The organism is Paenibacillus amylolyticus, from assembly GCF_003719335.1.
Classification (GTDB): Bacteria; Bacillota; Bacilli; order Paenibacillales; family Paenibacillaceae; genus Paenibacillus; species Paenibacillus amylolyticus_D.
In genome coordinates this window covers 1-114751 of record NZ_RIAS01000019.1, presented here as the reverse complement: position 1 = coordinate 114751, position 114751 = coordinate 1, and the positions used below count along the sequence as shown (strand labels likewise).

The window sequence follows — 114751 nt, the reverse complement described above, 5'->3', positions numbered from 1 at the left end:
TTCTCGCTACCGAAACCGGTTCGTTTCAGCAACTCTTATATCATATCATGTCCGAACCAACTTTGCAAGCTCTTTTTCTAAGTTTCTTTCGAAGCTTATTTTCAATTGCTTGCCGCACCGTGTAAACTGTGTTTTCTTGGCCGGAATAAGAATATACCATGTATAACTACCACTTGTAAAGCATTATTTTAAAAATACATGAACAGGTCATAACCTTTACGAGAAGATGCATTTCAGGTTAACTTTACAGCATCCATACTCTAACTTGGAAATGTAATGTAGCAGCAATAACTACCTCTTCCGAATATGTTTCTACTTAATCTCGCAGTTGTCTGGAATTATCATTTCCATTCTGAATTATTTTCATTCTTACAGTCGGAATAATCTTTTCCATTTGGATAAATGACTATATCATTTCATACACGACTCTTTGTCTCTGAAGTCGGAGCGAGTACAAAGGTTCAGAACTGATCCACTTTTCACTTCGCTTTTCAAACACTTATTATAGAAGAAACAAAAAAGCGAAGCTCGATGTGATATCGTAGCTCCGCTTTCTTCATATGCAAACCAAACTTATTCTCCGCCGATAAACACGTAACGGCATATAACGATAACGGCCAGCACCCACATCAGCCAATGTATTTTCACTTTACGCTCAGTAACCAAGTTACTGAACACAGCCAATATAACATAGGATACGATACCTGCCGAGATCCCGTTAGCGATTCCACCTGTAAATGGCATCAGCACAATTGTAAGGAATGCAGGGAAAGCCTGCAGAAAATCATCCCACTCAATACTGCGAACTTGGCTCATCATAAGTACCCCTACGATAATCAGAGCTGGAGCCGTTGCGGCAGAAGGAACAACCAAAGCAAGTGGCGCGATAAACAAAGCAAGAATGAACAGCAAACCTGTGGTTACTGAGGTTAACCCTGTACGCCCACCAGCTTCAACACCCGAAGCACTTTCAACATAAGCCGTAATCGTACTTGTACCCAGTGCCGCACCTGCGCTGACACCGACAGCATCGACGAGCATGGCTTTACCAATCGTTTTCTCACCTTTAGCTTTATCCTTCATAATCCCCATACGTGTTGCCGTTCCAACCATCGTACCGAAGGTATCAAACAGCTCAACGAATGTGAAAATGAAGATGATTTCGAACAATCCAAGGCTAATTGCACCTTTCAGATCAAGCTGTCCGACAGCCAGGTCACTGAAGTTAGGCAGCCAGCTCGCGCTGGACAGACCACTCAAATTGGTTACCCCCATCGGAATACCAATCAGCGTTGTTGCTACGATACCAATCAACAAAGCACCTTTAACACGCATTACCATAAGAATTGCAATCAACAATAACCCAATTAACGCAAGTAATGCATCATGATGTGTAATAAAGTTCCCAAGAGACAAGTTGAAGCTGCTACCTGGAATCGGTTGGCTCAAATCTGCATCCGGTGCGACATTCACGGTTACTGCCACTAGATTGGCAAGTTTAAAACCGATGATCGTAATAAAAAGACCGATACCTACAGTAATTGCCATTTTAATGGATTGCGGAACTGCTACAAGCAACATTTGCCGAACTCGGGTCACGGTCAGAATAATGAACACGATACCCGAAAGGAATACAGCACCGAGGGCAGCCTGCCAGCTAATCGCACCATTGGAGCTCAGAACCACGGTCATAAAGTAGGCATTCAAACCCATACCCGGAGCGAGTGCAATCGGAACGTTCACGAACAACCCCATAATAATTGTCATTAATCCAGCACCAACGGCTGTTGCAAAGAATACTGCATTGTCGGACATCCCTGCCCCATTTTGTCCTAAGAACAATGTGTTTACAAATAGAATGTAAGCCATTGTCATAAAGGTAGTCAGACCCGCAACAATCTCCGTTCTAACATTTGTTCCGTTTTCTTTGAGTTTAAAGAAACGATCCATAATACACTAACTCCTCCTTAGAGATGTTGAAGCCATATTTATTGAAAAACGACAAATGACCCTGAGAAGTACTTTCCCCAGAGTTCAGCTTGACCAGAAGCAGCCACACGGCCTGTGACCAAGAACAAAAAAAATCCTAATGTGCGCGGGTGACTTTCCACCGCAGTCATGTAGAATTCATGTGCTTAGCCTGCTCCTCTTCGTAGCCAGATCATTAGGGTGATCTCGTAGAGACTCCCGGGCCAATCCCCAGGATTATACGAATTAGTATGCGCTTTTTGTTTGTTTCCCATCACCCATTTTAGGAGGGGGCTTCTATTTTGTCAATGACAAAAACGAATGATATATCTATATCATTCAATTAACGTTCGTATTATTTAACAAATCAAACCAGTTCAGCGATTTACATCCCCGATACTTATGCAATTGATAACGGATTCAAGGCCGGATATGTTCATATTTTCAGAGCAGAGCATTCCTTGAGGGGCATCAAAAAAGCCACCTTTTCATTATAAGTAAAACGTGATGGAAACAGCCATTCATTTATTTTTTATTAGAAAAATATACTTGCCATAGGTTTCCGTAATAAAACCCGCTTAGGTACTTTAAACTCATTCGACATGTTACGCAGCATTCTTTAACATACTAGGGCCTAATATAGCTTACAGCTACATCCAAGGAAGACAATCTCTATTTACTTAGCTACCAATTCCAATTCCGGTTCTAAAGTAAGACTCATAGCTCTTCTGGAACCTACGCTGCGCTTCATTTTGTTACATCTCATACCGATATATTAGAGGATAAATCACTTATACCGGAGGTTAAGAAATGTTTTTCTCAAAAAAGATAATTTTAGTGTTCCTTGGAATTACCCTTGCAATGGGAGGCATAGCCAACGCTACCTCCGCTGCTGAGTCAGGAGAATTATCCGTAACCCTGACAGGCAATTCTACCTTAGTTCCTGGTGATGTCGAGCGGGTAGATGTTGCAATCTCTAACAGCCTGGATACTCCAAAAATTAAATCGGCAACTATCGTTTTGAGCTATGATGAAAACATGTTTACCCTTAATGAAGAAGATGAAGAAGACGGATTACTCCGATTTGATGAGAAGTTGAAAAAATACATATGGAGAGACGATACTTTTTACATCCCATCCCATCAGTATGCAAGCAAAGACGACTATATCATTCAAAATCCTTATCCCGAGGACCTTGTCCCAAATGATGGAAAACAAGAGATTGTACTTTCAATTACAGCCAAGGATGGTCATTTTCTGGATTCCGCAGCAGGCGATCCGATTGTATCCTTCACGCTTATTACCAAGGAAAGTAGTTTGAATATGCAATCTTCCATTCAAGTTCTTACGGATAAGACGGTGTTGACTGATCTTGCAGGAAATATAGTAACAGATTATAAAACAGCCTCAGTAGATGTTTTGGTAGCTTTACCTAAAGAAATTTATATCGTAGAGGGTACAATGCGGCCCAGCTTCTTACCATTCATCTTCCCTATTAATACGGGGCAAGAATTGAATGCACTCGCCTACTTCGAGAATGGAGATGTCTTCTACATAACAGATGCCGCAACATGGAAGTCAAGTAATCCCGCAGTGTTAAAACCACATGGAACTGGCAATGTTCAAGCTGTCGGTCTCGGTACAGCGATTTTAAAAGTCACTTATGGTTCTGTCACTGGTGAACATGAAGTTAAAGTGGTGACCGCTGCAACAGCGGCCAAATTAAACGAAGAACCTCAGCCCTATGCTTCGATCATTAGATCTGATGTCAAACCGGAAAAAATTAAAATTATCATTAATGACAAATTAACGCACACCGGCCTTCTCTACAATGGAACAGTATATATTCCAATTCGTTCTGTGAGTGAAGCATTCAATGTTTTCATAGGATATGACCCTGTTAAAAAATTGCCGGTTCTCTTTGGGAGTCCGATCACACAATCCAGAAATTTCGCAGGCACAGCTTATGTTGAGGCCAAAAACCTCCCTTCATTACTCGGTGCGAAAGTAGTCAAATGGGATAACAAGAATAAAACACTATATCTCGAGTACAATCCCAAGAAAGAAGCTGCAAAATAACAGGTTTAGCTAAAAGATATATATGAAAACTCCCATCGTTTTGCATCTGTCTTGCAGACGAGAGGGAGCTTTTTTGGCCCTTCATTTTGTTCGCAGTATCTACGTTACTGCGAACAAAAAAATTGCCGAAAAGCTTGGATTACCAAGCCCTTCGGCATTTGAATGTTATAAGGTTTAACGTCCTGTAGCTAAGCCTACTCCCACTCGATCGTTGCAGGTGGTTTGGACGTTACGTCATAGACGATCCGGTTCACATTGTCCACTTCGTTAACGATCCGTACAGAGATTTTCTCCAAGACGTCCCAAGGGATACGTGCCCAGTCTGCTGTCATACCGTCGATGGATGTTACAGCACGGATACCTACAGTGTAGGAATACGTACGAGCGTCACCCATAACACCAACACTCTTCATGTTAGGCAGGGCGGTGAAGTATTGCCAGATTTCACGGTCAAGACCGGCTTTGGCGATTTCTTCACGCAGGATGTAGTCGGAATCACGAACAATTTTCAGTTTCTCTTCCGTCACTTCACCAAGTACACGGATCGCAAGACCCGGACCAGGGAAAGGCTGACGGTGAACAATTTCATCTGGCAAGCCACACTCCGTACCTACTTTACGTACTTCGTCCTTGAACAGTGTATTCAAAGGCTCGATCAGCTTGAAGTTCATGTCTTCCGGCAGACCGCCCACGTTGTGGTGGGATTTGATCGTCTGTGCCGTAGCTGTACCACTCTCCACGATGTCCGTGTACAGTGTACCTTGAGCCAGGAATTCAAAGTCATCAAACTGCTTGGACTCTTCATCAAATACGTAAATAAACTCGTTACCGATAATTTTACGTTTTTGCTCTGGATCATCCACGCCAGCGAGTTTGGACATGAAGCGTTCTTGTGCATCGATTTTGACAACCTTCATATCGAACTTGCCAACAAACGTCTCCATTACACTCTCTGCTTCACCTTTACGCAACAGACCGTGGTCGATAAACATACATGTCAGCTGATCGCCGATCGCTTTGTGCAGCAATGCCGCAACAACGGATGAATCGACACCGCCGCTGAGTGCACACAGCACTTTACCGTCGCCCACTTTTTCACGAATATCTCTAATCGTGTCATCAATAAAGGTTTCCATTGTCCAGTTACCTTCGCAACCACAGATTTCGAACAAGAAGTTGCGAATCATATCGTTACCGCGAACGGAGTGACGTACTTCCGGGTGGAACTGAACTGCATACAATTTGCGCTCGTCGTTACTCATCGCAGCGATTGGCGCACTTTCCGTGCCTGCATCCAGTTTGAAGCCCGGAGGCAATGTGACAACATGGTCACCGTGACTCATCCATACGGTATGTTCACCTTCGATGCCTTTAGCCAGTGCCGCACCTTCAGCAAACGCCAGATCAGCTTTACCATATTCACGTTTCTCGGAGCGCTCTACTTTACCTTCAAGCTGCTGTGCCATCAGTTGCATGCCATAACAGATTCCGAAGATTGGCAGTCCAAGATCATAGACACCCGGATCAACGTGTGGTGCATTCTCAGCGTATACGCTGGATGGGCCACCGGAGAATACGATCCCTTTTGGCGCCATTTCAGCAATTTTCTCCGCTGGTGTATTATACGGCAAAAGCTCGCTGTATACGCCAAGATCCCGGATTCTTCTGGCGATTAACTGGTTGTATTGCCCTCCAAAGTCAAGGACAACCACAATTTCATTTTGCTTATTCATTACCGTGCCTCCCTCAATTAATGAAACTAATTATACGCAACGACAAAACCTACCGTCAAGGAAAGACAAAACTCCATTTTTCGAGCATATAACGCAGAGATGTGACATCAGGCGACAACTGCTTCCATTCCCTGACCTGAAACTCTCCGGATGCACCTTTGTTCAACAACACCTGCACATATGCTCTACCCCTTATGTCCTCTTATAATTGGGTAAAAGCACCGATTTCATCCGCCATTTGCATAGAATAAAAGTCATTGCAAAGTCATCGTTATCAGCCGAGATGGTAAGTTGGTATTAAAGTTTGAAGAGCACATGTGCCGGCGGCATCACCAAATGAATTTGAACACGCTAACGATCACATCGAACCTTATTTTGCGCTCTAAGCAGTACTTGAAATTCTAACGATCCTCAGAAGCGTTATTTGGACTAGAACTCCCTAAATCAAGCCAAAACCATGTCATTTCAAGTAAATAAGGTTTCTGGTGATCGTTAGAATTTTAAAATAGCAACAAAAGGCTAAATAGCGTCGCTGGTGATCGTTAGAAATTGCGAAGTCTAATCTCGGTACACTGAGGTTTGAAAATAGACTATTGTTCATCTTCCTGTTCACTTCCAACGAGATTCGTTAGCATCCGCTCCGTTGCATCTCGATAGAGTGTAGTGGTGTAAATTAAAAAATCTCGTTCACCCTTGGGCAAACGAGACTGGTCAGGACTTAGCGCTGGCGTCTGGGGGAACGTCGGGCCAGGCGGAGTGCCCGGCGCAAGAAATCAAGACTGTCCGCGCGCAGCGGACGGTCTGGCCCGTATAGCAGCCGCTCCCAGTCGGCTGCAAAGCGCGCGACGTCCGCGCCGTCCGTGCCTGCGGCCACGGCGGGTGACGCTGCGTATTCCCGCAGCGTCATGCCCGGCGGCCGCGGGCCGTACCGGCGCGCAAGCGCGTGCCAGACCGGAGCGGCAGCCTGCAGCAGCCGCTCGCGGTCCGGGAAGCTGCTGCGCGGCCACGCCAGCAGCAGCCCAAGCCGCAGCGCGGGGCGAAGCCGCCGCGTGCAGGCCCATGCAGCGGCGCACAGCAACGCCGCTGCCGCAAGTGCCGTCGCGGCTGGCCACGGCGCCGCGACAAGGGCACGTGCGTGCGCGGCAAGCCATGCGCCCGCACGCTCCAGCCCGCCGCTGCCTGCACCCGGCAGCGGGGCTCCGTCGCCTGGCTGCGCCGAGGCGACCCCTGCGGCGCTGGCATCCACAGCCTGCGCCGAATCAAACCCCGGCGTAGCCTCAAACGGCATCCAGCCCACGCCGGGAAAATACACCTCCACCCAGGAATGGGCATCGCCTTGGGTGACGACAACACGCCCCGGGTTCTGCGGATCCGCTTGTCCTGGGGCATAACCTTTCACCCAACGTGCCGGTATACCCTCGGCACGAAGCAGCACAACCATGGCGGTGGAAAAATGGTTGCAATACCCCGCACGGGTCACAAATAAAAAATCATCCACAAAATCCGTCCCCCGTGGAGGCATTCGGGTATTCAGCGAGTAACGAGCGTTCGCTTTCAGATAACTGCGCACGGCCTGTACAGCATCGTACCGTGTTGCACTTGAACCAATGATCTCGGCAGCAAGATCCCTTACCCTCTCTGGAAGCGTATCTGGAAGCTGTAGATCCTTTCGGCGAATAGAGGCAGGATCGGATGTATTATTTCCGCCAGCATGCTTCTGTCCGCTCACGCTAGAGTTCTTCTTTCCATCCTTACTATCCTTGTCATCCTTGCCAGCACTCTTCCAATCCATTCCTGCACGCTGCCTGAGCTGTTCTGGTGTCACATTCGGCACCATCACATCTACCGTATAATTCCGGACAAGCTCATTCCTGTCCCTTCCCCCTGTAAGCCATAATGTGCCCGTAGATTCATTAGACAGCAGTCGCTTTTCATTCTTTTTATTAAAGGCATCACCATCCTGAAAAGACATACTTACCGGTAATCCTCCCGCAAAAAGTGGATTCGGACCACGCCACTCCCGTTCCATCGTGATGATCTGACGAACACGTTGCCAATAAGGATGCTCCTCCCATCCATCGGAACGTATCAGATCTGATGTGTTCACATAACGAAAGTGTTGCTCCGTATCACTCCAGGCACTCCCATTGTAGTAAGAACGGGTTTCCCCGCGCCAATACGTAGAGACAGGCGTCTTTGCTACAAATACAGGTTCATTCCCCTGTACCAGCGGTGCCCCCATAGGCGCATCAACCGTGCTATATCCCGTCATACTTAGAGAAGCCGGTACACTGCCTGAAGGAGTGTATCCTGCCCATCTAGCCAAACGCTCGACCGTATCCATAACAGAGAGTTGTCCGGCAGGTGACACAACACTGAGCCGTGCAGGAAGTGTAGATATCAACACCACACAGAACGCCGTACCCACCGATACAGCCATCCAATACAAATAAATCTTGCTCCGTATCCGATGGGAGCTGTTCTTTTTACGTCGTGCCACCCTATTGAATGCACTTTCCTGATCCTGCGCATCATGACCTGTTCCTTCCGAAAGTCGCAGCAGGTGAAGCATGCCCTGGATGCATAGCAACCAGCATACCGAACGAACCACCGAGCCATAAGCATCATATCCGACAACACTCTCCAGCAGGATAAGATAAACTAACGTTCCCGTGCCAAACAGAGATATGCTGCGACGAAGCAATACCAAGTACTGTACCGAAGCAAGCAACATGCTCCAGCCGCACAACATAAATAAACCTCTGGTTTCCCTGCTCATCACACGAAAACGTCCTGTGTCGATCCACTCCCCCAGATCAGCATTAAGCACCCCAGGATAAGATAAGCCCCATTCGACAGGATGACTCCCCCCATACATCACACACAGTGCAACGTATATCATAGGGATGCGTAGCGCGATACTGGCCATCCAGCCTGTACGTAGCAGGCCAGCGGATAGAAGGATGGCTGAATAGCCAGCCATGACAGTGGCAAATCGCTCACTGCCTACCTGACCATCAGTAGTCACAGGATATATCCATTCCATGCACAATCCGAGCAGTCCCGCTGTGATAAGCCATAGATATAACACAGGAGTTGAGAGATACATAGACGAAAACAAGAACGGTTTTATTTCCGATCGCTGTGCCTGCACTGACTGTCCAGCAAGAACTGCAGCGTCGGGTTGCTGTTTCATTTTACGCCCCCACATCAACAATCCTCACCTTTCCGCCCAGCAAAGTTCCAACGGTTGTAACAGACTCCTGATAGACCATCTTTACCCCTTTGGATACAAGGCGTTCAGTCCACGCTTGCGAACGGTTCGCCTGTACTACAGACGAACTCAGTGCAGCTGATGCTCCAGGAGGTTCCTCCCCTTTACCCGCCGCTCCCCTCATCTGTCCGTTCATGTGAACTCGCTGACTCGCTCTCTTCCCCGCAGCCTGATTCTCCCGTGAATGAGAGGACAAATATCCGCCGCTTCCGGAGTCTCCATCCATTGTTACGGAATTCCCTGTTAGATAAACACTGGCCTGGAGGCCAAGTGCCAACGCATACTCGATCCATTCGACCAAACGTTCATCCAGCTGTCCGGTGAAGACCATGATACTTGATCCATGTGGAAGATGCTCCAGTCTGTCCACGCCAAGCCGTTCTCCAATCCACCCCTGTTCCTGATGTAATCGGGCATAAGCAAGTCGTCTTAGCGCATCGTCCAAACTGTCGGCATGTTCTCCACCATCCCTCTTTCTTTCACGAACTGCGTAACTGCTACGGTTCGTTTGAGTTTCGTACCCTGCATTCCCTTCTAAAGGCATGTCCAGTTTACCTGCCAGTTCATCTCCACTTAACCAAAGCTGACAAGGCATTTGTGCGTCTATTGCTTCACGTACCCAACTCGCCGCACCAATCACTGCTCGTTCGAACACTTCCTGATCACTTTCCTCTGCCCCAAACCTCTCGTATCCTGAGCTCTCTTCGTATACCATGATTGCGAGTGAGGTACTTTGCGGCATGTCAGGAATCAGCGTATGCAACTTTCCGCTTCTCGCTGAGCTCTTCCAATGAATTCGGTTAAACGAATCCCCTGGTCTATATTCACGAATTTCTGTTCCGGGGACGCCTTGCAACGGATGTAGCACTCCCATACCTTCGCCATGATCCGTCCAAGCTTCCGGCCAGATTGATGTTCCAGCATTCCCGGTTCCAGGCACTACAACAACAGGCTCTTCACCTTTAATTATAGTGTAGACTCTGTTCCAACCAAAAACATCCCCCCAGTACACTCGCCCTTCCTCCCAAACATGCACTCCTCGGGTAAGACCTGTTATCTCATACTGATAAGACCATCGTCTTTTGAAGCCTGGAAAAAGCAATTTGCGATGTATACCCCCAGGGGTGTTATCGCATACCACGAGCCATAGTAGCGGAAGCGGACACCTCACCTGTAAATCAACCCGAACACGGATGCTTTCTCCTGCTGTGATCTGTCCTTGTCGTAAATGTCTGTGTATTTCTATGTGACGGGGACCAAACACTCGCAGGAGTATTCCATATATCACAACAAGCACGGATACCGCTGCCAAGAACAACGCTGATTTTCCGCCATGCCAGAAATAGAGACCACACAGAAGAAGAGCTATCAGCACTTGAGCTATATTCCCGCGAAACCCGCTCATGCGCGTCGTCCCCTTCCCTGCCCACTCATCTGCACAGGTACAGGCACAGACGACAATACTTCACGGATGACTTGCTCTTGCACTGCACTTCCGTCTGCTCTGTTCATTGATTTCAACTGAATTCGGTGGGCGAGAACCGGTACAGCGAGGGATTGCACATCATCCGGCACAACGTAACTACGACCTTGTAAGTAGGCATATGCCTGCACGGCTGTCATCCAGGCCAGCGTCCCACGGGGACTGATGCCCAGTCTTACGGCGTCATGACTTCTCGTAGCTACAGCGACAGCCACAAGATATTGCTTGATCACGGCATCCACATGTACCTGCCTTACTTCACGCTGCATGGCCACCACTTCCTCAGCCAGCATAATCGGACGCATGTTCTCTAACATATCCTTGCTACGCTCACGAGAAAGCAGTTCTACCTCCTGCTCCGGCTCGGGATATCCTAGCGTAATCCGCATCATGAAGCGATCCAACTGCGCTTCCGGCAAACGGTAGGTACCTTCGAATTGCAACGGGTTCTGGGTTGCAAGCAGCAGAAACGGTTTCGGCAATGCGTGAGTTGTGCCGTCTACGGTCACACTGCGTTCCTCCATGGCTTCCAATAACGAAGACTGTGTCCGGGGAGATGCCCGATTAATCTCATCCGCAAGCACGATATTGTTCATCAGCGGCCCGGGTCTGAAGCTAAACTCTCCTGTAGATGCGTGATATATAGATACACCCGTCACATCGGCTGGCATGACATCCGAAGTACATTGAATGCGCCCCATCGCACAGCTTAATGACGAAGCCACGGTGCGAATCAGCATCGTTTTCCCTGTACCCGGTACATCCTCCAACAGAACATGGCCTTCACTAAGCATAGCAGCAATGATATATTGAATTTCCTGTTTCTTGCCAATGATCACATCAGCAATTCGATTGCTGAGCCTGTTTAACAGTTCGGCAGCATGATCATGCTCTATTCTCACTCTGGTCACCTGAACCACACTCTCCTTCCTTGCCTATGAATCCTGATTATCATAATCTATGATTCATTGTTGCCCGGAAGTAGAGAGAATAGTCAGCTGAACTGCTGTTTCTTTCAAATTATGCTATAAAAATGCCTGTGCTCCATAGACGTCCAAGGCGGCTCCACGGTGATTACCCACCCACTGCCCTTGGATTGGACTGTATACTTCTTTGCTCCAAGTTGCTCTATCAAATCACCCGCTGACACCCAGATCGTGCCATCACGGCTCTCCATCACAGCTTGAACCGTCTGGCCATCCTGATCATGCAATCGTTTGGACGTCAATGTTCCCATCGCCGGATTAACTTGCACTATGCGATCTTTCCACCATGTGGTTGCCGTACCTGACGTTTGATCCCAGCTTATACTGCCTTCCAGCTTGTTCATATAACCGCGCAAGGGAACCAATATCGTCTGGTCTTTGATGCGATATTCGTCCGGCTTGAGTTCGACGGTCATATTTCCCAATTGAATTTTGAGTGGTTTGGCTACGATCCATTGCTCTGCATTTGTGTTTACATGTTTGGCAATCCAGCTTGCCGACGGAGACTGGCGATATTTATATTTCACCGCAGGTTTGACCTGGAATTGCACAGGTTTGTCCGAAGCTTGCATCACTTCAAAACGATACCCCTGCTGTTTGTAGTATCGAATAATATCCGGCAATGCCTTGACGGTCTCGGCATGCGCACCCCCATCATGCATCAGCACAACAGCAGAAGACACGCCTGCTGGTACATCTGTTGCATGAGCGACAATGTCGCTAGCGGGCACATTTCTCCGTTTGGAATCCCCGCTGTCAACGTTCCAGTCCATGACAGCGTATCCTCCCTTTTTCAACAGATCAAAATAAGTATGGTCAAAATGTCCATATGTTCCACCAGGCGCTCTGACAAGTGCAGGGCGAATGCCTAAAATGTTGTTAATGATATCTTCCGTGCGCTTGATCTGCTGCCAGAACGTTTGAAAGTTCCGGTATAACTCTTTATATTCATGGTTATATGTATGATTGCCGATAACATGTCCTTCACTTGCAATTCGTTTGATCATTCCCGGCATGCGTTCTGCCTGCTCTCCCAGCACATAAAAAGTAGCCGGAACATCCTCATCGCGTAAAATATCCAATACCTCAGACGTATGTTTGCCCGGACCATCGTCAAAACTCAAGTAGACAACCTTGTCTGATGTTTTGCTTTTCCCCGCTGCTGCTGCGGACGGCACGTTAGCTCCAAACACACCTGCCAGTAGCAATGCAGCGAGTGTGAACCATAAGGATAAATATTTCCGCATACGTACTCTTCCACAGGAATGATTTGAAGTTTGCTGCTCAATCAACTGCCCATTTCGTTGCATCATCTCGTGAGATCCCTGCGTCATTTGTAAATCAACCTCCAGCACTCTATTGAATTTGCTGATAGACTTCAGCAGATTTGTTAGAATTATATGGAGGCAGGTCGCAAAAAAGACGTCAACTCATCTATTATTTTCAACAAATATACCTGACTTCAATATGGGGACATTGATTCTTAATCAGCAATTCGGTAGCATTAGGAAATAACGAACATGAAACGGGCATCATCTACTTCGAAGGCCTGATTCATATGACACCACCAGGAGTGTGAATCTATTGGAATTACTTGAGAAGGTCCAGCAACTATTTGGGTCTTACGGATATAGTGTATTGTTCTTCGGCCTGCTGCTGGAGTTTATTGCTCTTCCCTTCCCAGGCGAAACAACGATGGCATATGCGGGTTACTTGTCGTACAGAGGACAGCTTGATATCGGAACGCTTATCATTCTAGCCTTTCTTGGGACAACGATTGGCATGACCATTACGTATTTTATTGGGGCCAAAGCCGGGCTGCCTTTTATTGTGAAATATGGAAAATGGTTTTTACTCAAACCGGACAAGCTGGACAAGACGCAAAAATGGTTTGCCAAATACGGTTATGGCCTTATATTTATAGGATACTTCATCCCTGGAGTTCGCCATTTCACAGGTTATTTCTCCGGTATAGCTGCGATTCCGTTTCGCAAGTTTGCTTTATATGCCTATTCTGGTGCTTTGTTCTGGGTAGTGTTATTCCTTGGGATCGGTAAGGTGTTCGGTCCTGGATGGAGCGCGGTATTCACACTGGCTCATCAATATACAGCATACATCCTTGCCCTAATTGCATTGCTTGTGATCGCTGGGATCGTCTATCGTTACCGCAAAGCCTTGTTCACTCGTTCCCGTCGCAAGCGCCCCCCTGTTCGTCAGCGCCAAAAACAAAATGCGGACTAATGATGAGTCCATTTAACCTTTAAAAATACAGAAGCCGTGAATATGCGGCTTCTTTTTGTTTGCTTTTATTGGGATATGAAGACCGAATATCCTTTCATTCATATTTTTTTCATAAACTAAAACACTCCCGGTCATACTACTTTCAACTAAAGGATGGGTGAGGGGGAGAAATGGATGGCTAGAGATACACAAATTGCACATGAAACGCATGCCATTCATCCAGATCTGGCTGAGAATATTGCCTATTGCAAAAAAATGATGGGGAATAGCAATGACTTGATGATTCGTCCATTGCAAAGCCTGCACAAATGGCCTTCGATACTGCTATACATTGATGGACTCGTCGATACTCAAGTGGTAAACCAAGCCGTCCTTCACCCCTTGATGCAAGTGCGCAACTTGCCCGATTTCTCAGCGGATGATGAACACCTGAGCTATCTTCAGAATGATGTCCTCACCGCCAGTGAAGTACTGTTCATCGATGATATGGATGCTGCCTTGAAATCCATGCTGGCAGGCGAAGCTATCCTTCTGCTGGATGGATCTACCCGCGGGCTCAAAATCGGTGCTGCAGGTTGGGAAGACCGCGCTGTAGGCGAACCCGTCTCTCAAACCGTTGTGCGTGGACCAATGGAAGGATTCACAGAAAATTTGCGTACGAATACAGCTCTGATTCGCAAGCGCATTCGTGACCCTCAGCTTTGGATTGAGGAGCGCGAGATTGGACGTGTCACCAAAACCAGGGTAGCTGTCTTATATCTGGAGCACACCGTCAACGAAGATGTTGTTGATGAGCTCCGCAGACGGCTGGATGAAATTGATATCGACAGTATTCTGGAGAGCGGGTACATTGAGGAACTGATTCAGGACAAAACCACGACAATCTTTCCAACGGTTTACAACAGCGAACGTCCAGATACGGTATCTGCCGCACTGCTTGAAGGGCGAGTTGCCATCATTATAGATGGTACACCGTTTGTGCTGCTTGTACCTGCATTATTCATGCACTTCTTTCAATCTCCTGAAGATTATTATCAGCGTGCTGATATCAGTTCCCTTGTTCGTTTGCTGCGATATTTATCGTTTCTGATCGCGATGCTGGCTCCATCCTTTTATATCGCTATTTCGACATTTCATCAGGAGATGCTGCCAACCACCTTGTTGATCAGCTTGGCTGCCCAGCGTGAAGGTGTGCCTTTCCCAGCCTTCATTGAAGCGGTTCTGATGGAATTAACCTATGAAATACTGCGAGAAGCGGGCATTCGAATTCCGAGAACGGTCGGACAGGCCGTATCCATTGTAGGCACACTTGTTATCGGACAAGCCGCGGTAGAGGCAGGTGTTGTCTCGGCGGCGATGGTTATTATCGTTTCCATCACGGCGATCTCCAGCTATGTCATTCCGGAGAACGGATTGTCTATTTCGGTTCGTATTTTGCGTTTTATTCTGATGATGGCGGCGGCAGCTTTTGGATTCTATGGCATCCTGATTGCGTTGCTCATTACGTTGACTCACCTTTGCAGCTTGCGCTCTTTTGGGGTCTCGTACATGTCTCCTTTTGCCCCCTTCATTCAGAATGATCTGAAAGATACGCTGTTTCGTGTTCCGTGGTCACATATGAAAACCCGCCCGTTATCCAACGGCACTTCGAACGTAACGAGGCAGAAACGTAAAAAAACCAAGCGTTAGTGAAGGCAGGAGAACAAGTTATGATGAAATGTTTACGCGTCATGCTATCCCTCGTCGTTATACTGCCATTGCTGAGCGGTTGCTGGGATCGCCAGGAGCTGAATCAGCTAGGAATTATGCTTGGTCTGGGTGTAGACCGAGACGGCGACATGATTAAAGTTAGTGCACAAGTGGTTGTGCCTCGTGAGGTTGCCAAAGGCCAAGGAACTAATGCTACATCAGTTACCCAATACCAAGCAAGTGCCCGTACACTGCTTGAAGCGATTCAAAAACTTACCGAGACAAGCCCTCGCGCCATCTTTATGGCTCATATCCGGGTGTTAGTATTCGGAGAAGAGTTTGCGCGAAAAAATGGCATATATGACGTCATAGAAGCACTATTAAGGGAACCAGACGTACGTCCGGACTATTATGTGATGGTAGCTCGTAAAACGACGGCCTCCAACATTTTGAACGTGCTCACTCCGCTGGAAAACATTCCGGCAGAAAAATTGTTTAACGCTCTTGATATTTCCGCCAAAAGCTGGGCTCCGACAACAACCGTGACCAGTGACAAGCTGATGCAATACATTCTTACGCCCAGTATGTCCCCGGTCATTACTGGAGTCGAGCTTGTTGGAAATGAAGAGGGAAGTGGAGAAACCAAAAATGTTGAGAGCATCAAACCACCGGCATCTCTCCATTTTAGCGGCCTTAGCGTGTTTCGGAAAGATAAGCTGATTGGCTGGCTTGATCAGGATAAGTCTAAAGGCTACAACTACATTCGTGACAATGTGAAATCGACAATAGGACCAACCCAATGTCCAGGTGGGGGCTACGTTACTCTAAAAACACTCCGTACCAAGACCGATCATAAGGTCAAAATGGTTCGGGGCGAGCCCCAAATCCATCTGAAAGTCAATACGATCTCCGTCATCGGTTCCGTCGACTGTGAGATGGAGATCGGTTCGATGGAAGCCATCAAACAATTGGAGGAACTGGCACAGGACCGAATTGTCGAATTGATGAAAGGAACCGTAAGTCTGGTGCGTAGCAAATATAAAGTGGACATCTTCGGCTTCGGACAAGACATCTATCATAAACACCCGAAACTCTATAAAAGAGAAGAAAAGAATTGGGATAAATACTTTCAAAATCTAGATATTAAATATGAGGCTAACGTGCAAATCCGTCGCATAGGCACGTTGGACAATTCATTTATGAAAAAAGCCAAGGAGTGAGTGCGCTTGCTGCTATCGATTGCAGTTATCGTTATCGGGTGCCTGATGGGGGTGATCGATCTACCTAAGTTATGGAAAAACAAGGAGTGGAAAGAAGTCACTGTCTATTCCTTGTTATTGCTGACAGGCACCTTTTTTGGTGTTGTCGCGGTCAATCTATGGGAGTTTCCAAGCCCGCTCTACATTATCATCTGGATTTACAAACCCGTGAATCAATTACTGGCTTATATTACGGGGAGCTAGCCAAAGGGGAGTTGACAACATGCTGGAGCAAGGTCGGCTTGGCATTAGACAATTATGTATCTTGACCATTTTGATTATTGCCGGTGACATGATGATGATCTACCCCTCAGTGATCGCAACCTATTCGGGGCAAAATGCCTGGCTTTATGCCTTAATCGGTGTTCCTCTTGGCATGGGCTTAATGTATCTGTTCGTCAAACTCGCAGATACGTATCCAAATGAAAATTTAATTGGCGTTTTTCGCAAAATCCTTGGATTTTGGCCAGGTACAGTGTTATCCCTGTTTTACCTGATGTATTTTATTTTTAGCTCTGCAGCACAATCACGGGTTGTTGGTGATTTCATGACCAGTCAAATTTTTTTATATACGCCCATACGGGCTGTGCTTTTTATTTTTGTAATCCCTATCGGCTGGGCTCTGTATAACGGACTGGAAACCATCGGGCGAAGCAGTGAAATACTCGTACCGATTATTACTACTTTTATGTTTATTTTAGTCGTTTTTTTGTTGCCCGAGGTACAATTAAACCAGCTTGTACCCTTTACGGACACCACCTTTAGCCAGTTTACGCATGGGATTGTGATCGGTTTTATCTATCCGGTCGGTGAAGCCCTTCCCATTCTGATGATTCTTCCATATGCAAGTCAACAAGCTCACCGCACCCGTGATCTGATGATATCTGCCGGATTTGGTAATCTGCTCATGGCCATTCTGGTTACGATTTCTATGCTGGTTATGGGACTTTTTCTTACTCAGCACACGATTTTTGGTTCTTTTGTATTATCCCAAAAAATCAATATCGCTAATTTCTTTCAGCGTATTGAGGTTCTAATGGCTTCTTCCTGGTTGATATCCACCTACTTTAAAGCCACCGTTTATTTGTATGCCTTTGTTCTTGGTGTCGCTGAGCTTTTTCGCTTCAAAACCTACCAATTTCTCATTTTGCCATGCGTACTGATTGTGTATGCGCTATCTAACATTTTGACACCCAATATGCCCTTTTTTAATACAACCGTCATTCCCTATTGGCTCGAGTGGGATTTTACTGTGAGCCTGGTCTTACCTGTCTTGCTGTTAATCATTCATCTGATTAAATCCCGGTTAACAACCATAAAAGGTAAAACAAATTCATAAAAGGAGGGTGAAGATCATGCTAATTAAAGAGAAACTTACCGTAAGGCAATTCGCTGTTCTCACCTTCTTATGCCTGATCGGGGATATGATGCTAATCTATCCTACATTAATTACCTATTCCGGCCGCCAGGATGCTTGGATCTGTACAATCGTCTCTCAATTTATTGGCATGGCCATATTGTGGATTTTCTATAAACTGAATCAGACGTATCCTGGACTTACACTTATTGAAATTTGCTCTAAAATACTGGGCAAGTGGGTAGGTGGAATTTTAGCTGCTTCATACTTGTTTTACTTTCTGATCGGGTCGGTTATATGTATCCGCGAAGTCGGAGATTTTATGACCACTCAGATTTACCTCCACACCCCGATTCGGGCAATCATTCTTCTTTTTGTCATTGCGCTAGGCTGGTCAGCACTCAAAGGATTAGGAACTTTTGGCAGATCCGCAGAGATTTTAGCGCCATTTGTTATCCTTAGCTTGAGCATCTTCATTCTTTGCTTGCTCCCACAGATGGAAATATCCAATATCCAGCCCTTCTTCGACACACCCTTGTTTTCGTTTATAAGCGCGAGTATTCGAGGTGCTACAACTCCATACGGAGAACTTATCATTATCACCATGATTTACCCCTATGTAAATCACGGCATTCACAAGACGAGAGACATGTTTTTAGCCGGGTTGCTTGGCGGGGTCATATTAATATTCATCCTTCTGACCTCTCTGCTTGTGCTTGGGGCTGAACTGACCCAACACAACATCTATGTAACCTACATCCTTGCACAGAAAATTGACATCGGTGGCTTCCTGCAACGAATTGAAGCACTCTCTGCCATAGCCTGGCTCGTATCTACTTATTTTAAGACTTCTCTGTACACGTTTGGATTCATCTTAGGCCTTGCTCAGCTGTTTCGTCTCAAGTCATACCAGCCACTCATCCTGCCGACCACGCTATTATTATTTGGCATGGCTATTGTGCTTTCGCCCGATGTTCTTTTCTACACCCTCGGCATCATGTACCCTTGGTTCTATTGGGACATTACAGTCAGTATCGTCATTCCTTTGTGCTTGTTGCTGGTTTATCACATTAAAGGCCGATTCAAACAACCTAATAACGCAAATGCTGTTTCACAAAAATAAACAGGCTGCATCTCAAGTGGAATGTTATCCATAGATGTAGCCTGTTTATTGTTAACCATGCTAGCTGTATGCGCATGGCTCGTTTTATTTTCACAGCATCAGACCCGATGAATTACAGCCCTTTTACCGTATCCATCGCCTCTTCAATATGTCCCTTCACGCGTACCTTCGTCCATTGCTTGATCAGCTTGCCCTCTTCATCCAGCAGAAAGGTGGAACGCACGATGCCCATATACTCCTTACCGTACATCTTCTTCAACTGCCATGCGCCAAACTGCTCGGCAACCGTGTGCTCCTCATCCGATAACAGGATAAAAGGCAGTCCATATTTGGCAATAAACTTGTCATGTTGTTTCATCGGATCGGTGCTGATGCCTAGAATGACCGTATTCAGCCCCTGAAACTCCTCATGTCGATCCCGAAAATCACAGGCTTGCTGCGTGCAAGACGAGGTCATATCTTTGGGATAAAAATAGATTAGAACTCGCTTGCCGCGAAAATCAGACAACTTCACGGACTCACCCGTGCTGGATGGCAGTTCAAAATCCGGAACTTGTACACCTTCTGCTAAAGTCATTTTCATGTCCTCCTTGGAATTCAAATGATATGATCCTTCAGACTTGCGTGATGTAATCCTTTAAGCTCACTCTCAGAAACCACTGGAATTGGCGTTACGTGACGAAATGATTTCTTAGCAGGTCATGACCCTGCTCCCCGATACCGCTTCACACCGAAGTTCCACAGGGTAAGACCAATCGTTGCAAAAACTAGCCCCATAACCGGGGTGAGCAAAGCCATACGATGCATCTCAGCTCGATCAAGGAACAGTGCTGCCGGATAGATGCCAACAAAGGCAAACGGAATGATCCAGGTGAGCAGCACCTGAATGGCTCTGTTATAGATCGTTACCGGGTAACGTCCATACCCTTGAATATTGTACATCAGCGGCAAAATACCTGTCGGCGCATCGGAATAAAAGGATAGTGACGTCAATGTGGTATAGATGCCCGCATAGATTAGCACTGAACTTAGTGCCAATATAATCAATGCAGGGATATGCCACCATTCCAGTACAAGCCCCATCTCTGCTCCACTGATGATCATAATGATTAACCCGATGAACGACCCCACTAAGGAAGGGGGATCTACATTTTCAAGCAGAATCTGAAAGAGGTTATGTGCCGGTCTTGTCAGAATGCGATCCATCTCACCTTTGACAATGTACCGCTCGCTGAACCCCCACAGGTTGATAAAACAGCTGAAAATGCCGTATGGCACCATAAAGTACCCGTAAACAAACAATACTTCCGCTTCACTCCAACCGCCAAGGTTGTCCGTATGCCGGAAAACGACAAAGATAAAGATCAGATTGGTTGCCTGAAACAGCAGATCCGAGATAATCTCAACCCAGAAGTCGGCCCGGTAGGTCAGACGTGTCTTCATGTAATTTTTTAAATATTCCCAGATTAGACCGATATAGTACATCCGCTTATCCCCCTTGCACGAACAGACGCTTACGCGCCTGCCGCCAGATCAGCACCATGGGTATGAGAAGCAGGATAAACCAGAGCACCTGAATCCCGAGTACATTCCAGATGCCTGTGCCTTCCACTCTACCCGTGAAAACTGAGCCCGGCAGATAAGTAATAGCCTGAAATGGCAGCACCTTCATGATCGTAGACAACCAGTCCGGGTACAAACTGATTGGAATGATCAGGCCCGAAAACAGATCGACGACCACACGTTTCATGCGCATCATACCTTCGTTATTTTCCACAAAAAATGCGGCCAGTCCCGTAATGACATTAATCTGGGAATTAATGATGAAACTGAAGAACAACATGACGAGAAAACCGATCCACGCCGAAGGCGCTGTTGGAAGCTCCACCGGGAACAGCAGAATGGCAATGATCATGCCCGGAATCATAAGCAGTAAGAAGCGGAAAATACCTTCGCCAAGCCCCTGCATCATTTTGACCATCACATAGTTAATTGGCCGGATAAACTGAATCGCAATGGAACCATCCCGAATGTCAGCGGCAATTTCCCGGTCCAGATTGTTAAAGTAAAAAGCACGCGCCATCCACGAGACGGCAACATACGTTGTCATCTGTGCTGCCGTAAACCCGCCAATCTCTCCACTGCTTCCGTAAATAGCTTGCCACGTAAAGTAATACACGCCAATATTCAGCGTATATATCAAAATGCCGGAATAATAATTGACTCGATACGCAAGCATCGTCAGAAAACGAATGCGCATGAAATCGATAAATGCACTGTTCATCTTAGGTAGCACCTACCGCTTCTTTATCTGCCGACACAATCTCCGGGCGCTCCGCCGAACCGGACTGGTAAATGCTGCGCACAATCTCATCCGTATTCGTCTCAATGATCTGAATATCCGTGATATCCGCCTGACCCACCACACGTGCCAGCACATCCGAAACGTTCAGTTCCAGCGGAATCCACACGGAAGCAGACAACTCATTCTCCACAGTCCACCGCACAGGCATCGCCGCTGTCCATTCCTGCATCTGAGTCATCGTATGACCTGTACCAAATTTAAACCGAACCTCGCGCTCCGTGCCCCACTGGGACTTGAGGTGATCCAAGCCACCATCATAGATGATGCTTCCCGCATCCAACATGATGACTCGCGAACATAAGGCTTCGATATCCTGCAAGTCATGTGTCGTGAGCAGTATGGTTGTACCATGTTGCTCATTCATGTCTTTCAGGAACTCGCGGATTTCCGACTTTACCACGATATCCAGGCCAATGGTCGGCTCATCCAGGAACACAATGCCTGGATTGTGCAGCAAGGCCGCTACCAGTTCACAGCGCATCCGCTGTCCGAGACTAAGCTTGCGCACCGGGCGACTAAGCAGTTCCTGTAATTGCAAACGCTCCACCAGCTCGTCCAGCCGTTTGCGGAAGTCCTGCTCTCCCACACGGTACACTTTGCGAAGCAGATGGAAGGATTCAATGACACCGATATCCCACCATAACTGGCTGCGCTGTCCAAACACAACACCAATATTTTTGACAAACTTCTCCCGTTCCTGATACGGAACATACCCACCTACCGATAAATGCCCGGATGTAGGCACCAAAATGCCGGTCAACATCTTGATCGTTGTTGATTTGCCGGCACCGTTCTCTCCAATATATCCGCAGATTTCACCTTGCGGTATCTGAAATGAAATATCATTCACAGCCAATACTTCCTGGTATTGACGTTTGAACAGATCCTGAAACGCGCCCTTCAGCCCGCCACGGCTTTTCTGGACGTTAAACGACTTTCGCAAATCTTTGACATCAATCGCCAGCATGTTTATACCTCACTTGGATTTTGTTGAAATTGCTTGTAGCCCAAAAAGAAATTATAATAGTAACAGTCAAAATTCAGCAAGCTTTAAAAAATAGTTCGAAGTGGCCTCCTCTGCCTTGAGGTTTGGAGGGAAGGCGAACGGAAAGCTTCGAAACTATACGGAAATTCAACGCAACTTTACATGTACTGAAATCGTTTATTTTTTATCTCAAATACAAAGGAGCGCTAGCATGACCAGAAAGACGAAGAGGACCCTATGGATCTCTCTTGCCGCCTTCGTGTTAATTGTTGGAGGGGCAGCGGCCTATTATTTTGGTTCTATTCTTAATCAGTTGGATGGATTGCAGAAAAAAGGCGAGGATTCGCCATTTGCCAATATTGAAAATGTAGAGAAAGTGAAGGCACCCGACCCTCCAAAATGGGAAGGTACCGAAACTGTGAACATATTGGTTATGGGTGTCGATGCCCGCGGTTTGAAAAAGGGTGAAGTGCCGCGTTCCGACAGCATGATGGTGGTATCACTTGACCCGCTGACCAAAAAAATCAACCTCTTCTCGATCCTGCGTGATACTTACGTGACGATCGACGGATATGGTAAAGACCGGATTAACACAGCCATTACCCATGGCCCGAATGTAGCAATGGAAGCCGCAAGTGACTTGCTCGGCATCCCTGTTCAATATTATGTGTATACCGATTTCCAAGGATTCATCAAATTGGTCGATGCGGTTGGCGGTGTAGACTTTGATGTCGAGAAGGATATGCATTATGTGAGTAAAGCCGACAACAATGAGTACGATATTGATCTGAAAAAAGGCTACCAGCATCTCGACGGTAAAACAGCTTTGATGTATGTTCGTTTCCGTCACGATGCAATGTCCGACTTCGCACGCTCGGAGCGTCAGCGTGAGCTGCTCAAAGCGGTAACGGCCAAAATGCAGTCCACGACAACGATTGCCAAGTTGCCTTCCATCCTGGAAGAAGTTAGCCCGTTTGTAGATACCAACCTCACCCTTTCCGACATGTGGAAGCTGGGCGGACTTGGTTACCAGAGCAGCATGAACGGCAGTGAGCAGGTTCCGCCAATGAACCTGTTAAAAGAAGAACGGACTCCTGGTGGTGCACAAGTCTTGTCGGTAACCAGTGAAGAAAAACTGAAACAACATGTTCAGGATATCATTCATCCGCCAGCCAAGACGGAAGACGAAAAAGCCAAAGAAGACAAGACGGCCAGCGGCAATGAAAAGAATGCACAGCAACCCGCAGAGTAAATGGACTCTATGACACGGAGCACTAGTTATGCATGTATGCCATGACATAGGTCTGAGCTAACTTGGTAAATGGTTGATTGGATTAAAACATCAATTCGTGTGGCAGTAAAAGTCACGATACACGGTTACTCGATAAAGGGTACGTAGCCTGTGACTATAAAACATGCCATTTATAACATAGCGATGATCTCATTCATTCTCAGAAGGGCAGCCTATATGCTGCCCTTTCGCTATGCCTGTTCGCCAAAGTATGCGAAAATAATCATATCATGCTATTGTTTGGCTAGTTTAAACTAACGGAATTACGAAAGGAAGTTATCTCATGAATACACGAACGAACTCGGAGTTGTTATATACAGAAGCCCTGGAGCATATTGTAGGCGGCGTAAACAGCCCTTCTCGCTCATTTAAAGCGGTAGGCGGCGGGGCACCCGTTTTTATGAAAAAAGCGCAAGGTGCTCACTTCTGGGATGTTGACGACAACAAGTATATCGATTATCTCGCAGCATACGGACCGATTGTGACTGGACATGCCCACCCCCATATTACCAAAGCCATAACGGAAGCTGCTGCAAATGGTGTCCTGTACGGCACGCCAACGGAGCTTGAGATCAAGCTTGCCAAAATGCTCAAGGAAGCGATCCCGTCCATGGACAAGGTTCGCTTTGTGAATTCTGGCACGGAGGCCGTGATGACGACGATTCGCGTAGCTCGCGCATATACGAAACGGAATAAAATCGTAAAATTTGCCGGATGTTATCATGGTCACTCCGATCTCGTACTGGTCGCTGCAGGCTCAGGCCCATCTACGCTTGGCATTCCCGACAGTGCAGGTATCCCGACAAGCATTGCTCATGAAGTCATCACCGTTCCATATAACGACCTGGGTGGTCTGAAGGAAGCACTTGAACGTTGGGGTGACGATGTAGCGGCGGTTATGGTAGAGCCTATTGTCGGTAACTTCGGTATGGTTATGCCAGAGCCAGGCTTCCTGGAAGGTCTCTGTGCAATGACACGCGCGAACGGTTCACTCGTTATTTATGACGAGGTCATTACTGCTTTCCGTTTCCACTACGGCTCTACTCAGACGTATGCCGGGCTGGACAATCATGCGGAGATCGAACCTGACCTCACTGCACTTGGGAAAATCATTGGCGGCGGCTTGCCGATCGGTGCCTACGGCGGACGTAAACATGTCATGGAGCAGGTTGCTCCACTCGGCCCAGCGTATCAGGCCGGAACGATGGCAGGCAATCCGGCCTCCATCTCGGCGGGGATCGCTTGTCTTGAAGTGTTACAAGGCGCTGGCGTATATGAAGAGATGGAGCGTCTCGCCATCGATCTGACCGCTGGCTTGCAGGCTTCCGCTGACCGTAACGGCATTGATCTGACGATCAACCGCATTCGTGGTGCGTTCTCCACGCATTTCTGCAATCATCCAGTGACGAACTATGATCACGCACAAGACACGGACGGCGAACGCTTCGCGTCCTTCTTCCGCCACATGCTGAATCGCGGCATCAATCTGGCTCCTTCGAAGTATGAAGCCTGGTTCCTGACCACCGCTCATACAGACGAAGACATTGCTGTTACACTCGAAGCGGCTGAAGCTTCTTTTAAAGCCATGGCACAGGAGTAAGAGCAAGAACCGTCGGGTAGCGTATAAGGTAAGGAAGCGTCGAGTTCTGGAAATAGTACATTGGGTAAAGTTCAGAGTGATGGAGTAGTACATTAGGGTAAAGCGTAAAAGTACATTGTGTAGTACTGGGTTTGAGCATAGCGTATGCGTACAGCTACCGGGTAATTCATGGCATTAATGCTGAGCCTTCGAGTAGCGATGGGAATTTGTGTAGATCTGTAGAGTAGCGCATAAAGAAAGGAAGCCTTATTTTCCGCTTTTTGGTCGATTTTGAAATCTAACGATCACAGAAGACGTTATTTTGCAAAATGGAGCCCAATTCCCCCCCTCAAAGGGCCATTTCGGACAAAATAGCGTCGCTGGTGATCGTAAGAATATGGATTGGCTGAAAACTGGCCAAATAAGGCTTCTCAGGATCGTTAGAATTTTCCGGCCTAGAATAAGGGATAATGCAAGGCCGCAATCTCATTCAATCCGGCAAGACCTAGCCTTTACTTCACCATCCCAATAATGTTTTGGAGATGACTTTATCTCAGGTGCGATGATAGCCCCCACTTAATACCCACCTTTCGCAACATAATTTAAAATTCTAGATAGACCAGCCCATTAAAGGTTGGTCTACTTCACGTTGTGGATCTAATCTGCAATCTCAATATCTCCTCCCGGATGATCTGCATCCCCTCTGCAATACGCTGTTTCGGAACATTGGAGATGTTCAGTCGCAGCATCTGATCCCTGTAGGCACGGTACGTCCCTTCGGGATAATATCGTTCTGTTGTATCGGCAATAATTCCGCGGTTCTGTAAACGGGATATTAAAGTGCGGACAGGTATATTCTCTGGCAAAGGGAGGGCAGTATGTTCCCCACCGGTTCGCGGTGCAACACGAAATGGTTCGAAATCGGAATTAGCTGCCAGCTGTTCATGCACAACTTCCATTCGCGCGGCATAGCGGCTACGAATGATTTTGCGATGGTGGGCAAACATACCGCTATGAATGTACACTTCCAGCGCAGCTTGAGACAGCAGTGAGGTGTCGATATCCAGCATTCTTTTCATTGAACCGAAAGGGGCAATCAAGGCTACAGGCAGTACGGCTACACCAATACGAAGTCCAGGGAACAGAATCTTGGAATAACTTTTCAGATAAATAACACGGTCATGCGTATCATAAGCCCACAAAGGATCTTGTCTCGCGCTGTCCTCCAAATCGGCCAGATAGTCGTCTTCGACCAGATAAACATCATATCGCTCCGCAAGTCGAAGAAGTCTCTTCTTTTCCGCCGCCTTCATGGAAGTTCCGATGGGATTGTGGAACCGTGGGATAACATAGAAAAACTTGATATCCCCCTCCGCAAGCTGGCGTTCAAGCGAATCCCAGTCCAGTCCTTCCTCAAACGTTCTTCGTACACCTGCAATAGGCACGTTCAAGCTCTGCAGTAAGGTAGGCATATTGTGATATGTAGGCAGTTCCACCATGACTTTGGTTTTTTCACCGGGAAAAGGCATCAAGGCCAGCGCCGCAAGCGCCTGCTGCACACCAGATGTGATGAAAAACTGTTCCGATCGCGCAAATACCTGATAATCGGCAAACTGTTTCTGTAATAGCTCAATCAGCGAGGGCAATCCTTGCGCGGTGCCGTATAAAAATAGCTCGTCTTGCTTCTGTTTCATCGCCACCTCCACGCAATGCCGAAAATCCGCATAAGGAAACACCCTTGGATCAGGAGCCGCCGACGCAAAATCCAGCGGCTCCTGCCAGTCCATATCCTGTACACCTAAACCATTCTGAACGGCATAATAACCGGATTGGGGTACGGCGTACACCAAATGTCGCTGTTCCAACCATTCATACGCTCGAATCGCTGTACTCACACTGCATTGAAATTGTTCCGCCACACGGCGAACCGCTGGCAACCTTATTCCTTTGTCATCCCACTGGCGGCTCCCCTGCTGAACCATTTGCTCCTGTATCCACTGTTGCAATGCATGAGCAATTACCTCATATTTTTTCACCCTATTCACTCCTCTCTTTGAAATTGTACCGGTACAATCGCTTGTTTTCTGTATTGTAGCACAGCGGAAGCAGAAGTATATTGAATAAGGCTGATATGTTATGTTCCATCGCTTGACACATAATCAGCAAATCTAGTTCATCGGAATTTACGTTGAGTTACCCTAACTCAACTTAGTGTTGACCTTAGTATGAAGCATACGTTCCAAAACGATATCGGACTACATCGCATTACTGGAGGGAAAAGAAATGAATACTACACGTAACCGAACCTATGCTTATATTGCAGCTGTTGTTTATGCCGCCATTATCGGACTATCTTTTTTATATGTGAAAATGACGGTCACCATTGCTCATCCCCTAGATGTGCTTGCACACCGTTTCGCTCTGTCACTCATTGTGGTGAGTATTCCTGTGCTGTTCGGCTGGATTAAAATCAATCTTCGTTTAGCTGATCTTTGGCGAATCATTCCGCTAGGGCTGCTCTCGCCTGTGCTCTTCTTTGCCTTTCAAGCGTTCGGACTGGTAACCTCCAATTCTTCGGAAGCGGGAATTATTCAGGCGATGGTGCCTGTCTTTACCCTTGCCCTAGCTTCCGTTTTTCTGAAGGAACGTACATCTATTTTGCAAAAAATGTCTCTGCTCCTTTCTGTCGCTGGCGTCATCTTTATCTTTGCCATGAAAGGTAGCGGAATGTCGATGAGTAATATGCAAGGCATTGTACTACTGGTTCTTTCGGCCATCAGTTTCGCAGGTTACGGGGTACTCGCAAGACCACTTACTCGGCAATATAAACCGCTGGAACTGACTTGGGTGACCTTAATGGTAGGGTGTGTTGTGTTTAATGCAATTGCACTAATACGCCATGCATTTACGGGCTCGATGGTTGATTATGTTCAGCCGCTCGGAGATCTATCCTACCTGGGTGCCCTCGCTTATCTGGCTATCTTATCTACCATGGTATCCACCCTGCTGTCCAGCTACGCCCTGACTCATCTGGAGGCTTCACGTGTCAGTGTGTTCAGTAATCTGTCTACACTCATCTCCATCGCAGGCGGTGCACTGATTCTACATGAGCCTGTTCAGAGTTATCACTATGTAGGTGCGATCCTGATCATCATCGGTGTACTTGGCACCAATATGAGCGGTCGCAAACGTAGGTTGGTCAATCATGCTAAAGCATGATGCCCGCCAAGCCAGAAACACCGCAAAAAAACGAGGCTTGAAGTACGCGAGGCGATGGGTATCCGGTATTTCGATCTTTGATGATATACAGGGTCCTGTATGAAGCTTCCCAAACACGTTAACACTGCTGAGGATACTCTACTCTGAAAAGGAGTTCCTCAGCATGAAGCGTACACAACCTTCGTTCTTGCAAGCCATGATGTTAATCATGTTATCTGTAGGCCTGATTAGTCATGTCTTAATTATCCCTGCCCTTCTAAGTGCAGCTAAAAGGGACTCTTGGATTTCCGTGCTTTTATCGACCGGACCACTGCTGCTCTTTGCTTGTATGCTTGCTTTTGTATCCCGCTTTCTACAACATCAGACTTTACATGATTGGCTGTCTTCCCATCTTGGTAAACCCGTAGGTTTTCTGTTGCGGGTGGGAAACAGTCTCTTTTTTCTATGCGTCATCTACTTTACACTACGTGACACCACGACCTGGGCCAAAACGAACTATCTGACCGAAACGCCTGTGATCGCAACAACGATCGCACTTATGGCTTTATGCGGATATGCTGCCTATAAGGGTATGCGTGCGCTGGCCTTTACCGCCGGACTGATTCTGCCGCTCGTCGTGCTGCTCGGCTTCTACGTCGCCATTGTCAATTCCCAGTATAAAGATTACAGCCGCCTTCTTCCTGTGCTCGAGCATGGTTGGTCACCTGTATTTCATGGCATGATGTACAGTCTGGCAGGCATGTTTGAATTGCTTTTCCTCTGGTACATTCAACCTCATCTCACCAAACGTATAAAGTTATGGCAGTATCTAATGCTTGCATTGATCATGGTTGGTTTAACAACAGGCCCGCTCATTGGAGCGATCGTAGAATTTGACCCTTATGAAGCAGCCAAAATGAGATACCCTGCCTTTGAAGAATGGCGTATCGCCTCCCTGGGCAAATATATTGCGCAGACCGATTTCTTTTCGATCTATCAGTGGCTCGCAGGTTCATTCACTCGGATCAGTCTGGCCATGTATATTGTGGTAGAAATTTGGAATATTAAGAGCACTTCCAGAAGGATGATTGCTTGTGCGTCTTTGGCTGTATTCTTTATTTTATCCATGCTGTATCCTCTGGACGATATTACTTTCGCGAAGATTCTGGTTGACTACATCTTTCCATATAATCTCGTGTATCTGAGCGGATTTGCGGTTCTGGCAACGATCGTTGCCTTCATCCATTCACGCCAGCAGAGGAGGAAACAACACCATGGAGAAACACCCGATTGACACGACATCCTATGACACCCTGCTTGCCTCCCTGAGAAAAAACTTTGAATCCTGTGCGGATGTCGTCATCCAGACATTCTCTGCCCAAGATGAGACGGTTCGGTCTGTCATTGTGCTCTATTGCGACGGTCTGGTGGACAGTAAACAAATCAATCAATTCATTATTCCACGGTTAGAAAAACATACATTGATTATGGAAGAAGCTGTACCCAAGGAACTTGGGCTTACGCTGAATCCCATAGAGGACATTTCTGATCTCCAGAACATAAACATGCTCCTGTTTAGCGGGCAGCTGCTACTTATTTTTGAAAACGGTGTACAGGCCTGCAGTCTGGATATTGCCAATATTCCGGGACGCACACCAGAAGAGTCCGCCATCGAGACGTCCGTCAAAGGACCGCGTGATGGTTTCACCGAAGAACTGTCCACGAACATCGCCTTGGTTCGCAAACGATTGAAAACGTCATCCATGTGTTATGAGAAAATTATAAAAGGGGAACGGACACAGACAACGATCGGCCTCTTATATGTCAGAGATATTATTAATCCCGAAATTCTAGAGACCGCTCGGAGCAATCTGAATCAGATTAATGTCGACGGAATTATGGGCACCTCTATCATGGAACGTGCCGTCATGGGAGGGGTACGAAGTATCTTTCCGCTGACGGATAATTCTGAACGTCCAGACTATGTCGCGGACTCCTTGATTAACGGACGGTTTGCTGTGCTCACGGATGGATCACCCGTAGCCGTCATTGCACCGACAACACTGTTCAATCAGTTGAAATCCCCTGAAGACGAGAGCACTCCATTTTTCATCGTGACCTTTGAACGGATATTACGGATTGCCGGACTGCTTATTGCCTGTTTTTTTCCGGCTTTCTACATCGGTCTGACCAGCTTCAATCTAGAACAAATTCCGCTTCCGCTGCTTGCAACAATTGCTGGAACGCGGATGGGACTACCTATGCCGGTTACCCTTGAAGCTTTCCTGATGATTTTCATGTTTGAACTGTTCAATGAGGCTGGACGAAGGCTGCCGCGTGCATTGGGACAGACCGTCAGTGTGGTTGGTGGCTTAATTATCGGGGATGCGGCCATTCGTGCCGGAATTACGTCTCCCACAATTATTGTCACAGTAGCGATCTCCGTCATCTCCAGCTACATTCTGGTGAACACCGTTCTTGGAGGGGCTACATCCCAAATACGTATCGGGATGCTGATCGCTTCTTCGATCTTGGGTTTATTCGGATTTATGGTTGCCCTGTTTGCCTTGTTAGTCCATCTCGTATCTCTGGAGTGTTACGGCGTATCCTACCTCTCCCCTGTATCACCGTATATTCCGGGAGATTTCACACAGGCCGTATCCATGCCACCTTCCATGACACGCACCAAACGCCCAGCTGTATTACGCACACAGGACTCTACCCGTCATAAGGAAAAACCTTGATGAGAAGGGCTTGCGTAAGTAGCATAGTTGCGGTTTGTGTCATGCTGCTAACGGGATGCTGGGATTCCAAGGAAGTGCAGAGCATTAACTTTATTACAGCCATTGGCATCGATTATGCGGATAATCAATATACGACATACGCCCAGTTAATCGATTTTTCCAGCATCGCAAAACAGGAAGGTCCGACACCAAGAGAAGGCAGTCAGATATGGATCGGAAAAGGCACCGGCACAACGTTAAGTATGGCGATCAACAATCTGTATGAGACGTCGCAGCAGCAAACGTTGTGGACTCATGTGAAAGCCATTGTGCTGTCCAAAAATGCATTGGAAGGACGACTTGAGGATATTTTTAACACGTTACTTCATTCCGGACAGCTGCGATATACACCATGGATCTATGCAACGGAACAAGATATGTCCACATTACTCTCTCCTTCCGCGATCCTGAACCAATCGGCTCAAACGATTGAGTTGTTTGAACCGATGAGGCTGTATAGGCAGCATTCCGGGTATGAACCCATTCGTCTTCATCAGCTGCTGGATAGTCTGAGAGAACCTGCATCTGTGGTGTTGCTGCCTTCGGTTTCCACTAAAAATCAGACGTGGCATAACGGTGAAGAGACCCCGCCGCTGATTCGAATGGATGGATTTTACGTCGTGAGCAATGGAAAAAGTCAGGGGAAAGTCTCTGGTGCCGAAGCAGACGGCGCCCGTTACGTAAATTATGACCATGTGTACCAATATCCGCTGTACGTTTATGGGAAGCATGGTAGTACTCCTGACCTTACATTGACTCTTCACAAACCCAAAACGCGTATAAAGGCGAGAAAAAGCATCAACGGTGTCACTTTTGATCTGTTCACTTCAGTGAAAGGTACGATTGCTGAGGACCACGACTCCTATCGATCTCCTCGTGTAATGGAACAGGAGGCCGGCCGGCAGATTGAGGCTCAAATCCGTAAGACGTTTACTACAACCAAAGCGCGAAAAATAGATTCATTGGGTCTTGTAGAGCATCTCTACCGGCATCATCCCGATTGGTGGAGAGCTGAGGTTGCCCGGCGGGCAGAACCCCTTGCTCGTATTCATCTCGGCAAAGTTGAAGTCGACGTGAAAATCCTGAATGCCAGTACCTATAAATATGGGGAGTAAATGGATAAGCAAAGACCTGTAATCTGCATCGAAACTGTCGCAGACTACAGGTCTTTCTGTGCTTGGTCAGTGCTTGTTAGCGTGGCAAGATGAGTAAGACACCGTACAATATTCAATAGTTAGCTCTCTTCGTTTATGCCAAAGGGTACGCCATGACACTCATTAATGCCAGTTCCGGCTGGGTTGTATCCAGGCGGCTGTACTGAATGATGACGGGTACATCACTTGAAACCGTGATGGCATACGGTACACCAGAGGGGATTGCTTCTTTCCCAGCACGTAGCGATGCAGTACGGATATGTTTTGTTCTTCTAGCCGGGACTTCGGCTTGAATATGCTCTAGCGGTTCGCGGTCTTCAAAATAAATCGTGATGTCCAGCGTTGCATCTTCACTGCCTGTATTCAATACACAGATGCTCTCATGGCTTTCCAACGAGCCTGAGCTATCCGGCGGGATGTAACCGTCTGGAATAACCCAGTACGTATGACCATGGGTTGAAGCTCTTGAAAGACTGGTGTGGTCTTGCATGGTACACTCTCCTTTATCTCATTGCGAAGGTGATGTGAGTTAAAACCATCTCGGTGGCTCGCGGGCGGACGCTCGGTGGGCGGATCGGGCTTTGGGCCACTGTTGGTCCGGGATTTCTTCTATTCCCCCTCCATGGGGGAAATCACGTGCCAAACGCGGACGCTCTGCTCCCTTTTCCCGATTCCGCCCCCCTCGCCGCCTCGCTTGCTTTTTTGGTTTTAAGAAAACATGGCCTTCGCTTCGCTGGGTCATTTTTTGTCGCTCGTCGCTTCGCTCGACTCGCGTTTCATCTTTTCACAGTTGCTGTTCAAGTGAACTCTACTTTTAATTTTTTGATTAAGCTAAGACGCACAAGACTTAAAATCCTGCGGTATCTGATCTCAGTAGCTTAAAAATTAGATCCTGACCTAAACAAATACTGCTACATTCGCTCTTATCTGAGGTACATCTGCAATGGCTGCAAATGCAGCTCGCGGATAGCTTCAGCCACCTGCTCTGCCAAGCGGCGTGCGCCTCGCTCCTGAAAATGTGTGTTATCTTCCATCCCTGTCGGGAAGTTGATATATTCGCCGGGCAGCACCCACATAAAATCATCCTTGGTGCCTTCTTCATCCGCCTGCTCAAACATCAGGCGGCTGCGTTCAGCCAGATCAATTAGCGGCACCTCTTCATCTGCCGCAAGTTCGCGCACGGCGGTAATATAATCGCCGTGTGTATCGGTCAATGTGCCATCTTCCGCAAAGTATCGGCGATGCACTGGCGTGATCAGCACCGGACGCGCCTTAACCTCGCGTGCGGCATCGATATATTTTTTCAGATGCTGCTTATAAGTGGTGAAAGGCTCCGTTCCCCGTTCCGGGTCAGGCTTCTCATCGTTATGTCCAAATTGAATAAACAGAAAGTCATGGGGCTTTAATCGCTGCTTAATTGCATCCAAGCGACCTTCATGAATAAAACTGCGGGAACTTCGCCCTGACTGTGCATGGTTATCCACGGCCACGTCATGTTTGAACTGTGCAGGCAATAGCTGTCCCCAGCCGCAATACGGGTACCCGCTCTCCGGCTGATCCGTTACCGTTGAATCCCCCGCGAGAAACACGGTCATCGTTTGATTTGCCAGCGTTATTTCCAGTGCATTGATTCGAGGTGCAGGACCTGAGAAGGTCAGGCGAAGATTGCCCCCGCGAACAACAACGGCAAACCGCATTTCTGCGTATTGCCCAGCCACCGTGCGAATTGTGGGTAACATCAGCCGGCCTTCCCCTGCTTTCACACGTGTGATTGTATCCGCGAGCGGATCTCCGGCAATCAGTAACACCTGATACGTTCCGTCGGGCACATCGACGATAAATGATGCCTTAAGCGGGATACAAAAGCTGGAACGCAAGCGGACAGACATCGTGGTCTGCCCCTGCGGAGAATAAATCCCTTTTGAGGAAAACCCTTCAGTTTCCTGCTCATCATACCGCTGCTTCTCATATACCAACGAACCTGGCTGGAATCCGAATCCCTTGTTCTCATCGTATATCGTTGTTGACGAAACAGCCACATAGCCATCTGCTTTTCCTACATTCGTATGGATGCCTTCTTTGCCAACTTCCTTTTCGGGTTTCCTCATAGCTAAAGTGGATGCCGATAAGATTTCTGATCTATGATCAGCTTGAGCGATAGGACCAAAACTAAACTTCCACGAGGAACTTTTTTGTTCGACTTGTTCTCCATGTTCTGCGTTTTCCAATTCTGCTGCATCCACTAATTTTCTCCTCCATGTATTATTATTAGTTTGATGCGACCTTGTTTTGGAATGTTTCGATCTTGCCTCGTTACCCCTTCAAACCACTCGTGCTCATGCCTTGCACAATCTGCTTCTGGAAGATGAAGAATACAGCCACAACCGGCACCAGACTGACAATCGACATCGCGAACATCGCCCCCCAGTTGGAGGCAGATTCACTATCGAGGAACATTTTAAGCGCCATGGATACCGTATACTTGTCAGGCGAGTTCAGATACAGCACGGGTCCGAGCAAGTCTTCCCATCTCCAGTAAAAGGAGAAGATTGCCGCTGTCGCCAGCGAAGATTTGATCAGGGGCATGATGATCTGAATATACAGCCTAAACTTGTTACATCCATCAATCGTTGCGGCTTCATCCAGCTCTTTAGGAATCGTGCGAATAAACTGCACCATCAGGAAGATAAAAAACGGCATCCCGAAGAAGGTAGGCACAACAATAGGCAGAATCGTGTTCAGCCAGCCCAGCTTGGTAAAGATAATATACTGCGGAACCAGTACGACGTCATGCGGCAGCATCAGCGTAAGCATCATCAGAGAGAACCAGAAGGTACGTCCTTTAAAATTCAATCTGGCAAAACCAAACGCGATCAGTGACGATGACAGCACTGCCCCAATGGTAGAGATCACCACAATGATCAGTGAATTGGTGATATAGTCCATAAACGGCCGTCCAGCCGTTCCCTTCCAGCCATCCACATAGTTCGACCAGATCCATTCGGTCGGAAACAGGCTCTCTGCCGTTACAAAAATCGTGCGGCTCTCCTTGAAAGAACTGAATAACATCCACAGCACCGGGTAGAGCATCAGAAGGGCAAGTGCGGCAACGAACAGATGATAGATTGGCCATTTTACATTTCTCCACACCATGATTACTTCCCTCCTTCAGATTCGTAGAACACCCAGAACTTAGATGTCAGGAACACAGCCGCTGTAAGCACACCAATCATGATCAACATCACCCAAGCCATCGCAGAAGCATAACCCATGTTGTTAAACATAAATGCCTGACGGAACAGATATAACGAGTACAGCATCGTACCGTCCATCGGGCCGCCCTCTCCTTTGGAGATGATGTAGGCAGGCACAAAGGTCATAAATGCACCGATCGTCTGCATAATGAGATTGAACAGTACGATTGGGCTGAGCAAGGGCAGCGTAATGCTGAAAAATTTTCGAACCGGATTTGCGCCATCCACACCTGCAGCCTCATACATCTCGGGGGAGATGTTTTTGAGCCCTGCCAGAAAGATCAGCATCGATGAACCGAATTGCCATACCGATAGGGAAATCAGCATGACAAGCGCCGCATCCGGATCGCCAAACCAACTGATCGGCCCAATGCCGATCGCGGTCATCGCACTGTTAATGACACCTTCATTGCTGAACAGGTTACGCCACATAATGGATACGGCCACGCTGCCGCCGATGATGGAAGGCAGATAGTACAATGTACGATACGTTCCCACCATACGAGAACCCGTATTCAGAATCATCGCGACAAAGAGGGCAAAGATCAGCCTTAACGGCACCCCGATGAATACATAGAGAAACGTAACCTTAACCGAATTCCAGTATTTTGGATCATCAAAAAACATCTTGGTATAGTTGTCCATCCCAATCCATTTTGGAGAGGTGAACAGGTTATAACTTGTAAACGACATGTAGAGGGAAACGAACATCGGGATGAGCGTAAATCCAAGAAAACCAATAATAAATGGGCTGATAAAAGCATATCCCGTCAAGTTTCTGCGCAATGAAGAATACTGCCTCAAGTGGAACGTACCTCCTTTATGGATCAGCTTGCTCCCGTCTTCATGTTACAGATAGGACGGTGAAAGGCCCTCGCCGTCAGCGAGCAGCCTGGTTCCCGTCTATCCCTGCATGCGGGACGAGCAAGGCATCATTCAATTGTTATTTATTGTTGGCAAGCACGGATTCTGCATTTTTGCGGAACGTCTGTGCCGCCTGTTCGGCAGTAATCTTGCCAAAGTTCAGCTCCTCCACTACATCAGCGAGTGAGGAAATGACCTCCGGTGATCCAACCGGTGGTGGTGGGCTCATTGGAGAAGCTTTTGGCTCCATCGATGCCACGAATTCAAATACCTGTTTCGTTGCATCACTCAGTTCAGGAGCAATAGCCTCTTTGATTTTCCCGGAGATCGGTACACCGCGCTCCCCTTTGATCAGTTTGTTCGCCTCTTCGTCATTCACCCAGAAGTCAATGAACTTTGCTGCTTCTTCCTTCACCTTGGAGTTGGACGTTACACCCCAGTACATACTTGGCTGCATGTAAAGTCCTTTTTCCATATCGGGCCCTGGCATTGGGGCAATCGCAAGCGGACGGTTAGCGACCTGTTGCAAAGCGACGAACTGGTTCGACCATTGCCATACGCCAATGCCTTTTTCTTTGACCAGATCCGACTCTTCAATGATACCTTTCGTTTGGTTAGCTACATCCGGTGAAGGCGCAGCCTTCTGCTCGATCATCCGTTGCATTAATCCGAAAAACTCTACGAACAGGGCATCGTCATCATAACCAAGCCCGGTTCCTTCCGGGTTGTAGAGCGATTTGCCTTTGGTACGCAGGAAATAGTGGAAGAAGATATCTGGCGCTACACCGCCATCCAGATACAGTCCCTTCTCTGCTGCTTGTTTGCCAAGCGCTTCGTAGGATTCCCATGTCAGATTTTCCGGCATGGCATCTACGCCAGCTTTCTTGAGCAACGCAGGATCATATTGGAAACCAAGTACGTTAACCCCAGCAGGTACACCGTACTGTTTGCCGTTAATAACACCTGTACTGATGACATTCTCGGCCACATCATCCACCTTGATCTGATTGCCCAGATACGGTGCGAGATCTTCAAGCTGACCGTTCTGTGCATATTGGCTGATGTAGGAAATATCCATCTGAATAATGTCAGGCAGCTGGTTGGCTGCGGCTTGCGGGGCAAGCTTTTTCCAGTAGTCATCAAAAGAAGCATATTCCACATCAATTTTGACGTTTGGATTTTTGGTTTTATACAGGTCGATGACCTTCTGTGTATATTCATGACGTGTATCCGAGCCCCACCAGGCAATTCGCAGATTCACTGATTCATCTTTGCTCCCAGATCCTTGTTCGCCGCCTCCGCCTGAGCTACACGCTGCTGTAAATACAAGTAACGCAGCCATCATCAGGAATATTGCCTTTTTCACCATGCCAATCTCCCCTTTTTATACTGATATGGTATTGTGAACGGGTTATCTCCATCTTGTTAACGAGACACTGATAACGCTTTCACGAACTTGATATTGTCATTTTCGCAAAAGTACGATCCAAGTTGAATACACAAAACCGTCTTGTTGGTTCAAAAAACAGAGGAGGACATCCCTGACGCTGCAAGCGTCGGTTATCCCCCTCTTAAGATATGACATGACATCGCTTTGCATTGCATTGCTAATTCCCTCTTAGATGCCGAATCTGCGGTATTCAGTCGGTGTCATCCCGGTCCATTTTTTAAACACCTGACTGAAATATTGCGAGTTACCTCCAAAACCGAACAATTCGGCCAGCTCGAACACCTTCACATCTCCGCCCCTGCGGATATGTTCACACGCCCGTTCAATGCGTAGACGATTGACGTAATTAGAGAAATTTTCGCCGGTGACTTTTTTGAAAATTTTGCCGAGGTAGTCTGGATTCATATACAACATCTGATGCGCCACTCCACTCAAGGAAAGGTCAGCCTCACCATAGTGACGGTCTACGATGTCCATCATTTTCTCCACTGCCGATGATTGACGACTGATGTAATTTTTATAATAACCCGCAGTTAAACGGGTGGCACTGTCTGCTACAAATGTATTCAAATCAGCTAACGTATCCATATGCGTCAGTTCCGCCATCCGCTGCGTGAAATCGGTTGCCTCCTCTGGCGGGCAGACTTGAATCATGGCAGAATATAACTGCACTACATAGGCGCGTGTCACCTCAATATCCAGCTTCTGATCTGCCAGTTGCTCGAACAGACGATGTACCTCGGCGGCAACTCCCTCCGTATTGCCCGATTTAATTAACTGGCACAGCTGATCAGCATCCTGCTCTACATTCACACCGTCACATTCCCCTGCCAGCACCACATCATTCTTGGTTATAAGTTTGCCCTCCCCAATGAAAAAGCGATGATTCAAGTACTGCATCACTTCGCGGAACAACCGCCGGGACTGGGTCATATGGTCCGCTTCACTGAGCGCAGCCGTCAGCTCTAATCTGTACAGACGGGTAAATGTCTGACGAACCGCTTCAATTCGCTCCTGCAACATATGCACATCCGCTGGTTCTGCCAGGACAATCAGGAGCTTGCCTTCAATGGTTGTGCTTAACAGAACATCAGGAAGCATGTCAGCCGCTATATTTTTGATCGCAAACAAATGACTGTAATCATGCTCTTCCACAATCCGAACCAGCAGTAACCGAACGCTTTTCTGCTGCAGCTCCAGATTGAATAGATCCTGATAATATTCCAGATCCATCGGTCCATATGTACGGTTGGTCATGAACTCCAGCAGAAACTGTTCCTTCACATGGGGAAGTACTCGCTGCAAACGTTGCTTGATCTCTCCCGCAACATGTTCTTTCACCTGCGCATCCTGACGCTCCTGCAAAAGCTCAACCAAGGCATCATGAATCTGATTCTCGTTGCAAGGTTTCAGCAGATAATGCTTCACCCCATATTGCATCGCCTTGCGGGCATACTCAAACTCCTTGTAGCCAGACAACATGATAAATCGTACCGCCGGATAAGCTTCGGAAGCCTTCTCGATCAGACCCAGCCCATCTAGACCCGGCATGGAAATATCGGTAATGATGATATCGGGTTTGGCACTTTCGATTTTCCCCAGTGCTTCCACTCCGTTTCTGGCCGTATCCACAAGTTCTGTCCCTGCGGCCGCCCAGTCAACCACCTGAGAAATCCCCTCCAGTATGACACGTTCATCATCTACGAGCATCACTTTGTACATCGTCATCGTCCTCTCTGATCCAAGGTATGCTGATCGATACTACAGTTCCTGATCCAGGCTTGCTGTTTATGCTCATGGTGCCTACATCGCCAAAGGTCAGCCTTAGACGTTCCTGAATATTCGTAAGCCCTATGCCCTGTCCTCTGGTCTGAATCTGCCCTTCCTGTAAACGTTCCATAAATTCGGAGGTCATGCCCGGCCCGTTATCCTCCACCTCAATCCGAATATGCTCCCCTTCTGCTCTGGCACGGATTCGAATCTGACAAGGCTCGATGCTCGGCTCAAGTGCATAATGAATGGCATTCTCTACAAGCGGCTGTAATGTTAATTTGGGAATTCGAGCAGTTCCAACCTCAGGCGCAATATGCATGTCAAAGTCTAGTCTTTCCTCGAACCGGGTACGCTGAATGGTAACGTAGCTGCGCACGATGTCCAGCTCCCGTTCCAGCGTAATCCATTTCTCGGACATATTGACCGAGCTGCGCAGAAGGAAGCCAAGCGCTTCGACCATCTCGGAGATTTGATGCTGTTTCTGCACTTTGGCAAGCCAGTTAATGGATTCGAGCGTGTTATACAAAAAGTGTGGATTGATCTGTGCTTGAAGCGCTTTCAATTCTGTCTCGCGAATAACAAGCTGCTTTGCATAATTTTCATCAATCAGCTCTCGAATCCGCTGCAGCATCATCTTGAAGGTTCGATGCAGCAATCCCACTTCATTCTGCGGAGATACGGGAACGCTGCCAAGAGCGGCTTCTTCCAGTTTATCCAGGTCCCCTTTTTCAATATTACGCATTTTCTTAATTAATTGGGCAATCGGATGGGTGATACTGCGCGAGAATTTGGCTCCAATCACAAGAGCCACCAGAAAGATCATAATAAAAATGGCCATGACGAGCTGTTTGACAAACTGAATCTGCTTGAACATCTGATCAAATGGCGTAGTATATAAGTAATTCCAGCTGGTATACGAGGAGTGAGCTCTCGCAACAAAAAATTTGCCCTGCTCTAACGTGGTGATTCCGTAAGGCTGCGTCCGCTTCAGCTCTGCTGCGATTTCGGACCTGCTGACCGTTGATTCGGTCGGATAGATGACCTCTGTCCCGTCAACAATGAGCAACTGCGAGTCCTCCGCTGGTTCCTGCATCTGATCCTGGACGATACGATCCAGCCGCACACGAATAATCAGGGTACCCAATTTTTCCAGCGTAAATGCTCCGCCCGTAAAGGACTTCACCTGTCTGACCGACAGCAACCTCGCCTGTTGGTCCCCACTTGCCAGCCATACGTTGGAACCTGCATATTGCTCACCGAGCGAAATTAGTTCCTGTTGCTTCGCCTCTGAGATGCCTTCCCGATTACCTGCGGCCATGACATTGTTATCGTTGTCGATAAACATCATGGAGTACACGTATTTCTCGGAACCCGCATAGGCAACAAGTCGGTTTGTCACTTTTTTACGAAGACTGTTCCGCTCGTATCCGGTCTCCGCCTTCTCCAGTTGCAGCAGATACTGTTGCAGCGGCTCATCCGACATCACTTTGAAGGACAGATTGGATAACTCGCGGAGCTTGTTCTCGATGCCAACCGATGACATATTGAGCACCTGTGATGACTTCTCATAGATCTGGCGGTCATAAATATTTAACACGTACTGCATGACAGATACGTAGAAAGCAAAGCTGATCAGCATCAAAAAACCGATCAGTAACATCGTTTTGTGGTGAATGGGTAGTGTGGTGAAAGCGTTTTTAAATTTACTCATTCAGGAGCGCTCCTTTGCTTGGCGAAGGGTTGCTGGTTTAGAGGGATACCGGCCTACGATGAAGCTGATAAGGGTCTGAATTGGGTAGTACACGCAGCGTACTTGTAAGTTATTTTCATATTTACACATCCATGGTCGGATGACAAGTCATATTTATGCAACCTACGGAGTCATCTTAGCAGGTATACAAGCATCAAGGTAGGTGACTATAACACTTTTTAGCGGAACAAGTTACCTGCGTTGCAACCTTGGTTAGCTTGCAGGGTGAGGGTGACTTTTAATGCTAGGAGAGGTTCGTTCCTCAGTGGGGAAGGCGATATAGCTTTGGGCTGGACTGTTGTGTTACTTGGGAGCGGATGTGGCTGTTTGTTGGAGATTCGTGTTCCTCAGGGGGCGATATCGGACCATAGATGTGCGGGTATTTAGGTTACTCGAAAAACGAAGAGATTCAGGGGAAAGTCGATGTATTCATCACTTTACTTTGTTGCGAGACACGATTTCGGAGAAATGCTATGGATATATTACTCTTGCTGTGATCTTGAACGCTCTTGCAGTGCTCTTATTGTCTCTTGGATCTCTAACGATCACCACAGACCTTATTTGGCCATTTTGACGTGGTTTCAAAATCTAACGATCACCCGTGACGCTATTTGGGTCATTTCCATGTGAAAAAGGGTTAAACCTTAGAGATTTCTCTAAATAACGTCTCTACGGATCGTTAGAATTTCAAAAGTCTTATTTCAAGCCAAATAAGGCTTCTCCTGACCGTTAGAATTACACTTCCCCCTGAATTCTCAAGACTAACATCATTTCTTGAATCTCCTAATGATTTCACTAATCTAATCCACTAAAAAACACCGAAAAAAGTGACGAGTCAGGAACAAGTCCTGCCTCGCCACTCCATCCTACCTTTAGGGTAAAATCACTTCTCACACATTCATTTTTAAACATTCATAGGAGTGCTCTCTTAAAAGCCTTACGGATTCACAAATACCGTCTTGAGCTTCGCGATATACTGCACGTCAAAACCAAGACCTTCGGCTACCATGGCCACAGGTACATACGTTTTGGCTTCCTTGCCTACTTTGTTCAGGAAGGCCGGAGTGTCCACTGCAACGGATGCACCGTTCACTTTCACGGCATTCGCTCCAATCTTCACAGCTACTGTGCGGTCACCGTAGGTAATGGTTGCAGTTGACGTTTTGTTATCCCAAACGGTTTTGGCACCCACTGCATTCACGATATCCTGGATCGCGACGAAGTTTTTGCCGTTACGAATGACTGGTTTATACGGTGTGCTCAGCGTCTTGCCACTTACGATGATGTTCATTGGCTGGCCTGCATCTGGCGCGGTCAGTTTCGTGTAGTCACCCCAAATGGTTTTTGCAAATTCTTCAGCAATAGCAGCATATCCAAGCTGATTCGGGTGGAAATCCCGATTTTTGATCATATGTGTCATTGTGCCTTCACCGCCAACAAAATCTTTGGCTACATGAGCCACTTTCACATCAGCACCCTGAGCTGTGAACTGAGCAGCAATGCCATCAATCGTTTGTGTGAAGCCCTGAGAAGCCTGCATCAACTTGGCATACAGCTCTTTGCCTGCTACTGCTGGCATCGGCTGGTACTGGTCAGCAATAACAATCCGGGCAGATGGATTAATCTCATGAATATTATTAATGATCGCAGTAACATTGGTTGTATACATTGACAGCAATTCTTTCACTTTCTCTTGCAACTCTTGGTCGCTCATGGTGTTTGCTGTGCCCAGAAGCTCCGATACATCATTGCCGCCAATCGTCATCGCTACGAGATTAGCCTGTGCAATGCTTTCGCGAATCGCGGTTGTGTTTGCCCCAATCTGTCCTGCTCGCGGATCAGGCAGATTCGGCTGAATTGCTTCGGAAGTCAGCGTCTTACCTTCCTTGATCGCATCCGTAAAGGTCTTCAAACCGCTCGTTTTGAGTCCAGCGATGCCGAAGTTATCTACTTGTGTACGCCCATGGAGCAAGCCCTGTTCCTGCAAACGCTCAACGTAACCATAAGGCAATGTGGTCATCTTCGGCTCATATCCTACAGTAATGGAGTCACCCAATGTAACGATCCGGAATTCTTTGGTTACAGCGGCGGCATCTTTCTTTGTTGTTGTAAGTGATGCTTCATTTGAAGCCACAGGTAATACGCCCGTTTTGGCATCAGCAGCATGTGCCGGTAAGGCGGACGGTGTGAGCAACAACATACCTGCCAGCATGCTTGCGCTCAGGCCTGCGGCGGTGTTTTTCCAAATACGTTTACGCTTCATTCTTATGACACTCCCTTAGTCAAATCTACATTTACACTTTTATATAGTACATCCATCGTTCCGATGACATATGCTTGTGTACCTCTATTCTATCACTTCAAATATAGCTTTGTCCTCTTGCCTAAATGTGCACGCAAAATAATAGACTTCCCTTTACAGGGAAGTCTATTATTTTTAGAATCTGACTCTATTGATGGGAGCAATTCTATTGATAATGTGTATACTTATGATGGTATGCCCATTAATGGTCATATGTTTCCTGTATGTTACGCTTCGCTGTCCGAATCTGAATCCCTAACTTGATCTTGATCTGCACGCTGACTTGACGTTGGTTCGCCATTTGACTTGGTTTCCTGCCCAGCAGCACGATCCAGATACCGGTCATATCGATCATCCAGTTCACGAGCCATCGTACGAAACTTTAACGTTTCCTCCACAATCGGGTCTCGTTCTGTCTGAATACGCACCTCGTACTTCGGAGGAATGAGCTGACGTTCACGCTCTTCAGCATCATCGGACGCTTCCATGTCTCCTTCCGTCAGCATGTCGCTAAGCCGTCGTTCCAGTTCTTTGGATTCATCCATCGTAATTTACTCCTTCAATATAGTGGTATATGATTTACTCCAGTCCGGTAGCCTTGGCTTCCTTCAAAACTTCCGTCAACGCATCATGAATCTTGCCATTGCTGGCAACGATATGATTCACAGCTAGCGTATATGGTGTTCCCTTCGTATCCGTCACTTTACCGCCGGATTCCGCAACCAGGAGTGCACCTGCAGCAATATCCCACGGTTTGAGGCCAACTTCCGTGTAAGCACTCAGACGTCCAGCAGCAACATAAGCCAGATGAATCGCAGCCGAGCCACCTGCACGCAGATTGCGCACCTGCGGAGCAAGGGCCTGGACAGCAGCCATATTCAGCGGCAGCGCAAAGGTGGTATCTGCCGGGAAGCCTACCGCCACAAGGCTCTGTGCCAATGTTTCCTCACCCGATACTGTCATCCGGTTTCCGTGTACATAGGCTCCTTTTCCTTTTTCCGCAACAAATAATTCGTCACGGGAAGGATCATAGATAACACCCACAATTACTTCACCCTTATGCGCGAGGGCAATGGACACCGAATAGAATGGGAATCCGTGCACAAAGTTCGTCGTTCCATCCACCGGGTCAACAATCCAGAGGTACTCTTCCTCTGCTGCCTCTTTCAGCGCTCTTGCTGAAGCTTCGGGCCCTGGCTCGACTCCTTCTTCCCCCAGAATAGCGTGGTCTGGAAAATGGGTCAGAATCAAACGGCGAATCATCTGCTCTGCCCCTTTATCCACTTCCGTCACCAGATCTTGAGGAGAATACTTCGTTCCGAGTTCACTTACCGTACCCAGACGGCTCTTGATCCACTCTCCCGCCTTGGACGCAGCATTAATAGCAACGGCAGTATAGCTTTTGCTTGTCACGACATAAGGTACCTTTTCCTTTTCACTCAAAGCGTTCACTCTACTTTCTATATCAATCTACGAAAAAGTTAAAAATACTTGTTAGAAGTATACGTCTGAGCATTCGTAAAGTTTCTTGCTGTCCAAGCCCCTTTTGGCTTCACGGATGAATTCGTACCGTGGACTCATCCACCCATTCAACGCCTTCATCCTGATAAAAGGCCAGTTTTTGCATCAGCTGCACCAAGGCCTCATCCTTGCGTTTTGCCTCGATCATTACATCAAGTGCTGGTGTATCCGCAGCGATATGACGAAGAAAATCAAGTAGTGGCTCGACTTCCACCCCATCGGCATGTCCGCGAAGGTCCTTTTCGCTCTTCGGGCTGGACACATGAATTTTTGGAACTAATGGTCGATCTGGCGGTGCATCGGCTTGTGCGAGCGGTAACTGCCAGGTTTTTAAAATATCCGGCCACAGCTCCCATGGCTGCTCGCCTTCGTTGTTCACCCACTGGTGATGAATATCCAGTACCATCGGCAACCCAATGTTCTGACATACCGCAAGTGTCTCAGGTGAATTAAACGTTTTGTCATCATTTTCAAGCGTCAGCCGCTCCTGAATATCCCGGTCCAGCTTCCAAAAATTTTCTTCAAAACGCCGTGCCGCTGAAGGCTTGTCCCCATATGCACCACCAATATGAATATTGTTCTTGGCTGTCGCATTGAGGCCCATGGCGTCCAGCATTCGGACATGATGACGAAGATCCTTCATCGAGTTACGCAGCACCTCTTCGCGAGGGGTACTCAGCACGGTAAAATGATCCGGATGAAAGGATACGCGCATCTGATTTTCCTTCACGAAATCACCAATCGCTTGGAAATCCGGTTTCAGTGCCGGAAAAGGGTCCCAATCACTCAAATCTTCATGGGTAGCCAGTGGAATTAATTTCGAAGAAAAGCGATATACATGAATATGACTTCCTTTGTTGTGCCGGAGCAAACGTAAGGTATTATGCAGGTTCTCGGCTGCAATGCGTTCCAGCTTGCGAATAGCCGCTTCCCTGTCTCCGATTTTATTAAAACTGGCCATCGTCATCGTCCGGGAAGGCGAAGCATTCTCCACCAGCACCGACATCGCCACGTAACCGAAACGTACAAGCATGAATTTCTTCCTCTCTGTTTAGGACGGACAGACTTACACGACAGAAGACAGCCGCGAAGCTAAGCCGACATGGTATATAACCAAGTTTTACCCTAAACAAGGGAGCGTAATCGCATGATTGTAAAACCGTCCAGCCGCTCTGTGAAAGAAGTTACCCGTAAAGCTAAACTCCAGTGATAGCCCTATCAATAGGCTCTATTCCTGCGCCTGTTCTCCAAAGAACATCTCATCAGCAAGCGCCGTCTGGACCCGTGATTCTTCCTCGGTCAGCTTGCGAATAAGCTGCATCTCTACTTCCGTTACTTCTTGATTCTGAAAATTGATCTCCGCAATGGAAGCCACAATTTTCACAATCGCGACTGCTACATTGTCCGGAGTGTAGGCAATGACCTTTTGCCCGGTAGGAAACACCCGGAAGCCTTGTTTGACCATTTTGCCGCGACCGTATTCCAGCAGTTCAAATAACTCTTGCTCGCTTTTGAATTTACATACGGAATTAAACTCTGTCTGAAATCCCATGCACATTCCTCCCAATCTCCTGATAGTGGAAATCTAGCTTGGATAGCGGATCGTCCAGGCTATGCCTAAACGCCGTTTTCGTAATTCAGTGCCTGTTTACGGTTATACCGCTCCAGTCCCAGTTCGATCATGCGATCCAGCAATTCGGCATACGACACACCTGTCTCGCGCCACAAGAGCGGGTACATGCTGTACGGGGTGAAGCCAGGCATCGTGTTCACTTCGTTAATTAGCAGTGCGTCATCCGATTTGCGAATGAAGAAATCTGCGCGGGAGATTCCGTTACCCTCAATAGCACGGAACGCTTGCAAAGCCGCTTCACGAATACGGTCTGCTGCCTCAGGGTCGAGCGGTGCAGGAATCAACATCTGAGACTGACCATCGATGTATTTGGCTGCATAATCGTAATACTCACCAGAGGATACAATCTCGCCTGGAACCGAAGCCATCGGTTCATCATTTCCAAGAACACTAACTTCAACTTCGCGTGCTTCCACAAATTCCTCAATGACTACTTTGGTATCATACCGGAGTGCAAACTCAATCGCTGTTTTCAGTTCATCGCGGTTACGCGCTTTGGAAATACCTACACTGGAACCAAGGTTGGCTGGTTTAATGAAGCAAGGATAACCCAGCTGATCTTCAACCTGTACGATCATTTCGTGTTCAGTCTGTTTCCATTGTGTTGCGTTAAAATACGTGAAGGCACACTGGTCAATCCCGGCTTGAGCAAACAGTTTTTTCATAACTACTTTGTCCATGCCGCCTGCCGAAGCCAGCACCCCTGCGCCAACATACGGCATATCCGCCATCTCAAACATCCCCTGGATCGTGCCGTCTTCACCAAACGTGCCGTGCAGCAACGGGAACATAATGTCCAGTGCTTCCGCTCCGCCGTATAAACGTGCGAATAATGCATTCAGCGCGTCCTGTGTGCCGCCCGCGAAGTTTTCCAGTTTCAGATCTTCAATACGTGCAAAAGGTGCATTCATCACGGCTCCTTTTTTCCACGTCCCCTGCTTGGAGATATAAAAAGGAACCAGTTCATACTTCTCGTAATCAAATGCATTTGTTACAGCAAACGCCGTTTGCAGCGATACTTCGTGCTCGCCTGATTTTCCGCCGTATACGACGCCTACTTTTAATTTATCCATACTCATGCGTAACCTCCGATTATATCTGTACGTGATGCTATCTGCGCAGCCGTTACAGGCTATTGCCCTGCTGCTTCCGGTCTCTGTTCTTATTTTACACGGAACGGGCTGTCTGCGTCACCGAATCTCGCAAATCTTTCCCTGTTAAAATTCGTCCGCGATATGAAAAAGTCGATATACCGTCCGCTCCGTCCAGGCATAGGAATCCCGGTAATCCCAGTAACGATGGCGACTGCTCACCGTATGTGCATTTACCAGCGGCATGCCCCCCGCGTCAAAAGCGGTGACCACCGTGCTGTGCTGGAATCTTCCATCGCCATCCCAATCGTAGAAAATAACGTCACCAAGCATCAGCTGCTCAGGACGATCCACCTCGGTGGCCGTCAGCCCCCAGCTGCTGCCCGACAGATATCTTGCCAGACTGTTGGATACAGCCCAGCTGTAACTCCACATTTCCGCGCCGTTCACATACCCTTTATACCACCAGCCCGCTTCTCTTCTACCAGTATAGTGGATGGGTGCTTCCCCTGCAAAGAGACACTGGGACACGTAATTCGTGCAGTCCACATCAAATTCTTCATATGCCGGATTACCTGCATTCCACCATCGATCTGCGTAGGCTACAGCCAGATCCCGGCGATAAATATGCCTTATGGCACTTCTGCCTTGACCCAATACTTCCCGATTCAGAAGCGGCCGATTCACCGCCTGTACAAAATCGGCTTGTTGATAAGGACGCCCTTCCCCCGCTGGACGGCGCTCCGGCACTTCTCGTTCCACACGCGCTATAATCCAATGCCCATTTTCACGCAAAAAAGTTAATCGCTCCCGTTCAATCCGATCTTCCCGGTGGGTGATGCCACTCTTCTCATAGAACAGCCTGCTGTACAGTTGCACTTCCGCCACCGCTTCTTCAGATCCATCAATGAGTGTACGCACAAGCTTGGCGCTGGTCTCGCTGCGAAGAGGTACAGCGCGCCGTTTGCGATACCATTCATCCAGCCTTGCCATGCGTTCTCCCCGTTCCATCACAAATTCGGGATCGGTGACGATCCGTTCACTCGTCTGTGGACGGTAATCGATCTCACAGCGATTGTACTGGTTGACGTACGTGTATAAGGCACTCTTCCATTCGCGTTCCAAGCTTGTGTCCCCCTTTGGCATGAGTTCGGATCTGGATCACCCGTATTTTGGATAAATGCAATTCGCTAAGCCGACGAACACTCTCACTGCTCAATCGATACAGTGAACTCCTATTATTCATATGAAGGGGACCTAGTTTGTATGTACACAGTCAGATGACGTGCCTAAATATGTGACCTGAAAAGATCAATATCACCCACATTCACACCAGAATCCAGAAAACGCCTTCATCTGTTGAAACGCTTGCTTGCACAGGCAAAAAGCCCTTTACGTACGGATGTGAAAACGGTATACTTAGAACTAAAGTTATGATTTTGAAATTATGTTTCATCTGATGAAACCATCGAACAAGAACACGGAACGGTGAAGGCCTGTTCTTCATTTAGCAATGAACGTTTTCTTCATCTCACCGACACATTTTAAGGAGGTACATGTATGTCAGCCAAGAACCATTTCTCCGCCGCTCGTACGCTTGAGGTTGGAGGCAAGTCTTACCGCTACTACAGTCTTGATGCTCTTCAGGAAGGCGGCCACGGCGACCTTTCCAAGCTTCCCTTCTCGATTAAAGTGCTGCTTGAAGCAGCGATTCGTCAATTCGACGGACGTGCCATCACCGAAGAACACGTTAAACAACTGACCGGCTGGGCAGAAGGCCGTGATAATAATAAGGAAATCCCGTTTATCCCTGCGCGGATCGTATTGCAGGATTTCACGGGTGTACCGGTTGTTGTTGACCTTGCAGCAATGCGTGACACCGTGAAAAAAGCAGGCGGCGACCCAAAACAAATCAACCCGCTCGTTCCTGTTGATCTCGTTATTGACCACTCCGTTATGGTTGATGCTTTCGGAACCAGTGATGCACTGGATTACAACATCAAAGTTGAATTCGAGCGTAACGAAGAGCGTTACCGCTTCTTGCGCTGGGCACAAACAGCATTCAACAACTTCCGTGCTGTTCCACCATCCACAGGGATCGTTCACCAGGTTAACTTGGAGTACCTTGCTTCCGTGGCTGCAACCAAAACGGTTGATGGCGAAACGGTTGTATTCCCGGATTCCCTCGTAGGTACAGACTCCCATACCACTATGATCAACGGTCTCGGCGTTGTCGGCTGGGGTGTAGGTGGTATCGAGGCCGAAGCAGGTATGCTGGGCCAACCGCTTTATTTTGTAACACCAGACGTTATCGGTTTCAAATTGACAGGCAGCCTGAGCGAAGGCGCAACAGCAACTGACCTCGCGCTCACCGTTACCCAAATGCTTCGTAAAAAAGGCGTTGTCGGCAAATTCGTTGAGTTCTACGGACCGGGTCTTGCCAACATCGGCCTTGCTGACCGTGCAACAGTTGCCAACATGGCACCGGAATACGGCGCAACGATCGGTTTCTTCCCAGTAGACAGCGAAACGCTGAACTACCTGCGCAGCACAGGACGTTCCGACGAGCAAGTAGAACTGGTTGAAGCTTATTACAAAGCTCAAGGCATGTTCCGTACTTCCAGCACCGTTGATCCGGAGTTCACTGATGTTATTGAGCTGGATCTCGGCTCCGTTGTACCGAGCCTTGCAGGACCTAAACGTCCACAAGACCGTATCGAGCTGACTCAAATGAAAGAAAGCTTCAACAGCATCATCCGTACACCTGTCGACAAAGGCGGATATGGACTGAGCGATGAGAAGATTGAACAAAAAGTGCCTTTGAAGCATCCTGACGGTTCTACAAGTGAACTGAAAGCTGGAGCTGTAGTGATCGCGGCGATCACAAGCTGTACGAATACATCCAACCCTAGCGTTATGGTCGGCGCAGGTTTGCTGGCGAAAAAAGCAGTTGAACTTGGCTTGACTAAACCAGGATATGTGAAAAGCAGCTTGACTCCAGGTTCACTCGTCGTTACCGAGTATCTGGAAAAAGCCGGTCTGATCCCTTATCTCGACCAACTCGGATTCAACGTTGCCGGTTACGGCTGTGCAACATGTATCGGTAACTCCGGTCCACTGCCGGATGAAGTAAGCGAAGCGATTGCTGCCAACGATATGACTGTAGCGGCTGTATTGTCCGGTAACCGTAACTTCGAAGGCCGTGTACACGCTCAAGTAAAAGCCAACTATCTGGCTTCTCCACCGCTGGTTGTTGCTTACGCACTGGCAGGTACAGTGGATATTGACTTCGAAACCGATCCAATCGGTCACGACCAAAATAATCAACCTGTATTCCTGAAAGACATCTGGCCTAGCTCCGAAGAGATCAAGGATGCGATCGCAAGCTCCTTGAATGCACAGATGTTCCGCAACAAGTACGAGAACGTATTTACTGCCAATGAACGTTGGAACCAAATTGCTGTACCGGAAGGCGAACTGTATGAGTGGGATCCGAACTCCACATACATCCAGAACCCACCATTCTTCCAAGAACTTGGTGACAAGCTGAACGATATCTCGGATATCCGCGCTGCACGTGTAATGGCATTGCTGGGTGACTCCGTAACAACGGACCATATCTCACCAGCAGGTAACATTGCTCCGTCCAGTCCAGCCGGTTTGTATCTGAAAGAGCATGGTGTAGAACGCAAAGACTTCAACTCCTACGGTTCACGCCGCGGTAACCATGAAGTCATGATGCGTGGTACGTTCGCCAACATCCGTATTCGTAACCAGGTAGCTCCAGGTACTGAGGGCGGTATTACGAAATACTTGCCAACAGACGAAGAAATGTCCATCTACGATGCTTCCATGAAGTATCAGGCTGAAGGACAGAACCTGATCGTTATCGCAGGTAAAGAGTATGGTACAGGAAGCTCCCGTGACTGGGCAGCCAAAGGTACGTTCCTGCTCGGCGTCAAAGCGGTTATCGCGGAAAGCTTCGAGCGGATTCACCGCAGTAACTTGGTCGGCATGGGCGTTATGCCATTGCAATTCCAGGAAGGTCATGGCTGGTCCAGCCTCGGCCTGAACGGACGTGAGACGTTTGACATCACAGGTCTGAGCAACGATGTGAAACCAGGTCAAGAATTGAAAGTAACCGTAACTCGTGAAGACGGTACACAGTTCGACTTCCCTGTTATCGCTCGTCTGGACAGCATGGTTGATGTGGATTACTATCACAACGGTGGTATCCTGCAAACGGTACTGCGTCAAATGATGAAAAAAGCGTAATCCCCTTCATCTTTTATGGGATAAAATGATATAACAAAGCCCCGCCTCATGTGCAGACTGCACGATGAGGCGGGGCTTTTGATTTTGAGACTACCGTCTGATCAAAAATCGATCCTGATTCCTACCTTGGAATCGTCTGGTGGTGCAGGAATACGATAGATCCCCCTACATTTTAACTTTTCCACGTTGATCCAATCCATAAAGTCATCCCCGCCGTAACTGCGAATAAACACCCCATATTCCAATTCATCATCGAAATTAATCGATTCCATATATTGAGTGAACGGATGTTTACCTTCAATGCTTTGCAGAAAATCAGAAAATTCAATTCTCCACGCTTCGATCTGCTCTGCATGCTGGTCAGGGACATAATAATAGAAACCGTCAGGGGTGTAATACGAAATTTTCATTATCATCCGATCTACCTCCTAGATTTTCAAAATATCCATGCCTTCCTTCAGTTGTTCAGAAACAGCCGTATAATACTCAATTCTATCTGCAAGCTCGCGTTCCGTTTTATGTACCAGATAATATGAATACTTCTGCATCAGCTCATGCTCATTCAACTCAATAGGCAGGTGAATGATCTCGTAATAATCTGAATGCTCTGAGTTGGCATAATAACGATAACCTCTTTCGCATCGGCCAACATTCATTACCGTTTTGATGACTAATAATTCATCGCGTGTGAAGCTGCGAATCTGTGTGGACCTTTTCTCTTCCAACTCTCGTATGGCCTGTTCCTCTTCTTGTCTATGTGTTGCGTCTGCGATCTCACTTTCGATTGCGATCAATGCTCTCATTCTTCCAGCAAGCTCTCTAGCTAACAAAATCAATTCGAGCCCTCCTCCGAGTATAGTGAACATACAAGTATTGGCGAACAAATCCAAATTGTATCCGTCGCAGGAAGGAACTACAGTTAAGAAATCGACATCAACAAAATGGGCAGTCAAAATGCTAACGACTCTAACGATCATGAGAAGCCTTATTTCGCTCCAAAACAGCCTTTTGAAATTCTAACGATCCGTAGAGACGCTATTTAAGTAAATCCCCCTCGTTTTATCCCCATTTCAGCTAAAATTGAGCCGAATAGCGTTTCTGGTGATCTTTAGAATTTGTAACTCGGCAAAATCAGCCAAATAAGGTCTGTCATGATCGTTAGCGCCGTGAGGGGGACAGATCTCTGAAGTCTACAGGGTAGAGTTAAGGTTTTCATATTTCCCATGTTTTTAAAGCACTCACCTCCATATCTCTATAAAAAAACTCTCCCTCACGCAACGCTACAAACAGTGCGTTCACAGGGAGATTCGCTTAATGCCCAATATAATGTGAAGATTCATCGAACAGTTGCATCGTGCCCATCAACAGAAAGAAACACGACATGACGATCAAAGCTGCTCCAACCCACCTTGCCGCAGATCGACGGTTCTTTATTTGCTGGTCTGCAGCACCTGCTGTACTCTGCGGATATACCAGAAACATAAGCCCTGTACTAATCAACAGCACAGCCATAATAATCAATGTAATCTCTCCTTAATCATGAAGTGAGACTTGGATCTCTTCTCACAGTTACTCTCCTAGTGGTTTCATCGCCAATCACCTAGTTATTTGCAGCCACTCTTGATTTCAACCCTGTAAATAGCTTGTTCATAACCAACAACACCGTATACACCAGATATCCGATCATTCCGCCAAGTGAATTCAGCATGAGATCATCCACATCAAAGATACCCATTCCCGTCAGCAGCTGTGTCACTTCATATCCCAAGCTAAGTAGAAAGGATAGAAACAGCACATGAATCCCGGCGAAAAAAGAATGGCGTACCATACACGTAACCCATACACCAAACGGCACAAATGCAAGGATATTGCCTACTAAGTGAATTGCTGTTCCTGATCGGTGATGAACGGACAGACTGTGCCAGTCTCGTTTGATCTCCTGAAACGGCGTCAGATTTACAGTTCGTGTATGGATCAGATCCGGTTGACGCAGTAGCCCCATCACTCTGTCCCATACCACACCTGCATCCACGGGCCCTCCTTTAAACAAAATCAGTTTGGTCAGCAAATAGAGATAGATCACGAATAGGGCAATCCAGAGGATTCGAAGCGGATTGGGCCTTATCTCTTTGCGATGATGACTATGATTCTTATGACGTTGGTTGACATCAAAAAGTTTGATTTTTTTATAATTTTTTTGACCCTGTTGCCTATACTGCTCGTTCGTCTTGTTCTGTCCCATGCTGTCTCTCCCTCCATCATCAAGAGGATTTTTCAACCGTAACAATAACCCCTTGCATATTATCACCGGAGATGTCATAGGCATCATTCTCTGGCAGATAAATCTTCGCACCCTTCGACACCTGATAATAATGGATATCATATGTAATGCCGTTCAGATCAACGCTAACGTCTCTCTTTTCTCTTAACATCTCCAGATACTCTTCCAAAACCATCTGATTCTTGTGCATCACCGCACTATGCGGCATGCCCACATATCTGAAATGCCAGGGTTCATACTGGATGCCTGTCACGTTCACTTTATCTTTGGGATATCGCAAAATAAAACCGTATTTCCACGCATTTTTCTCCAGCCACGCTCCCTCAGGAGCCTCACTCATTGGGGCCAGACTTGAACCTATATCCAGGGATAACCCCAGATTGTGCTCGCTATAGCCCGCAGGCAACGCGTAGTCCGAACCCTTTTGCCGATACAGCTCGTCCTGCTTCTCAAAATCTCTGTACCCGCTACTCATCAGAAAATAGCGTACTCCCTCTTTACCGGCAGCCTCAACCATCTTCTGAAATTTTGCTGTGACCTCACGGGACAACATCAACGTCTGATCCATGATTCCGAAGCCTTGAAGCAGGTTTTCCTCGTCAGCCACATATACAATATCGGGGCGAACGCCTTCAGGATGTATCGGATGCTCGGAATTAACTAAGACCAGACTACCTTTATGTATTTGCTGTTTCATTTCTTGTGTCGCCGCTTCTCGGTACCCCGTGTATTTCTCATCGGTGTCCAAAATAACAATCGGCAACTCTTCCTTCTGCTGCAAAGCTGCCGTTGATTGCGTTACGATATATCCAATCAAAATGATGCATATCAGAAAGCCCCACTTTTTCATGATTGTTCCTCCTTCCTCTCATGATTCAAGGATAGACAAAACAATTTAAAGAAAACGCAGGGCAATGTTTAAATTTTTCTTAAGTTTCATGAGAAAGCTGCTGGAAAACAGGCAGGCGAACCTCAAACATCGTATGTACCACATCACTTACAGCCGATATTATACCTTCATGCTGCTCCACGATATTACGCGCGATAAACAGTCCAAGACCCGTACCGCCTTCTTGCACGGTCCGTGCCCGATCTCCGGTGTAATACATGTCAAAGATGTGCGGCAGATCATCGGGATGAATATGTCCCCCATAGTTCGTCACCTGAATGACAACCCGACCACTATCGTGAAATCCTTTGATGTCTACGTACATACCATCCTTGCCATGCCTGGCAGCGTTGATTAGCAGATTCTCGAACACACGCGCAAGCAGTTCACCATCTCCTGATACGGTAAGGTCGTTATCAATATGTAAACGGGTGACCAGATTATTTTTTTCAAAAACAGGATAAAGTTCCTCATTCATCTGCTTCAACAGCTCGCTCAAGTCCAGCCGCGTTTTGCGTACAGGTAACATGCCATAGTTCATTCGTGTAATCTCAAACAGATCATCAATTAACTTCTCAAGCCGCTGGGACTTGGTGAACGCAATCGCTATAAAATGCCGCGCCTGTTCCTCTGTCAACTGCTCATCCTTCATCAGCAAATCCAGATATCCCAGTACCGAGGTCAGCGGTGTGCGCAGATCATGCGCAAGGTTTACGATGAGCTGGTCTTTGCTGTTTTCGGCAAAATCCCCTCGTTTCACCGCTTCTCGCAGCTTCTGGCTCGCCATATTAACACTTTCCGCAATCGTACCCAATTCGTCTTTGGCCACAATCTGTACCTGATGATCAAAATCCCCGTTAGCCAAGTGATTAATGCCTGCGGAAATCTCTTTGAAATACGTAACGTAACGTCTGGTAAACAAGTAGAAAAATAAAATCGCAAGTGGGATGAAAAGCAGCATAAAGACATATAAATCGCCAATACTTCTCATGATATTACGATATTCTGCCAGCGGGTCTTCCCGCCTCACCCCTGCGTAGTACATCTGCAACAGCTTATACACGATAAACGTGACGACGCCAGAAGCTAGCATGCTCAGACCAAGCAGCATAATCATTGTTGTGCGAAAACTTCTCCGTTTAGTCATTGAACGTGTACCCCACACCCCAGATGGTTTTGATGAACTTGTTCTTGTTCACATCTTCTCCGAGTTTCTTGCGCAGCGTGCGAATATGTACCATGACGGTATTGCCGCTTTCAAAATACGCCTCGCCCCACACCTTTTCAAAAATGCTTTCTGCGCTGAATACCTGCTTTGGATTGCTGGCAAGCAACACTAGAATGTCAAATTCCTTCGGTGTTAACTCCAGCGGTTTACCGTAAAGCGTTACGCTGTGCTGGTCGGGTACAATAACAAGTCCACCTTTTTCCAAAACCGAGCGCTGTGCTGTAGCTGTGGACTGGCTGAACTGCAAAGCACGCCGTAGTTGAGAGTTGACGCGAGCCACAAGCTCCATCGGATTAAATGGCTTGGTCATATAGTCATCGGCACCCATCACAAGCCCTGTGATTTTATCCATGTCCGATGTTTTCGCACTCAGGAAAATGATTGGAAAATGATGCTGTTCCCTGATTTTACGGGTCACCTCATACCCGTCCATACCCGGCATCATAATGTCCAGTACCGCCAGATCGATGGCTTGTGTCTGAACAGCCTGCAGTGCTGACTGTCCGTCAGATGCCTTGACGGTATGATAGCCTTCCTTTTGTAAATGTAAAGCAACCAGATCCGCGATCTCTATTTCATCGTCCGCAATCAGAATCGTAATTCGCTTCATTGCTTATTTCACTCCTATATGGGATGCTGGGCATATAATACCTATGAATCTAACAGATAACTCCCACATACACAATTGAAAGCAATGTTATATAAGTTTGACTTTTCTTTTACACTTTAACGGAGAGGACAGAAAAAACCTGAAAAAGCGAAGCGTTCGCCTTTATCCCCGGATTTTCCCCTTTGGAAAAGGGAATCCAAAAAATCTGGGGATAACAGCGATTGAAAGGTTATTCTGTCATTGGAGTGTTCAGTGTAAATGCTGTCCAATTCTATAGACACTATTAAAAAAGGAAGATATAGCTATGAAACTGGAGCGTTTGTTAGCCATTGTGGTACTGCTCATTAATCGCAGGCGTTTGCAGGCCAAAGACCTGGCCGACATGTTTGAGGTATCCATACGTACGATTTATCGGGACATCGACACATTAGGCCAAGCTGGAATTCCCGTGGTGACATATCAGGGCGCAAGCGGTGGAATCGGGCTGGCAGAAGGTTACCGGCTGGATCGCAACTTGTTAACGGACAAGGATCTTGCTTCCATCGTTACAGCACTGCGCAGCATCTCAACCACTCATACGAATACTGCGCGTGAGTTATTGGTAGAGAAGCTGAGCAGTATCGTGCCAGAAGCCAAAAATGAAGATTTCCAGGCAAGCACGCACCGATTCATCGTGGATTATTCAACGTGGACACACCCTGAAGCACTGCAACAGAAATTAAAAGTCATCGATCAGGGAATCGATCAACTTCAATGCATTCATTTTGCCTATTGCAGCGCCGAAGGTGCAGAGACCTGTCGTACGGTTGATCCACACACCCTTGTGCTGAAAAGGCACGCGTGGTATCTGTACGCCTTTTGCCACGAACGGAATGAATTCCGCATGTTCAAACTGGTGCGCATGAAAGAGGTTGTGCTTGCTGAGCAGCATTTTGAACGCCAATCCATCAACCTTCAGGACAGGCCGTGGCAGCAGGAATGGAGCCGTCCGAACAATCACATTGGACTCACACTGAAATTCCATGCCCGTGCCCGTCATCTCGCGGAAGAATGGTTTGGTATTGAAAATGTATTGCCTGACGGCAACGGGTATTATATTAGCCAGATTGCTTTTCCTGAGGATAACTGGCTATATGGCTTCATTCTCGGCTTTGGCGCAGACGTGGAGGTACTGGAGCCTCTGCATATTCGGGACAATGTATGCCGTATGGCAGAGCAAATTGTGCAAAATTATAAAACCTCAGCTCAAACCTGACAGACAGCTGTCCAGTTCCTCCCCGTATACTTCAACTATGTTCACGTTGAAGTTGTACAATACCCAAGGAGGAATGAATCATGAACGTTACCGTATGTCAGAGCTGTGGAATGCCGCTAACCAGCACCGAGCAATTTGGCACGGAGTTAGATGGCAGCCAAACCCGCGAATACTGCATTTATTGTTACAAGGATGGTAAGTTTGAGCAACCGGGGATGTCACTAGAAGGCATGATCGAGATGTGCACCGCTATACTCAAAGAAGAAGGGATGGACGAGGAATCAGCTCGCTCAATGCTGCGCAACCAGCTGCCTGTTCTGAAACGGTGGCGGAATGCAGGAAATGCTCAAAGTGCTGAGGACGGGACTACTGCGCCCTATAACACCTTGGCAGGAAAAATAAGTTCAAACGAGCCATTATCTCCATCAGATGCATATAATCCAGCAAGGGACGCTCCGTTTTACAGCGAGCCTGTCCGTTATGTAACCCTTCCTGGCAAACGCCTAGCCGGGCTGTCAGCACGTACAACCAACGCGATAGAGATGAGCGGTCAAGGCAGCATCGGCGCGTTGTGGGGGCGTTATTTTGCCTCCGAACATATACCAGCACCCGATGCTCCACGCTACGGCTGTTACACGGATTACACAGACGGTATTGCTGGTGAATATACCATTTTGATCGGGCATGAAGTTGGCAAGGAAGATCGTTTACCTGAAGGATTCGATGAGGTGCAGCTACCTCCTGCTACCTATGCGGTATTCACTTCACGAACTGGACCCATGGTTGAGGTAGTCAGTGAAGTATGGGGGACGGTGTGGACGTGGAGCCATCAGCAAGACCGTACATTTACCGGCGATTTTGAATACTACGATCAACGCAGTCTGGACCCCGAGCATACACAGGTGGATGTTTATATTGCGGTAAAAGAACGCAGATAACGTTTCTCTTCCCTCTTTCTTATCAAGGAGCAAGCGAATGAAAGAGGCGAGTTGAATAAGGAAATCAGCAGCTGTCAAGAAATCTTGGCAGCTTTTTTGACATTTTCCGTTCCATATCCCCCGACCATAGTACCAAGTTAGTTAGCATTTTTCATACCTAGTCACTTGGACATATGCCTTAGAAGCAAGCACCATTGACTTCCTCAAAATTAGGACCATTCGCATAACAACCGTTCCCCTGATCCCATATTCCCCGTTTTATATCAGGTTCTTTGTTCCTGAATTTCCCTAAAACCGTTTACATCTCCAAAATACCGGGTAAAATCACTACATCCAAGTCGGATTTCTGACTTCATATGAACCATTTCATGTAACAAGTCATATGTACCTATATGCGCACTTGACTCAGCTATCTTCACTTTATATCACCCGACGTAACTCATTATGAAATACATATTATACAAACGATGCATGTCTATCATGCATGTAAGGAGGAACCAAGATGATCCGCATGCCTATTCAGCAAATGATCCCGTATCACCACCAATATCCGCGCAACACGGCGACCGCTGCTCCGAAAAAGGAAAATGAGAACACTCAAGGCTTATCCTTCCATGAAATTTTACAGCAAAAAATGGCGAAGAAAAACGTCTCAATGAACATGAGATAACGCTTTACATCACTAAGGCGGCTCCCTATACTACGGGTAAGGGTGACCTTTCATCTACGATGATGCCTACCTATGTATCACTCATGGCGATGAACTGTCGTGCCTTCTACCTATCTCTACATAAAGGAGACCGCCTATCCTATGAGCACGATTGCCTGTTTCCACGCGCATCACTCCAATATCCGCTTGATTGAACAAGCTCTGACTTCCTATAATATCGAACTGGTTCACTATGTAGACCCTGGTCTGGATCGGCTAAAGCATGATGAGGATTTCAGCAGTGCCCTTGTTCGGGAAAAAGTAAATCAGACGCTGCAATGGATAAGCCGCTGTCACGCAGATGCCATTCTTGTCACGTGCACCTTGTTCGCAGCCGTGCTGGATCAGACGAAAGAACCGTTGCCGATTCCGGTAACGGGTATTGACGATTCACTGCTCACCATGATGCTAACCCATCCGAAGAGGTATTTGCTCGCGTTCACCAACCCCGCCACCGTACAACCTACAATGGCTCGATATCGTGCGTATATCGATCGACATTCGGCAGCAAAGGACAAGCCTGAGCTTGAATCCGTGTTGTTGCCAGGTCTATTCGACATGGTTATGCGTGGCGATCAGGAAGGCTACCTCGCGGCATTGAAAAATGCATTGCAACAGCTTGCTCTTGAACGCAAGGATACCTGTCTTGTTACTGCTCAGCTCTCGATGGCCCCAGCCGCTGAGCAGGTGTCTGCTGATGCAGACGTTACCATCTATACTCCTCTTTCGGGGTTAGGTGCGAGTCTGGAGCAGGATATCGGTATCACGAAGATCGTTTAAGAGACGAACATAACATCCTTGTTGTGCTTTATCTCATCGTGTACTCAGCACATCCGTTTCACATTGTACTTATTTCATCATAGCTCTACATGCATGTACACTTTTATTTCGGAGGGAACGAAACCATGAAACGTCTCGCTGTAGAACCAGGTCAATCCATCGGGGATATCCGGCTAGGCATGACACAGAATGAAGTTGAACAAACGGAGGCTTTCAGCTTTGATCCCAAAGTGGAGTATGATGCTCAAGGCAAGGCACATTTTATTGAATTTTATGAAAGTGATGAGTATACGTGTATGCTGGGAGAACTCGATCTGCTCGGCACCGAAGCTGACGTTCTGATTCCGCAATTGGATGCCATTGCACCATACGATCGTGAAGACCCAGAGCTCGGATGCAGTTTCCAGTTTGATCAGATCGGCTTGATTCTGTGGCGTCCAGTACCCATGAACCGAGAGGATATGAAGGAGCCGTGGTTTCTGGAGATGCCGCCCGAAAATCAGCAGGATGAAATGAAGCATCTCTGCTTCTCAACAGCAGCCGTTTATGCGAAGGGATACTACGAGTAAGCATGATGCGATTCCTGTTAGAGGATTTATACAATCAAAAGATGATCGCAGGAGAATTCCGATAGCCCCTTCTTACCGCTAACGATCTGAGAGAACGCTATTTGCCTCATATCAGCTTCATTGGAATTCTAACGATCATGAGAAACCTTATTTTAGGTTTTCAGCAGCGAATCACCCCTTTTTCGGCTAGTTTCAGCGAAATAGCGTCGCTGGGGATCGTTAGAATTTTTTTCGCGGCAAAAGCGCCAAAATAAGGTTTGTGGAGATCGTTAGAATCTAGATTATTCTCTGTACAGATTGGGGAACCACCTGACACCTTAATATAAAGATACGAGGTAATTAATATTATGAAATTTCTTTATATTCTTATCCTGTTCATATTAGGTATGAGTTGTTCCGCTATCCTGCATGCAGGTAATTTAAGATTGTCCGACGGTCTATTATTTGTAATCGCTGGTATCTTGTTTCGTATATGGAACAAAATTGATTAGGGCGTGTCTGAAAACGCTGAAGGAAGCCTATTTTGCCAAACATCCGTTCCAAGCTACGAAGTTCCCCACAGGCGTGCCAGGGCACGTCAAGGGAAACTGACGCAATAAAGGGCAAAAGGCCGGTAAAAGATTCACTTCAGTGGTTTAAAGACACGCCCTAGTATTACCTCGCCCGGTACTCCTCAGCCTTCGCCTGCATCCCGGCGGCAACCGCTTCCTCGTCGTTCAGGCCGCGATCAGCGGCAAAGGCACGGATGTCCTGCGTGATGCGCATACTGCAGAACTTCGGTCCGCACATGGAACAGAAATGTGCCTCCTTCGCCCCTTCTGCGGGCAGCGTCTCATCGTGGTAGGACAGCGCCCGTTCCGGGTCCAGGGACAAGTTAAACTGATCTCTCCAGCGGAACTCAAAGCGTGCCTTCGACAGCGCATCATCCCGGCGCTGGGCGCGCGGGTGGCCTTTGGCTAGATCGGCGGCATGGGCGGCTATTTTATAAGCAATAACCCCTTCACGCACATCATCCTTGTTCGGAAGCCCCAGATGCTCCTTCGGTGTAACATAGCAGAGCATAGACGTACCAAACCAGCCAATCATCGCCGCACCAATGGCAGACGTAATATGATCGTATCCGGGTGCAATGTCCGTAGTCAGCGGCCCGAGGGTATAAAACGGTGCTTCCTGGCAGATTTCCATCTGCAAATCCACATTCTCCTTGATCTTGTGCATCGGTACATGCCCCGGCCCTTCAATCATCACCTGTACATCATGCTTCCACGCGATCTGTGTTAATTCCCCGAGCGTTGCCAGCTCTGCCATCTGTGCCTCGTCATTGGCGTCGTAGATGCTGCCTGGACGCAGTCCATCCCCAAGCGAGAATGCTACGTCATACCTTTTCATAATTTCACAGATTTCTTCAAAATGGGTATACAAAAAGTTCTCCTGATGATGTGCCAGGCACCACGCCGCCATAATTGACCCGCCTCTAGACACAATGCCCGTCATCCGTTTCGCTGTCATCGGAATATATCGGAGCAACACACCTGCATGAATCGTAAAATAGTCCACACCCTGCTCCGCCTGTTCAATCAGCGTATCTCGGTACAACTCCCAAGTGAGTGCCTCCGCCTCGCCATTCACCTTCTCCAGCGCCTGATAGAGCGGTACCGTACCAATCGGCACTGGGGAGTTACGGATGATCCATTCCCGTGTCGTATGAATGTCTTTGCCTGTAGAGAGATCCATCACTGTATCCGATCCCCAGCGCACAGCCCAGGTCATCTTCTCCACCTCTTCCTCAATGGAGGAAGATACGGCGGAATTGCCGATATTAGCGTTGATCTTCACGTGAAAATGACGACCAATCAGCATCGGCTCACTCTCCGGGTGATTGATGTTGGATGGAAGAATCGCCCGGCCACTCGCCAGTTCCTGCCGCACGAATTCAGGCTCTACGCCTTCACGAATAGCGGCGTACTCCATCTCTGGCGTAATCACACCCTGCCGCGCATAATGCATCTGCGTGACACACCGCCCAGCCTGGGCACGTAACGGTTGCCCGCGGAATCCCGGATACTCCTCTGCCCCGGCTCTTCGCCCTCCAGGCTTCAATCCGTTATCCTCCGGTTTAACCGCTCGCCCCTTATATTCTTCTACGTCACCGCGCTCCATGATCCAGTGATTTCGGAGCGCAGGTAATCCTTTACGAATATCCATCTGGAATTCGGGATCGGTCATCGGGCCGCTCGTATCGTAGACACGCAGCGGCTCATTATGCTCCACCCCTTGGGGAGTATGGGTATCATGAAGGGCAATTTCACGCTCCGGTACAGCAATGTCCGGTCGTGAGCCCTGAATGTAGACTTTGCGGCTGCCCGGGAAGGGTTGAACCCCTCCAGCCGCTCCGGTTTTCTTTTCCACCGGATGACCATCGCGAACTATTTCCTCAATTCCTATCTCTTGTCCCGTTTGGTTGCTTGTATTCATGTCTCCTGTTTCCTCCTCTGTGATCTTCTTTAGCCCATGTCGTCCAACATTATGACAGCTTTGACTTACACACCTGTCTGGATAAATGCAGAGCACAGAAGCACAGCAGGAATGACCCTGCACAAGCAGCCAAAATGATCCAAGAGACAACTTTTATGTACAGTCAACGAGAGAACCGCGATCACATCACCTAGAAATCCAGGCATGTATGCCGCAATTGTTATGCTGTCACTGCCATGGTGAAACACAACACATGAATCTCTGCTTGCCGCTGTAAATAAAAAAGCCGGTTCCGAAGGAACCGACTGATGTCCATCACCATACACGCAACAAGGGCATCTTCTGCCATACAGCATTGATCCCGGGTTAACGACTGTGGTGTTTGTGGTCATGTGGCCGATTACTTCCCTACGCTGGTATGATCCAGATCAGGTGCAAAGGGTCCGGAATCTCATGCGATCCCGTCTCAGTCCGGACAATTCGGACTCCCCCAGTAACGTAAACGTATTGCGGCGATCAAGCCGCTGTTCAACTTGAAAAATAACATTCAACCGACCCCGCCGGGTCGTCCATTACAGAGTAGCGTAATCTGGACATAAATACAACCTTAATATTCCAGAGAGAAAATTCCTTTTGAGCAAAACTTCAAGCAAGAGCCCGCCCCTATGGCAACATCAATCCCATTTGCACCGCTGCTTCTTTCAACACAGGTGCGTACTCATGTAGTGTCTCTTGCGAGAGCCTGCTAACAGGTCCAGACACGGAAAGTGCTGCTGCAATGTTGCCTCTGCGATCCATAATTGGCACGGACACAGCGGCAGCTCCCGGCTCGCGCTCCTCATAACTCGTTGCATATCCGCTCACACGAATGTCTTCCATCTGTGCCAGATACACGGCCGGATCGATGAATACAGGCCATTCCGGCCCATTCATCAGTTCCTCCCGATCCTCATCTGCGGCAAATGCCATTAACACTTTGCTGGAAGCGCCTACGGAAAGCGGCAGTCTGACACCTACAGGCGCGACCCGCCGAATCGCCTGATCACTCTGCACGGCCTGAATCCGAATCCGCTCACCGCCGTCACGAAGATAAAGACTTACCGTCTCGCCCAAACGATCGCGCAGTCTCTCCATTGCAGGTAAAAGCAAAATTGCAGGATCATCACTACGTGACATATGCGCTGACAGCTCCCAGATCCGAATACCCAGCCGATACTTTTCGGTTGCTGCATCACGTATCACGAACCCCCGATCCTCCAGTGTAGCCATCAATCGATGCACCGTACTTTTGTGCAAACCGATCTGGCTGGCAATTTCGGTGAGTCCAAGATCACTGCGCGTGGTAAAACATAATAATATATCCAGCGCCCGTTCTACAGCCCGGACGGTTAACTTGCGGTCTTCCATGGCATGATGCCCTCCTCATGTTTCATCACATGAAACTTGGTTACATAAATTATATGAGAAACGGTCTCATCTGTAAACCAGAAAGAAGCGTTTTGAAGATGATTTGCAAACAAAGAAAAGAACAAGGATATCCATTTTGCCTATCGTAATCTCCTGTAATTTACACACTATGGAATTGTTACCTCTACATCTTAAGCACTATATAACAATTGCGTAACAAATGCCTCCAATCAATTGACTTTGACTATATCGGGACATACGATAAAGACAGGGAACCAATTCAGATAAAAGAACAAAAGCATGACTTTAGCATCAGAATGTCATCGTCATGAATACGTGCTAAAAAGCACCTATATGCTATTTTCACACTGTTATGATCTTATCCATATTTATCCTCAACCGAAACTCAAAGGAGGGGCGTGCATGTATTCGACATCCCAGAGTGAAGCCCCGCTGCATACCAAAGTGTCCGATCTGCCCTCTTCGTTGTCACCGAGGCTGATTCGGTTCAAACATATTGTCGTAGCGTTGCTGCTCTCCGTTGTATTTTTTCTGTTGTTTTGTTTTATTGCCTTACACGGTTATATTGCATGGGTACTCTCCAACCCTACGGTCGCACCGGTATTTTCAAACCCGATGCAGGCCAAAAACATGAAATATGAGGATATTACATTCCCTGCAGCCGACGGCAGCCGAACGATGCAAGGCTGGTATATCCCTGCGAATACCGATACAGGTAAAACGATCATCTTCAGCCACGGCTATGGGGCGAATCGTGAGGAAACCTGGGTGCCTATGTATGACCTTGCCCATTACGCGCACCAGCTCGGGTTTAATGTGGTCATGTTCGATTACGGCTTTGCCTCTCAGGTGAACCGGGCGGTAGCTACTGGCGGTAAAGCCGAGTCTCAGCAATTGCTGGGAGCCATTCAGTTTGCAAAACAGCGCGGTGCGCAGGAACTGGTTGTCTGGGGATTTTCCATGGGCGCAGGGACAGCTCTGCAAACTGGACTGCTGACCAAAGAAGTGGATGCTATGATTCTGGACAGCACCTTCCTGCTGGAGCCGGATACGTTGTACCACAACATTCATAATCAGATTAATTTGCCGCGTCAACCAACGCTGGAGATTATGAAGTTGCTCTTCCCGGTCTTGAACGGTACCGGCCTACAACAAATACCCTATCAGGAAGTGAAGAAAAAGGACTATCCGTTCCCGATCTTCTTTATTCACGGCACAGAAGATGAGAAGGCCCCTTACCCGATTGCTGAACAGCTTGCCGCCAATCAGACGAATCCTTATTCAGAAGAATGGATTGTGCAAGGCGCGCATCATGAACTGATCTTTCGTGAGCATCCGAAGGAATATCTACGCCGCGTTTCGACTTTCCTTAGTCACGTGACGAAGACAATCAGTGAGGAAGTACAACAAAATCAACAGTAATAAGTTAATTTAGCCCGTAACCCTGTTATATTATCTTGTTAACTGGCAGATCAACAAGCAAAGATCACGAGCGATTCAGAAATTTTCCGTTTCACCAATCAAAATGGTATACAGCATTCGATGTGTTTAGAGCCCTCAGGGGCTCTTTTTTTATACACATAGGACAATACTTCACAAGAATACATTGTTGAGACAGAGCAATGGCACTTGAACGAAGAGCGGATTTGTATTTTGGCACATGCCTTGAAAGAAGTGGTTTTTTATTCAAAAAATCTGAAAGATTGGAGGTATAACACATATGAACTGCGATGGATACGGCCATTTGTTGCCTCTGCGGACGCTGGAAGAAATCCGTTTCTGGAAAGAGCAAGAGAAGGAACATACACTCATCATTCGCACACTGATTCCTGACCTCGAGCCCTCCTACGTTAAACTTCTGGAGGAATGGGAAGCAGCCTTTGCGAACAGTGAGCGAATGGCGAATCAGCTGATAAAACAGCTATTGCCTGCAACGCAGCCGCCAGCTCCCTATATCATGCGAAGTATCGATCAACTCGTCCGGACAGCACAGCATCAGTCCAGAGAGTTTATAAAGCAGCTGTATATCATGCTTGAGCAAAGTACAGCGGTGCGCGCGGTCCCACTTGCTAAAACCTTCATTTTGCATATCATCCGCGAGTCGGAGTATTTCCTGGGGGTATTAGAAACGCTGAGCCAGCCCGGCATTTTGCGGGAAACAGAACCAGCCTCATCGATGCTGCTAGAGAATGCACTGCACAACATTAACTCCAAGGCGGCTTCAGACGTACGTCTAGAAGCAGCGGAGTCACAAACATCTTCGGCCGGGCAAACCAATGCCAATATATCCCCTTCGGCTTCCGCGCAGGTGCAATCGTCGCCACTCCAACCTTCGACGGGTGGTACCGCTCCTGCCGAAACTCTGCCTGCTTCTGCCCCGGTAAAAGAAAAGCCGGTTCCTATTGGCGGGCACACGTTACCTCCGCTCCCTTACGCGTATAATGCGCTGGAGCCGCATATTGACGAACTAACGATGCGCATTCACCATGACAAGCACCATCAGTCCTATGTGGACGGTTTGAACGTTGCGGAGAAGAAGCTGGCTGAATCCCGGAAAAAGAACAATTTTGAACTCATCAAACATTGGGAACGTGAGCTAGCTTTTAATGGAGCAGGACATTATCTGCATACCATCTTCTGGACCATTATGAACCCGGTAGGTGGCGGTAAACCTACAGGCATGCTTGCAGAGCAGATCAAACGTGATTTTGGCAGCTATGAAGCTTTCAAAAATCAATTTACCGAGGCGGCAAACAAGGTGGAAGGCAGCGGCTGGGCAATGCTGGTCTGGAGTCCGCGAGCTCACCGCTTGGAAATTTTGCAGGCTGAAAAACATCAGAATCTGTCCCAATCGGATATCGTTCCACTCCTGCCACTGGATGTATGGGAGCACGCCTACTATCTCAAGCATCAAAATGAACGCAAAAAGTACATTGAAGACTGGTGGAATGTCGTCTACTGGCCTGCTGTTGCTGAACGGTACGAGACCGCGCGCAAGCTGCTATGGCCGCCTTATTAGAATGTTGTAGCACCTGTGGGATATTAAATCCAATATCTAACTAAAACAAATAAAAAATGAGATATCTCCAGTCTATGACTGAAAGATATCTCTTTGAAACCTGTTGGCGTTATTTCTATAACAGGATAAAACCCATGTATATGCGATGTTATCTGCTTGAATTGTAGAAGAAATAACAAAAAAAGCGAACCTCTCATTAGAGATTCGCCTAAATATCGACTTCATACATAATATACCTATGTTAAGAAGCACAGCCCTCGCAAGCTACATAGTTGTCCCCAACCTGTTTGCTGATGGCGATCAGATCGCCCAGTTTGATATCGGACTCTTCTGTGAACTCCAGATCAGCAATACGTGCCACAATCAAAGCAGCAGCCTCTTCTTTACTGGTTGCCATTTGGCTAAATTCTGATTTTTCACCTGTCGAAATGACTTCATACAGGTATGTATATCGCAATGTTTCCACTCTAAATCCTCTCCTTCCGAAATCACATCATACCATCTCTCTTCACCAATTCCAAGCCTACCTGCAAAAGAACTCAGTCGTAGCGCTGTTTCATCTGTTCTGTCGTCAGAGACACATCATCCGCATCAACAGAAAGCACCCGTTCTGTCTCTGCATGAGGATATCTGCTACGCAGTGTGCGTACCAACGAAGCCGTATACGCAGCCGTGGATGGCACCCCTGCCAGCTCTTGCAAACTTGCCATAGTTCCGGGCTTTACCTCAGGATATCCCTCGGCTACTCCCCCCGAGGCCTCTTCATAGAATTTACGCACCTCCGCAGCAAGCCGATCCCCCTGACCTTCCACAATGATAAATGCTGTAATGATGTAGGCTTTGGCCTGACGCCGCTGGGCAATGCCGCAAAATTTCAAACCACCCACACTGACATCATAATCCCCAGGACAGAACGCCCCCTGTACTTCTCCGGTCTGCGCCTGAGTTGACCAGGGAGTTAACGACTCGGCAATGATCGAAGCCATCTCGCGGAAATCATCATGAATATTAATGGCGTGCCCCGGATTGGGCAAAATCAGCGACACATTGACAACACCCGGATTCAACGGAACTGCGGCACCACCAGAAGGCCTTACACAGACAGCTGTCCCCTGACCTCTAATAGCATCCATCGCTTCGACTGCCCGAGGCAGCCTTCGGTCGCGTAAGCCGGCCACAAAGGCATCTGGATGCCGCCATATATGAGCAACAGGCAGATGGCCTGCCCCCACGCGTCTGCACATCACTTCTTCCCATGCAAAAGCGTCAAGCACACTGCTGTCACGACGCATAAGCGGTGTCTCCCAAATTTGCAAACGCAGCGATGAATGCTTCTCAGCGGATATCCTTTGTACAATCAACTCGCTCTTCTCCGGCTCAGGCAGTTGATTGGATTGGGAAGGTATATTCATCGTCCATAACCTCCGACTATCGAATTCATATGTAGTTTCAGTCCCTCCGACAAATACGAAAAAAAGCCCTATATAAATAAGCCGGTTCCCCAAGGAACTCGGCTTATTTAGGGCGTGTCTGAAAACGCTGAAGAAAGCAGATTTTTCCAAATTTCCGTTCCAAGCAAGGAAGTTTCCCGCAGGCGTGCCGGGGCACGTCAAGGGGAAGTGACGTAGCAGGGGGCGAAAAAGGGGGAAAAGATGCACTTCAGTAGGTTTCAAGACACGCCCTAGTATTACTCTTTAACCAAAGACAGAAACTCGGCACGCTGTGCAGGATTATCACGGAAAGATCCACGTACAGCAGAGGTTACCGTCTTACTGCCCGGTTTCTTCACGCCGCGGGAGCACATGCACAAGTGCTCACCTTCAACGACAACCATCACACCATGCGGTGCAACCGCTTCTGTCAAAATGTCCGCAATCTGTGATGTAATACGTTCCTGTACTTGAAGACGACGCGTTACCGCTTCAACCAGGCGTGCCATCTTGCTCAGACCCACAATTTTTCCGCTAGGTATATATCCAATATGGACTTTACCAAAAAACGGTGCCATATGGTGCTCGCACTGGCTGTAGTACACGATATCTTTCACGATAACCAGCTCTTCGTGATTCTCGTCAAAGGTGACACCCAACACGTCACGGGGATCTACTTCATATCCGCCAAAAATCTCTTCGTACATCCGGGTTACACGCGCAGGCGTTTCCAGAAGTCCTTCACGTGTGCTATCTTCTCCGATCAATTTGAGAATCTGTTCGACATGATACTCGATCTTCTCCCGATTGTCGGATACTTTGGAATTCAAATAATCTTTCACGCCAGCCACTGCCAAGCGCCTCCTTTCGAACCACATCCTGCAAGCGATTTAATTACCCACAGCTATTATTTTCGGCGGCCCGAGTTTTTACGCGCAGGATGTTGAGTCGGCTGAGGCATTTTTGCGCCTGGCTGCTGGTTCTTCATCATCTGCTGGGCACGCTGCATTTGCTTGCCATTCAGGTTATAACCCATTTGCTTCGCCATTTTCTGTAACATGTCAGGGTCGCTTTGCATTTTCTCAAGCTGTTTACGCAGGTAGAACACCCCGATGAAAAATCCACCGACCAGACCCACAATCAATGTAATAATCGGTATTACAATCTCCATCTCTTAGACACCTCTGTATGCAATATGCAATCTAAAAAAACTGATGATCTGTGCTTGTACACATCATGAATGATGAAGATTATACCACGATGCAAACATAACACTGACCTGATTTCCTGAGAGTTATCATAGCATTTCCACACGTCCTGAGCAAACGCATTTTCCAGTTTTCCTGCTTAAGTCAGCACACCTTCGATAAAGACCGTTGTTTGCTTGGCCAGATCAATCTCAACGACATCCAGCGAATAGCGTGTGCTGCCGCGAGCCACCCGAATGATCGGTCTGCCTGGCAGACCCCGGTGTTGCCGAACAATGACGCCCGTTTCCTTCGTAGACAACCGAACAGCCGTCCCGTTGGGATATACGGATACACTTTTGTTAAACTCAATCAGGATATCCCGGTCCAGCTTCGTTCCGGACATCGCCATCATCTCCTCACACGCTTCGTGCGGCAACATGCTGCTACCTGACAAACCGTTAATGAGATTATCATAGATGTTAGCCGCACTGACAATTTTGGCGAATAGATGGATATCTTTGCCCCTGATGCCCCTTGGTACACCACTGCCATCTTCATGTTCATGATGCTGTAGCGCAGTGTGAGCAACAAGCAAGCTGAACTCACGTTTATTCTTGATCACTTCAAAGCCACGCCATGTATGATGCAGCTTTGAAGAAGGCATCGTGCCAGGAGTTTCACCTACTTTTCCAATATCATGCAGCAGGGCGCCTACAGCCAGATCCTTGAGCTGATTGTAGTTAAGCCCCATATTCAGCCCAATAACCGAAGACAACAAACAGACATTCATCGCATGAACATATTGTGCATTGTCTTGGGTTCGGATATCGGTTAACTGCACCAGCAATTCTCGCCCGTTTAGCACATCATTCAATAATTTGTCTATACTGAGCGCAACTTTCTTCGGGCTCCAGTCTTTCCCGGACCGGACCGCTTCCAGCGTAACGCTCATCTCATTGATAATGGCCCGTTTCGTGGCTTCATCCAGAATATCTTCTGTATCCACATCTTTAAACGCTTCATCCTGGATGTACAGCGTGGTTACCCCGATACGCTTCAGCGTATTGACCATAAACACGGTAAGTTCGACTCCGGCAGACAACAATACCGTACCGTTACTGGAGTACACCGTCTTGCCCAGAATCTCACCCGCCTCCACGCTTTCCACGTTTACATACTTCATGAACGTCCCCCGCTCTTACGATTGCTGCTCCAATGCGAGCAATTGCTCCTTGGTTTGCAGACCGCCTGCGTAACCCACCAGGGTGCCGTCTTTACCGCTCATGCGATGACAGGGAATAATAATCGGGATTGGGTTCTTGCTAATAGCATCCAAAACTGCACGTACAGCTTTGGGCCTGCCGATCTTTTCCGCAACCTCTTGGTGGGTTAAGGCTTCTCCATAAGATATATCGGACAGAACCTCCCAAACTTGTAGCTGGAATGCAGTCCCATACTGCTTAAGCTTCAAGTCAAATGTCGTTCTTTCCCCAGCAAAATACTGCCCTAGCTGTTTAGCAGCTTCGCTGAGCCTCTCTTCATTTTTCTCATATCGATATTCACCGACCCACGTACGGGCCCATTGTTGCAGATGAGCTTCCCGAACATGAAAAGCACCAAAATCGATATGACACAGTCCTTCATCGGTTGCACATACGGTAAGTGTCCCGATCGGTGTCAGCACCTCATCATAATACACAGGCTTGCCGTGAAGCCCAGTTACTGCAGACGGCTTCCATGCAGCTGCTTCGGATCTGCCAGAGGAGACGGACTGCTCCGGCTCACCTTCACCTTCACTCTTACTACCGTTCGTAGTCCACTGAATGTCCTTTCCAAACTCCGTATCTCTTATCTGAGATAAAAATTCGGTTTGTCCGTCTTTCACAACGCCCTCTATGTCTACTCGTTCTTGCTCTATCGCGTGCACTTGCTTCGCCACATTCACTTGTTCCGCCTGTGACGGATCGGGTAAGGTCTCGGACGATAACAATCTCTCCTTGGCCTTCTGCAGCATACTTAGCACGTTCCCATCTTGTTCGATCGCGGCAGCTTCCCCAATAGCTCTCATGGCATCTTCTCCTCCAATTCTGCTCAGCGCCCAGGCAGCGGTTCCCCGCAGTTCCGGACGCGGATCACGCTTCAGTACCTGCGTTAGTTTCGGTACAGCGCTTTTGTCTTTGAAATTGCCTAGTGCAATGACCGCATTGCGCTGGATCGGCTTTTTGCCCCGCCAAGCGGCAGAGCTTTGACCGAAACGTTCCTTGAATTCACGGTTGCCGATATCCAGCAGCGGCAACAGCAAAGGTTTTACAACCTCAGGATCGGGATGAAACTCGGGATGATGATCCCAGTTTTTGCCCCGATTTTTCGGACATACAATCTGACATGTATCACAACCGTACAGGCGGTTGCCTATTTTCAACATAAACTCTTCATCTAAGAACCCTTTTGTCTGGGTCAGAAAAGAAATACAACGCTGCGCGTTCAATTGGCCAGGGCCAACCAGCGCACCTGTAGGGCAGGCATCAATGCATTTCGTGCATTCCCCGCAATCCTCAGTTACGGGAGTATCCGGCGGGAACGGAATGTTCGTGACAAGCTCCCCCAGGAATATCCACGAACCGAATTTGGGCGATATAATCGAGCAGTTCTTGGCACTGAACCCGATCCCCGCCCGTTGCGATACGGCACGATCCACAAGCACACCTGTGTCCACCATACTTTCAATGATCGCTTCCGGTACGCGTTCACGGATAAAGTTCACCAGCTTGTCCATCGCCGCGCGAAGCACCTGGTGATAATCCTGCCCCCAAGCCGAACGAGCAAAAATGCCGCGGTACGCGCCAGGCTCCGACTTCGGCGGATTAACCATTTTGGACGGATAAGCTACAGCTATGGCGATCAGGGAAGCAGGTTCGCTATCCGGCAGGGCGGGATGCACTCTTTTTTCAATATCCGGTTCTTCAAATCCTGACGCGTATCCCTTATCCCGAGACTGCTCCAGCAGTGACTTCAAAGAAATAAAAGGGTCCGCTGAAGCGAATCCAATATCATCTATTCCCAGTTCCGGGCCTGCCGCCTTGATCTCCTGCTTTAACGCTTCCCATACGGAGGCGGCCTGTGCTGCCCCGGTCCGTACGTTCGTCATTGTTCTTCCCTCTTTTCTATAAGGCACGTAATCTCGTTATCTTTAAACAATGAACGCCCGCCTCACTTAAGAGACCAGGCGCTGAACTATAACGATATATGTCTTGCATCAGATTAAATGTACAGTCTACGTGCCTGTATGGTTAAACGCAAATTGCGCTTCGAAGTTGTTGTAGTCCAACATTTTACAGCTTTTTCATCTCGGAGAATGGCCAGAAAATAAACTCGGCTTTGCCGACAATCTCGCTGGAAGTTATACTCCCAAACACACGGCTGTCCTTGCTTTTGCCTTCATGACGATTATCTCCCATGACGAAGAAATGATCCGATGCCAGCGTAAGCGGCCCAAAATCAGGGTCCTGTACCTCAATGTCGGTGTAACTCTCTGCCTGCTGAACACCATTTACATATAGATGATGGTCTTTGACCTCAATTGTATCTCCAGGAAGTCCAACGATTCGTTTCACCAGAAAATCCTTCTTGCCTGCATCTTCACTCGGATCACGAAGAACGATCACATCCGACCGGGCTGGTTCACCGAAATGATAGACCATCTTGTTCACAAACAGACGATCGGACTCGACCAGCGTTGGCTGCATAGACTGTCCTTTGACCATCGACAGATTGAATACAAACAGGTTCAGCAACATCATGATCACAAAGGCCACCACAATGGTCTTCACCCAGTCCCACAATTCAGCTGTCCAGGACTTTCCTGCTTGCTCTGGGACAGGCTTCTGATTTTGCTCCTCAAACGTCGAATGCTCCATAGAAGGCATATTAGAATTCAAAGAGACACCTCATTTATCAGTTTGTAGATTATAACGTATAACCTTGGTCGTACTCCTTTTCAGTCTACTCTATTTGGAAGAGCGAAACAATTGGAGATGGTCACCAGCATTCTGAACCATACAATCTTTATAAGTGCACGCTTTGGAAAAATAAAAAAAGGATGCATATCTAGCGCTGCCTCCTCATATAAATAGAAAAGGCATATCTATCACGCCATGATGCGTGAACAGACATGCCTAATATGAAAATGAAACTCTCTTTATTTCTTTATCTAACTACACCGAATTTACCTGCATCGATTAAGCCTTGGACAAAATACTAAGTTTCTGGAAAGCACTCAGGATCTTATTGGCACCATACCCCATTGCTTCGTACAAAGGCATGGCTGCTTTGTTGTGCTCATCACCGGCCACCCATATCTGGCTGACTTTGCGCTGCTGGAATCGCTGTTCCATAGCCTCGACAAGTGTTTTGCCGACACCGCGGCGACGATAGTCTGGATGAACCGCAATACGATAGATGCATCCCTGGTTTTGATCAATCGTACCGATCAATGCGCCGACGAGGTCTCCCTCTTCTTCCGCAACCATGATCAGATCAGAATCCCATGACAATTGACGGGCAAACGGGCCCATCGTGTTTTCATAACACTCTTCCGATAGTGCAACCTGGAGAAGCTCCGTCATCTGGCTTGCATCACTCAACTGAAAGGAACGAACGTGCATGTTTGAAATCTCCCTTTTCGTTAGCTTAAGATGAGGTTTTACAAAAAAGGGAATCCCCTTTTACCAAAAACCCGATGTTCATAATAATGACAAAAAACGAGAAAATACCGCTTCTCCGTCAATTAAACCATACTTTACTCCAGAAAACACGCATTTTCTTCTGTAAGCGCTTTATTGTAAACGTTTACAATGATTAACTTTGATTTTTATCGATTATTTCCGTCAAAATATTATAATTTTAGTCATAATGGGTAAAATATGTTTGTTATCTCTGGCCTAGCTTTTGATTAACGGTTCGAGGGACTTAATAAACAAAAATGTTGATTAATTATCCCGAATGCGGTTTAATAATAGTGACAAGGGTATTATTACATATGTACCTTAACAACAAATCACAAAATCTCAGGAGGTATTTCACTATGGCTTTTCAATTACCGGCACTTCCTTACGCTAACGACGCACTGGAACCACATATCGATGCGCAAACAATGGAAATTCACCACGATCGCCATCACAACACTTACGTAACTAACTTGAACGCAGCTCTGGAAAGCGCTCCTGAACTGCAAAACAAAAGCTTGGAAGATCTGATCGCTAATCTGGACAGCGTACCGGAAAGCATCCGCACAGCGGTTCGTAACAACGGCGGCGGACATGCTAACCACAGCTTGTTCTGGGAAATCATCGGACCTAACGGCGGCGGCGCACCTACAGGTGACATCGCAGCAGCAATCGACAGCGAACTGGGCGGCTTTGACAAGTTCAAAGAAGACTTCGCTAAAGCAGCTACAACTCGTTTCGGTTCCGGCTGGGCATGGCTCGTTGTAGGCAAAGATGGCAAATTGTCCATCACTAGCACGCCTAACCAAGACAGCCCGCTCTTCGAAGGTCTGACTCCAGTTCTGGGTCTTGACGTATGGGAGCACGCGTACTACCTGAAATATCAAAACAAACGTCCTGATTACATCGGTGCATTCTGGAACGTAATCAACTGGGATGAAGTAAACAAACGTTACGCAGCAGCGAAGTAAGACGCTGTTCGAATAAAAGAGCCTGAATCGATCCTTGTGATCGACTCAGGCTCTTTGTTGTTGATTACTCCGTTGCCTCATCATAGGCGCCAGCAAAATAGTTGCGAAGAAGCTTCAAAAAGACATTAGGGAAAGCCAGCTTCTCCATATCTTCCGGGCCAATCCACTGATACGTGAGGCCATCACCTTTACCTGTCAGGGCTTCCTGCGCCGCACGAGCGGCGGTAGATGCAGATGACTCTGCAGCTGGAGCTGCTTCCGCCTGTGATGCCGCCTGTGCATCGTAGGCGGCTCTAGCTTCCGCGGCGATCAGCGGAAGCTCACTGCTCTGGTCCTGCTCGGTGCACTTGTACACCTGCAGGCTCCAAACAATGTGGCTGAACACATGCTCCGCATGGGTAGCCAGCCCTTCCGGGCGGGCAGCGAAGCCTTCCGCCCACAGACTGCCGGCCAGCAGAGCCATGGCCGGCTCATCCGCCAGCGGCGCTGCCGCCTTACCCGCTGCGGCAGGTGCCGCCAGCACATGCGGCAGCTCCCACATCCGGGCCAGCAGGCCTGTCTCTGGGCGCTGGCGCACAAGCACACGGCCGCGATGAGCACCGCGGCCTTCCACCAGGGCAACCAGCCGCTGCTCAGGGCGCGGCGGCTTCGCTTTGGTCTTGACCGGCAACGTAAGCTCCCTTCCGGCAATTCTGCCGGAACATTGCTCCATCACCGGGCAAGTCAAGCAATGCGGCGCTTTGGGTGTGCACACCAGCGCGCCAAGTTCCATTAGCGCCTGGTTGAAATCACGCGCCCGCCCTTCCGGAATGAGCTCTCCCGCGAGCTCTTCCATCAAAACCCGGGTGCTGCCCTTCATAATATCCTCATCAATGAGGAAATATCGGGACAGCACCCGCATCACATTGCCGTCCACCGCTGGCTGCGGCTGGTTGAAGGCAATGCTGAGAATGGCGCCGGCTGTATACGGGCCGACTCCTTTTAACGCAAAGACGCTCTGCTTGTCTTGCGGCATCTCTCCGCCGTGCAGCTCCATAACCTGCTTAGCCGCCGCCTGAAGATTACGCGCCCTCGAATAATATCCGAGCCCTTCCCAATTTTTCAGCACCTCTTCCTCCGGTGCCTCGGCAAGAGCCTGAACAGTCGGGAAATTCCCGATAAATCGGTTAAAATACGGAATCACCGTATCTACGCGCGTCTGTTGCAGCATAATTTCCGAAACCCAAGTAAAATACGGATTGTTGTGGCGGCGCCACGGCAAATCCCGACGATTAATCATGTACCACTCCAGCAAATTCACGCTGAAATGTCGTTTCTGTTCTTGTAAACCCATATGCCCTTCCTTCCCTGTATCCCCAATTTTCCGAAAAGTTCACTATATAAATGAAAAGGCGGTGCCACGGCTATCTGGTCTAATGATTACGGCTATCCGTCGACCTCAGCCATGCGGGTATTCCTCAAGCGGGTCAACCGTACTCTGCACCTATTCATACCTGTCCATTTCCCTTACGTCTCTTCCCCGTTCACTTCATGTATCTGCTCCACAATGGCAAATGCGGCCGCCAGCTCCGTCTGATGTGTAATGCTTAGGTGAATCTGGTACCTCTGAACACATGGTAGCCGAAGCCGCTCCCAGGCCTGACTAGACACTGTAGCGACCGGACGACCGGACGGATCAGGTAACACTTCGATGTCTTGAAAACCCATGACAGCGCCGATCCCACACCCGAATGCTTTGGACACTGCCTCTTTGGCCGCAAAACGTCCGGATACAAACTCCGCCATTCGTTTCCCGCGCCTAGCCGCAATTTCTCGTTCAGCCGGAGTTAAAATACGCTTCATAAACGCCTCTGCCTGACGACCAGACAGCAACCTGCGCGACCGTTCAATCTCTAATACATCGTTGCCAATGCCATATATCATAACGATTCACCTGCTTAATCTTTTAGGCTGTAAAAGATAATCCTTACTTCAACGAATCCGTATCTTTCCGAACACGTATTCTATTGTAGCAGGAGGCGTGCATGGATGCGAGCACCTGTTATCCACATTCCCACTTTTGCTAAAATTTTCTGATCCGCAAGTATTCACCGTGATAATAACGAGTAGCGCGGTTGAGATCATACAACAAAAAGAGCCGCTGCTCAGGGCAGTGACTCTTTTTTCAAGCAACGAATCATTTTCAAAATAAAACACGTTGCTCGAATTTATTCTAAATTCCCGGCATTAAATACCAGGAATCGCATTCCGTTTGTGATGTGTGCGTGTGTAAAACGCCTCTAAGCGCTCTTGTGCAGCCGGGTCAATCTGCTTGCCCTCAAGGTAATCGCTGTTCGCCTCGTATGAGATGCCCAGCTCGTCCTCATCCGTTTGCCCTTCCCATAGTCCAGCCGAAGGAGCTTTGTCCAGAATGGATTGCGGCACTTTCAGGTAAGCAGCCAGCTGACGAACCTGACGTTTGTTGAGTGTGCTCAGTGGCGTAATATCCACCGCTCCGTCGCCCCATTTGGTGTAAAAGCCTGTAATCGCTTCGGATGCATGATCCGTACCTACGACCAGCAGGTTTTCTTCAAATGAAAGCGCATATTGCATCACCATACGTGTTCTGGCTTTCACATTACCTTTGCCTTGGTGAGTCATATGGCGCGGACTCCCCAGGGATTTGAAGCCCTGCTCCACTTCCAGTGCAATTTCATTCACGGCATCTTCGATGTTTGTTTCCACGACATATTTCAGATCGTATGCTTTCGCTACAGCATAGCTATCCTGGATATCCGCTTGCTCTCCATAAGGCTGGAACACACCCAGCGTTTTGTATTCTTGATTGTTTTCTGCAGTAAGCTCGTCCGTGGCTTGTTTGCAAAGGGCTGTCGCTACAGCACTGTCAATACCGCCGCTAATAGCAATGAGCAGTCCTTTGGTGCCGGAATTTTTTACATACGTTTTCAGAAAGTCCACACGCTTGCGTACTTCCTCAGCTTCATTAATGCTCGGTTTAACCTTCAATTCAGCGATGATCTGTTGTTGCAAACTCATCGTTCATACACCCCGTTTCTACATGAATAGGATTTTGATGCCCCATTTGAAAGGTATTTTGATACTTGGCTTGAAAGGTGATTTGATGTCCAGCTAGAAAGGTTCGAATGGTTCAATAACCTGATCTGTCCAAAATGAAACGCCCCGGCATCGGGCATCCGAGGTGCGGGGCGTTCTATGAAGCGGATTAACGGCAGTAACGTTCAAACGCACTTGTCAGGTCAGCCGCGATCTCCTCTGCAGAACGATCTTCCACTTGGTGACGCTCGATAAAGTGAACGAGTTCTCCGTCTTTCATCAAAGCAATCGACGGTGAGGATGGTGGATATGGCGCAAAGAATTCACGAGCCTTTGCCGTTGCTTCCTTGTCTTGACCTGCAAATACGGTGTAAAGGTGATCCGGTGTAATATCGTTCTGAAGTGCCTGAGCAACCCCTGGACGACATTGACCTGCTGCACATCCGCATACAGAGTTAATTACAACCAGTGCTGTTCCTTTAGCATCCGGCAAGCTTGCTTCAACCTCTTCTGGTGTGCGCAGCTCCTGGATTCCCAGACGAGTCAGCTCATCCCGCATTGGCTGAACCATATCTCTCATGTATTGATCAAATGACATCGACATTCAGTTTCACTCCTTATAATGGTTGTTCTATGATCTCGTTTGAAAAGTTAGAGGACAATAGCTATGCACAAACGAATGCGTCCATATCGAAAAAAATGGATACACGCTGTGCTATTCCTATTATACATCCCCATGCAATGAAAGCAAGGTTCAGACAACACCTGCGGAACAGCTTTCTCTCACTTATTATGGCTAATGGTCTGGCAAAATATGCTGACACGCTAACGCTGAAAGGCAACCTTGAACGTCGTTCCATGCCCTTCTTCGGATTCAACGGTAATTGTGCCATTATGGCGTTCGACAATGCTCAGACACATGGATAATCCCAGTCCGGTTCCTTTTGCTTTGGTTGTATAAAACGGTTCAAACAGCTTTTCCTGCTTCACTGGCGGTATCCCCGGCCCCGTATCGTGTACACACAGTTCCACCCTGTCATCAACCATCCGGGTTTCCAAGGTAAGCACACCTTTTTCGGTCATCGCTTCCATTCCGTTACGAGCAAGATTCAATACGACCTGTTTGATTTCTTTCGCATTTAGATGCAGCTTCGGCACATTATGGGCCAGCATCAGTTCGATGCTCTGACCTCTTAGGTTGGCGTCTGCCCATAGCAAAGGACTAAGTTCATGAATGATATCGTGTAATTGTGATTCTTCTTTTTCTGCTATACGGTTCTGAGCCAGGGACAGAAAATCATTGATGATACTGTTCGCTCTGTCGAGCTCCTCCATAACGATTCGATAATAATGATTCAGGGAATCAGGACTCTTTTCCTGCATTAACTGCAGAAACCCTCGCACCACAGCCATCGGATTGCGTACCTCATGCGTGATGCTTGCCGCCATCTGTCCCACCAAGCTTAGACGATCCACATTATCAAGTTCGCTGCGCAGCATCTCAAGCTCGGTAACATCCTGAATAATGAGTATTGCTCCCGAGACTTCCTTCGAGCCTTCCGCAGCATAAGCATAGATCGGCACAGTTCGGGAAAGAAATACATGCGAGCCGTATCGCACCGTCAGCACACTTACTTCACCATGCACAACCGCTTGCTGGATGCTGTGCTCCATCTTATCCGCCTGTTCTTGCTCAACAAATTGACTGGCGTGATGCCCAATTAAGTTATGTGCCGATGTGCATGGAAGCTGTTCTTTTGCCGTTTGCTTCATCAGTTCGTTTACAAACACAACTTTGCCTTCGACATCTACCGTGGCTATAGAAAGAGGTACTGCATTCAAAATCTGGTGCAGTTTCTCTGTTTCACTCATGTAATGGTGATGCACCTCAGACAGTTGCTGTTCCATTCCGCGATAACGTCCCATCCGATCCAGCCACAACTGACTCATGCTCCCAGCAGCCAATGCACCTGCCATATATCCAAGTGCTGACAAAATCAGATAAAGCTTGGAATATGTCGTATCAGGATAGACATAAACCATCCATAACAGACTTGCAACAGCCAGTTCAGCGGTAATCAGCGCGATGACCGTATTCATTTTGCGGGAACATGTATTATGCTTGAATCGTTTGGCAGACAACCATACAATAGGATAGAGAAGTATTCCCGTATGAAGAAGAAATCCGTACAGATTATAGGGATGTGCTAATAGAAAATAGAAGAGAATATGTAGAATGGACAAGGCAGCGCCTATGTGGGCTTTACAATATAGAATCGCAAGAGTGACCGGGATAATACTCAGGGATATAGGAACGGTCTCGGAACCTACGGATAATGCAAAAATCAGACAGAGCAGCATGCTGATGACACTTGTTGCCGCAAAGCTGAAATTGACTTTATCTGCGTGATCCATTCGCATGACCTGTTGTTTGGAGAGACCCAGATAAAATAAGGGAATCAGGAATACTGCCGATCCGGCCAGCAGTACTTGTAAAAGAATGTCCTTTAACGCAACCACAACGTCATCTCCTCCTCTACCTGCACATTCCCTCATTTAATTCTGATTAAAACATAGGCGACAGTATATTACAATATATCGCTTAAGACTGCAAAATAGAACACCGTATTACCCTGTCTGATTTCAGAAAAAGGCAGCAGCAGACATTGTCTATAAAAACCAGACAAAATTAATCAAAAAAGAAGGTAATTATATATGTATGACGTTATCGTAATCGGCGGCGGTTCAGCAGGTCTGATGGCTTGTGTAGCTGCGGCCGAGCATGGAGCCTCCGTCCTGTTACTGGATAAAGGAGATCAATTGGGACGTAAACTGGGTATTTCCGGCGGAGGACGCTGTAATGTAACCAATGCCAAAGAAACGGATGAACTGATTCGACATATTCCGGGTAATGGACGGTTTTTATACAGCTCGTTTCAAAATCTGGACAATCAGGGCATCATGCGTTTTTTTGAAAATCTCGGCATTGCCTTGAAAGAAGAAGACAACGGCCGAATGTTCCCCGTCACAGACAAAGCCAAAACGGTTGTTGATGCGTTAGTCGGGAAAATTGTATCCCTTGGCGTCGAGATTCGTACTAAAGAACCTGTGAAAGAAGTTATTCAGAACGGTCAGCAAGTGCAGGGTGTTAAGCTGGCTTCAGGCAAAATCATTCACGGCCGCTCCGTCATTATTGCAACAGGCGGCAAATCTGTGCCGCAAACCGGTTCCACAGGTGACGGATACCCTTGGGCTGAGGCAGCTGGTCATACCATCACAGAGTTATATCCAACCGAAGTGCCAATTGTATCTGGAGAGAGCTGGATTCAGTCTAAAGAACTGCAGGGCTTGTCCCTGCGTGATATCGCACTGTCTGTACTCGATGCCAAAGGCAAAACGGTTATCTCCCATCGTGGAGACATGCTTTTCACTCATTTTGGCGTATCTGGCCCGGTTGCTCTGCGTTGCAGTCAATTTATTCGCAAGGTTCAGATGAAATCAGGGAATACACAGGTCACCATGAGTATCGACCTCTTCCCTGACTTTACCCCTGCTGCGCTGGAAGCACAAGTGAAGCAAGGCCTAGAGCAAGAGTCGCGCAAGGCTGTCAAAAATATTTTGAGAACATGGGTGCCTGAGCGTCTGATTCCTCTATTGATGAAACGTGCCGAGATCGGGGATGATCTGACATTTCACCATTTTCCAAAAGGTATGTTAAACCATCTGTGCGAATTGATGAAGTCCTTTACTTTCCGCGTAGACGGCACAAGATCGCTTAAAGAAGCCTTTGTTACCGGAGGTGGGGTTCACTTAAAGGAAATATACCCTAAAACGATGGAATCCAAGCTGCTGCCTGGACTATTCTTTTGCGGCGAGGTACTCGATATTCACGGTTATACTGGCGGTTATAACATCACCGCTGCTTTCTCTACAGGGTATACTGCGGGTATGCATGCCGCGGAGTACAGACATGCTAACGTGTAGGTAATTTGGTGTTTGATGTGTGGTGGTTGGTGGTTGGTGGTTGGTGTTCTACTTTTCACTTTCGTCGGCCATGGTCGACGGCAAGTGCCTGTGCCTAACGATGTTGACGTAGGGTGAGCGAAGTATGTCTAGGTGCAGACTGCTGTGGTGGAATGTTGCTTGTCATTTGTCAGGTATCGGTGTTGTATGCACGTTGTAGACGTGGCTTTAATGTGCTCATCAATACATTGGCTAGTGTCGGGTGTTGTGGTCCGTTTCGGTGTGATGCTGATAGTTGGTGAGTCGCTTTGAACGTGGTTCAAGCGCTAACGATCACCACGAACCTTATTTCGTGAAAATTGACCCTTTTTAAATTCTAACGATCACCAGTAACGCTATTTGGCACCAAACAGGCCTTTCCAGCTTGAAATGATTCATTTCTGCCAAAATAACGTCTCTGGAGATCGTTAGATTTTCAAACACCTCAAAAATCGAGCAAATAGCGTTCCCTGTGATCGTTAGAAAATGATCAGGTACAACACTGGCCGATGGGCCAATTACATAAAATGCATCATACGATTGTGCAAAAAAAGGCACCCATATGTCATTATCCATGATCAGGGTGCCTTTTGCTTTGCTTTAACAACTATTCTTTACAGCTCTAATTGGAGTTCCAGATACACCTTGCCCTTTAATGCAACATAGTTGCGGGCTAGTATGTTGGTGCAGGACTGCAATTGGTAGTGTTGTTAGGACTGTTTTGGGTACTGTTTTGGGTACTGTTCTTGGTACTGTTCTTGGTACTGTTCTTGGTACTGTTCTTGGTACCGTTCTTAGTACTGTTGTTGTCACGTTATTACAGTTGTTGATGGCATCCGGTACTGATGTTGTGGCCACTTTCATTCTAACCTTTGGTACCGTCTTCCTCTTTTCCCCATCTACACTAGTTCGTAGTTCTCACCTCAGGCTTTAACGCTACCGGAAAATCCATCTGCCGAATCATCATAAACCGGATCATCACTATAATTATGCTCTCCCTGATCTACACTTTGATCAATGTTGTGACCGTAATTTACCGTTTGGCTCCCGCCGCGCGCATAGCTCTCGTCCCAGTCCTCGTTCACTACATGTGCCGGAATGGATACATTTTGGAACTGATCCGGTTCATCCACTGAGGAAGCAAACACCGCACTCCCTCCATGTGATTGCACGATCTCTACTGCGGATTGCGGGTCCTGCCGATCCGTCGGAATATATAATTCAAGTGGTGCAGATTGATATGGCTTATAGCCTAATTCCTCCAAGGTTGCTTTTGCCTCAAGCAGTGCCGAAGGATCGGAAAAATGCACTTGAAGCTCACCGTTATCCATCATACTCTACGCCTCCTTACTATAGATATTTCTATCCTCGGTCTGTGAAACCTATTGAAAATCAAGACATCCATGAATCAAGACATACATGAACAGGACACCCATAACATTCATGTGCTTCACATACCTTTTCTTCTATAGCATGGGCAGTTCAACCAAGTGATATGCGCTTCGGGCAGCAACTTCCTTTCACGCATAGTGATGCAAAAAAAATCATGAACGGGTCTGTCTGATCAAGCCTGCAACGGACACTACAACATAACCCAATGCCGCCGTGCATGCAGCAGTCAGAAAACCGGGAAGCCAGCCCAGCCAAAACACTCCCATGACATATCCCATCAGCGCAACAAGTGGAAGTAACAACATACGCACCATGATGGAGCCTGCCTCATGCAGCGCAGCAGAATCATAGGTGACAAGCTGAACATACTCCGAGGTTGCCAGTCCATCCCATGCACGGTACAACATCACGGTGAGCATAATCACCAGTAACCCACACACGATGACATTGACCGGAAACGGCGGCAAGGCTACCGCTGCGATAGACAACCCACCTAGTTGCAGATATAATTTCAACGTCTCGGAATTACGAAGAAATGCTTTAAATGCGATCTCCGCTGTCCGATTTCGAATGGAGCGTTTACGGAATAACTTGCGAGGTTTACGGAAAACGATTGTTCGTGTCTGCGGAGACTTCGGCTTGCTCACGGCCTGACTTAACATCAGTGCGGTCAACCTGAGCCTGCTTCGCAAATCCTCGCGCACATCGCCCTCAAACGTACCTTTCATACGTAATCTCATCTGGATCATCGTAATGAGCAGCAGCAGAACGGCGGCAATACTGAGCATCATTTTCCACGTATACATGTCCCCTAACATCCAAGCGGATGTGCGAACAGTCATCCATCCCATGGCGATCACAAGTGAGGCCAATGAAAGCCAGCGCCGCCATCCCGTATATCGAACTTTAATTATATGTATAGCAATGACTTGAAGTGACGCTACGGTTCCCAACCAGAAACTTGTCAGCACAATCTGTAAAAGAGACATCTCGTATACACGAACGAGCAGCGGCGCAACAAAAGCGGTAATAAGCATCATTTTTCCAAATTGTAACACCGTCACCCGCCAAAGCCCGCGCATCATCAATGTTCGCATCCAGACCGTTCTGGATTTCAAGAATAATACATCGGCTTCCTCGATAAAAAGCAGAACTCCACCCGTCAGGATGATCAGTTCGAGAATCCCCGTTAGTAGAGGGAATGATATACTGGTTGCCCATGTTGGCAATGCGTTCGTCCACAGACTGGCATACCAGCCGATAAAATATAGCAGACCTGGAATCAGCAGATACAGCCAGACTGTCCAGTCCACCACAAGTTTGAAGTTGCGCCACTGTTCTCGAAGATGCTCTTTCTGTCTTCTCTGATATAGAAGATGCGGGGTATAACGTTTGGGCTCAACCATCAGGTTTCTCCTTTCTTCAATCCGATGTTAACGTGTCAAAGCAATCAAACAAAGATGCTTCCGGCATTCCCGCCGTAGCACGAATTTCATTCAACGTTCCTTCCGCAGCCGACCTGCCGGCAGCAATCAGAATAAAACGGTCACAGATCCGTTCAGCCGTATCGAGCACATGTGTAGACATTAACACGCCCGCTCCTCGGCGGCGCTCATCATCAAGTAATTTCAGAAAATCCTTTGTTGCACGTGGATCTAAACCGATAAATGGCTCGTCCACAATATAGATATCCGGTGAAGAGAGAAATCCGATCATGAGCATCATTTTCTGACGCATGCCCTTCGAGAAACTCGCTGGAAGATCATTACGGACATGATCCATACCAAAACGGGCTAACAGTTCTTCTGCTCTCGAAACAAATACCTCTTCTTCTATTTCATATGCTGCGGCGGCCAGATCAAGATGTTCCCACAAGGTCATGTACTCGTAAAAAACAGGCTGTTCGGGAACGTAGGCGTAACGCCCTTCCCCACCAATGGTTACATCATAATCGGCATGCTCCAGCAGGCCAAGCAATGTCTTGATGGTTGTACTTTTACCTGCACCATTGGGCCCGATAATCCCGACCAACTCTCCCGGCGCCACGTGCATTCGAATATTCCGGATCGTAGACTGCCCTGGTGCGTAACCTGCTTCGCGAATATGTACGTTCAGAATGGAATTAGATAAAGCTGTTTCTTCCTGCGATGCATATTGCATGGCTTAACCACTCCTGTTCTTATCCATTTTTACGTGATGAACTATTTATATTGTAAATGAGTTTTGAGTATCATGTTTGATCAAATTGAGCAAAAAGTAAGCCATTCAATTCTATTGTTTCTAATCCCATAAAAAGAAGCAGGGGTTCCGGAGCCCCTGCTTCTTCATGTTACAGTGAAAAACTCATATTACCGATTGCTCTCCACCATGGTCATCGTTTCGCTTTCTGCATCCGCATTAGCGTTCAGACCCAAATCCAGCTTACCGCGGCTTTCGCTGGCATAGCTGCTGCTTGCGGTACGCTCACGGTCATTCCCGTTACTGCTGCGCTCGGATTGAGCCATCGTTGCACTCTCTCCTTCCGCTTTCGCGTTCAGACCCAGATCGAGCATGCCGCGGCTTTCGCTGGCATAGCTGCTGCTTGCATTGCGTGCCTGACCGTCTCGTGAATACTCGTTCATCGTTGCTGCTTCTCCTGACACATTGGCATTGAGGCCGAGGCCCAGTTTGCCAGAGCTGCTTGACTCGCTCGTAACGTCCGAAGATTGGTTATTGTAACGGTTCATGTTCTCGGCGGATACATCAGCGTTTAGCCCTAGATCCAGATTCAATGCACCGCTTGCACTGGAAGAACCTCCGTAGTTACTCGTATTCCCGTGACCAGCGTCACGTTGTCCTGATAGCAATGATCCCAGTTCCAGACGCAAACCTGCATTTAAATCCAAATTACCGTTGCCGTTGCTGTTGCTGTTATAGCTATCTGCATATGTTAACTGCGAAGCCCCTAGCAATCCAGCTACAAGCGTACCCGACAATACCGACAATTTTACCCAACGATTCACTTTTTTCATGATAATATACACTCCTTCTCATTTTGGTTGAATTAACGCCATTGTTGTTTATGAGAAAGAGGTATATTTCGGCGGCTGACCTGGTGGTGCTTGTGACCACTGGCTGAAACCATCCAAACGTTCCATGTCAAAAGCAAAGTCGTAACCCGGCATCATCAGACTTGTTATGGTCAAAGGCAGTGCTACAGCCGGAACGGATGCTCCGCCCCCCGTCACACCAGACGAACCGGAGCTTGTACCTGTAGAGGTACTCGTTGCAGAGGGAGCTATTCCCATAACAGACCAGTTGGCCGGTCGTTCTACCCGTGGTTGCCATGGTGCAGAGGCTTCATCCTGCTTTTTAGGTAATGCTTGATCCGCATTCAGATTACCTTGACCTTGGTTCTTCGCTGTTGATTTTCCAAAGGAAGTGGCCTTTTGCAACCATTCATTATCCAGTAAAGATACGTTTGAACTTGTCTCCTCAGCACGTTGGTTCAGACCATCCTGCTTCACAGGCACAGCCCGAGAAACAGCAGGCTCTGTTACCGAGCCTGGAGTGATCTCACGATCCATCACCTGACCTGTAACCTGTACTTCATCCCTTGCCGTGTTCTGTCCAATCATCTTGCCCTGAGACGAAGGTGAATCGACTGCCTTACTAGGCTGATCTGAAGTATCCGCAGGTTGCTCCGGTTTCGCAACCGGAAGTTCAATCTTCCCTCTACCAGAATCAATTTCTGTTGCTACACCAGTAGCAGGTACGTTTGCTTTCACCTTTGGAAGCTGTACCTCGCCTTCGCTCAGATTCACACCTGATGCCCTGACATCCACCGATGTAACTTCAGGAACATCAACTTTCACGGAAGGAAGTTCAACCTTGCCTTGCCGCAGGTCTGTGTGTACAGCAGACGTCTCTGCTTTGATGACCTCGGGAACCTCGGCTTTTATACCCGGCAAGGAGGCTGTACCCTCCTGTAGATTCACCTGACTGCTGGACACATCTGCTTGAATGACAGGCGTGTCTGCTTGCACAGAAGGAAGATCCACCGTCCCTTGCTTTGCATCGATGCCAATCTTCGATGTCCCTGCCGATCCAAGCGGTGTATCCACTTTCAGCTCAGATACACTTAGTTTGCCGGTAGATGCATTCGTTTGGATCGAAGGAACTTCTACACCCAGCAGTGTTGTGGACACCGATATTGATGGAGTCAGATCAAATCCGCCATCAGCATCGCGTGAAAACAGGTTCAGTGACAATCCGCTGGACGGCTTGCTTGAACCGGCCTCATTTGAAACATCATCTGCATAGACATGCGATGAACCGAAGCCCATAACCAACGTTCCGGCCAAAATGGCTAACGGAATGCTTGCCAGACGAGTGATCGATATGGGTAATTTCACCTTTAAGTTCAAGTTGCTTCACCCCCTTTCCGCGCTAGCGTTGATGGGACAAGGCATATGAGTTTTCCCCTATGATTAATTAGAATACAGGGATTTCTGCCTGTTCCTCATTAAACGTGAAGGCATTTCCTCAAACGATTTTTCAGTGAAAACATTTTAAATTTAAATTAATTTCTGCCTTCATGCTGGGCGATTACCTCTCCAAAAACCACCTTACGACCCTTCACCGGTTGCCACAGACTGTGCCGGGGGAACTACTTCCACATCTCTATTCTTGGCTCTTGGCTTCAACAAGTACAGTAGACCGAGCAGTGTCAGCAGCATACCTGAACTTACAAACGCAGGCACAACACCAAATGATGTCACTAGTAGTCCGCCTACCACAGGGCCGAATATGTTGCTTGTTGTCATCACACTGCCCACAGTACCAAACACCCTGCCTGTCATCGGCTCAGGGGTCTGTTCTTGTAGCAGAATCTGAAAAGGCACGACTGCAAACCCGATGCCGACACCTGCCAAGGCGAACAGTGAAATCAGAAGCAACTGTGCGCCTATTCCTGCTGAAGGCCATACGACAACGACTATTCCTGCCGTCCCGATGACAAGGCCTGTTACAGCGGTTCCCAGACCCATTTTTAACCCGTGACTCGCTGTTTTCCATTTTCGGACACTCATCGCCGCAATTAACGTTCCGACACCACTTGCCGCAACACACCACCCAAGCAGATCACCCGAAATGCCGGGAAGCTGCCTGAATAAAACAACCGTTTGTGAATCGGCAAACTGCAGAAACAAAATCGCGGATGCTAGTAAAAAAAGTGACGTTCCGACATGAGGCAGAGAAGCTAGCATACGGATGCCTTCAAGTGTTTCTTTCCAAAAGGATTGTTTGACTTGAGTCGATCCTGCTGTCTTTTCCTCTACTCCTGTTACGTTAGAATTCGCCCGTTGGATCACCCGATGTCCGGGAATCCACAATAAAATGAGGCCAGAGATCAGAAATGACGATGCATCCAGCACAAAACACCACGTGATCCCAAACCCGGCTACAAGTAACCCGCCCAGCGCCGGACCGATAATTTTGGACATCTGTTCAATCACCGAGCTAATGGACACTGCTTGAGCAAGCTGGTGGTGTGGCACAATTTCTTTCAATTTGCCGTTCTTGGCGGGTGAGAACATGACATCAAACAGAGATTTAAGAATAAGCAATACATAAACATGCCAAATCTGATCCGCAAAAATAAATGCACCCACGATGATAATCCGGGCAGCATCCGCTGTAATCATCATCCACTTTCGGTTCAGGCGATCTGCCAGAGCACCGGCAAACGGCCCTGTGAGCAGCATCGGCAATGCCGCAGACAACATCACAAACGTGATCTCCCACGGCGTTGCGTTCCAGCGAAGCCCAACCAGAGTGAAGATAGCCAACAGATGCAGCCAGTCCCCCAAGTTGGATATCGCCTGAGATACCATCAATGTTACGAATGCACGATTCTGTTTTAGTGCCCCTTGCCCCGCTGCAATGTAGTTTGTTGCCATCTCACTTCTCCTCCATCATTTTCCGAATGTCTAATATGAAAATGATTATATAAAAGATGCTCAGGCAGAACCTCCTGCCCAAGTCGGAGATGAAGGAACATCCACAGGATGATTTTTCATTTTCTGGTATGTTGCACTCTAACCCATTTCATTGCTCCAATCGAAAATATGTATTATAAATCGTGACAAATGATCAAATTTTAAATGCTAAAAATGCAAATCTTGTGACATATCGCATGTTTTTCAGGCAAATTGAGGTCTACAATGAACATATGACGATCCTTCGATTCGTCAATCGATATAATGATCCAACTCATATAAGTTGATCTGATCTTTTACAAAACGCTTTATATAAGTTTAACTTTATGCACGGGTAAATCACCCTTAGTTCAAACTTATACAGCAACGAGAACCTTCATATCACGTCAACTTATATAAATACAATGAAAGGCGGGATCAGCATGCTGGAATTACAAGAGATCGGAACCGAACGTTCACTTCATCTGTACCGCACCTTGGCCCATACGTTCAAAAGTGTGAATGAACACGCTGTATCTGGAAGCAAAGTACATGGTTTTAATCCAACTGCCTACGGAGTGCTCGAAGTGTTATATATGAAAGGAGCACAACCGATCCAGCAGGTAGGAGCTCAACTGCTGTTGCAGAGTGGGAACGTTACCTATGTCATTGACAAGCTGGAGCAAAAAGGGCTTCTACGCCGCAAACATTGTCCGCAAGACAGACGAATCATTTTTGTCGAACTGACAGAAGAAGGCCAGCGCACGATGGATGACATCTATCCAGGATATGCGCTCAAGATTGATCGTGCAGTCAGCGGTCTAAGCGAAGAGGACAAAGAACTGCTGTCCGAGCTTCTAGGAAGACTGGCGCATGGTGCAGAAAGTCTGTCTGCAAGCAGCTAAAACCGTATGTGCACCACATCCGAGCTAGGTTACCAGGTTTACGTTGGATAACTTAAAAGAGTGGTAGAGATGAAAAAACCGGATGGGCCTGACCAAGGCTCATCCGGTTTTTGCTTGTGTATTATTTTTTAGCCAATAGGACCCTGCCCTCAAAATATATTGCCAGCCCAGAAAGATCAGGGTCATGATACAAATCTGGCGAATGGCGTCCATGTAAAGAAACGTATTCCCCCGAAACACAAAAATAGAGAACAGAACACCGCTTAATCCTGCTAATAGAACATAACCAATCATTATGGAAACAACCTGCATCGCAACTCCCTTGAATCGTCGCGTCAAGGACATAGTTACCGCATCCGTTAAAAGTGACAGCGGAAGAATAAGAAAAATGGCGATTGCTAGAGTAATCAGTACAGCTATAACTAATGAATACCATAGCGGATAATAGTACGTATTCTCCATTCGCTCGGCAATCGGTACATAATTAATAAAAACCATAATGACAGAGATTGAAATACAGGTCAGCAATGCTGAGAAGATACGGACAGGAAAGGAAACGGAATGCAGGGCTAGCCCCTTCGGGTTACTCAAGTCACATCATCCTCCTTTTTCCAATTCATCATACCAAACCCATGGAAATATAAAAAGCAGCTGATGTTCAGCTGCTTTTTAGTACATAGCGACAATATGCATCAATCCATGAATTTCATTGCTTTGCCGTGCATTCCATTGCTTCTCCCGGGCATGTCAGTTACTTCTGCATGGCTTCCACTTGCGGCGGGGCATCTGCATCCTCAGGAACAATCAGCCTTTTGCGCAAGGCCAGCGTAGTGACCCATGAAACGATCGCAATAACAAACATGATGACAAACAAGGAGTGCAAGCTGCCTTCCAGCACACTACGCAACAGCGCCCACTTCTCGTCTGATAACGCAACATCCGTATGCGGTGCAAGCAGCTCATTCAGATCCTTCTCCGATATACCTGAGGCCGCTAAATTTTGCTCACTCGACAGTTTCGAGATACGGAAATTCAGCCACGTTCCAAATGCCGCCGCACCAATCGTCTGGCCGAGTGTACGCATGAACGTATGCAGTGCCGTTGAAGAACCACGCTCTTTGTACCCTACAGACGACTGCGCGATAATCGTGAAGATTGTAAAAGCAAAACCGAACCCTAGACCATAAATAAAGGTCAGAATAAACAATACGACTTGCGGAGAAGTCCCGCCAACTAAGAACAGCCCACCCGAACCAATAGCGATCCCAGTAAGTCCGATTAAGCTGGTCAGCCTTGATCCAATCTTAAGCAGCAGCCTTCCTGCCAGCACGCTGCCGATCAGCCAGCCAACGGACATGGGCGCGAGCAGCAACCCGGACTCGGTTGCATTACCCCCACGTACTCCCTGCACCCACAGCGGCAGATAGCTGGTTAAGCCGATCATCAATGTGCTGGTCAGCAGGCCGGCGATATTCGCCACCCGGATATCCCGGATACGGAACAGATGGAGTGGCACCATCGGAGCCTGGGCTCTTTTTTCCACCACAAAAAACAAAATGATAAACAATACGGCAACCACGCTTAGTCCCACAATCAATGGAGAACTCCACGCGTAATACTGCCCGCCTGCCGACAATACAAAGAGCATAGCGGTAATACCAACGGTGAAGGTGAGCGCGCCAACATAATCAATTTTAGCGGTACGTGGTGAAATATCCTCTTTGAGATAACGGAATACAAACCACATGGCGAGCAAGCCAAATGGCACATTGAATCCGAAAATCCATTGCCAGCCGAGGTTGTCCACAAAATAACCCCCGAGCAGCGGGCCAACGAGAGACGAAATGCCCCATACCGAGCTGATCCAGCCCTGGATTTTGCCCCGTTCCTCAATGCGGTAAATATCCCCGATAATCGTAAAGGTAACCGGTACTACAGCGCCTGCACCAATCCCCTGAATAGCACGGTAGATGATCAGCTGCTCCATATTCTGCGAAAGACAGCATAAGAGTGATCCGAGCAAAAACAAGGCACAGCCAATGAGAAAAACCGGTTTACGTCCGTATATGTCACTGATTTTGCCAAAAATCGGGGTACTGACTGCCATCGTGAGCAGGTATGCCGTAAAAATCCAACTGAGAAGCTGCACGCTCCCCAATTCGCTGACAATCGTTGGACCCGCCGGACCGATTACCGTACCTTCAATCGCCGACAGAAACGTTGCCAGCAGCAAACCCGCAAGAATGAAACTGCGCTTCAAAGCTCCTGTTGTATTCACACAAACCCTTCTCTCTTTTATCTTATACACAATTAACAGTTGATTTTACTTTCTACTCCAAAACAGAACAAGCTTTCGATCACAGTTATCCCCAGATTTTTTCATCCCTTTTCTATAAAGAGAAATCCGGTGGTAAGCCTATGCTTCCGATGTAGCTTTCGTGCCGAAAGCTTTCAGACGAACGTTCCACTTCTCCAGCTTTGTTCTGTTTCTTCGTTAATGTGTAATCTCAAAATAAATTAAGTATCTTTTTCCTACCTTCCTTTCCACTACTTTCTCTTATTGCGAAGGAACTCATCATATAATAGCGAGTACATCACCATATCCTTATATCCCGTAGACGTATGCTGTACTTGGCGAAGCAGGCCCTCGCGTGTAAATCCCTGGCTTGTCAGGAAAGTTCCTGAGGCTGCGTTACGCGGGTCCACAAGTGCTTCAATCCGGTTCAATCCCATGGTCTCATAACCAAAGGGCAAGAGCGCCGTGAATGCCTCAGACATATACCCGTAGCGCCAATACTCACGGCCCAGCTCATATCCGATCTCACCACGAAAGGCCCCTTCCAGCTGCCAGGTGTTGAATCCGCAACTACCGATAAGTTTACCCGTAGCTTTCAGTTCAATGCCCCACCGAATGGCGTCTTCTTCCCCTGCCATATGATTCAGCAGCCCGATCATATCGGCCGCCTCGCTTGTCCCGATCATCGGCGCGAGATTCATATACCGTGTAACCTCCCGGTCGGACCAGTGTACGAACATCTGGGCAGCATCCTTGCGGCGCATTTTGCGTAAACGTAGCCGCGGTGTCTCCATTTCCGGGATTCTTCCTTTACATTTATACATCACTTGACACTCCGATCCGATCCTTCTCTTGCAGACCATAAGATTCATTAGCCATCTAACCATAACCTACACCAATTGGCAACTGTTCACTCCTGTGATCATATCAAAAAACCGGGCGCATCCGCTCCCGGTCTTGATGTACCTATGAATCCACCAGCACAGGTTGTCCTGTTCTATGCCGAGAATCAATCTTTATTTGCTCAGTTACTCGCAAAGCCTAATCTGCAACAGTCTTACGCCGGAGAGGCCTTCTTGCTGTCAGACAACAATTCTTCGCTCACCCGTCCAAGCACAGCAACAATCTCCTTATACTCCTCAATGCCTGTCCCGGTCAGGCTCCACTGGTCTCCGTGGGCAGTCAGGAAATTCTCCTGCGTTAGGTGTTCAAGCTCCTGCTTAATCTCACGTTCACCCACGCGATATCCTCGCTCTTCTAACAAAGGCAACGCGTCGCTTACGTTTAAATCTTGATTTTGGGCAAAATATAGAAGATGAATTCGTACAAATAGATTCTGTACTTCTGCATGCATAAGCTAAGCTCCTTCCCGGGTTGTAGCCCTTCTTGGTTGCTAAGTAATTACCCCGCGAAAGAAGAGGAGAAACAGGCGCACAATCCAGGCACTGTCATCTCTTTCCAAAATCATTCCGCTTGACTAACCGCATCTACTGCACTATCTTGAAAATAAGTACCATTTTTGCTCGGGAGGGTGATTCACCATGTTTCAAGCTGTTTCCTATGAAGGAACACGAAGCGAGCAGCACACCGCCGTCCTGGGACAGTTAAGTGCTCTGATCCGCGATGAACCTAGTGCGATTGCCAATCTGGCTAACGCTGCTGCGCTGCTCAATGTATTTTTAACCGACACCAACTGGGTCGGATTCTATCTGTATGATGGAAAAGAACTGGTCCTCGGACCATTCCAGGGACTGCCTGCCTGCATCCGCATCCCTCTTGGACGCGGAGTATGCGGTACTTCTGCTGCGGAGAGACGCACACTCGTTGTTGATGATGTGCATGCTTTCCCGGGCCATATCGCCTGTGATGCTGCATCCAATAGTGAGATCGTTGTACCGATCGTCAAAGACGGACAATTATATGGCGTACTGGATATCGACAGCCCAATCAAAAACCGTTTTGACGATGAAGATCGTGTCTTCCTGGAAAAAGCGGTCAGCTTGCTCGTAGAACAATTGTAAAGCTGTCTGATTCATTTCCAATTCATTTGAACAAGAGGACGACGTCCTCACTCGGTCATATCCATATGTAGCAACAAAAAGCGCAGCCCTCCCAGAGGTCTGCGCTTTTTGTTGCTATGCTCTTACCAATGTTCTTACCAATCATCTTGCCAGCCCATGTTACTTTATGCATTCAGGATAGTTCCTGTGCCGCTTTGATGATCATTCCCTCTCGCAGAAACTCTGCCAGTCTCGGATGATAACCATCATACATGTTCCGAAAATCGCGGTGCTCCACGTACAGATTAGCCAAATCCCGATAAATCTCAGCCGTAGGTGTGTAATATCCTTTGATCCATTCAAGGTGTCTTCCAATAATCTGCTGCACAGCCGGACTGCCCGGCTCAAGGCCAAGCTCCAGCGCCTGTTTCAAATCCAGATGAATCTGATCGATTTTGGTCTGTGAGTCCAAAAAATCCTCTTTGGATTTCAACTCGATCTTCTCAGCTTTCGAGTCACGTGACGGGAGGGTCTCAGGCAAGTGCTGTGTTTGACCTGCTTCTGGCAATCTGGCATGACGCGTATTATGTGCGAAGCCATGGTACAGTTCGTGCTCCTCCATCGTCTCTTCCCCTTGCAGATAAGAAACCGTCCGATCCAGCGTTTGGATCAAACCGTGCAAGCGAAGTGCTTCCTCCAAAATTCGGATACGATGTTGCCGCATGACACGGATGATTTCCACGGGCTCTTCTTTAAGCATAGAGCCAATTTCTTCTTCTGCTACTCCTGCTTCCTTGCAGAACAGAATCTGCTGCAGCGTCAGCAATTCTTTTTTTTCATAATAAATATCCTCATCCAGTCCACGAAAAGCAGGGGACAGCAGCCCCAGCTCCGCATAATGGCTTAACTCACTCAGGCTCACACCTGACATACCCGATACATCCGTCATAGAATACGCCATATGAGTTCACCTCCTACCTGTTCTGCGTGCTCTGTGTGTTCACCCGCCGCTTTGTTACGTTATATTTAAAAGATACAAAAAAATTGAAATGGTAAACCTCACCCCGCTCAGTACTGGATCTCCAAGAATCTTCTAATCGTACGCAGTGAACGTTATTGTCCTCACGAAAGAATGGAATCCGCAGTTGAACATGCATGCGTCGATGTCCTATGAAATTCAACGGGTTCAGACAGACGCATGCAGGATGTTACCTAATTAATACCCTTCTCACCCAATGTGAACCTATAGTCAGTGAAGAAAAACGATGGTTTTTTTGAGACAGCTTTAAGGTGTTGTCGATCGTTTGTGGTATACCATTGTAAGCAAAAATCCTGCATCCATGAGATGGATACAGGCTCTTCAAAAATATCATATTATCGCTTTATTACAAGCGATGAACTTACTTAATTTTTGTTAAACATAACAAACTTCAATTCCGTCATTTCTTCCGTTGCATACTTCACACCCTCACGGCCGATGCCACTTTGCTTCACACCGCCATAAGGCATATGATCTACCCGGAAGGTCGGGATATCATTAATCATGACCCCGCCCGCTTCAATGTCATCCACAGCTCGAAGTGCCGTTTGAATGTCATTGGTGAATACTCCTGCTTGAAGTCCGTACATGGAGTCATTCACAAGCTGAGTACCTTCTTCTACCGAATTTACTGTGTTAATCACAACAATCGGCGCAAACACTTCCTGACAAGAAACCTTCGCGTCACGCGGTACATTCACAAGCACGGTTGGACGCAGTATGCCTCCTTCAGCCTCACCACCTGCAACTACTGTTGCTCCTGCCTGTTTGGCTTCTTCAATCCAGTCCAGAGTACGCTGTACATCCTTAGACGTAATGAGTGCCGACACAACCGTATCCTCATTCAACGGATCACCCATCACAACCTGATTGGCTGCTTCGGCGAAACGTTCAATGAACTCCTCGGAAATTGCCTGATGCACATAGATGCGCTGTAATGAAATGCATACCTGCCCCTGATAAGTGAAAGCTCCTGTAACGCTTCGTGGTATCACCTTGTCCAGATCAGCATCTTTGTCTACAATGACAGCCGCATTGGAACCCAGCTCCAGCGTAACACGTTTTAGTCCAGCGTTGCTGCGAATGTTCGTTCCTACGGCTGGGCTGCCTGTAAAAGTAAGATAAGCTACATCAGGATGGCTCACAAGTACATCCCCAATCGTTTTACCATCACCGCTCACCACATTCAGTGCTCCGTCTGGCAACCCTGCCTCTTGGAGCAGGTTTGCGATGTAATAGGCAGACAGCGGAGTCTGCTCGGCAGGTTTAAGCACGATCGTATTCCCGGCAGCAAGCGCAGGTCCAACCTTGTGCGCAACCAGATTCATCGGAAAATTAAACGGTGTAATGGCCCCAATCACCCCGAGCGGCTGCCGCATCGTATAACCAATGCGACCTTCGCCGCCTTTTGCGGCATCCATTGGAACGGTCTCTCCGGTCAACCGTTTTGCCTCTTCGGCAGCAAACCGATAGGTCTCGATCGTACGATCAATCTCGGCTCTTGCCGCAGTGATCGGCTTTGCCGCCTCCAATGCAACGATGCGGGCTGCCTCTTCTTTCCGTTCCTGCAGCATGGCAGACAACTTGTACAGCAAGTCTGCACGCTGATGTGCAGGCATCTGGCGCATTGCATAACGTGCCTTCACAGCCGCCGCAATGGCGGCTTCGGTCTCTTCTGCCGAGGCCGAAGCCACTTCTGCCAGCGTTTCCCCGGAATACGGCGCCTGAAGTGTTGTATAGTGTACCGCTTCGGTAAGCTTACCGTCGATAAACAGATGTTGTTTTTTCATAAACGCATCCTCCGTTCCCGTTCATTCGCTTCCTCACATTCTCACAATTCCTCATCATAAGCATATATGAGTACTCATTACTCGCGAGTAGCAACTACTTACCTTACATAACTCTACTCTAGTTATACACCATTTCGCTCTCTTCCACCCAGTTGACGAAACGATAAAAGTTACTTGGAACGGATTGAGCTGTGAGTGAACATCGCTACAAGGTGCTGGATTATCGTTACTGAGCACTGCGACTAGCTACTGTTACTTTGGCTCATCGTTACTGTGTACTGTTACTGTTTACCGTTACTACCTTACCTCGCTGCTACTGAGTACTGTCACTAGATACCTTTAATGCGCATCGATTCTGAGCAATCCACACTGCAACCAGTTTGTTTCAATAACACTATGACCACTAATAAACCTTTTACCCATCACGCACACGCATGTTTCTTCATCCATGAGCAATATTTCACTGTATGAAGGCGGTCAATTGATCCCACAGAGCTGGCATAGATTGATACTCCTCCGCTCTAACGATCACCAGGAACGTTATTTAGCTAGATTTGAGGCGAATAAATTTCTAACGATCACCACAAGCCTTATTTCACTCAAAAGCACGATAAATGCCCGTTTTTCATACCAAGAAGTCAAAATAACGTTCCTACGGATCGTTAGAATTTCAAAAGGTTGTATTTCCGCAAAATAAGCTCTCCTGAGATCGTTACAAGGTTTGCAGATTATTTCACCGTCAGTACCGGGCATTCGGCATGCTTCAGCACACCATGACTGACACTGCCAACTACAATCTCTGCCAGCACGCTTTTACCCCCGGTGCCTATTACAATCAGGTCACATTTTTGCTCACTCGCCATGCGACAGATTTCCGTTACAGGATCACCCGCAACCAGCATCGTCTCATAAGATACCTCACGACCAACCATTTGTTCAATCACTGGCTCCATAATGTGCTTTCCTTCTTCGGCGATTCGCTCCTCCAAATCAACGCCAAGCGCCGGCTCGTTAATTGAAATGGAAGGATTCACGTGCAAGATGGTCAGACTGACAGGATGTTTCATCTGTTCAGCCAGCATCAGAGCCTGTTCCAGCGCCTTTTTCGCATGATCCGATTCATCTACAGCGACCAATATTCGTTTTAGCATACCCGTTCCTCCAGTCTCTTCATCGGTTCTCAACATCTATCCACGCGTTGCACTCGTACTACTATCCTTTAACCATAAATCAACTTTTAATGAGCTGTGATGGACGCATCAATATCCCGCAGGTGACGACGACGCATCAACAATACAGCAACACCGATCAGCACCATTAGTGCACCGAAGTAAAACGGCGTTTCTGGCAAAAACCACTCCGACAGTTTACCCGCAAGCCACGGGGCTAGTGCACCGCCCATAAACCGCACAAAGCTGTACGCCGCAGAGGCTACGGAACGTTCCACTGGAGCGGCCTCCATCACAGCCGTTGTGATCAACGTGTTGTTTATTCCAAGGAAGATCCCTGCTACGATCACCGCAACAATAACCGTCACCGAAGAACCCATCACCGTACCCACAGCCATAACCAGCAAGTCCAACGCAAACAACGTGAGCATGACACTCATGGAAGGCACGGAGCCAAACCGGCGCTGCAGCTTCGGTGCTACAAAGACGGACGTAATCGCCAGCATCAATCCCCATCCGAAGAAGACATATCCAAGGCCGTGTTCGTCCAGTTTCATGACATATGGGGAATACGCCATCAAGGTAAAGAATCCAAAGTTATATAAAAAGGCGGTAATCGCCAACGTTTTCAGTGAAGGGTACCCGAGCGCTTTGAACGGATCGGACAAGGTGCTGCGCGTTTTTGGTTTAGCCATTTTGGGCAACATAAACATGATGCTGATAAAAGCTATTGCCATAAGGGCAGCTACCCCGTAGAACGGGCCGCGCCAAGAGATCGAACCCAGTTCCCCGCCAAGCAATGGACCAACGGCAATCCCTAGACCCAATGCTGCTTCGTATAAAATAATAGCCTTGGCTGTCCCCGACGTGGACAAGCCAACAATGGCTGACAACGCGGTGGCGATGAACAAGGCATTCCCAAGTCCCCAGCCCCCGCGATAACCAACTAGCGCTCCGACCGTGCCCGATGTACCGCCAAGGAACGAAAAGACAATAATCAGCATTATGCCGCTCAGCAATGTCCATTTCACACCAATTCGGCTGGATACCACACCCGTGATTAACATGGCGATCCCTGTTACCGCGTTATAGCTGGTAAACAGCAAGGACACCTGGCTTTTGGACGCGTGCAGTTGATCCGCAATGGCTGGCAGAATCGGGTCTACCAGACCCAGTCCCATAAACGAGATGATACAGGCGAAAGCTACAGCCCAGACTGCTCGTGGCTGGGACAGCAGTCCTCCACGGGATGACGGCAATTCGTCAGGTAGTGATGGTTCTCTTTTCATAGGTCATTCCTCCGATGTAGTGTTAGGTTGAAATGTTGAAAATTCGTGAAAAAAATGATTAATTAAATAAACTTTCAACTTTTTTTCTTGATTTTTCAAAAAACGAGTTGCAAAAACATCACAAGGACACCGAGAATTCCGGTGTATTGCATTCATCCAGACTGCTCTGCACTCCCACAAAAGACTTGCGAACGTTGCCTGTGCGTATGCATTTGTTTATCGTTCGGCTTCTTGTTGCTTTCTCTGTTGCCTACTCATCTTAATCTTCGTTACTCTCACGAGCATTGGCTTGCAACGTCTGTATACCCGTTCTAACACGCCCACGAAGCTCCTCCAGCTCCTGTTGTACAGCATGAATGCTCTGAAGCTTCTGCTTCAGCAACTGCAACTGACCATCCAATGTTGCTTCCATTCGGGTGAGCTTTTCGATCCGCTCTTTCACCTCAGTTGTCTGCTGATAGTCGAAACGTTGCTCGTTCAGCACATCTGTTGTAGCTACATAGGCATGAAGTTCTTGTAACGAAAAGCCAAGTACCTCTTTGGCTCGAACCACTTTTTTCAAATAGTCGATGTCATCCTGTGAATAAAGCCTCGTTCCGCCGTCTGTCCGCTGAGGTGAAGGCATCACACCAATCTCTTCGTAATATCGAATGGTACGCTTCGTCAGTCCGCAGGCTTTGGCGACATCATCAATTTTGAACAAACTCATCGGCTCCACCTCTCTTATATGTCATTAATATTATGTACATAATTATATATAATTATAACGTTAACGTCAACGTTAGATTTTAGTTTGCCATTTAACCGTTAGAATAATTCATGAAATGATGGATACAATCGATCATTCCTTTCCGTATTTGAAACAGAAGCAGAAAATAAAGACAAAAAAAGACCCGCATACGCGGATCTCGATGTAATTATACAAGTCATTAAGGACGTTGCCCTGCACGCACTAACTAACATTGCTTGTCCTGACCTTATCTTACTTTTCTTTTATTTTTCTTACTTCTCTTATTTCTTCTGCTTGTCCTGTTCCTGCTGTGCCCTTTGCATTTGCTTCAAACGGCCTTCGACCCGGGTAAACAGCCTGATGGTATAGAAACCAACAGCGATCAGACTCAGCACCAACGCACGCACATCCGTAAGCCAGAAACCGATGACACCAAAAGCGGTGATAATAAATCCAAACTGCATCATCAGTGCCGAACTGTACCGCTGCGCTTCTTCCCACAGCGCCTGGTCGCTCATTGCACGTGGTGTCCGATACCCATATATTCCGTTAATTTGTTTTGGCGGCTTCTTATGTACCATCAATCCCAAAATGAAATAACATACTCCGCATATAATCCCCACGAATGCTCCTGCCAAAATACTCGCTCCTTCTCTTCTCTTTAGCTCTCAGGCCAATGTCGTTCACCAATCAGCCATAAAAATAGTAAAACGGCTCTACGTATATACGCAGAGCCGTGCTGTACGTTTCAAACCATTTAAACGTCCTTGATCCGAAGAACCCGCATTGCATTCAATACCGTAAGCACCGTCACACCCACATCCGAGAACACGGCTTCCCACATGGTTGCGATCCCGAATACTCCCAGCAACAGGAAGATCGCTTTGACTCCCAGCGCAAATCCGATGTTCTGCCATACAATGCGGCGTGTACGCTTCGCAATACGGATAGCACTGGCGATTCTGGACGGTTCATCCGTCATAATCACCACATCCGCTGCTTCAATGGCTGCATCCGATCCGAGTCCGCCCATCGCTACACCAACATCGGCACGTGCCAGAACAGGAGTATCGTTAATCCCGTCACCGACAAAGATCATTTTTTCCTTCGGTAATTTTTTTTGTTCCAGTTGTTCCAGCCGTTCGACTTTGTCCTGCGGTAACAGTTCGGCATGAACCTCATCCACGCCAAGCTGGCGTGCAACCGCCTCGCCTACCGCTTTGGCATCACCGGTCAGCATAACCGTTTTGCGGATGCCGAGCTGCTTGAGTGCCTCTATCGCAGACGCTGCATCTTCCTTCACTTCGTCTGCAATAATGAGATGCCCAACATACTCTCCGGCTTCAGCTACATGCACAACAGTCCCTACCGTTTGCGGCTTCGTATACATGATGCCCGCCTGCTCCATCAACTTGGCATTGCCTGCGAGCACTTCCTGACCGTTCACCTTGACTTTGATCCCGTGTCCCGCCACCTCGTCATATCCGTCCACCCCTTGTGCAGGAATGTCTTTCGCCCAAGCGGCACGAATCGATTCCGCAATCGGATGATTGGAATTCGCTTCGGCAATCGCGGCCAGCTTCATCAATTCATCTTCTGTTCGCGTACCTTCAGGATGAACAGACGTGACCTTGAAAACACCTTTGGTTAGTGTGCCCGTTTTATCGAAAACAACCACTTTAACGTCATTCAGGGCCTCCAGATAATTACTTCCCTTGACCAGAATGCCGTTTCGCGAAGCCGCGCCAATCCCGCCAAAGAAACCAAGCGGAATCGATACAACGAGTGCACAAGGACATGAAATAACAAGGAACACCAGTGCGCGATAGATCCAATCTGCAAACGTGGCTCCGCTAAGCAGTAATGGAGGAACGAAGGCAATCAGAGCCGCGAGAATGACCACAACAGGTGTGTAATACCGGGCAAATTTACTGATAAAATGTTCCGTTTTCGCCTTGCGGCTGCTGGCATTCTGCACCATGTCGAGGATTTTGGATACGGTTGATTCACCAAAGGTTTTGGTAACCTCGATAGTTAACATGCCGTTTTTGTTTACAAAACCGCTGAGTACATCACTTCCAGGCTCCAGTTCCCGTGGAACAGATTCCCCCGTCAGCGCGGATGTATCTACCATGGAGCGGCCTGCTTTTACGATACCGTCTAGCGGTACACGCTCACCGGCTTTAACCACGATCCGGTCGCCAATGCGCACTTCTTCCGGGGAGACACGCCGCGTATCCTCCCCTGCTCCCGTGAGGATATTCGCATAATCCGGACGAATATCCATCAGGGACTGAATCGATTTGCGAGAGCGATTGACCGCCATGCCCTGGAACAGTTCTCCGAGTTGATAGAAGAGCATGACCGCAACACCTTCAGGATATTCTCCGATGGCAAACGCACCAAGCGTCGCAACCGTCATCAGGAAATACTCATCAAACACCTGACCGCGAATGATGTTTTTGACCGCCTGCAACAAGATATCGCCACCAGCGATGAGATAAGCCACGACGTAAAGTGCAAGCTGTGCCCAGCCATCCAGCGGTGACCAGATCGCTGCGGCAAGCAGCACAGACCCAGTCGCTAGGCGAGCTAGTAGTGTTTTGGTCTGTCCGGCACCATGTTCATGTGAATGCCCTGCATGAGCTCCACTGCTTTCGGCGTGGTTATGCGTGTGGCTGTGATCATGTCCATGACTGTGTCCATGATCGTGAGTATGTTCATGTGAATGAGCCTGACTCTGATGTTGATGAGTGCCCGCCGCATGGCCTACGTTCGTATGGGCATGATGTTCACCCGATTGGCTCCGATCTTGATGACCTTGCCCTTTTTCCGAAATACGAATATGTGGCTCCAGCCGCAGCACCTTACGCCTCACTTCCTCCACTACCTGCTCATCCATATCGGAAGTGGTGTACATGGATAACGTTTTGGTCACAAAATTAACGGAGCATTCATTAATGCCCTTAATTTTACTCACACCATTTTCAATCTTCAGCGCACAGTTGGCACAATCCAGTCCGTCGAGCAGCAGTTCCCTTTTCACCTGTTCCTGTCCGGTTCCCATGTGAATTCTCCCCTTTGCAGTCCAAAAAAATAGTTCTTCCATATCTGTTAATCGTATTTATTACAATATATGAGCAATCATTCATATGTTTAGTTAACCCCATTATATGCATGCCCAAACCGGAGTGTCAACACAAGGTGTTGATTTTGGATACAGAATATGCTATTAGTAATCATTTCGCTTTAGGCGTTTTTTGGATATAATAGAGCTATCAAGTTGCTAAACATAGGCGGTGATAGGAATGGAACAACCGGTTAAAGCTCCACATGATTGCGATGATGCCTGCTTAGGTACGGAAGCCGATGTGCAAACCATTCGCACCTCACTTATAGATCGGGAGACCTCTTCCGAGATGGCGGATTGGTTCAAAGCATTTAGTGATCCAACACGTCTACGTATTATTGATGCACTGTTACAGAAAGAATTATGTGTGCATGATCTGACGGTGTTGCTCGACATGGGTCAGTCAGCCATCTCCCACCAGCTGCGCTCTCTCCGCAACATGCGGATTGTGAAGCGGCGCAAGGAAGGCAAGACCGTGTTTTATTCTTTGGATGATGCTCACATTGAGCAGATCTTCCTGCAAACACTCCAGCATATCAAACACGGCTAGGCTGCTGCCAGCCGGTTTAAACCAACAAGACCCCCCGCCAGCGGCATAATGCCGAGAGGCGGGGGGTCTGTTGTGTAAGGGAACCGTTTTAATATTTACAACAAATGGTTGTTGTTTGGATCATACAGCCCCGACTTGTCTTTGAACATGTTGAATATATGGGACACCACCACTTTAAGTACCGCGTATCCTGGAACCGCGAGCAGAATGCCAACCACGCCGAACAAGTTACCTGAAGTCAGAATGACAAAGATGATCGTGATTGGATGAATTTTGAGCGTTTTACCCATAATCTGTGGTGAGATGAACTTACCTTCGATCAGCTGTACAATCGTCCATACGGCAATCATTTTCAGCAGCATCACTGGCGAAGTCACCAGAGCGACAATCAAAGCCGGAGTAATTGCAATAGCTGGCCCCAGATAAGGAACAACGCTGGTAAAGGATGCTATAATCGCAAGAATCAAAGCGTAGTCCAAACCAATGATCATATATCCGATGTAGAGCAGGACACCGATACAGAAACTAACGATAATCTGTCCACGGATGAATGAGCTGATCTGGTGATTGATATCATGCAACACATGCATGGCACCGGTACGACTTTTGATTGGCAAAAAAGACAAAATCTTGTCCGGCAGTTTCTTGCCGTCTTTGAGCAAATAGAACAAGATGAATGGCACGGTTACGATAGATAACACTGTCTCGGTAAATGCACCTAGGAACCCGCCCAGCTTCGTCCAAGTGGAGTTGAGGATCTCGGTAGCCTTCTCGGAAATGGTACCCCACCAGTCCTGCCAATTCAGGTTGACCGTCTCCTGCACCTGGCTAAACAGCTGACTTCCTGTCAGTTCCTCAAATTGCTCCCTAACCGTTTCACTATAGGTAGGAAAATTAGCGATCAGGCCCATAATCTGGTTTCGCAGCACGGGGATCACGGCAAGTACTACAACGGTCAGAACTCCGCCAATCGCGAGATAGAGAATCAGAATCCCCCAGCCGCGCTTAATTTTCCATCGTTCCATCACATCCACAAGTGGATTCAGCAGGTAATAAAGGATACCCGACAGAATAATCGGCAGGACAATCGTTTTGATTAACACTGCCAGCGGGTGAAACACAAATGATACCTTGGTCAGCACCATGATGTTCAATCCTACCAATAGCAGAATTAAGAGAAACAGCACAAATTTGTTATTTAGAAAAAATCGTTTGAATCGCTCAGGCCACACCCGCGTTTGTACTTCAGGTTGTTGCTCAGGTTGCTCCATAGGCTTGTCGTCCTCTCTTATGTATCTTTCTTCCGTTATTATTACCTTTCTGCCTGACGGGTACAATTCACTCTTGTACAAGCCAACATATGTATAATACTCCGATTTATACGTATGAGCCCGTTGACCGTTTCAAATTCGGCAAGTAAAGTCATTTTACCCCAAAATGCACAACGTGCCCCACACCGACCTATTGAAAAACTTCCCATGTAAAAAAAACGATCCACCTCCCCTGGAGGCGAACCGTCTCTCTCTGATCCGATGCTATTCACATTCTTCTGTTATATAAAACCTTTATGCGTTTCCGGCAAGCTGTGCGATTAGCTCATACGAGTGCAAACGTGCCTGATGATCATAGATCATCGACGTAATAATCAGTTCATCTGCTTGCGTCTGGCGAATAAAGGACTCCAGCTGTTCCTTCACTTTCTCCGGTGAACCGTTCACCGCAGCTTTCAGTGTTTGAGCTACAGCCACTTGTTCCCGATCTGTCCACTTGCCATCCATCACTGCTGGCGGCTGTACAAGTCCTGTTGTCCCGCGGATAATGTTCAGGAACTGTTGTTGCATCGTCGTTCCCAGCCACGCAGCCTCTTCATCGGTATCTGCCACCACGGCATTCACCCCTACGATAACATAAGGCTCCTTCAGACTCTCCGACGGCTGGAAGCTGCTGCGGTAGGTGTCCAGAGCAATTCGAGTATAATCTGGTGAGAAGTGGCTGGCAAAAGCAAACGGTAGTCCCAGCTGGCCTGCCAGACGTGCGCTGAAATCACTGGAGCCCAGCAGGTAAATCGGGATGTTCAGCCCTTCGCCGGGTACAGCACGTACGGGTGCATGATAAGAAGTTGCCGATGCATCAAAGTACGCTCGCAATTCTGCCAGCAGCTCAGGAAAATCTTCTCCGCTGTTCAGATCTTTGCGCAGTGCAATGGATGTACGGCGGTCACTGCCGGGTGCACGTCCCAGACCCAGATCAATGCGTCCAGGATAAAGGGATTCGAGTGTGCCGAACTGCTCAGCAATAACAAGTGGTGCATGGTTCGGCAGCATAATGCCACCAGAACCTACACGGATGGACTTCGTTCCACCCGCCAGGTGTCCGATGACAACCGAAGTTGCAGACGAGGCAATGCCTGGCATGTTGTGATGCTCAGCTACCCAGTAGCGATGATATCCCCAGCGCTCGGCATGTTGTGCCAGTTCCAGACTGTTGCGAAGTGCATCTGCAGGAGTTGATCCCACTACAACGGGTGCAAGGTCAAGCACGGAAAGTTTGACGTCAGTGACATGTTCTTTATGTTGATGTTCAGTACTCATTAAAGTTCATACTCCTCTGTGATTATATTTTTGCATATCCAGATATATAGATATAAATGAACAAAGTGCACTTAGAAAATGAAACATAACTCTTATGTTTCGAAGACAGATTCTTGTCATACATGTGACGAAAATGCCGGGAGTCCATGTGGTACACATCACATGTTCTTATAACATATATAGCCGTTCACATCCGGACGGAATCTCCTGCTTGCTGCATATTGCATCCTGGCTTCCGTTCCGGCATCCGGCTTATAACTCATGTTGTACGTACTCGGCAAAAGCCTGAATCGTCTCTTCATTGCGGCGATAGTACGTCCATTGTCCTCTGCGCTCCGATAGCAACAACCCTGCCTTGAGCATCGTCAACAAATAGCTGGAAATTACAGACTGTGCCAGTCCAGCCTTCAATTGAATCGTGCCTACACAGATCCCACTCTTACCGCCATCCGGATGCTGGGATAGCTCGAGGGGGGAGAAGTGCTGCTCCGGGTTTTTCAGCCACAGCAGGATCTGTCTGCGTGTCTCATTAGATAATGCTTTGAAAATGAGTATAGGTTCCATGGGTCGATTATACCCCCTTTCTGACCTTTTGCCAAACCCCATAAACTAACAAACCGACTCATCAAGAGTCGGCTTCGCAATTCACATCTGTTCAATCATATGTTAGAAACGTGTTGTTACCGCCTGTTTCACTTCATCCAGCATTGCTTGATATGCAGCCCCATCCAGATAACCAATACCGCCGAAGAGCAGATGGCCTACTGGCTCGATTCCTACAAAATCAAAAATCCCTGTGTCCGAAGTTAGCTTGAGCGCATCCGTCATACCGATCTGATCATACACATCCTTCGGCGTTCCGTGTGTACTGATCATAAGCCCTTTTTTACCCGTTAACAATTTCTCAATTCCTGCTGCTCCAGATGCATAAGCAAATCCGTAAGCAAACACCCGGTCCACGTATCCTTTCAAAATCGCAGGAAGCCCTGTCCACCAGATTGGATAGATAAACGTAATGGCTTCTGCTTCCGTCACATATTGCTGCTCTGCTGCGATATCTTGCGGAGTCTGTCCTGCACGCATTGAAGCTGTATCCGCCTCAGTCAGTACAGGCTGAAATCCGAGTTGATACAGATCACGCACAACGACCTCATGCCCCTCTGCTTCCAGAGTAGTTACGGCTGTAGTCAAAATGGCTTTATTGAAACTGTCTGTGTGTGGATGAGCATATAAGATAAGATGTTTCATGTTTAATTCCTCCTCAATTGGGTTCAACATATTTTAATTTCGCCTTGTTACTAAAAATTTCAGCTAACATTTCAGCTATCAAACGCCTTTCATATACATAGATATCTATGTATATGAGCAAAAAAACTTCTGCTCCTAACCTTTAAGCAAGCTTCTCATACATCTTTAATGCATTGTATAGAGATCAGCATATAAAGTTAAAAACAGAAGACAGAGTACGCCGACAGTTAAAACCGTCTGACAATCATGGACAATAAGCTCTCCAACTGCTCTGACTGCTCTTCAGACAGATCGGCATAGATCATCTGATTAATCTGATTCGACACTTCGCGAAAGATCGGCTCAAGCTGCTTCCCATTGTCCGTTAGCCGAATCATCGTTACCCGGCTGTCTTCAGCACTCTTGCTACGTTCGACATACCCCAGCTTTTCCAACTTGTTGACCAGCACTGTTACTGTAGGCTGCGTACGCTGAACGCGTTCAGCCAGCATTTTGATCGATAATGTCTCTTCCCGGTACAAGAACATCAGGACATCTCCATGGGAAGGCACGATGCCTGTTACTTCATGCTGTTCCAGTTCATGAACAATTCGTTTGTTCACATGATCTCTGATGCGTGCAATCATTGCAAAAGCGTTATATTTAAGCATGAACTTATTATACATAGATATCTATGTATTTTCAACTCCTCATTTTTACTAAATTGACTTCCATGCAAAGTGAAACGGCCCTTATACTCTCGTACTAAAAAATATGAGAGTATAAGGGCCGCACATGGTTACAACAGATCCGTTCACAGAAGATTAGTTTACACACAAGAGCCGTTACCTTTGTTCTTTCGTCCAGTGTGATTAATATTTCCCAGCAGTCTGTATGATACTGATGCAGATGGTCTCTATTACATCGATAGATACTTATCGTTATTTAATCCAATGTGTAATTTGCTCAACAGATTGGCGTGATTTCTCCCGATGAGGCTCTTCTGCACGATAACCAAAGGCTGCCATCACTGACACATCCCATGCGCCGTCCTCTAGCAGTCCGGCTTCTTCCAGAATACGATGCACCTCTGCATAGTTGTATCCTTCGATCGGACAAGAATCGATGCCAATCTGAGCCGCCGCGGTCATCATATTACCCAGGGCAATGTATGTTTGTTTAGATGCCCAGTCAAATAATGTTTTCGCATTTTGAAGCAGACCTTGATTATTCTGAAATTTACCGTAAGCTTCACTTGTTAGCTTGAATACATCATCAGGCATGCCCTGAACCTCTTTTAACATGTACGCTGCATAAGGAGAGCTGTAGCTGGCATCCGTACGAGCCAAGATCACAATGAAATGACTGGCTGTGGCTAGCTGACGCTGTGCACCGGACGATACCTCGGATAGACGCTGACGGAAATCAGGATTTTGTACAATGAGAAACTTCCAGGGTTCAAATCCGATGGAACTTGGAGACAAACGGCCTGTTTCAAGGATGAAAGCGAAGTCTTCTTCTGTAATTTTGCGTGACGCGTCAAATAGCTTTGTGGCATGACGAAACTTAAATGCCTGCAAAATCTCTTCTTTTTTCTTTGTCTGCACAGTAACATTCATTCTTCTCCACGTCCTTTGCTTTATATATTATATGCTGAACCCGCATAACTATGGGGTTCGTTTGCTGTTTATGGCTCAGGTATCAGTTTAGATGTTATGCTCCAGATTGAAAAGTACGTACCTTATTGTACCTTGGTTCCTAAAAGTAAGTTTAGTTTTCACCAATTAAACTACTACTATTCCCCTCTGGTAATCATAGTCACTCGCCCATCTTCTTTATATTGTCCGCATTTCTAGTTAAAAAATAAACATAATTCCACACATCATTGCCGTAATCGTCCATCAGACTGGCAAGTGTGTCATTGTTCATGGTCTGGGCCTCTGCCAGAAACGAATAGTCCAACGGATGTTCACCTCACTTAATACGACTAAGCCGAATGCCATCTGGTTCCCTAATTTGCACATTATTTTTTTATATTGTAGCAAAAATAAAAAACAGCATGTCCAGACACACTGAACACGCCATCCTAAAACGTTGAATAATACACATATTAGATTCATAATTATTCTTTCATTGCTACGATCATCAGAAACATCGGTCTTCGATTCTCGTCTGACATCCCTGGAACCTGCTCCATCATCTTCAAAGATGGTTTGGATTCTGCCACCTTTTGAATGATGAATCCCGCACCAATCAATTCATTCAGATGGGTAGCCATGGTCCGATGATACTTCACCACATCATGATCCAAAAAGTTTGCGATCCGCTGTCCTTGCTCATGATAATGATCCACAGGCCAATGCACTTTCTCCCCTTTAGCATCATAATGCCAATCCTGCTCTGCACGAGCGGTGAATATCGGATGTTCAACAGACAGAATGAACGTTCCACCAGAGACTAGACAATAATTGATTTTACGATAAACTTCATGCAAATGTTCGATGTAATGCAGAGCAAGTGAGCTAATAACCACATCGAATTGATTCTGTTCAAAATGAATATCTTCGATGGCCGCCTGCCGATACTCAATCTGTGGATCATCCGTCAGCTCACGCGCACGCCTGAGCATATTTTCGGATAAGTCTACACCGACGACCGAACTCGCCTGTTGTTCTCGCGCATATCGGCAATGCCAGCCAAAACCGCATCCCAAATCAAGTACTCGCTTATCCTTTAAATCGGGTAATAACGTTTGTAATTCATGCCATTCCCCAGCTGCATCTAACCCTTCAACGGAGCGAGCCATCTGGCTATAATTCTGAAAAAACGCCTTATCATCGTATTTATTTTGCTTCATCTGATCTTACCTCCCTGCCTAGCCCTCTCTCATACTTTATCAAATAAACGGTGTGAATTTCAGAAAAGTTGCCATTTGAATTGTACTCATGTTATTATACAGAACGAACGTTCAGTATAATATATTACAATAAACTTTCGCAATTACTAACGGAGGTCATTATGAGTACGAATTGGACGCATCCACTTGAGAGGCAAACGGTAAACCAAGCTTTTATCAGCTATCTGGTACCTTCTGTCTTGGGGATGCTGGTCATCGCATTTAACTTTATTATCGACGGCATTATGGTGGGGCACAAACTTGGGTCAACCGCTATGGCAGGGATCGGCATCGCTTCTCCTGTCTACACGCTATTTGTGGCCATGTCTCTATGGATCGGTATGGGAGGGGCTACATTATACTCTAATCATATGGGAAGGAAGGAGCATAAGAAGGCCAAAGAAGTGTTCACTAAATCCATTATTCTCATTGCACTGATCACGATGGCTATTGGTTACACCGCCTATACGTTCAAAGATAAACTCGTATATACGCTGGGTGCAAATGCCGATACTTTTCCCTTCGCAGCCGACTATATGAATATCATGTTACTTTTTGGGTTTGTTTTTACGATTGAAAATGCATTATCCGTTTTTGTTCGCAACGATGGCGGTCCAAACACCTCAATGTATGCCCAGATTACCTTTGCTGTAGCTAACATTGTGATCAATTATATTACGTTATATGTGCTGGAATGGGGAGTACGCGGGGTTGCACTTGGCACGATTGTCTCAGCCGCTTTGGCGCTGCTTGTGCTGTTCAGTCATTTTTTCAAAAAGTCCAACAATCTTACGTTCACAAGGTTCACATGGAGTACCAAATTGCTTTGGATGATCGCACTTATTGGCTTTCCCAGCTTTCTAGCTGAACTTGGCATGTCCGTCTTTTCGGTCTCACATAACATCTCTATGGAGCGGATCGAAGGTACGGATGGTGTCGCTTCATTTACGGTTTTAAATTACATCCACGGGGTTGTCTTAATGGCATTCCTTGGTCTGGCTTCTGCTGCACAGCCCCTAATCAGTTATTATCATGGTGCACAGCGAGTAAAACGAGTTCAAGAGACCATTCGTATTGCCGTAAAAACAGCCCTAACCTGCGGTCTGGTTCTGCTTCTCATCGTTCAAGTCGGAGCCTCTTATTTTGTGCAGATCTTTGGTAACTTTAGCAACAGTGTAACGGATAGTGCCGTCTACGGTTTGCGCATTTTCACCATTGCTTATGTATTCATGGGAGTAAACTTTGTCATGAGCACGTACTTCCAGTCCATAGGTAACGCTAAAATGGCGATCTGGATCACAGCCGCACGCGAGATGATCATCATGATTGCTTTGATTGCCATTCTTCCTTCGTTCCTGGGTGTTACAGGTGTATGGCTGGCTGTACCCTTATCTGAAATGCTTGTTCTAATCACGATAGCTCTCTATTATCGCAAACGCTCCTTGACCGAGCGGCTCAATCTGTTACAGGCAAAATAATACTATGAAGGTTCGAAAAAGGAACAAATCAAGCAAGCTATGCGATCTATTGCCTCACTTAACAAGTTAAAAGCTTGCTCTAACCCCAACCTGATCTCTGAAGAATTAGGCTGGGGTTAGTCTGTTGTACAGATGAATGAACAATAATATCTACAATAGTACAGGCAAGAATATAGACAATACAAAAAAACACACCTGATTTTCATCAAGTGTGTCTTTGCTATTGCTTGGCGGCGTCCTACTCTCCCAGGACCCTGCGGTCCAAGTACCATCGGCGCTAGAGGGCTTAACGGTCGTGTT

At 47.5% G+C, this 114751-nt stretch carries 101 protein-coding genes, 1 rRNA gene and 2 riboswitches; of the genes, 27 read left to right on the top strand and 75 right to left on the bottom strand.

The window, feature by feature from the left end; translation table 11 throughout:
• Positions 1–573: 573 nt before the first annotated feature.
• Positions 574–1950 carry an NCS2 family permease gene (locus EC604_RS25805; protein ID WP_123066895.1) on the bottom strand — a complete coding sequence of 459 codons (1377 nt, stop codon included), beginning with the start codon at positions 1948–1950 and terminating at the stop codon, positions 574–576.
• Between the two features lie 183 nt (positions 1951–2133).
• A riboswitch (purine riboswitch) is annotated at positions 2134–2233 on the bottom strand.
• Positions 2234–2778: 545 nt separating this feature from the next.
• On the opposite strand from EC604_RS25805, the gene EC604_RS25800 reads away from it, so the two are divergent.
• A complete protein-coding gene (locus EC604_RS25800; RefSeq protein WP_123066894.1) occupies positions 2779–4047 on the top strand; it encodes a hypothetical protein in 1269 nt (422 codons plus the stop codon).
• A 194-nt stretch (positions 4048–4241) separates the two neighbouring features.
• Here the strand turns inward: EC604_RS25800 and guaA are convergent, their stop codons facing one another.
• The 5 genes from guaA to EC604_RS25775 all read right to left on the bottom strand — a co-directional run bounded on the left by guaA (position 4242) and on the right by EC604_RS25775 (position 12857).
• Positions 4242–5780, bottom strand: coding sequence for a glutamine-hydrolyzing GMP synthase (gene guaA / locus EC604_RS25795; protein ID WP_123066893.1), 1539 nt, complete (start codon positions 5778–5780; stop codon positions 4242–4244).
• Positions 5781–6498: 718 nt separating this feature from the next.
• A complete protein-coding gene (locus EC604_RS25790; RefSeq protein ID WP_161557047.1) occupies positions 6499–8976 on the bottom strand; it encodes a DUF4129 domain-containing transglutaminase family protein in 2478 nt (825 codons plus the stop codon).
• Position 8977: 1 nt separating this feature from the next.
• Positions 8978–10459 carry a DUF58 domain-containing protein gene (locus tag EC604_RS25785; protein ID WP_123066891.1) on the bottom strand — a complete coding sequence of 494 codons (1482 nt, stop codon included), beginning with the start codon at positions 10457–10459 and terminating at the stop codon, positions 8978–8980.
• Entirely contained in the window at positions 10456–11439 is a 984-nt protein-coding gene (locus EC604_RS25780) for an AAA family ATPase (protein ID WP_345789285.1), read from the bottom strand. The genes EC604_RS25785 and EC604_RS25780 overlap by 4 nt, the downstream gene beginning before the upstream one ends.
• A 113-nt stretch (positions 11440–11552) precedes the next feature.
• On the bottom strand, positions 11553–12857 hold the full coding sequence (locus EC604_RS25775; RefSeq protein WP_161557046.1) for a polysaccharide deacetylase: 1305 nt from the start codon (positions 12855–12857) through the stop codon (positions 11553–11555).
• Between the two features lie 250 nt (positions 12858–13107).
• On the opposite strand from EC604_RS25775, the gene EC604_RS25770 reads away from it, so the two are divergent.
• The 6 genes from EC604_RS25770 to EC604_RS25745 all read left to right on the top strand — a co-directional run bounded on the left by EC604_RS25770 (position 13108) and on the right by EC604_RS25745 (position 19192).
• A complete protein-coding gene (locus EC604_RS25770) occupies positions 13108–13764 on the top strand; it encodes a DedA family protein (RefSeq protein ID WP_123066890.1) in 657 nt (218 codons plus the stop codon).
• Between the two features lie 174 nt (positions 13765–13938).
• The gene (locus EC604_RS25765) at positions 13939–15453 is read left to right on the top strand and encodes a spore germination protein (RefSeq protein ID WP_123066889.1); all 1515 of its coding nucleotides are present in this window, start codon (positions 13939–13941) and stop codon (positions 15451–15453) included.
• Positions 15454–15473: 20 nt separating this feature from the next.
• A complete protein-coding gene (locus EC604_RS25760; protein ID WP_123066888.1) occupies positions 15474–16673 on the top strand; it encodes a Ger(x)C family spore germination protein in 1200 nt (399 codons plus the stop codon).
• A 6-nt stretch (positions 16674–16679) separates the two neighbouring features.
• On the top strand, positions 16680–16916 hold the full coding sequence (locus EC604_RS25755; protein WP_123066887.1) for a hypothetical protein: 237 nt from the start codon (positions 16680–16682) through the stop codon (positions 16914–16916).
• A 19-nt stretch (positions 16917–16935) separates the two neighbouring features.
• Positions 16936–18051, top strand: a complete 1116-nt coding sequence (locus tag EC604_RS25750; RefSeq protein ID WP_123066886.1) for a GerAB/ArcD/ProY family transporter — start codon at positions 16936–16938, stop codon at positions 18049–18051.
• A gap of 16 nt (positions 18052–18067) precedes the next feature.
• Positions 18068–19192 (top strand): GerAB/ArcD/ProY family transporter, encoded by a 1125-nt coding sequence (locus EC604_RS25745; protein WP_123066885.1) that lies wholly within the window; start codon positions 18068–18070, stop codon positions 19190–19192.
• Between the two features lie 112 nt (positions 19193–19304).
• Here EC604_RS25745 and bcp read toward each other — a convergent pair whose 3' ends face one another.
• From bcp to EC604_RS25725, 4 genes are all read right to left on the bottom strand, one after another.
• Complete coding sequence (gene bcp, locus EC604_RS25740; protein ID WP_123066884.1) at positions 19305–19769, bottom strand: thioredoxin-dependent thiol peroxidase; 465 nt, start codon at positions 19767–19769, stop codon at positions 19305–19307.
• 122 nt (positions 19770–19891) lie between these two features.
• On the bottom strand, positions 19892–20677 hold the full coding sequence (locus tag EC604_RS25735) for an ABC transporter permease (protein ID WP_123066883.1): 786 nt from the start codon (positions 20675–20677) through the stop codon (positions 19892–19894).
• 4 nt (positions 20678–20681) lie between these two features.
• Positions 20682–21476 carry an ABC transporter permease gene (locus EC604_RS25730; protein WP_123066882.1) on the bottom strand — a complete coding sequence of 265 codons (795 nt, stop codon included), beginning with the start codon at positions 21474–21476 and terminating at the stop codon, positions 20682–20684.
• A 1-nt stretch (position 21477) separates the two neighbouring features.
• A complete protein-coding gene (locus tag EC604_RS25725) occupies positions 21478–22524 on the bottom strand; it encodes an ABC transporter ATP-binding protein (RefSeq protein WP_090924538.1) in 1047 nt (348 codons plus the stop codon).
• Positions 22525–22753: 229 nt separating this feature from the next.
• Here EC604_RS25725 and EC604_RS25720 point away from each other — a divergent pair, with 229 nt between their 5' ends.
• On the top strand, positions 22754–23794 hold the full coding sequence (locus EC604_RS25720) for an LCP family protein (protein WP_123066881.1): 1041 nt from the start codon (positions 22754–22756) through the stop codon (positions 23792–23794).
• A gap of 322 nt (positions 23795–24116) precedes the next feature.
• Entirely contained in the window at positions 24117–25433 is a 1317-nt protein-coding gene (locus EC604_RS25715; RefSeq protein WP_123066880.1) for a glutamate-1-semialdehyde 2,1-aminomutase, read from the top strand.
• A 623-nt stretch (positions 25434–26056) separates the two neighbouring features.
• Here the strand turns inward: EC604_RS25715 and EC604_RS25710 are convergent.
• Positions 26057–27448 carry a PLP-dependent aminotransferase family protein gene (locus EC604_RS25710; RefSeq protein WP_240037220.1) on the bottom strand — a complete coding sequence of 464 codons (1392 nt, stop codon included), beginning with the start codon at positions 27446–27448 and terminating at the stop codon, positions 26057–26059.
• Positions 27449–27695: 247 nt separating this feature from the next.
• Between EC604_RS25710 and EC604_RS25705 the strand changes: the two genes are divergently transcribed.
• The 4 genes from EC604_RS25705 (at position 27696) to EC604_RS25690 (ending at position 32508) form a co-directional block, all read left to right on the top strand.
• A complete protein-coding gene (locus EC604_RS25705; RefSeq protein ID WP_123066878.1) occupies positions 27696–28631 on the top strand; it encodes a DMT family transporter in 936 nt (311 codons plus the stop codon).
• 163 nt (positions 28632–28794) lie between these two features.
• Positions 28795–29904, top strand: a complete 1110-nt coding sequence (locus tag EC604_RS25700; protein ID WP_123066877.1) for a GerAB/ArcD/ProY family transporter — start codon at positions 28795–28797, stop codon at positions 29902–29904.
• Entirely contained in the window at positions 29885–31354 is a 1470-nt protein-coding gene (locus EC604_RS25695) for a spore germination protein (RefSeq protein WP_123066876.1), read from the top strand. Before EC604_RS25700 ends, EC604_RS25695 begins: the two co-directional genes overlap by 20 nt.
• A complete protein-coding gene (locus EC604_RS25690) occupies positions 31354–32508 on the top strand; it encodes a Ger(x)C family spore germination protein (protein ID WP_123066875.1) in 1155 nt (384 codons plus the stop codon). Before EC604_RS25695 ends, EC604_RS25690 begins: the two co-directional genes overlap by 1 nt.
• A 133-nt stretch (positions 32509–32641) precedes the next feature.
• Here EC604_RS25690 and EC604_RS25685 read toward each other — a convergent pair whose 3' ends face one another.
• The 14 genes from EC604_RS25685 to EC604_RS25615 form a co-directional block, all read right to left on the bottom strand.
• Positions 32642–33037 (bottom strand): sensory rhodopsin transducer, encoded by a 396-nt coding sequence (locus tag EC604_RS25685; protein ID WP_123066874.1) that lies wholly within the window; start codon positions 33035–33037, stop codon positions 32642–32644.
• Between the two features lie 433 nt (positions 33038–33470).
• A complete protein-coding gene (locus EC604_RS25675) occupies positions 33471–34655 on the bottom strand; it encodes a rhamnogalacturonan acetylesterase (protein ID WP_123066899.1) in 1185 nt (394 codons plus the stop codon).
• Positions 34656–34860: 205 nt separating this feature from the next.
• A complete protein-coding gene (locus EC604_RS25670) occupies positions 34861–35700 on the bottom strand; it encodes a carbohydrate ABC transporter permease (protein ID WP_090924547.1) in 840 nt (279 codons plus the stop codon).
• A gap of 2 nt (positions 35701–35702) precedes the next feature.
• Positions 35703–36605, bottom strand: a complete 903-nt coding sequence (locus EC604_RS25665) for a carbohydrate ABC transporter permease (protein ID WP_090924548.1) — start codon at positions 36603–36605, stop codon at positions 35703–35705.
• A gap of 139 nt (positions 36606–36744) precedes the next feature.
• Entirely contained in the window at positions 36745–38034 is a 1290-nt protein-coding gene (locus EC604_RS25660) for an ABC transporter substrate-binding protein (protein WP_123066872.1), read from the bottom strand.
• 249 nt (positions 38035–38283) lie between these two features.
• A complete protein-coding gene (locus EC604_RS25655; RefSeq protein ID WP_123066871.1) occupies positions 38284–39837 on the bottom strand; it encodes a response regulator transcription factor in 1554 nt (517 codons plus the stop codon).
• Positions 39812–41599, bottom strand: a complete 1788-nt coding sequence (locus tag EC604_RS25650) for a sensor histidine kinase (RefSeq protein WP_123066870.1) — start codon at positions 41597–41599, stop codon at positions 39812–39814. Before EC604_RS25650 ends, EC604_RS25655 begins: the two co-directional genes overlap by 26 nt.
• 976 nt (positions 41600–42575) lie before the next feature.
• Positions 42576–43901: a stalk domain-containing protein gene (locus EC604_RS25645; protein ID WP_123066869.1), complete on the bottom strand. Its 1326-nt coding sequence runs from the start codon at positions 43899–43901 to the stop codon at positions 42576–42578.
• A gap of 266 nt (positions 43902–44167) precedes the next feature.
• Complete coding sequence (locus tag EC604_RS25640; protein ID WP_123066868.1) at positions 44168–44485, bottom strand: hypothetical protein; 318 nt, start codon at positions 44483–44485, stop codon at positions 44168–44170.
• A 34-nt stretch (positions 44486–44519) separates the two neighbouring features.
• Positions 44520–45383, bottom strand: a complete 864-nt coding sequence (locus tag EC604_RS25635; protein ID WP_240037218.1) for an inositol monophosphatase family protein — start codon at positions 45381–45383, stop codon at positions 44520–44522.
• Positions 45384–45492: 109 nt separating this feature from the next.
• The gene (gene uvsE, locus EC604_RS25630; RefSeq protein ID WP_123066866.1) at positions 45493–46494 is read right to left on the bottom strand and encodes a UV DNA damage repair endonuclease UvsE; all 1002 of its coding nucleotides are present in this window, start codon (positions 46492–46494) and stop codon (positions 45493–45495) included.
• Positions 46495–46689: 195 nt separating this feature from the next.
• Positions 46690–47013, bottom strand: a complete 324-nt coding sequence (locus tag EC604_RS25625; RefSeq protein ID WP_123066865.1) for a hypothetical protein — start codon at positions 47011–47013, stop codon at positions 46690–46692.
• A gap of 65 nt (positions 47014–47078) precedes the next feature.
• Positions 47079–48173, bottom strand: coding sequence for a D-alanine--D-alanine ligase (locus tag EC604_RS25620; RefSeq protein WP_123066864.1), 1095 nt, complete (start codon positions 48171–48173; stop codon positions 47079–47081).
• Between the two features lie 138 nt (positions 48174–48311).
• The gene (locus tag EC604_RS25615; RefSeq protein WP_123066863.1) at positions 48312–49331 is read right to left on the bottom strand and encodes an amidase domain-containing protein; all 1020 of its coding nucleotides are present in this window, start codon (positions 49329–49331) and stop codon (positions 48312–48314) included.
• A gap of 414 nt (positions 49332–49745) precedes the next feature.
• Between EC604_RS25615 and acnA the strand changes: the two genes are divergently transcribed.
• A complete protein-coding gene (gene acnA / locus EC604_RS25610; protein ID WP_123066862.1) occupies positions 49746–52460 on the top strand; it encodes an aconitate hydratase AcnA in 2715 nt (904 codons plus the stop codon).
• Positions 52461–52561: 101 nt separating this feature from the next.
• Here acnA and EC604_RS25605 read toward each other — a convergent pair whose 3' ends face one another.
• The 7 genes from EC604_RS25605 to EC604_RS25575 form a co-directional block, all read right to left on the bottom strand.
• The gene (locus EC604_RS25605) at positions 52562–52876 is read right to left on the bottom strand and encodes a hypothetical protein (RefSeq protein WP_123066861.1); all 315 of its coding nucleotides are present in this window, start codon (positions 52874–52876) and stop codon (positions 52562–52564) included.
• Positions 52877–52888: 12 nt separating this feature from the next.
• A complete protein-coding gene (locus EC604_RS25600; protein WP_123066860.1) occupies positions 52889–53296 on the bottom strand; it encodes a hypothetical protein in 408 nt (135 codons plus the stop codon).
• Between the two features lie 475 nt (positions 53297–53771).
• The gene (locus EC604_RS25595; protein ID WP_123066859.1) at positions 53772–53981 is read right to left on the bottom strand and encodes a hypothetical protein; all 210 of its coding nucleotides are present in this window, start codon (positions 53979–53981) and stop codon (positions 53772–53774) included.
• Positions 53982–54060: 79 nt separating this feature from the next.
• Positions 54061–54702, bottom strand: coding sequence for a VanZ family protein (locus EC604_RS25590; RefSeq protein WP_123066858.1), 642 nt, complete (start codon positions 54700–54702; stop codon positions 54061–54063).
• Positions 54703–54721: 19 nt separating this feature from the next.
• Positions 54722–55591, bottom strand: a complete 870-nt coding sequence (locus EC604_RS25585; protein ID WP_123066857.1) for a M15 family metallopeptidase — start codon at positions 55589–55591, stop codon at positions 54722–54724.
• A gap of 79 nt (positions 55592–55670) precedes the next feature.
• Positions 55671–56777 (bottom strand): HAMP domain-containing sensor histidine kinase, encoded by a 1107-nt coding sequence (locus EC604_RS25580; RefSeq protein ID WP_123066856.1) that lies wholly within the window; start codon positions 56775–56777, stop codon positions 55671–55673.
• The gene (locus tag EC604_RS25575) at positions 56770–57468 is read right to left on the bottom strand and encodes a response regulator transcription factor (protein WP_123066855.1); all 699 of its coding nucleotides are present in this window, start codon (positions 57466–57468) and stop codon (positions 56770–56772) included. The genes EC604_RS25580 and EC604_RS25575 overlap by 8 nt, the downstream gene beginning before the upstream one ends.
• A 304-nt stretch (positions 57469–57772) precedes the next feature.
• On the opposite strand from EC604_RS25575, the gene EC604_RS25570 reads away from it, so the two are divergent.
• The 5 genes from EC604_RS25570 (at position 57773) to EC604_RS25555 (ending at position 61719) form a co-directional block, all read left to right on the top strand.
• Positions 57773–58723: a helix-turn-helix transcriptional regulator gene (locus EC604_RS25570; protein WP_090924566.1), complete on the top strand. Its 951-nt coding sequence runs from the start codon at positions 57773–57775 to the stop codon at positions 58721–58723.
• Positions 58724–58803: 80 nt separating this feature from the next.
• A complete protein-coding gene (locus EC604_RS25565; RefSeq protein WP_123066854.1) occupies positions 58804–59661 on the top strand; it encodes a zinc ribbon domain-containing protein in 858 nt (285 codons plus the stop codon).
• Positions 59662–60163: 502 nt separating this feature from the next.
• On the top strand, positions 60164–60331 hold the full coding sequence (locus EC604_RS30030; RefSeq protein ID WP_161557043.1) for a hypothetical protein: 168 nt from the start codon (positions 60164–60166) through the stop codon (positions 60329–60331).
• Between the two features lie 141 nt (positions 60332–60472).
• On the top strand, positions 60473–61150 hold the full coding sequence (locus tag EC604_RS25560; protein WP_123066853.1) for an aspartate/glutamate racemase family protein: 678 nt from the start codon (positions 60473–60475) through the stop codon (positions 61148–61150).
• A 125-nt stretch (positions 61151–61275) separates the two neighbouring features.
• A complete protein-coding gene (locus tag EC604_RS25555) occupies positions 61276–61719 on the top strand; it encodes a hypothetical protein (protein ID WP_123066852.1) in 444 nt (147 codons plus the stop codon).
• Positions 61720–62373: 654 nt separating this feature from the next.
• On the opposite strand, the gene thiC is transcribed toward EC604_RS25555, so the two are convergent.
• The 3 genes from thiC to EC604_RS25545 form a co-directional block, all read right to left on the bottom strand.
• Positions 62374–64194 carry a phosphomethylpyrimidine synthase ThiC gene (thiC, locus tag EC604_RS25550; RefSeq protein WP_240037216.1) on the bottom strand — a complete coding sequence of 607 codons (1821 nt, stop codon included), beginning with the start codon at positions 64192–64194 and terminating at the stop codon, positions 62374–62376.
• A 65-nt stretch (positions 64195–64259) separates the two neighbouring features.
• On the bottom strand, positions 64260–64586 hold the full coding sequence (locus tag EC604_RS29770) for a hypothetical protein (protein WP_151458122.1): 327 nt from the start codon (positions 64584–64586) through the stop codon (positions 64260–64262).
• Positions 64583–64696: riboswitch (TPP riboswitch) on the bottom strand. Its footprint overlaps the gene before it by 4 nt.
• A gap of 161 nt (positions 64697–64857) precedes the next feature.
• A complete protein-coding gene (locus EC604_RS25545; protein WP_090924571.1) occupies positions 64858–65601 on the bottom strand; it encodes an IclR family transcriptional regulator in 744 nt (247 codons plus the stop codon).
• 423 nt (positions 65602–66024) lie between these two features.
• On the opposite strand from EC604_RS25545, the gene EC604_RS25540 reads away from it, so the two are divergent.
• Positions 66025–67044, top strand: a complete 1020-nt coding sequence (locus EC604_RS25540; RefSeq protein WP_123066851.1) for an alpha/beta hydrolase — start codon at positions 66025–66027, stop codon at positions 67042–67044.
• A 298-nt stretch (positions 67045–67342) separates the two neighbouring features.
• Positions 67343–68641 carry a Fe-Mn family superoxide dismutase gene (locus EC604_RS25535; RefSeq protein ID WP_123066850.1) on the top strand — a complete coding sequence of 433 codons (1299 nt, stop codon included), beginning with the start codon at positions 67343–67345 and terminating at the stop codon, positions 68639–68641.
• A gap of 241 nt (positions 68642–68882) precedes the next feature.
• On the opposite strand, the gene EC604_RS25530 is transcribed toward EC604_RS25535, so the two are convergent.
• The 8 genes from EC604_RS25530 to EC604_RS25495 all read right to left on the bottom strand — a co-directional run bounded on the left by EC604_RS25530 (position 68883) and on the right by EC604_RS25495 (position 75925).
• Complete coding sequence (locus EC604_RS25530; protein WP_090924575.1) at positions 68883–69107, bottom strand: hypothetical protein; 225 nt, start codon at positions 69105–69107, stop codon at positions 68883–68885.
• Positions 69108–69180: 73 nt separating this feature from the next.
• Positions 69181–70053, bottom strand: a complete 873-nt coding sequence (locus EC604_RS25525) for a lipoate--protein ligase family protein (protein WP_123066849.1) — start codon at positions 70051–70053, stop codon at positions 69181–69183.
• A gap of 275 nt (positions 70054–70328) precedes the next feature.
• Positions 70329–70922 carry a GTP cyclohydrolase I FolE gene (gene folE / locus EC604_RS25520; protein WP_090924577.1) on the bottom strand — a complete coding sequence of 198 codons (594 nt, stop codon included), beginning with the start codon at positions 70920–70922 and terminating at the stop codon, positions 70329–70331.
• A 56-nt stretch (positions 70923–70978) separates the two neighbouring features.
• Positions 70979–71242 carry a YneF family protein gene (locus EC604_RS25515; RefSeq protein WP_123066848.1) on the bottom strand — a complete coding sequence of 88 codons (264 nt, stop codon included), beginning with the start codon at positions 71240–71242 and terminating at the stop codon, positions 70979–70981.
• A gap of 176 nt (positions 71243–71418) precedes the next feature.
• Positions 71419–72444 carry an HD-GYP domain-containing protein gene (locus EC604_RS25510; RefSeq protein ID WP_123066847.1) on the bottom strand — a complete coding sequence of 342 codons (1026 nt, stop codon included), beginning with the start codon at positions 72442–72444 and terminating at the stop codon, positions 71419–71421.
• A 15-nt stretch (positions 72445–72459) separates the two neighbouring features.
• Positions 72460–74409 (bottom strand): tRNA epoxyqueuosine(34) reductase QueG, encoded by a 1950-nt coding sequence (gene queG, locus EC604_RS25505; RefSeq protein WP_123066846.1) that lies wholly within the window; start codon positions 74407–74409, stop codon positions 72460–72462.
• 184 nt (positions 74410–74593) lie between these two features.
• The gene (gene lepB / locus EC604_RS25500) at positions 74594–75199 is read right to left on the bottom strand and encodes a signal peptidase I (protein ID WP_429352066.1); all 606 of its coding nucleotides are present in this window, start codon (positions 75197–75199) and stop codon (positions 74594–74596) included.
• 300 nt (positions 75200–75499) lie between these two features.
• Complete coding sequence (locus tag EC604_RS25495) at positions 75500–75925, bottom strand: GNAT family N-acetyltransferase (RefSeq protein WP_090924581.1); 426 nt, start codon at positions 75923–75925, stop codon at positions 75500–75502.
• 419 nt (positions 75926–76344) lie between these two features.
• Here EC604_RS25495 and EC604_RS25490 point away from each other — a divergent pair, with 419 nt between their 5' ends.
• On the top strand, positions 76345–76956 hold the full coding sequence (locus tag EC604_RS25490; RefSeq protein ID WP_123066845.1) for a superoxide dismutase: 612 nt from the start codon (positions 76345–76347) through the stop codon (positions 76954–76956).
• A 64-nt stretch (positions 76957–77020) separates the two neighbouring features.
• Here EC604_RS25490 and mutY read toward each other — a convergent pair whose 3' ends face one another.
• The 5 genes from mutY to EC604_RS25465 all read right to left on the bottom strand — a co-directional run bounded on the left by mutY (position 77021) and on the right by EC604_RS25465 (position 82530).
• Entirely contained in the window at positions 77021–78289 is a 1269-nt protein-coding gene (mutY, locus tag EC604_RS25485; protein ID WP_123066844.1) for an A/G-specific adenine glycosylase, read from the bottom strand.
• Between the two features lie 173 nt (positions 78290–78462).
• Positions 78463–78879, bottom strand: coding sequence for a holo-ACP synthase (gene acpS, locus EC604_RS25480; protein ID WP_123066843.1), 417 nt, complete (start codon positions 78877–78879; stop codon positions 78463–78465).
• A gap of 303 nt (positions 78880–79182) precedes the next feature.
• Positions 79183–79992, bottom strand: a complete 810-nt coding sequence (nadE, locus tag EC604_RS25475) for an ammonia-dependent NAD(+) synthetase (protein ID WP_123066842.1) — start codon at positions 79990–79992, stop codon at positions 79183–79185.
• A 187-nt stretch (positions 79993–80179) separates the two neighbouring features.
• On the bottom strand, positions 80180–80614 hold the full coding sequence (locus tag EC604_RS25470) for a BrxA/BrxB family bacilliredoxin (protein ID WP_123066841.1): 435 nt from the start codon (positions 80612–80614) through the stop codon (positions 80180–80182).
• A 221-nt stretch (positions 80615–80835) separates the two neighbouring features.
• On the bottom strand, positions 80836–82530 hold the full coding sequence (locus EC604_RS25465) for a two-component system sensor histidine kinase NtrB (protein WP_161557042.1): 1695 nt from the start codon (positions 82528–82530) through the stop codon (positions 80836–80838).
• Between the two features lie 195 nt (positions 82531–82725).
• On the opposite strand from EC604_RS25465, the gene EC604_RS25460 reads away from it, so the two are divergent.
• Positions 82726–83994 (top strand): NAD(P)/FAD-dependent oxidoreductase, encoded by a 1269-nt coding sequence (locus EC604_RS25460; protein ID WP_123066839.1) that lies wholly within the window; start codon positions 82726–82728, stop codon positions 83992–83994.
• A gap of 348 nt (positions 83995–84342) precedes the next feature.
• Here the strand turns inward: EC604_RS25460 and EC604_RS25455 are convergent, their stop codons facing one another.
• The 7 genes from EC604_RS25455 to EC604_RS25425 all read right to left on the bottom strand — a co-directional run bounded on the left by EC604_RS25455 (position 84343) and on the right by EC604_RS25425 (position 91343).
• A complete protein-coding gene (locus EC604_RS25455) occupies positions 84343–84588 on the bottom strand; it encodes a hypothetical protein (protein WP_123066838.1) in 246 nt (81 codons plus the stop codon).
• A 347-nt stretch (positions 84589–84935) separates the two neighbouring features.
• The gene (locus tag EC604_RS25450; RefSeq protein WP_123066837.1) at positions 84936–85346 is read right to left on the bottom strand and encodes a hypothetical protein; all 411 of its coding nucleotides are present in this window, start codon (positions 85344–85346) and stop codon (positions 84936–84938) included.
• A gap of 210 nt (positions 85347–85556) precedes the next feature.
• Positions 85557–86810 (bottom strand): ABC transporter permease, encoded by a 1254-nt coding sequence (locus tag EC604_RS25445; RefSeq protein ID WP_123066836.1) that lies wholly within the window; start codon positions 86808–86810, stop codon positions 85557–85559.
• A 16-nt stretch (positions 86811–86826) separates the two neighbouring features.
• The gene (locus tag EC604_RS25440; RefSeq protein ID WP_123066835.1) at positions 86827–87564 is read right to left on the bottom strand and encodes an ABC transporter ATP-binding protein; all 738 of its coding nucleotides are present in this window, start codon (positions 87562–87564) and stop codon (positions 86827–86829) included.
• Positions 87565–87752: 188 nt separating this feature from the next.
• Positions 87753–88415 carry a hypothetical protein gene (locus EC604_RS25435; RefSeq protein WP_123066834.1) on the bottom strand — a complete coding sequence of 221 codons (663 nt, stop codon included), beginning with the start codon at positions 88413–88415 and terminating at the stop codon, positions 87753–87755.
• A gap of 48 nt (positions 88416–88463) precedes the next feature.
• On the bottom strand, positions 88464–89798 hold the full coding sequence (locus EC604_RS25430) for a hypothetical protein (protein ID WP_161557041.1): 1335 nt from the start codon (positions 89796–89798) through the stop codon (positions 88464–88466).
• Positions 89799–90011: 213 nt separating this feature from the next.
• Positions 90012–91343: an MFS transporter gene (locus EC604_RS25425; protein WP_123066832.1), complete on the bottom strand. Its 1332-nt coding sequence runs from the start codon at positions 91341–91343 to the stop codon at positions 90012–90014.
• A 461-nt stretch (positions 91344–91804) separates the two neighbouring features.
• Here EC604_RS25425 and EC604_RS25420 point away from each other — a divergent pair, with 461 nt between their 5' ends.
• Positions 91805–92266 (top strand): MarR family winged helix-turn-helix transcriptional regulator, encoded by a 462-nt coding sequence (locus tag EC604_RS25420; RefSeq protein ID WP_123066831.1) that lies wholly within the window; start codon positions 91805–91807, stop codon positions 92264–92266.
• 99 nt (positions 92267–92365) lie between these two features.
• Here the strand turns inward: EC604_RS25420 and EC604_RS25415 are convergent, their stop codons facing one another.
• The 4 genes from EC604_RS25415 to EC604_RS25400 form a co-directional block, all read right to left on the bottom strand.
• A complete protein-coding gene (locus EC604_RS25415; RefSeq protein ID WP_123066830.1) occupies positions 92366–92857 on the bottom strand; it encodes a hypothetical protein in 492 nt (163 codons plus the stop codon).
• Between the two features lie 160 nt (positions 92858–93017).
• On the bottom strand, positions 93018–94526 hold the full coding sequence (locus tag EC604_RS25410; protein ID WP_240037222.1) for an MDR family MFS transporter: 1509 nt from the start codon (positions 94524–94526) through the stop codon (positions 93018–93020).
• A gap of 287 nt (positions 94527–94813) precedes the next feature.
• Entirely contained in the window at positions 94814–95386 is a 573-nt protein-coding gene (locus tag EC604_RS25405; RefSeq protein WP_123066828.1) for a GNAT family N-acetyltransferase, read from the bottom strand.
• 233 nt (positions 95387–95619) lie between these two features.
• Positions 95620–95916 (bottom strand): hypothetical protein, encoded by a 297-nt coding sequence (locus EC604_RS25400; RefSeq protein ID WP_123066827.1) that lies wholly within the window; start codon positions 95914–95916, stop codon positions 95620–95622.
• Between the two features lie 187 nt (positions 95917–96103).
• On the opposite strand from EC604_RS25400, the gene EC604_RS25395 reads away from it, so the two are divergent.
• A complete protein-coding gene (locus EC604_RS25395; protein WP_123066826.1) occupies positions 96104–96583 on the top strand; it encodes a GAF domain-containing protein in 480 nt (159 codons plus the stop codon).
• A 172-nt stretch (positions 96584–96755) separates the two neighbouring features.
• Here the strand turns inward: EC604_RS25395 and EC604_RS25390 are convergent, their stop codons facing one another.
• The 7 genes from EC604_RS25390 to EC604_RS25360 form a co-directional block, all read right to left on the bottom strand.
• On the bottom strand, positions 96756–97523 hold the full coding sequence (locus tag EC604_RS25390; protein WP_123066825.1) for a MerR family transcriptional regulator: 768 nt from the start codon (positions 97521–97523) through the stop codon (positions 96756–96758).
• 443 nt (positions 97524–97966) lie between these two features.
• Positions 97967–99391, bottom strand: a complete 1425-nt coding sequence (locus EC604_RS25385) for an aldehyde dehydrogenase family protein (RefSeq protein ID WP_123066824.1) — start codon at positions 99389–99391, stop codon at positions 97967–97969.
• A gap of 728 nt (positions 99392–100119) precedes the next feature.
• The gene (locus tag EC604_RS25380; protein WP_123066823.1) at positions 100120–100542 is read right to left on the bottom strand and encodes a universal stress protein; all 423 of its coding nucleotides are present in this window, start codon (positions 100540–100542) and stop codon (positions 100120–100122) included.
• 86 nt (positions 100543–100628) lie between these two features.
• Positions 100629–101849 carry an MFS transporter gene (locus EC604_RS25375; protein ID WP_123066822.1) on the bottom strand — a complete coding sequence of 407 codons (1221 nt, stop codon included), beginning with the start codon at positions 101847–101849 and terminating at the stop codon, positions 100629–100631.
• A gap of 259 nt (positions 101850–102108) precedes the next feature.
• A complete protein-coding gene (locus EC604_RS25370; protein ID WP_123066821.1) occupies positions 102109–102558 on the bottom strand; it encodes a MerR family transcriptional regulator in 450 nt (149 codons plus the stop codon).
• Between the two features lie 302 nt (positions 102559–102860).
• Positions 102861–103217, bottom strand: coding sequence for an SdpI family protein (locus EC604_RS25365; protein ID WP_123066820.1), 357 nt, complete (start codon positions 103215–103217; stop codon positions 102861–102863).
• 119 nt (positions 103218–103336) lie between these two features.
• Entirely contained in the window at positions 103337–105646 is a 2310-nt protein-coding gene (locus tag EC604_RS25360) for a heavy metal translocating P-type ATPase (RefSeq protein WP_123066819.1), read from the bottom strand.
• A 241-nt stretch (positions 105647–105887) separates the two neighbouring features.
• Between EC604_RS25360 and EC604_RS25355 the strand changes: the two genes are divergently transcribed.
• Complete coding sequence (locus EC604_RS25355; RefSeq protein ID WP_090924908.1) at positions 105888–106259, top strand: ArsR/SmtB family transcription factor; 372 nt, start codon at positions 105888–105890, stop codon at positions 106257–106259.
• A gap of 95 nt (positions 106260–106354) precedes the next feature.
• Here EC604_RS25355 and EC604_RS25350 read toward each other — a convergent pair whose 3' ends face one another.
• The 8 genes from EC604_RS25350 to EC604_RS25320 form a co-directional block, all read right to left on the bottom strand.
• On the bottom strand, positions 106355–107530 hold the full coding sequence (locus EC604_RS25350; RefSeq protein ID WP_123066818.1) for an AI-2E family transporter: 1176 nt from the start codon (positions 107528–107530) through the stop codon (positions 106355–106357).
• A gap of 294 nt (positions 107531–107824) precedes the next feature.
• A complete protein-coding gene (locus tag EC604_RS25345; RefSeq protein ID WP_123066817.1) occupies positions 107825–108850 on the bottom strand; it encodes an LLM class flavin-dependent oxidoreductase in 1026 nt (341 codons plus the stop codon).
• Positions 108851–109102: 252 nt separating this feature from the next.
• Entirely contained in the window at positions 109103–109414 is a 312-nt protein-coding gene (locus EC604_RS25340; protein WP_123066816.1) for an ArsR/SmtB family transcription factor, read from the bottom strand.
• A gap of 102 nt (positions 109415–109516) precedes the next feature.
• Positions 109517–110098, bottom strand: coding sequence for an NAD(P)H-dependent oxidoreductase (locus EC604_RS25335; RefSeq protein ID WP_123066815.1), 582 nt, complete (start codon positions 110096–110098; stop codon positions 109517–109519).
• Positions 110099–110325: 227 nt separating this feature from the next.
• Positions 110326–110748: a MarR family winged helix-turn-helix transcriptional regulator gene (locus EC604_RS25330; protein WP_123066896.1), complete on the bottom strand. Its 423-nt coding sequence runs from the start codon at positions 110746–110748 to the stop codon at positions 110326–110328.
• A gap of 270 nt (positions 110749–111018) precedes the next feature.
• Positions 111019–111696 carry an NAD(P)H-dependent oxidoreductase gene (locus EC604_RS25325; RefSeq protein WP_123066814.1) on the bottom strand — a complete coding sequence of 226 codons (678 nt, stop codon included), beginning with the start codon at positions 111694–111696 and terminating at the stop codon, positions 111019–111021.
• 199 nt (positions 111697–111895) lie between these two features.
• The gene (locus EC604_RS30025) at positions 111896–112039 is read right to left on the bottom strand and encodes a hypothetical protein (protein ID WP_161557040.1); all 144 of its coding nucleotides are present in this window, start codon (positions 112037–112039) and stop codon (positions 111896–111898) included.
• 160 nt (positions 112040–112199) lie between these two features.
• On the bottom strand, positions 112200–112934 hold the full coding sequence (locus tag EC604_RS25320; protein ID WP_123066813.1) for a class I SAM-dependent methyltransferase: 735 nt from the start codon (positions 112932–112934) through the stop codon (positions 112200–112202).
• A 161-nt stretch (positions 112935–113095) separates the two neighbouring features.
• Between EC604_RS25320 and EC604_RS25315 the strand changes: the two genes are divergently transcribed.
• Positions 113096–114451: an MATE family efflux transporter gene (locus EC604_RS25315; protein ID WP_123066812.1), complete on the top strand. Its 1356-nt coding sequence runs from the start codon at positions 113096–113098 to the stop codon at positions 114449–114451.
• A gap of 225 nt (positions 114452–114676) precedes the next feature.
• Here the strand turns inward: EC604_RS25315 and rrf are convergent.
• Positions 114677–114751: ribosomal RNA gene (rrf, locus tag EC604_RS31110) — 5S ribosomal RNA — on the bottom strand; the annotation flags it as partial.

Coding starts and splice junctions, on each gene's coding strand:
- EC604_RS25805 (WP_123066895.1), bottom strand. CDS start 1,950: ATGGATCGTTTCTTTAAACTCAAAGAAAACGGAACAAATGTTAGAACG.
- EC604_RS25800 (WP_123066894.1), top strand. CDS start 2,779: ATGTTTTTCTCAAAAAAGATAATTTTAGTGTTCCTTGGAATTACCCTT.
- guaA (WP_123066893.1), bottom strand. CDS start 5,780: ATGAATAAGCAAAATGAAATTGTGGTTGTCCTTGACTTTGGAGGGCAA.
- EC604_RS25790 (WP_161557047.1), bottom strand. CDS start 8,976: ATGAAACAGCAACCCGACGCTGCAGTTCTTGCTGGACAGTCAGTGCAG.
- EC604_RS25785 (WP_123066891.1), bottom strand. CDS start 10,459: ATGAGCGGGTTTCGCGGGAATATAGCTCAAGTGCTGATAGCTCTTCTT.
- EC604_RS25775 (WP_161557046.1), bottom strand. CDS start 12,857: ATGACGCAGGGATCTCACGAGATGATGCAACGAAATGGGCAGTTGATT.
- EC604_RS25765 (WP_123066889.1), top strand. CDS start 13,939: ATGGCTAGAGATACACAAATTGCACATGAAACGCATGCCATTCATCCA.
- EC604_RS25760 (WP_123066888.1), top strand. CDS start 15,474: ATGATGAAATGTTTACGCGTCATGCTATCCCTCGTCGTTATACTGCCA.
- EC604_RS25750 (WP_123066886.1), top strand. CDS start 16,936: ATGCTGGAGCAAGGTCGGCTTGGCATTAGACAATTATGTATCTTGACC.
- EC604_RS25745 (WP_123066885.1), top strand. CDS start 18,068: ATGCTAATTAAAGAGAAACTTACCGTAAGGCAATTCGCTGTTCTCACC.
- bcp (WP_123066884.1), bottom strand. CDS start 19,769: ATGACTTTAGCAGAAGGTGTACAAGTTCCGGATTTTGAACTGCCATCC.
- EC604_RS25735 (WP_123066883.1), bottom strand. CDS start 20,677: ATGTACTATATCGGTCTAATCTGGGAATATTTAAAAAATTACATGAAG.
- EC604_RS25730 (WP_123066882.1), bottom strand. CDS start 21,476: ATGAACAGTGCATTTATCGATTTCATGCGCATTCGTTTTCTGACGATG.
- EC604_RS25725 (WP_090924538.1), bottom strand. CDS start 22,524: ATGCTGGCGATTGATGTCAAAGATTTGCGAAAGTCGTTTAACGTCCAG.
- EC604_RS25720 (WP_123066881.1), top strand. CDS start 22,754: ATGACCAGAAAGACGAAGAGGACCCTATGGATCTCTCTTGCCGCCTTC.
- EC604_RS25715 (WP_123066880.1), top strand. CDS start 24,117: ATGAATACACGAACGAACTCGGAGTTGTTATATACAGAAGCCCTGGAG.
- EC604_RS25705 (WP_123066878.1), top strand. CDS start 27,696: ATGAATACTACACGTAACCGAACCTATGCTTATATTGCAGCTGTTGTT.
- EC604_RS25700 (WP_123066877.1), top strand. CDS start 28,795: ATGAAGCGTACACAACCTTCGTTCTTGCAAGCCATGATGTTAATCATG.
- EC604_RS25695 (WP_123066876.1), top strand. CDS start 29,885: ATGGAGAAACACCCGATTGACACGACATCCTATGACACCCTGCTTGCC.
- EC604_RS25690 (WP_123066875.1), top strand. CDS start 31,354: ATGAGAAGGGCTTGCGTAAGTAGCATAGTTGCGGTTTGTGTCATGCTG.
- EC604_RS25685 (WP_123066874.1), bottom strand. CDS start 33,037: ATGCAAGACCACACCAGTCTTTCAAGAGCTTCAACCCATGGTCATACG.
- EC604_RS25675 (WP_123066899.1), bottom strand. CDS start 34,655: ATGAGGAAACCCGAAAAGGAAGTTGGCAAAGAAGGCATCCATACGAAT.
- EC604_RS25670 (WP_090924547.1), bottom strand. CDS start 35,700: ATGGTGTGGAGAAATGTAAAATGGCCAATCTATCATCTGTTCGTTGCC.
- EC604_RS25660 (WP_123066872.1), bottom strand. CDS start 38,034: ATGGTGAAAAAGGCAATATTCCTGATGATGGCTGCGTTACTTGTATTT.
- EC604_RS25655 (WP_123066871.1), bottom strand. CDS start 39,837: ATGTACAAAGTGATGCTCGTAGATGATGAACGTGTCATACTGGAGGGG.
- EC604_RS25650 (WP_123066870.1), bottom strand. CDS start 41,599: ATGAGTAAATTTAAAAACGCTTTCACCACACTACCCATTCACCACAAA.
- EC604_RS25645 (WP_123066869.1), bottom strand. CDS start 43,901: ATGAAGCGTAAACGTATTTGGAAAAACACCGCCGCAGGCCTGAGCGCA.
- EC604_RS25640 (WP_123066868.1), bottom strand. CDS start 44,485: ATGGATGAATCCAAAGAACTGGAACGACGGCTTAGCGACATGCTGACG.
- uvsE (WP_123066866.1), bottom strand. CDS start 46,494: ATGCTTGTACGTTTCGGTTACGTGGCGATGTCGGTGCTGGTGGAGAAT.
- EC604_RS25625 (WP_123066865.1), bottom strand. CDS start 47,013: ATGGGATTTCAGACAGAGTTTAATTCCGTATGTAAATTCAAAAGCGAG.
- EC604_RS25620 (WP_123066864.1), bottom strand. CDS start 48,173: ATGAGTATGGATAAATTAAAAGTAGGCGTCGTATACGGCGGAAAATCA.
- EC604_RS25615 (WP_123066863.1), bottom strand. CDS start 49,331: ATGCCAAAGGGGGACACAAGCTTGGAACGCGAATGGAAGAGTGCCTTA.
- acnA (WP_123066862.1), top strand. CDS start 49,746: ATGTCAGCCAAGAACCATTTCTCCGCCGCTCGTACGCTTGAGGTTGGA.
- EC604_RS25605 (WP_123066861.1), bottom strand. CDS start 52,876: ATGATAATGAAAATTTCGTATTACACCCCTGACGGTTTCTATTATTAT.
- EC604_RS25590 (WP_123066858.1), bottom strand. CDS start 54,702: ATGGGACAGAACAAGACGAACGAGCAGTATAGGCAACAGGGTCAAAAA.
- EC604_RS25585 (WP_123066857.1), bottom strand. CDS start 55,591: ATGAAAAAGTGGGGCTTTCTGATATGCATCATTTTGATTGGATATATC.
- EC604_RS25580 (WP_123066856.1), bottom strand. CDS start 56,777: ATGACTAAACGGAGAAGTTTTCGCACAACAATGATTATGCTGCTTGGT.
- EC604_RS25575 (WP_123066855.1), bottom strand. CDS start 57,468: ATGAAGCGAATTACGATTCTGATTGCGGACGATGAAATAGAGATCGCG.
- EC604_RS25570 (WP_090924566.1), top strand. CDS start 57,773: ATGAAACTGGAGCGTTTGTTAGCCATTGTGGTACTGCTCATTAATCGC.
- EC604_RS25565 (WP_123066854.1), top strand. CDS start 58,804: ATGAACGTTACCGTATGTCAGAGCTGTGGAATGCCGCTAACCAGCACC.
- EC604_RS30030 (WP_161557043.1), top strand. CDS start 60,164: ATGATCCGCATGCCTATTCAGCAAATGATCCCGTATCACCACCAATAT.
- EC604_RS25560 (WP_123066853.1), top strand. CDS start 60,473: ATGAGCACGATTGCCTGTTTCCACGCGCATCACTCCAATATCCGCTTG.
- EC604_RS25555 (WP_123066852.1), top strand. CDS start 61,276: ATGAAACGTCTCGCTGTAGAACCAGGTCAATCCATCGGGGATATCCGG.
- thiC (WP_240037216.1), bottom strand. CDS start 64,194: ATGAATACAAGCAACCAAACGGGACAAGAGATAGGAATTGAGGAAATA.
- EC604_RS29770 (WP_151458122.1), bottom strand. CDS start 64,586: ATGACCACAAACACCACAGTCGTTAACCCGGGATCAATGCTGTATGGC.
- EC604_RS25545 (WP_090924571.1), bottom strand. CDS start 65,601: ATGGAAGACCGCAAGTTAACCGTCCGGGCTGTAGAACGGGCGCTGGAT.
- EC604_RS25540 (WP_123066851.1), top strand. CDS start 66,025: ATGTATTCGACATCCCAGAGTGAAGCCCCGCTGCATACCAAAGTGTCC.
- EC604_RS25535 (WP_123066850.1), top strand. CDS start 67,343: ATGAACTGCGATGGATACGGCCATTTGTTGCCTCTGCGGACGCTGGAA.
- EC604_RS25525 (WP_123066849.1), bottom strand. CDS start 70,053: ATGAATATACCTTCCCAATCCAATCAACTGCCTGAGCCGGAGAAGAGC.
- EC604_RS25515 (WP_123066848.1), bottom strand. CDS start 71,242: ATGGAGATTGTAATACCGATTATTACATTGATTGTGGGTCTGGTCGGT.
- EC604_RS25510 (WP_123066847.1), bottom strand. CDS start 72,444: ATGAAGTATGTAAACGTGGAAAGCGTGGAGGCGGGTGAGATTCTGGGC.
- queG (WP_123066846.1), bottom strand. CDS start 74,409: ATGACGAACGTACGGACCGGGGCAGCACAGGCCGCCTCCGTATGGGAA.
- EC604_RS25495 (WP_090924581.1), bottom strand. CDS start 75,925: ATGCACGTTCGTTCCTTTCAGTTGAGTGATGCAAGCCAGATGACGGAG.
- EC604_RS25490 (WP_123066845.1), top strand. CDS start 76,345: ATGGCTTTTCAATTACCGGCACTTCCTTACGCTAACGACGCACTGGAA.
- mutY (WP_123066844.1), bottom strand. CDS start 78,289: ATGGGTTTACAAGAACAGAAACGACATTTCAGCGTGAATTTGCTGGAG.
- acpS (WP_123066843.1), bottom strand. CDS start 78,879: ATGATATATGGCATTGGCAACGATGTATTAGAGATTGAACGGTCGCGC.
- nadE (WP_123066842.1), bottom strand. CDS start 79,992: ATGAGTTTGCAACAACAGATCATCGCTGAATTGAAGGTTAAACCGAGC.
- EC604_RS25470 (WP_123066841.1), bottom strand. CDS start 80,614: ATGTCGATGTCATTTGATCAATACATGAGAGATATGGTTCAGCCAATG.
- EC604_RS25460 (WP_123066839.1), top strand. CDS start 82,726: ATGTATGACGTTATCGTAATCGGCGGCGGTTCAGCAGGTCTGATGGCT.
- EC604_RS25455 (WP_123066838.1), bottom strand. CDS start 84,588: ATGGATAATGACATATGGGTGCCTTTTTTTGCACAATCGTATGATGCA.
- EC604_RS25450 (WP_123066837.1), bottom strand. CDS start 85,346: ATGATGGATAACGGTGAGCTTCAAGTGCATTTTTCCGATCCTTCGGCA.
- EC604_RS25445 (WP_123066836.1), bottom strand. CDS start 86,810: ATGGTTGAGCCCAAACGTTATACCCCGCATCTTCTATATCAGAGAAGA.
- EC604_RS25440 (WP_123066835.1), bottom strand. CDS start 87,564: ATGCAATATGCATCGCAGGAAGAAACAGCTTTATCTAATTCCATTCTG.
- EC604_RS25435 (WP_123066834.1), bottom strand. CDS start 88,415: ATGAAAAAAGTGAATCGTTGGGTAAAATTGTCGGTATTGTCGGGTACG.
- EC604_RS25425 (WP_123066832.1), bottom strand. CDS start 91,343: ATGGCAACAAACTACATTGCAGCGGGGCAAGGGGCACTAAAACAGAAT.
- EC604_RS25420 (WP_123066831.1), top strand. CDS start 91,805: ATGCTGGAATTACAAGAGATCGGAACCGAACGTTCACTTCATCTGTAC.
- EC604_RS25405 (WP_123066828.1), bottom strand. CDS start 95,386: ATGTATAAATGTAAAGGAAGAATCCCGGAAATGGAGACACCGCGGCTA.
- EC604_RS25400 (WP_123066827.1), bottom strand. CDS start 95,916: ATGCATGCAGAAGTACAGAATCTATTTGTACGAATTCATCTTCTATAT.
- EC604_RS25395 (WP_123066826.1), top strand. CDS start 96,104: ATGTTTCAAGCTGTTTCCTATGAAGGAACACGAAGCGAGCAGCACACC.
- EC604_RS25390 (WP_123066825.1), bottom strand. CDS start 97,523: ATGGCGTATTCTATGACGGATGTATCGGGTATGTCAGGTGTGAGCCTG.
- EC604_RS25385 (WP_123066824.1), bottom strand. CDS start 99,391: ATGAAAAAACAACATCTGTTTATCGACGGTAAGCTTACCGAAGCGGTA.
- EC604_RS25380 (WP_123066823.1), bottom strand. CDS start 100,542: ATGCTAAAACGAATATTGGTCGCTGTAGATGAATCGGATCATGCGAAA.
- EC604_RS25375 (WP_123066822.1), bottom strand. CDS start 101,849: ATGAAAAGAGAACCATCACTACCTGACGAATTGCCGTCATCCCGTGGA.
- EC604_RS25370 (WP_123066821.1), bottom strand. CDS start 102,558: ATGAGTTTGTTCAAAATTGATGATGTCGCCAAAGCCTGCGGACTGACG.
- EC604_RS25360 (WP_123066819.1), bottom strand. CDS start 105,646: ATGGGAACCGGACAGGAACAGGTGAAAAGGGAACTGCTGCTCGACGGA.
- EC604_RS25355 (WP_090924908.1), top strand. CDS start 105,888: ATGGAACAACCGGTTAAAGCTCCACATGATTGCGATGATGCCTGCTTA.
- EC604_RS25350 (WP_123066818.1), bottom strand. CDS start 107,530: ATGGAGCAACCTGAGCAACAACCTGAAGTACAAACGCGGGTGTGGCCT.
- EC604_RS25345 (WP_123066817.1), bottom strand. CDS start 108,850: ATGAGTACTGAACATCAACATAAAGAACATGTCACTGACGTCAAACTT.
- EC604_RS25340 (WP_123066816.1), bottom strand. CDS start 109,414: ATGGAACCTATACTCATTTTCAAAGCATTATCTAATGAGACACGCAGA.
- EC604_RS25335 (WP_123066815.1), bottom strand. CDS start 110,098: ATGAAACATCTTATCTTATATGCTCATCCACACACAGACAGTTTCAAT.
- EC604_RS25330 (WP_123066896.1), bottom strand. CDS start 110,748: ATGCTTAAATATAACGCTTTTGCAATGATTGCACGCATCAGAGATCAT.
- EC604_RS25325 (WP_123066814.1), bottom strand. CDS start 111,696: ATGAATGTTACTGTGCAGACAAAGAAAAAAGAAGAGATTTTGCAGGCA.
- EC604_RS25320 (WP_123066813.1), bottom strand. CDS start 112,934: ATGAAGCAAAATAAATACGATGATAAGGCGTTTTTTCAGAATTATAGC.
- EC604_RS25315 (WP_123066812.1), top strand. CDS start 113,096: ATGAGTACGAATTGGACGCATCCACTTGAGAGGCAAACGGTAAACCAA.